The sequence below is a fragment of the Massilia sp. BKSP1R2A-1 genome, assembly GCF_050586525.1.
In the GTDB taxonomy this organism is placed as follows: Bacteria; Pseudomonadota; Gammaproteobacteria; order Burkholderiales; family Burkholderiaceae_D; genus Telluria.
This window is the reverse complement of sequence record NZ_JBOBRE010000001.1, coordinates 452345-562016: the sequence shown is the minus strand read 5'-3', so window position 1 is coordinate 562016 and position 109672 is coordinate 452345. Positions and strand designations below refer to the sequence as shown.

Genomic DNA, 109672 nt, shown 5'->3' with positions numbered 1-109672 from the left:
GCCACCTGGCAGCCAGGCGCGATGTCGCGCCTGCCCTGCATGGACTCGACCTGGTCGTCGCTCCCGGCGAGCAGCTGGCCCTGATCGGCCCTTCGGGCGCCGGCAAGACCACCCTGCTCGCCACCCTCGCCTGCGCCCACCGCCCGGATACGGGGACCTTCACCGTCTTCGGGCAGGAACCGTGGGACCTGTCGCAGGCCGCGCGCCACCGCCTGCGCGCACGCCTCTTCCTGGCACCCCAGACCCCGCCGCTGCCGCCGCGCCAGCGCGTGGTCACCAGCGTGCTGGCGGCGCGCCTGCCGCACATGAGCCTGTGGCAGGCCTTCGCTTCGCTGGTCAAGCCGGGCGACCCCGACGCCGCCCACGCAGCCCTGTCGCGCTTCGGCCTGGGCGACAAACTGTATGCGCGGGTCGACCGCCTCTCGGGCGGCGAGCGCCAGCGCTGCGGCCTGGCCCGCCTGCTGCTCTCGAGCGCCGATGCCTTCCTGGTCGACGAGCCGATTTCCGCCCTCGATCCGGCCCTGGCCCAGCACACCTTGACGACCTTGCAGCAGGAAGCCGCGAGCCGCAATGCCTCGTTCGTCTGCAGCCTGCACCAGGTCGAGATGGCGCGCGCCCACTTCCCGCGCCTGGTCGGCCTGCGCGCGGGACGCATCGTGTTCGACGCGCCGCGCGAACAGGTCACGGACGCCATGATCGCCGCGCTCTACGACAACGAGAGCGTCCAGCCGCATCCCGCACAGCCGAACGAATCGCCCGACCGGATCGCGGTCGGCGCCTGCTTCTGATGCCGGCTGTGCAGCATCCTGATCCGGCCTGGCGCGGCCGGGTGACCGCGACCATCGTCTGCCTGCTCCTGCTGTGGCCGATGCTCGCCGCCAGCGAGTTCAAACCCTGGCTGCTGTTCGATCCGCAAAGCCTGGCGGCAGCGGGCATGTTCTTGAGCGACTTCCTGCGTCCCGCGCACGACGCCGAATTCCTGGCCATGGTCCTGCGCGACACCTGGCAAACCGTGGCCATCGCCACGGCCGGCCTGACGCTCGCCCTGCTGGGCGCCATTCCCGCCACCCTCGTCATCACCGAACGCCTGTCGCTGTCGATGCGCGGCACGGGCCGCATGCGCCCCGTCGCGCGCCTGGTCCGCCAGCTGCTGCGCTGGGTGCTGGTGCTGCTGCGCAGCGTGCCGGAACTCGTGTGGGCCCTGCTGTTCGTGCGCATCGTCGGCCTGGGCCCGACCGCCGGCGTGCTGGCCATCGCCCTTGCCTACAGCGGCATGTTGGCCAAGGTGTATGCCGAGATCCTCGAATCCGGCGACGCCCATGCCCTCGACAGCCTGCTGGCCAACGGCAGCGGGCGGCTGCCGGCGCTGCTGTATGGCGCCCTGCCCGAATCCAGCGCCGAACTGGTGTCCTATACCGTCTACCGCTGGGAGTGCGCGATCCGCGGTTCGGCCGTGATGGGCTTCGTCGGCGCGGGGGGACTCGGCCAGCGCATGGACGAGAGCACCAAGATGATGGCGGGCGGCGAAGTCTCGACCATGCTGATCGTCTTCGTGCTGCTGGTCGCCCTGGCCGACCTGGTGTCGAAACTGCTGCGCCGGAGGCTCGGATGAAGCCGAACATGCCGCCTCCGCCTCCGCGCTCGATCGGCACGCCGCTGCTGCTGCTCGCCCTCCTGGCTCTCGTCGTCGCCAGCTTCGCTTCCCTCCCCCTGCAGTGGGCTGCCTTCTTCACGCCGCAAGCGCTCACCTCGGCGGGCGAATTCCTCGCCGGCTTCTCGCCGCCGGAGACGGCGCCGGCGTTCATGACGAAGACCCTGGTCGCGCTGTGGGAGACGCTCGCGATGTCCCTGGTCGGCACCCTGCTGGCCGTGATCGGCGGCCTGCTGCTCGCCCTGCCGGCCAGCGGCCGCCTGGGCGCGCTCCTGCGTGCGCCGGTGCGGGTGCTGCTCAACGTGCTGCGCTCGATCCCGGAACTGGTGTGGGCCGCCCTGCTGCTGGTAGCGGCCGGCCTCGGGCCGTTTGCCGGCACCCTGGCCCTGGCCGCGCACACGAGCGGCGTGCTGGGGCGCCTGTTCGCCGACGCGCTGGAGAACACCGAGCCGCAGCCGGAGGCTGCGCTGCGCAACAACGGCGCCGCGCCGCTCGCCGCCTTCCTGTATGCGACCCTGCCGCAGGCGCTGCCGCAGATGCTGTCGTATAGCCTCTACCGCTGGGAGAACAATATCCGCGCCGCCGCGGTGCTGGGCGTGGTCGGCGCCGGCGGCCTGGGACAGATGCTCAAGTACCACCTGTCGCTGTTCCAGATGCAGAGCGCGGCGACCGTGGTCATCGCGATGCTGCTGCTGGTGGCGGCCGTGGATGGCGCCAGCTTCGCGCTGCGGCGCGCGCTGACGCGCTGAGCTCGGGGATAATTGCTGCCATGCTCGTCCTCGACCAACTCACCAAATCCTATGGCGGCCGCACCGTGCTGGCCCAGCTGTCGCATGCCTTCAAGGCCGGCGAGTTCGTCGCCATCATGGGCGAATCGGGCGTCGGCAAGTCGACCCTGCTGAACCTGATCGCGGGCCTGGACACGCCCGACAGCGGCCAGGTGATCGTCGACGGCACGCCGATGGCGGCGCTCGACGACGATGCCGCCACCCTGCTGCGCCGCAGCCGCATGGGCTTCATTTTCCAGGCCTTCCACGTGTTGCCCCACCTGACCTTGCGCCAGAACGTCGCCCTGCCGCTGCTGCTGAACCGCCAGGACAGCGGGCGCGCCGACGAGATGCTGGCGGCCGTCGGCCTGGGCGGACGCGGCGGCGATTTCCCGCGCCAGCTCTCGGGCGGAGAACTGCAGCGCGTGGCGATCGCGCGCGCCCTGGTGCACCGCCCTGCCCTGCTGCTGGCCGACGAACCGACCGGCAACCTCGACCCCGAGACCGCCGAGGGCATCCTCCTTCTGCTGCGCCAGGAAACCCGCGAGAGCGGCGCCGGCGCCATCATGGTCACCCACTCCCACGCCGCGGCCGCCATGGCCGACAAGGTGCTGCTCCTGACTCGTTCCGGATTGAAATTAGCGTAAATTCCGCGAAGAAAGACGCAAATGGAAACAATTTTGCGTTCGAATCGTGAATCGTGCGAGACGCAGCCGTAGTAATATCACAACGACCCGCCACCGATCCGTTAGCACAAGAAAGAGGCTGGGCTCTTCCAGAACAGTCGATCTGTCCCGAACCCATGTTTTCATATTGGAGAACCAACATGAGCGTACGACAGAAAAAACAGGAAATGCTCGCCGCTATGCACCGTGCACGCGCCCTCGAACCGTCCAGCTTCGTGCCCAACAAACTGCTCGACACCCTGATCGAGCGCATGCAACTGAAGAACGACGCGGAGCTGTGCCGCGTCCTCGAAGTGCAGCCGCCGATCATCAGCAAGATCCGCCACCGCAAGCTCAATGTGGGCGCGACGATACTCCTGCGCATGCACGAGAAATCGAATATCCCGATCCGGGAGCTGAAGGAACTGACCAGCGCGTCGATCCACTAGGTCTGGTTTTTGTAGGGTGGCCGGCTTCGCCGACCACCCTACCAAGGCATTGCTAAGCAGCGGGCGGACGGCCGGTCTTGAGCTGGGGGAGCGCGGCCAGCACGGCCTTGAGGGTGGCGATGTCGACCTGGCCCAGCAGGGCCACACCGATGCGCAGCAGTTCGCTCTTCTTGACGTCGATGCCGGCGCGCAGGCAGGCGCCCTTGACCTCGGCAAGCACCGCATACTCCTGTTCGGGCATGGTGAAGCTGTCGCGCACCAGCACCGGGCGCGTGGCGTCGCGCGCTGCGGGCGCCGTGGCGGCGGACTGCGCAACCTTGCGCGTGCGCTTCGCCGCAGGCGCGGCAAGTGAGCCGGCGGCCGCCTTCACGGCAGTTTTTACGGACGTCCGGGGCTTTGCTGCGGGCTTTGCTGCGGATTTGACTGCTGCTTTCGCAGCCGGTTTGGCCTTGACCGCCGCCTTCGCGCGCACGGCCTTGGCTGCCGCCGGGATGGCGGCCGACTTCCTGGGCATTACTGACTCCATTGTTCAACAAGCTAAACAATATAGTCGATTTGGCCCCGCAGTGCCAAGGCGTACGATTGATCGCGCGCAGACAATTCCCTCGATCAGGCGCCTGATCCGCCCTCGCCTTCTTCCGTGTCGCGGTACTCCTGCGCGATGCGCGCGAACTCCTCCTCGATCGCGAAGAAGGCGTCCAGCACGTCCGGGTCGAAGTGCGTGCCGCGCCCCTGGCGCATGATTTCCAGCGACTGCGCGTGGCTGAAAGGCGGCTTGTAGACGCGGCGCGAGATCAGCGCATCGTAGACGTCGGCCACCGCCATCAGGCGCGCCGAGACCGGGATCTCTTCGCCGCTCAGGCTTTCCGGATAGCCGCTGCCGTCCCATTTCTCCTGGTGCGAGTAGGAGATCTCGCGCGCGAACATCAGGAAGCTGTTGGAGCCGCCCAGGTGCTTCTCGGCCAGCATGATGGTGTCGCGTCCATAGGCCGCATGCAGCTTCATGATCTCGAACTCTTCCGGATCGAGCTTGCCGCGCTTTTGCAGGATGTGGTCGGGCAGTCCCACCTTGCCGATGTCGCACAGGGGCGCCGACTTGTACAGCAGGTCGATGTTCTCGTCGCTGAGGCAGGCGGCGAAGCGCGGGTGGGTGCGCAACTTGAGGGCCAGCGCGCGCATGTAGTGCTGGGTGCGGCGCAGGTGGTTGCCCCCGTTGTTCTCGTGAACCTTGCCATCGCGCGTCTCGACCATCGAGGCCATCGCCAGGATCAGCGCTTCCTGCATCAGGAGCAGCTGGGCGGTGCGCTGCTGCACGATGCGCTCGAGGTTCTGGTTGTGCTCCTGCAGCAGCTTTCGCGCGGAGCGCAGGGTCAGGTGGGTGTTCACGCGCGCGAACAGGATCGGCGGGCTGATCGGCTTGCCCAGGTAATCGACCGCACCGACCGACAGGCCCATGGCCTCGTCCTCGATCTGGTTCTTCGCAGTGAGGAAGATCACCGGAATGTCGCTGGTCGCCGGATTGGCCTTCAACTGGCGGCAGGTCTCGTAGCCGTCCATGCCCGGCATCATGACGTCGAGCAGGATCAGGTCGAGGTCGGGCGTGGCGCTTGCCACCTGCAGGGCCGTGGTGCCGTTGTTGGCCACCTTGGTGTGGTACTTGTCCTTCAGGAGGCGCGACAGCAGCATGATGTTGTCGGGCGTGTCGTCGACGATCAGGATGGTCGGCTTGTCGGGTTTCGGCTGCGAGGCTGCGTTCATATGTGTTCCGCAATGGATGGCGCGCCGCCGCCGGCCTGGGACAGCACGAGGCGCGCTTCTTCGAATTCGTATCGCGACAGGTGGGCCTCGAGGCGCGCCAATGCGCCGGGGCCGAGCAGGCGCCCGAGGGGCCCGCGCACCGTGTCGAAAAAGTCGGTGGCTTCGCCGGAGAACTCGGCGAGCATGGCTTCCAGCTGGGCCACGGCCTTGGCCGCGTCCAGCGCCGAAGTGCCCGAAGGCGGCGCGATCGCCTCCTTCGGCGCGACCTTGGCGAAATAGGTGTCGAGGGCGTCCATCAAGCCGTCCAGGCTGCCGCGCAGGGCGGTGCAGCTGGACGCCAGGCGCGCCAGGTCCGGATTCGCGCGGCCGGCTTCTTCCTCGATCTCCTGGGCCAGGGCCTGCAGCTCGCGCGCGCCGACGTTGCCGGCCACGCCGCGCAGCGCGTGGGCGCGCACCGCCACCTCAACCAGGCGCGCGCCATCGAGATCGCTCTGGATGCTGCAGCCGGCGTCGCGCTGCGAGCCGCGGAAGCGGTCGAGCAGCTCCACATAGAGGCGTCCGTTGCCGCCCACGTTGCGCAAGCCGAAGCTGGCGTCGATGCCGGTCACGCTGGACAGCTGCAGTTCGGCCGCGGTGGTCGGTCCGGTCTCGGGTGAGGCCAGCGCGGTACGCGTGGGCAGCGCCTTGCCGAGCCAGCGCGACAGGGTCGCATAGAGCTTCTCCGGTTCGACCGGCTTGGTGATGTAGTCCTGCATGCCCTCGGACAGGCAGCGCTCGCGGATCTCGGACAGCGCGTGCGCCGTCATGGCGATGATGGGCAGCTCGTCGAAACGCGCATCCTTGCGCAGTTCCACCGTGGCGGCGTGGCCGTCGAGCTGGGGCATCTCGAGGTCCATCAGCACCAGGCGGTAGCCGTCCGGACCGGCCTCCATCAGCTTGTCGAGGGCCTGCTGGCCGTTCGAGGCGACGTCGACGTCGATGCCCTGCGATTCGAGCAGCTCGCGCGCGATCTGCTGGTTGACCAGGTTGTCCTCGACCAGCAGCACGCGCGCCGCATGCTGCGAGGGGCGCACCACGCCGGCGCCAAAAGCATCGCGCGGGGCCGCGGCGAACAGGCCGGCGAGCGTATTGGAGAGCGAAGAACCGACGAAAGGCTTGAACAGGAAGCCGTTCACGCCCGCCTCCTCGGCGCGGGCCTGCACGTCGTCGCGCCCGAAGGGCGTGACCAGCACGGTGAGCGGCGGGCGGCACAGGTCGGTGTTCTCGCGGATGCGGCGCACCAGGTCGATGCCGTCCATGCGCGGCATGGTGCAGTCGGTCAGCACCAGCCGGTAAGGCGCGCCCGCGGCATCGGCCGCGTAGATCGCGCCTTCGGCGTGGCGCGCGTCGGAGGCGCACTCGACCCGCAGCGGCAACGCCGCCAGCGCTTCGCGCAGCACGGCGCGCGCCAGCACGCTGTCGTCGACCACCAGCACCCGGGCGCCCTTCAGTTCCGGCGGCACCACCAGGGTCGATTCGGGCTGGCCGGACAGGGCGAAGTCGAGGTCGAAGTGGAAGGTCGAGCCGGCGCCCGGTTCGCTGTCGACCGCGATGCGCCCGCCCATCAGGCCCACCAGCTGCTGCGAGATCGACAGGCCGAGGCCGGTGCCGCCGTACTCGCGGGTGGTCGAGCCGTTGGCCTGGCTGAAGGCGCGGAACAGCTTGGCCTGCTGCTCCTCGTTGATGCCGATGCCGGTGTCGCTCACCGCGAAGCGCAGGCGCACGTGGCCGGGTTCCGCGCCGCGCAGCGGGATGCACGAGAGCTGCAGCTCGCCGCTGGGCGTGAACTTCACCGCGTTGTTGACCAGGTTGATCAGCACCTGGCCCAGGCGCAGCGGGTCGCCCACCAGCTGGCGCGGCACCGAGTGCGGCACGTGGAACAGGTATTCGAGGCGCTTGTCGGCGGCGCGCTGGCTGGTCACGCTGGCGACGTTGCACAGCACCTCGTCGAGGTCGAACGCCACCTGCTCGACTTCCAGCTTGCCGGCCTCGATCTTGGAAAAGTCGAGGATGTCGTTGATGATCCCCAGCAGGGACAGCGCGGCGCGGTGGATCTTGCCGACATAGTCCTGCTGCTTCGGATTGAGGTCGGTGCGCAGCGCAAGATAGGCCATGCCGATGATGGCGCTCATCGGGGTACGGATCTCGTGGCTCATATTGGCGAGGAACTCGGACTTGGCCACGTTCGCCGCTTCCGCGCGCAGGTTCGACTGGGTCAGTTCCTCGGTGCGGGCGGCGATCTTCTGCTCCAGGTCTTCGTTCAGCTCGCGCAGCTGCTGCTCGATACGGCTTTTCTCGCGCAGCAGGCCATTGGTCACCTGCTCGGCCTGGCGCAGGCGGTTCAGGGTGTCACGGAAGCTGCGCACCGCCGAGGACAGGCGCCCGACCTGGTCGCGCCGGCCGATGCCGGACAGGCGGATGTCGGTCTCGCCGCGCGCGAGCTTTTCCAGCGCATCCTGGATGTCGGCGAAGGGTTGCGACATGCGCCGCCCCACCACGAAGACGCAGCCGACGATGGCGAGCGTGAGCAGGATGTTGGCGGTGGCCGTGTGCACGATCTGGCGCCGCAGGTCCTGGTCGATCTGGGCGCGCGAGAAGGCCAGCTCGATCGCGCCCACCGAATAGGCGCGGGTGCCGTCGTTGTAGCTGATGCGGCGCCGCACCCGGACCGCCGGCTCGCCGTCATGTTCGCCGGTATTGCCGAGCGCGGCCAGCAGGGTGCCGTCCGGCGCCAGCACCTGCAGGGTCTGGACTTCCGGGGTGGCGCCGAGCGCATCGACCACCGAGGAGACGGCGGCGCTGTTGATGTCGAACAGCGGGCGCGCCAGCGCGTGCGACAGCACGTTGGCCTGGCGCTCGACACGCTCCTGCAGGCGCGCGTCGGCCTCCATGCGCAGGGTGTGCAGGGTATAGGTGGTGTAGACGCCGGTGGACAGGGCGACGGCCAGCACGATGCCGGCGCCGAGCCGGAACACGATATTCTGGCGCCAGTTCTCGACCAGGCGGCGCGGCAGCAGGCGTACGCGCGAATGGCGGCGGCTAATGGCTGCCTCCGCCCTTGGCCTGCGCGGTGACGCCGGTATCGACCAGCTTGCGGCGCGCGGCCGCCGCGTAGTCGCGCTCGCGCTGGCGGTAGCCGGGGCTGGTGCGCACCTGCTCGATCGCGTCCCACACGCGCGCGGCCAGCTGGGGATTGCGCGTGACCCAGGCATTCGACAGCACGAGGTAGTAGGGTTTTTCGACCAGCGGCACCGGCAACACCTCGAGCCTGTTGCCGAGCGGTCCGCGCAGCATGCGGATGGCGTCGCCTCCGCCCATGGCGGCGCCGGCCAGGCGTCCGGCGATCAGCTTCTCCGCCAGCTCGTCGGGGCGCTGGCTGCCCTCGTCCAGGGCCACGCCCTGCAGGCGCAGGAAGTCGCCCACCGAGTAGCCCAGCTGGAAGCCGATCCGGCCATCGACGTGGCGGAAGCTCTTGCCGTCCCACTCGAGCTGGCTGCCGCGGCGGCGCACCAGCACATAGGTGTCGGTATGCATGCGCTTGGCCGGGTCGGCCTGCGGGTCGGCGACAGCCGCCCCCGTACTCGGCGCAACGCCGGGATAGGCGCCCAGGCCGATGCGGTCGCGGGTGAAGCTGACGGCGAACGCCCCGTCGACCTGGTTCGAACGCAGCTGCTCGAGGCAGCGCTTCCAGGGCATGCTCTGGTAGTCGAAGGTGATGCCGGTGCGCCGCGCGACCTCGTTGAGGAGCTCGAAATTCAGCCCGCCGCCATCCAGGGTGCGCCAGGGCCGCACGTCCTGGCGCTCGAAGCACAGGGTGATGCTGTCCTGTTTGGCGGCCTGGGCCGTAGCCGACACCAGGAGGCAGGCGGACAGCACGAGACTGGGTGAGCGGCGCATGTAGTTCTGGAAAGAAAGCATGGTTGATTGAACAACACAAGTATGCCACCAGACGTTTCCAAAAAACAGCAAAATCAGGGGCTTGGCGCAGAAACGACACGTCATGTGACTTCGTGCTGCTGCACTTTCGGGCTAACCCTTCTTGTTGCCCTAATGGAAAGATCACCGTACACTGAGCCGTGTTGAGCGTTCACTATCGAAGTGAAAAAAGCCTTTTCATGCGAAAGACAAAGCGTAAAGCTTTGAATGTCAACTTTTAAAGATTGATTTGTATGGCGCAACTCGACTTCTTTGGTCTTGACGAAGATTTTTACGATGTAATGCAGTTTGTATTTTCGGAGACGGATCTGATTGTTTATGAAGCCTATTCTCGGATTGACCACGAAATTAGAAGACTGAGCTCCGTCGACGATTTGCGAGAGATTGCGCATGAGCTCAAAGGCGGATGTTTCCTGCTCAGGTCATGGTCTCCGACCGTGACAAATTCCCCCATCTTCAAAACATTCAAGCTCCGTCCAGAAATTGGCGGTCATAGAACCTCGTTGGAAGGATCGGGCCTCATGCAGTTCGCGCAAGGGCGCATTGAGAGCGGACTCCTTCATTCTTCGAGCTTCAGCCACTGGAATGAGGCAGGCGCGCTGCAGCGCAGCGCTTTTCCAACCGAAGACATTGATTGGACTGCCATGCGCAAAATTTCAGGAAGAATTCACCGGCATGTGAGGAACAAGCTAGCAGTTGCCAAGCTTTACTCCGCGTCAGTTTTACCTGGCGCCTTTGAGGCACTCGGCCCTGATTTTGCTATATGGTACGGCAAAGCTCATCGGCGAGACTCGGAGTCCTTGATCGAGAAGCCTGGCAGCTCACTCAAGCAAAGGCCGCCTCGCGACTCGACTTAATTCAGGTGCGAAATGACCGCTTTCAAAACTACGAATTTCCGCTACGGGGCGAATCCGGTCCTTCGTCTATTCTGTTTGTCGTAAGGCTTGGCCAGGCTGCGCCGCTTTCGCAGATTCCAAATTCGGCACGCGACGGACAGGCATTCACCAGGTGTTCGTTTCGCCTGCCCGCCCGCTCATTTGCCGACCGTATGTCGAACGGTTTTCTCAGGCGTCCTGCGGCCAGATGGCGGCGTGGACGTCGCGGTGCTCCGATGCAGCTCCCAGATCGCCCCGACGCGCAGGCCTGCCTGCGCCGCCAGTACCGTCTCGATCCCGTATTCCTCCAATAGAGCGATCAACAGCGCGAGCCCGCCGGCCAGGTGCGGCGCACGCGCCGCAGCCGGCCAGGCCAGGCGAATCCGCGCCACGTGCCCGGCCGCCAGGAAACGCGCACGCAGCGCGAGCAGGCAATCGCGGTCGAGCATCCCGTCGGACAGGCCGTCCTCGTACGCGATCTCGGCCAGCGCCCGCACGGTGCCGCAGGCGCCCCAGGCCTGGTTCGGACAGCGCCCGGCGAGCGCCGACTCCGCGAAGCGGCTGCGTCCCGAGCGCACGGCCGCGTCGAAACCGGCGGCATCGATGGCGCCGCCAGGGAAGAAGGTGAGGCTCTGGCGCAGCGCGCCGACCGGGAAGGATTCGATACGCTCGATGACGTCGCCCTGTCCCAGCACCAGCTCGGTCGTGGCGCTGCCGATGTCGAGCACCAGGCGCGGGGCGTCAGAGTCCGGCAAGGTGGAGGCCACGCCCATGTAGACCAGGCGACCGGCCTCGTCGCCGGCGATCAGCTCGATCGGGCGGCGCAAGGCTCCCTCCGCCGCGGGCAGGAAGACGGACGCGTTGCGCGCCATGCGCAGCGCCGCGGTGGCGACCACGCGCACGGCCTGCGGCCGCCAGAGATCGAGGGTGCGCGCGAACTCGCGCAGGCAGGCCAGCGCGCGCCGCATGGCGGCCTCGCACAGGCTGCCATCGTCCTCGAAGGAGGCGGCCAGGGCCACCCGCTCGGCAAGCGAGGCTTCCAGGTGAAGCTCGCCGCCCTCGACGCGGGCGACGTGGAGGCGAAAACTGTCGGAGCCGAGTTCGACGGCGGCGTAGCGGGGAAAGGTGCTGGGATATTCGGGAAGATGCATCGTGATGGCGCTCTTGCTGCGTGAAGCCGCAGCATACGAGCGCCATGTGACAGGACGGTGACGCGACGCGGCGTGCCCGGAGTCAGGCCTCGACCGGGGCGGCGACGGCCTGGCTGACCCGGTTGCGGCCGGCGCGCCTGGACGCCTGCAGCGCATCGTCGGCGCGCTGGAACAGGGTCACGGTGCTGTCTTCCGGCCGGATCACGGTCACGCCGAAGCTGGCCGTCATCGAAATCAATGCGCGCTCGCTCTTCACCGGCGAGCTGGCGATGGCGGCGCGGATGCGCTCCGCGACCAGCGCCGCCTCGTCGGCATTGGTGCGCGGCAGCAGGATGGCGAACTCGACCCCGACCAGGCGGCCGACCAGGTCGGAATCGCGCAGCTGGCGCCGGCACAGTTCCACCACGTGGCGCAGCACGGTATCGCCGGCCGGGTGGCCGTAGCCGTCGTTGATGCGCTTGAAGTCGTCCAGGTCGAGCACCACCAGCGCGGTCGGCAGGCCCGGGCGGCGCGCCAGCGCCATCCAGGGCGCCAGGGCGTTGAAGAAGCCGCGGCGGTTGGGCACGTCGAGCAGCGGGTCCACCACTTCCAGGCGCGCCAGCTCGCGGCTTGCCGCTTCGCGGCCGAGCAGCAGCATGCCGAAGCCGTTGGCCAGCATCAGGAGATAGAGGGCGATGCTGGAGAGCTGGCGCAGCAGTTCGCTCGAGAGCCAGCGCCAGCCGCCCGGCAGCAGCAGCACCGACAGGCCGCGCGCGGCCACCACCAGGGCCAGCACCGCCGTGAGGATGGCGAGGAAGCGCTGCAGCAGGGAGGCCTTGCGCCAGCCGGTGGCCAGCGCCGCGGCGCCGGCCAGGTAGAAGCCGCCCAGCAGGAGCGAGGCGGCGACGCTGCGCAAGCCCTGCTCGTCGATCCAGTAGCAGACGAAGAACGCCAGGATGCCGAGCGCACTGGCGACCAGGGTGGGACGGCGCCAGCCATGGCGCCCGCCCTGCTCCAGGGTCGCGCCGGCTTCCACGGCGACGCCGGCGAACAGCAGGGCATAGCCGCCCGGCAGCGCCAGCGCCTCGGGCACCACCCCCGCCCCGCCGATGGCCAGCAGGGTCCAGGCGCCGGCCTGCACCTGCTTGGACAGGGCCCAGGCGCTGAGTGCCGGCGGGCGTACGGGTCCGTGGTCGAAGAAGGTCAGCAGCGCGCACAGGGCCAGGTTGCCCAGGGCCAGCACCAGCACCATCGTGGTCGCGTCCAGGTTCGTCATGAAAGCTCGGCCTCCCGGTGATTAAAACTCGTGTTCGACCAGGCTGGTGCCGTCGCCGACCCTGCTGGCCCAGGCCCGCGCGAAGTAGCCCTGTTCTTCGCCGGTGGGCGGCGCCTGCCAGAACACGATCAGGGTGCCCTTGTGGTCATGCAGCTGGGTCAGCTTCTCGACGAGCTCCGCATTGCCGGCGCTGTCGGCCAGGGCCATCGCGTAGCCATACACGCGCTGCAAGCGCTCGATCCGGTCGGGCTCGGTCAGGGCGTTGGTGGCGGTGATGGAAGGATGGTCCAGGAACATGGATGAAGTCCGCGTGGTAAGAGGCCGATGAAGGCTTGTTCGAATGATCAGCTTAGCAGAAAGGGATGCTTGAGAACAAGCTGCGCCGCCCTCCCCCGTCCTTCCCTATACTGCGCCCATGCCCGCCCCGCACCCGACTCCCCCGCCAGAGCGCGCCCCGATCGTGCGCACCGAGGGCGACCGCCGCACGCTCGAGTTCACGCCGGGCGACATCCAGAGCGAGATGCGGCTGTCGCGCCCGACCGCCCTGGTGCTGCGCTACACCCGCGCCATGATGTGCTTCGTGCTCCTGAGGCCACGCCCGCGCCACATCGTGATGGTGGGCCTGGGCGGCGGCTCGCTGGTGAAATTCTGCCACCGCTACTTCCCGGACACCCGCATCACGGTGCTGGAACAGCGCCTGGACGTGATCGCGCTGCGCGACCAGTTCGCGGTGCCGCCGGACGACGAACGGCTGGCCGTGCTGCACTGCGATGGCGCGGCCTGGCTGGCGGGCGCGGCGCCCGGCAGCATCGACGTGGTGCTGGTGGACGGCTTCGATGCCGAGGGCCTGTCCCCGACGCTCTCCAGCGCGGCCTTCTACGGCGACTGCCGCAAGGCGCTCGCGCCAGGTGGCGTGCTGGTGGCGAATCTGTTCACTTATGATCCTGACTATGTGACTGCGGTGCAACGGCTGCGGCACGCTTTCGGGGGCGCCCTGTGTTGGCTGTCCGGTATCGCCGGCAACAACGCGATCCTGTTCGCCCAGCGTCCGGCCGGGCCGGACGGGCAGCCCGGCCGCGCCATGCGCCTGCTGCGCGACACTCTGCGCAACCGGGGCCTGGGCGCCGGCTGGTCCAACCGCTTGCTTGTACGCCTGTTGCTTGCATGGCTCGCCTGGCGCGCCCGGCAAGGCGGGCAGCGCCTATAAACGACCGGAAGAAATGCGACATTTCGTTTGCCGAACATGGCCGCCTTGTGACACACTTCGCGTATTCATGCCCCCTGGCAAGCCTTCTTTGCGGAACTATTTGCACTCGATGCTACATCGCCTGCCCCTGTCGCTCACCCTCGCGGCGGCCCTCACGCTGGGGGGCGGCCTGGCCGCGTCCGGCGCCCTGTTCCTGGGCGTGAGCCACCTCGAGTACGACAATATGGCGCTCAGCTTCGGCCAGCGTTCCGACGAGCGCGTGGCCGCCGTGCGCCAGGGCATCGAGCAGGCGGTCGAGGTGCTGACCGTGACCAACCAGCTGTTCGCGCGCGGCGAACCGGTCAGCCGCGAGCAGTTCCGCGACTTCACCGCCGCGCTGTTGCAGCGCCACCGCTATATCCAGGCATTCTGCTATCACCGTTCGGTCCCGGGCGAACTGCGCGCGGCCGTCGAGGCGGAGCTTGCCCAGGTGCGTCCTGGCACCGTGTTCACCGAGCTGCGCCCGAATGGCGGCGGCCTCGGCGTGGCGCCGGAGCGTGCCCGCTACCACATCGTCGACTATGTGGAGCCGATGGCCGGCAACGAGCGCGCCTTCGGCCTGAACATCACGGAAAACGTGCAGGTGATGAGCGCGCTCGAAGTGGCGCGCGGCGAGGGCCGGGCGGCAGCGACGGACCTGTTCCAGCTGGCCCAGGACGCCCAGCCGCAGCCGGCGTTCGAACTGATCATGCCGGTGCTGGACCGCCACGGCATGCTGGCCGGCGACACCGCCGTCGTCATCCGCGGCCCCGAACTGGTGCGCGCCTCGCTCGACAACGCCGGCCTGCTGGACGCGCGCGATGCGTCGCGCGACATCGCGGTCTCGGTCTACGCGGGCGAATTCGCCGAACGTGGCGCCCTGCTGTTCTCCACCGGCGACACCGGCGCGGCCGCGCGCAGCTGGCTCGACAGCCTGCTGGCGCCCGCCGACAGCAGCCGCAGCGCCGACATCCTGCGCGTGGCCGGCAAGGCCTGGCGCATCGAGGTGGCCGGCGCCCCGCGCCCCTTCCTCGCCGACCATATGGCCTCGACTTCGCTGCTGATCGGCGGCATCCTGATGACCCTGCTGGGCACGGCCTTCGTGCAGGCCTCCGGCCAGCGCGCGCGCAAGGTCCAGCAGCTGGTGCGCCAGCGCACCGCCGACCTGCGCCGCACCAACCGCCGCCTGGTCGAGGACATGGCCGCGCGCGAGCGCGCCGAGCGCGCCCTGCAGCAGAGCGAGCAGCGCTTCCGCCAGCTGGTGTCGATGTCCTCCGACTGGTACTGGGAACAGGACCGCGAGCTGCGCTTCACCATGGTCACCGGCGGCTTCACCGAAAAGGCCGGGGTCTCGGTCGAGACCGTGCTCGGCAAGACCCGCTGGGAATACGTGCCCTCCCTGCTCGAGACCGAGGACGGGCGCGCCCACATCGCCCAGGTCAAGGCCCACGAACCCTTCGCCAACCTCGAATACCGCACCGTCGACGAACACGGCGACACCCGCTGGTTCCTGGTCAACGGCCAGCCGGTATTCGACGACCGCGGCCAGCTGCTCGGCTACCGCGGCACCGGCAGCGACATCACCGAACGCAAGCTGACCGAGCAGCGCGTGCACCACGTGGCCCAGCACGACGTGCTGACCGGCCTGCCGAACCGCTCGCTGCTGCAGGACCGCCTGGGCCAGGCGATCGCCTACGCCAACCGCAACGGCCGCCCGATCTGGGTCATGCTGATCGACCTCGACCGCTTCAAGTTCGTCAACGATTCGATGGGCCACAAGGCCGGCGACGTGCTCCTGATGACGGTGGCGGCGCGCCTGACCTCCTCGCTGCGCGACACCGACACCGTGGCGCGCCTGTCGGGCGACGAATTCGTGGTGATCCTGTCGGAAGACCACGACGAACCGCTCACCCCGGACATCGTGCAGCGCGTGATGGATTCGGTGGCCCAGCCGGTCATGCTCGGCACCAAGGAATTTTTTGTTACCTGCTCGATCGGCGTGGCGGTCTACCCGAGCGAAGGCACGCCGGCCGACAGCCTGATCGAACACGCCGACATCGCGATGTACAGCGCCAAGAAGATGGGCCGCAACAACTTCCAGTTCTACACCCCGGCCATGAACGAGGAGTCGCTGGAGCGCGTGCGCATCGAGAGCGCGCTGCGCAATGCGCTGGAGCGCAACGAGTTCGTGCTGCACTACCAGCCCCAGGTCGACCTCAAGACCGGCCAGATCGTCGGCATGGAAGCCCTGATCCGCTGGAAGCACCCGGAACTGGGCATGGTGCCGCCGAACCGCTTCATCGGCATCGCCGAGGAGACCGGCCTGATCGTGCAGATCGGCGCCTGGGTGCTGCGCACCGCCTGCGCCCAGAACAAGGCCTGGCAGGATGCCGGCCTGGGCCGCCTGCGGGTGGCGGTGAACCTGTCGGCGCGCCAGTTCGGCGCCGTCGACCTGATCGCCGGCCTGGAGTCGGTCTTGCAGGACACCGCGCTGGATCCGGACTGCCTGGAGATCGAACTGACGGAAAGCCTGTTCATGAGCGACGTGACGCCGGCGGTGGAGCTGCTGCACCGCATGAAGTCGCTGGGCGTGAATTTGTCGATCGACGACTTCGGCACCGGCTACTCGAGCCTGTCTTACCTGTCGCGCTTCCCGATCGACGTGCTGAAGATCGACCGCTCCTTCGTGGCCGACATCACCCACGACGCCAACGACGCGGCCATCGTCACCTCGATCATCGCCCTGGCCCACAACCTGAAACTGGCCGTGATCGCCGAAGGGGTGGAGACGGCCGAGCAGCTGGACTACCTGCGCAGCCATGGCTGCGACGAAATGCAGGGCTATTTCTTCAGCAAACCGCTGGCCGCCGAGGACTTCGAGACCCTGCTGCGCCAGCGTCGCGCGCTGCCCGCGCCGGCCGATTCCGAGGCCGAGGCGGAAGCGCTGCCGGCCTGACAATCCCGTAGGGTGCACGGCTCCGCCGTGCGCGCGTTCAAACCGTGTGTGGTTTACACGCGCAGCATCCGTTTATGCGGGAGTTGAACGCGCGGACGGGGATTTAGTCCACTGGACTAAATCCCCCCGTCCACCCTACAAACCCCGAAAACAGTCAACTAACCCAAAATTTCTCTAGCAAAACTACTAGGAAGCCATTTATTTATGGCTATTTCAATATTGTTAGCTTTAAAATAGCCGTGTCTCTTTTGCAATCCTAGACATACGGATATTTATGATGATGAATGAAATGGGTGAACTGGCTCCCGCGGCCGACAAGGTGCGCCACAAGCGCCTCGACACCCGCACCCGCGACCTGATCAACCAGGCGGTGGCATCCGTGCCGACCCTGGGCCTGCAGCGCGCGGCCGAGTTCCTGGCGACGATGAATGTGCCGGCCGAAGTGGCCGTGCGGGTGCTGGTCTACCCGAACCGCCGCCGGGCAAACTGAAGAAGCGAAGCCGGACGCGCGGTCCGGCCCGCAATCGGGACGCCTAGCGGCGTTCCCGCTCGTTGCGCTGGATGTCTTCCAGCGACTCGCGGCCCTTCTCGGTGAGGGTATGGCCGCCGCCTTCCACGGGCGCGATATGCGATTTGAGGCTCAGGAAACGGCCCACGTCGGCGTCGACCGGCGCCATCGGGTCGCTTGCCAGGGCTTTCATGGTCTGCACGCAGCGGCGCAGGAACAGCAGCTGCTGTCCCTTTTCCGTCAGCACGATGCGCCCGTCGCGCATCACCTGCATCATCTTCAGACCCGACAGTTTCTTCAGGTTGCGCCCGACGCAGGCGCCTGGATTGTCGCGCTTCACGCCGCGGCGGACCAGTTCGAGGGCGTCGTATTCGTCCGTCGTCAGTTCTTCGTTTTTCATTCCTGCTTTCACATCGACCAAGGCGCGCCATGTTACCGGGCGCGCGAGGCCAGGTCAACGCAGGGCCAGCCAGGCAAGCCCGCCGGCGGCCAGGGCGCAGGCCAGCGCCAGGCCGGTACGGCGACGCGAGCCGCGCCCCAGGCGAATGGTGTTGTACAGGGTGTGGCCCATGGTGCGCTCCGTGCGTGAAGGGGAATCCGGCCATTCTAGGCCGCGCCCGTGTCGGCGCCATGACACGCATCGACTCCAGCCTCGCTTCAGGGCAGGCGCGCGCCGGATGCGGGGTGGCCCTGCTAGGATCGGGGGACATCGACAACCCACCGGAGCACAGCAATGAATGACCCGACTCGCAAAGTCGATCCCGCGGCGCAGGGCCGCGCCCTGTACGACGAAGCCGACATCGGCAGCGGCGAAAAGTCGCCGGGCCAGCACGAAACCGAGGAAATGATCCGCCAGATCCCGCCGCTGCCCGACAGGAACCAGGAGCGGGACAAGGCACAGGACCGCCAGGGCGCCTGACGCGCTCGGGAAAAACACAGGGCCCCGGCCGCAGCGATGCGGCCGGGGCCCTTGTACTTTCGGGAGGTGTCAGTCGGCCCGGATCGGCGGCTCGGTGAAGCCGGGCTCCTCGACCGGCGCATTGACCGGATCGGGAACGTCGTCGGGGACCGGGGGTTTCGGATCAGGCGGCTGACGGTCCGGCGATTCGGGGTCCGGCGTGCTGTGCAGCCGCTGGTCTGGTGGCGTGATTGTCATGGCCGGCCTCGTCAGCGGCGCGCCTTCTGCTTGGCGCCGCCACCCGCGCCTTCGTCCTTGCCGGCCTTCTGGCGCGACATGTGGTCGTGGCTGCTCTTCTCCGTTTTCCCGGCGCGCTGCCTGGCCAGGTCTTCTTCCGACAGATTATCCGATTGCTTGTTGGTCTGGCTGCCGCCCGATTTCGATTGGCTCATCGTCATTCCTCCTGTGCGAACATGGTTGGTATCAGCCTAGCATGGATGCCAACTGCCGGCTTTCAATCGTGCGCGGCACGTGTTCTCCGGCGGCCAAAGCTCGGCTATAGTGCGACTTCCACTTTATTGTTGCCCATCATGAAACTGCGCCGCCTCCTGCCCGTCCTCCTGCTCGCCGCCGGCATGCAGGCCGCCCTTGCCGCCACCCCGATGACACTCGACGACTATCTTGCCCTGACCGGCCCCGCCCCGACCGCCCAGCTCGCCTACGGCCCCGCCCCTTCGCAGTACGCCGAACTCTTCCTGCCGCAAGGCAGCGGTCCCTTCCCGGTCGCGGTGCTGGTGCATGGCGGCTGCTGGACCAGCAAGTTCGGCGGCATCACCCAGCTGCGCAATATGGCGGGCGCCCTGGCGGCGCGCGGCATCGCCGTGTGGAACGTCGAGTACCGCCGCAGCGACGAGGCGGGCGGCGGCTATCCCGGCACCTACCAGGACATGCACGCCGCTCTCGAGCTGCTTACCAAGCAGGCTCCGGCGCGCAAGCTCGACCTGAACCGCATGGTCGCGGTCGGCCATTCGGCCGGCGGCCAGCTGGTGCAGTGGATGGCCGGCCGCGCGAAGATTCCGGCCAGCAGCCCGCTCTACCGCGCGAATCCGCTGCCGGTGCCGAATGTGGTCAGCCTCGGCGGCCTGGCCGACCTGCGCAACGAGGCGGCCCTGATCAAGTCCAGCTGCGGGCGCGATACCGTCGAACTGGCCGGCACGCCGAGCCGCGAACGGCCCGACGTCTTCGTCGACACCAATGCGGCCGAGCTGGCGCCGAACGGCAGCCGCACCTGGCTGGTCACCGGCGAACTGGACACGATCTCGCCGCCGCGCGTGGCCCACGACTACGCGGCCCGGGTGCGCAAGCTGGGCGACGCGGCCGAGGTGGTGATCCTGCCGGGCGCCAGCCACTACGACGAGGTGGCGGCCACCTCGCCCGCCTGGCCGCAGGTTCTCGGCGTGATCGAACGGGCGTTAGGGTTGACACCGGCCAGGTAGGCCATGACGGTCCGCTTCCTTCCCAACCAGTTTTACGGGAGCCTGGAGGACTGCAGGCAGGGAGGCGTATTCGACATCAGCAAGCTGCAGGCCACCGCGCCCGAGCGCGAGGTGCGCGAGCACATGCACGTGGATGCCCACGTCGTGCCGGTGCTGTCGGGCACCTACCGCCACCAACTTCCAGATGCGCGGCGCCCATCCCAACAGCGACAGGCTGCTCACCACACACATCCTGCCGGTGCTGATGCGGGAAACGCCTAGGTGAATTCGATTCGGCGCGCGAGCGGCGCCTCGATCTCGAGGTCGCCGCGCGCCACCGCCACGCAGGGCAGGATGTAGCCCTCGGTCTTCTCGTCGAAGGACAGGCCCGGCCATTCGATCAGGTGGGCGGCGGTCCCGCTCTTCACGCGGCAGATGCAGCTGCGGCAGGTGCCGTTGCGGCAGGAGCTGGGGAGCTCGATGCCGGCGTTTTCCGCCGCAAGCAGCAGCGAGGTCTCGCCGTCCGCAGTGAAGCTGAGGCCGCTCGGGTGCAGCACGATGGTGTGCAGGTTCATGTCCGCGATTGTAGCGCCGCCGGGCTCGATTGCTTGAGTTCGTTCACGCACAGACCCCGTCATTCCGGGCAACTAAGCTGAAGTTTCCAAAAGTAAGTTTGCAGGAAACCAAAATGAAGAAACTCGCTACCGCCCCGATTCTCCTGGCCGCCCTGCTGGGCGCCCTTCCCCTTGCCCATGCGCAGCAAACCGCTCCCGCACCGCAGCCGCAAGCCGCGGCCCCGGTCGATCCGGCTGCCGCCAAGCAGGCCGAGTTCGAACGCCTGCTGCACGCCCAGGTGCTGCTCGACCGCGCCCGCTTCTCGCCGGGCGAGATCGACGGCGCCTATGGCTCGAACATGCGCCAGGCCCTGAACAGCTTCCAGGCCGCGCGCAAGCTGCCGGTCACCGGCAAGCTCGACGAGGCGACCTGGAACGCGCTGCTGCAGGACGGCACGCAGCCGCTGGCCAACTACACCCTGGCGGAAGCCGACGTCACCGGGCCTTTCCGCCCGATCCCGGAAGACATGATGGAAAAGTCGAAGCTGTCGGCCCTCGGTTATGCCAGCGTGCTGGAAGGCCTGGGCGAGCGCTTCCATGCCAGCCCGGCCCTGCTGCAGCGCCTGAATCCCGGCAAGAACTTCAACCGCGCGGGCGAGCAGATCGTGGTGCCGAACGTGGGCGGCCTGGCGCCGCTGCCGCGCGCGGCCAAGGTCGTGGTCAAGGACGGGGCCAAGGTGCTGCAGCTGTACGACGCCGGCGGCGTCCTGCTGGCCCAGTATCCGGCCTCGACCGGCAGCTCGAACGATCCGCTGCCGGTGGGCACCTGGAAGATCAACGGCGTGCACGCCAATCCGGTCTACCACTACAACCCCAAGCTGTTCTGGGATGCGGACCCGGGCGACAAGAAGGCCAAGGTCCAGCCGGGCCCGAACAATCCGGTCGGCGTGGTCTGGATCGACCTGTCCAAGGAGCACTACGGCATCCACGGCACCCCGGTGCCGGGCCACGTGGGCAAGACCGAGTCGCACGGCTGCATCCGCCTGACCAACTGGAGCGCAGCGGAAGTGGCGGCGGCGGTCGCGGCCGGCGTGGAAGTCGTGCTGGAAAGCTAACCCCTGGAATAACCCGAGCCTGAGCTGACGGAGGATGCGATGCGATCGATCATGACCTTCCTGCTCGGCGTGCTGTTCGGCGCCGGCGCCCTGTTCCTCTTGCTGCGCGCGGTGCCCGACGAGCCCGCGCCAAGCGTGGCGGCCGCGCCGCCGCCGGCCGGGCCTCCGGGTGTTCCCGCCGCCCAGATCGAGGGACAGCTGCCGGGCGCGCCGCTGGTCGAGGCCGATCTCTCCACCCTCGACCTGCCGCTGCGTCCCTCCCAGGACCTGCCTGCGGCCGATGCGCCTCCCCCCCCGGCCGATGCCGCCGCGGCCGCTGCCGGCACGGGCAAGCTGCTGGTGCCGGTACAGGGCATCAAGACGGCGAGCCTGAGCGACACCTACGAGCAGCCGCGCGGCAAGCAGCGCCAGCACGAAGCCCTCGACATCATGGCGCCGAAAGGCACGCCGGTGCTGGCGGTGGCCGACGGCAAGGTGGAGAAGCTGTTCGCGAGCAAACCGGGCGGCACCACCCTCTACCAGTTCGACCCCAGCGGCCGCTACGCCTACTACTACGCCCACCTGGACCGCTACGCCGACGGCATCAAGGAAGGCATGGAACTCAAGCGCGGCCAGGTGCTCGGCTATGTCGGCGTGACCGGCAATTCCGACCCGAACGCCCCCCACCTGCACTTCGCCATGTTCGAGCTCACACCCGAGAAAAAATGGTGGAAGGGAACGCCGGTCAATCCCTACCCGATGATGGCGGATACGGTTACCCAATAAACCACCCCTATCGGTGTCTACCCCTATCGGTGTCAGGTCTGACATTCGGACACGAACTCAGCGCTAGATGGACTCTACGCTTGAGCTCGTGTCCGTTTGTCAGACCTGACACCCAGGTTTTCGTCAGACCTGACACCCAGGTTTTCGGGGGGTGCGTTGTCGGGCTAGTTGTCTTCGCGGGTCGGCTCGTCCACATCAGCGCCGACGTTGATGGCCGCGTAGGCGCGCTGGACGGCGATCGATTCGCGGCTGTCCTTGCCGTACAGCTCCTCCGCGGCCAGGATCATCTTGGCGCGCGCGTCGGCGTAGTTGGTGCTGGAGGTGAACTTGGTGGTGTTGGCGCGGAACCAGATGCGGTAGGCCTTGTCGACGCCGATGCCGGTCATGGCCCGGGGCTGCTTCACCAGGTATTTGCTGTGGTAGTCGCCCGCGGCGTCGGCCCGCGATCCCTTGGCCAGGAAGTAGAACATGCGGTTGTTCGGGCCGCTGCTGTAGTGCACGTCGAGGCGGCGCAGCGAGCTGCTCCAGGCATCGGGGCTGTTGCCGTCCTTGCTCGGCCTGATCATCCAGCGCAGCGGCGTGGCGTTGCGGCTGATCTCCGTGCCCAGTTGCCAGTCGTTGCCCTCTTCCGGGAAGGTCTCGCCCTTGCCGCCGGCGCGGGCATAGCCTTCCACGATCTCGCCGATGATGTCCGATGCCGATTCGTTCAGGCCGCCGGATTCGCCGGAGTAGACGAGGTCCGAGGTGGCCGCCGTGACGCCGTGTCCCATTTCGTGGCCGATCACGTCGATCGCGCCCAGGCTGGTGAAATAGGTGCCGTCGCCGATGAACATGCAGCGGCAGGTGTCGCTGTAGTAGGCGTTGTCGTAGCCGCGGCCGACGTGGGCGGCGATGTAGGTGGAGGTGTCGCGCCCGTCGAGCGAGAGCCAGCCGAACACGTTCTTCAGCGCGTCGTAGGTGTTCATCAAGCCCCACATGGCGTTCACGGCCGCCGTCTGGCCGTTCGGGCCGGTGGTGCTGCCGCCCTCGATGTACTGCCTGCCGTCGCCCCAGATATTGGTGGCGTTGGTGTAGACCTTGCCCGCACTGCTGCCGTGGTTGGCGTTGGTGATGGCCATGGCGCCATGGGCGCCGCCCTTGCCGCGCTCCGGGTCGAGCAGGAGGTACTGGCCATCCCTTAGCGTGGTGCTGAGCGGCACTTCGCCGTTGTACTGGCTTTTCCCGACGCCGATGACGGTCTGCAGCATGCTCCAGCGGTCCAGCACGGCGCCGTCGCGGGCGCTGACGATGGTGTCGTGGTAGATGGGCTGCTCGCCCTGGCGCATGCGGGTGCGCACGAGGTAGGCCAGCTCGAAGCGTTCGACCACGTCCTGCACGTCTACCGCATTCAGTTCTTCCTCCGCCTTGGCGCCGGCGCCGACCACGCGCTGCATGCGCATCACCGGCCAGATCAGGAGTTCGGCCCTGGGCTTGATCACGTGGGTGGCGCCTGCGGGCAGGGCTGCCAGCGCGGCGGCAATCGCCGCCTTGGCATTGATCTGCGGCTGGACGCTGAAGCTGGCGGTGAGTGCGCCCAGGGGATTCGCGCTGCCCTTGCCGATGGACTGGCGGCGCTCCGAGGCGGTTTCGGAAAGCACTTCGGCCTGGGCGTCGAGCACGACGACGGAGTCGGAACCGAAGATGCGCAGGCCCTTCCAGGTATGGGCCGCGCGCAGCACCTGGGTGCCGTCGGCGCCGGGATGCTGGGCCGTGATGCGGTAGTCGTGGTCGGCATCCAGGCCCTTGGCCAGGCGCTGCGCCGCCAGCTGGACGAGGACGGAGGATTTCGCCTTGGCGCTCAGCGTCGTCGGCGGGCTCATCATGGGCGCCGCCTGGGTGACCAGGGGCGCGAGCAGGAGGGCTGCAAGCAGTGCTGCCTGGAAGGTGGTGTGCGGGCTCATCTCGTCTCCGTCGGTGAAAGCGCGGCCGTGGAATGGACCGCGCATCGGACAGTGTGGACGAGCTCAGCAGAAACGATTTGCTCCGGCGCAATTCCTCGCGCCGGAGCCCTGCCCCGCCTTACAGGCTGCGGGTCCAGCTCAGCGCAAAGGTGCGCCCGCGGCCCGCATAGGTGGCAGTGGGGTCAACGGCGGAGGCCGACTGCGAGTAGTAGCCGACATACTGCTTGTCGAACAGGTTCTCGATGCTCAGGCCGAAGCGTCCGTAGGCGCTGTCCCAGGTGAGCGCCGCGTCCGCCAACGTGTAGCCCTTGAAATGTTCCTCGAGATTGCTGGTGCCGACGCGGCGGCCGATATTGATGTCGCGGTCGCGCAGGTGGTTGGCCTGCAGGCGCAGCTGGGTCTGGGGACGCAGGCGCCAGTTGGCGCCCAGCACCGCCTTGTCCGGGCCCTGCGAGCGCGCGCCCAGGTCCAGGTCCATCGGCGCGCCCTGGGTGGTGGCGGTCTTGCCGTCGGTGGTGGCCCAGGTGCCGAACACGCTCCAGTCGCGGTGTGGACGCCACTCGGCGTTCGCCTCCCAGCCCTTGACCGTGGTCGGCACGCGCTCGACCAGGCCGATGCCGGCCGAGGTAATGCGGATCACGCTGCCGAGCTTGGAGCGCGAGTCGTAGCGCGACAGGCCGAACTGGCCCTTGGCGCCACGCCAGTTGACGCCGGCCTCGTTGTTGCGGGTGACGATGGGCTGCAGGCTGATGAGGCTCGAAACCGACTGGTTGGGCACGTTCACGCCGCGCAGCACCAGGCCCGCGTCCGGCAGGCCGAAGCCTTCCGAGCTGGCCGCAAAGGCCGACCAGCCCGGCGCGAAGCGCCAGACGGCGCCGATGTTCTTCACCGATTTCGAGAACTCCGCCGAGCCGCCCTCCACGCGGCGGCTGCCGTAGGCGGCCAGGGTGGTGTAGGTGTCGACGTCGAGGGTGGCGTTCTCAATGCGCACGCCGCCGCGCACCGTCACCGGCCCGATCTCGTATTCGAGCTGCAGGAAGGGCGCCAGCGAGCGGAACTTCAGCTCCGGCACCCAGGTGCGCTTGGTTCCCGCCAGGCGCTGCTGGGTGTGGTCCTTCAGCCAGTCGACGCCGGCGGTCAGTTCCAGGCCCTCGACCAGCAGGTCCGGGCGCACCCAGGTGATGCGGCTGCCCAGCTTGTCGGCCACCACTTCGGACTGGTCGTAGAGGGTGCCGATCGGGGCGATGCTGCGGTCCTGGAAGGTCGAGGTATTGGTGGCGCCGTAGAGCGACTCGAAATCGTGGGTGAAGACCTGGGCCGTCAGCGCGCCGCCGAACAGCGCGGCGTGGCGGTAGTCGATGCTGCCGCTGCGCACGCGGTTGCGCGGCGTCATGCCGACCGGGGTGCCCGGCTCCGAGCTGGTCGGCACGCCCTGGGCCACCACGCCCGGGGCGTTGCGGTAGTCGCCGTCACCGCTCAGGTCGAAGCGATTCAGGCTGACCTGCAGGCGCTGGTCGCCGAAGCTCTTGCCGATCTTCACGAAAAGATCGTTGCCGTGCGAATCGAGGGTGTCGCCCTGGACGTTGTCGATGCCCAGGCGCCGGCCGCTGCCGTCGTAGCCCATGCCGCGGCGCTGCACGCTGGCGTAGGCCAGCATGTCGAAGGCCTCGGACTTGTGGCTGACCGTCAGGCCGGTCTTCCAGTCCAGGCTATCGGACTCGAACTGGCTGGCCAGGCGCGCATTCACCGTATAGCTGGTGCCCGGGGTGCGCGGGGTCTTGGTGATGTAGTTGATGATGCCGCCGGTGGCGCCCATGCCCTGCATGGCCGAGGCGCCGTTGATGACTTCGATGCGTTCGATGATGGCGCTGTCGGCAAAGTAACCTTCGCGCATGCCGGCGCGCAGCGGATTCGATTGCGGAATGCCGTCGAACAGGATCAGCGGCTGGCGTCCGCGCAGCGATTCTCCGGTCGAGGTCATCTTCTGGCGGCTCGGCGCATAGCCGGGCACATAGGTGGCCAGGGCCTGCGACGGGTCGTCGGCGATCAGGTATTGCGTCGCCAGCTCCTGCTGGGTGATGACGGACACAGCCCCCGGAATCTTGTCCACTGCCTTGGCGGTACGGGTGGCGGTCACGACCACCGAGTTCATGTCCGCCTCTTCTTTTTGCTCCTGCTCCTGCCAGGCCAAGGCCGGCAGGCTGATACAGGCCAGTGCGACCGCAGCCGCCAGGGGTTTCATCGACATCGACTTGCGCATCATCGGGAAAAGCACTTTCTGGATGGTAAAGAACCGAGATGATAACGATTCTCATGTCATTACACAATGGGAATGGTTCTCATTTCGGGTTATCATGCGGCACATGAAACCGCTCATCCGCACCATCCACCTCTGGGCCGGCCTCGTCTTCGGCACCATCCTCGTCCTGCAGGGCCTGACGGGCACCGTCATCGGCTGGCGCCACGAGCTCGACGCCTGGCTCAATCCGGGCCTGCTGTCGGTGGCCCCGCCCCCCGGCACGGTCGCGGGCGACGAGGCAAGGCCGGCGCCATCGGAGGTGTCGGCGGTCGCGGCGCACCTGGCGCAGGACCCGGCCTACGGGCGGCCCGATACCCTGTTCCTGCCGGAAGTGCATGGCGACGTCTATGTGGCCTGGTACCGGCCGGCCAAGCCGGCATCAAGCTGGGAACAGGGCGTGACGCGCCAGGTCATGGTCGACCCGGCCAATCTGGCCGTGCTGGGCGAGCGCAACTGGGGCGAAGCGGGCCTGTCGCGGCCCCTGCTGATGCCGACGCTGTTCCACCTGCACCGCTACCTGATGGCGGGCGATGCGGGCAAGGTGATCATCGCGGTGCAGGGCGTGGCGTTGGCGCTGCTGGCGCTGACGGGCATCGTGGTGTGGTGGCCGAAGATGACGTTGACTGCCTTCTGGCATGCGATCACGGTCCGGCGCGGCGGCAACTGGGCAAAATTCAGCTTCCAGCTGCATCGCGCGGCCGGCTTCTATACGGCGCCGGTGCTGCTGGTGCTGGCCTTCTCGGGGGTGTATTTCAATATGCCGGACTGGGTCAAGCCCGCCATCGGGGCGGTGGCGCCCTTGAGCAGGAACGAGAAAGCGGTGAACGCCGACAGCGAATCGGACGCGCGCATCGACGCCGGCCAGGCGATGGCCGCGGCGCAGGCGCGCTATCCGGCTGGGCGGGTCTCGCGCATCGGCATTCCGGGCAAGCCGGAACAGCCCTATGAAGTGCGGGTGCGCCAGCCGGGCGAACTGCGCCAAGGTCCGGGCGCCACCCGCGTCAGCATCGACGCCGGCAACGGCGCCGTGCTGCGCACGGTGGATCCGCTCGCCGCACGCGGCGGCGACTGGTTCGTGAGCACCTTGTATCCGCTGCACACCGGCGAAGCCTTCGGCCTGGCGGGCCGCATCCTGATCAGCATCGTCGGTCTCACGCCGCTGGCGTTCTTCATCACCGGCATCGTCGTGTGGATCAAGTTCCGGCGCAAACCCGCCAAGCGTGGCGCAGCCGGCAGGGCGGCGCCGACGCGCGCGCGGGAGCCGGCCGCCCCGGCCCTGCAGCGCGCCGCTCAGCGGTAATAGCGGTCCTCGTTCCTGCGCTTGAGCAGGTACCAGGCCGCGCCCACCACGGCCGTGGTGATCAGGGCCTTCTTGGCCAGCCCCGCCGGATTGTGCTTGAGCTCGGCCTTGATGCCCATCTCGCCCAGGATGTTGGGGATGTGACCGTGCGCCAGGTCGTCGGCGATGCCTTCCACCACGTTGACGCGGTCGGCCAGCAGCAGGAGCAGCCAGTGGCGGATGTCGTTCTCGCTGCTCCTGAAGGCCAGGCGCCGGATCGCGCCCGACAGGCCCGAGGGCGGCTGCACGGTGCCGAAGACCTGGGTGATGCCGGGGCGTTCGGACGAGACCAGGATCTCGACCTTTTCCGTCTGCTGCGGCGGGTCGCCTTCCGGCTGATTGATGAAGCGCGGCGGGGTGCGTTCCATCGGCACGCCGGGACGGTTCTTGCGGTCGAGGTCGGCGCCCCAGCCCTGGATGTGCTGCAGCTCCTCGCGCGCGGGACGGCGCGGCGCGATATGGCCCTGGCCCGGGTGCTGCTGGACATGGCCATGGTCGTGGCCATGGTGATGCTTGTGTTCGGTGACGTCGGTACGTGCTTCCATGTTCGCTCCTCAGTGCAGTGCGCTGGCCGAAACCGCTTTCACCTGGTTCGCGCTGGGCGGAATCAGGACGGTCTTGATGCAGTTGTCGAGTTTGCCGGAGAAGATGTGATAGGCATCCGACACTTCTTCCAGCGGCACGCGATGGGTGATGATTTCCTTCGGATTCAGGCGGCCCTCGCGGATATGCTCGATCAGGCGCGGCAGGTGGCGGCGCACGCTGGCCTGGTTCATGCGCAGGGTCAGGCCCTTGTTCAGCGCATTGCCGATCGGGACGAAGTTGAAGGTCGGGCCGTAGACGCCGACGATGGAAACATTGCCGCCCTTGCGCACCGAGTTGATGCACCAGTGCAGCGCCGTGGCGGAACCGGCCTGCATCATGGTGTAGCGGCCGGTCAGCGACTGCATGGCGTTGCCCGAGGCTTCGCAGCCGACCGCGTCGATGCAGACGTCGGCGCCCATCCAGTCGGTCATCTTCTTGATGTGCTCGGCCATGTCGCGCACTTCCTTGAAGTTGACCACCTCGCACTGGGCGTAGCGCTTGACGAACTCGAGCCGGTAGTCGATGTGGTCGACCACGATCACCCGCCCTGCCCCCATCAGCCAGGCCGACTTGGCGGCGAAGATGCCGACCGGGCCCGCGCCGAACACGACCACCGTATCGCCTTCCTGGATGTCGCCCATCTCGGCCGCCTGGTAGCCGGTGGGCACCGCGTCGGTGAGCAGCACGGCGTCGTCGTCATGGATGTGGTCGGGGATGATCATCGGGCCGACGTCGGCCATCGGCACGCGCACGAATTCGGCCTGGCCGCCGTCGTAGCCGCCGGCCGTGTGCGAGTAGCCGTAGATGGAACCGACGGCGGTGGACTGCGCATTCATATTGTGGCAATTGCCGAACAGTTCGCGGTCGCAGAAGAAGCAGGAACCGCAAAACACGTTGAATGGCACCAGTACCTTGTCGCCGACCTTCAGGTTCTGGACGCCGGAACCCACCTCTTCCACCACGCCGATGAACTCGTGGCCGAAGGTGTGGCCGACGCGGGTGTCGGGCACCATGCCATGGTACAGGTGCAGGTCCGAGCCGCAGATGCAGGAACGGGTGACGCGCACGATGGCGTCGCCCGGGTGCTCGATGACGGGGTCGGGCTTGTGGTCGGCGCGGATGCGATACGGTCCGCGGTAGTTCATTGCCAGCATAACTCCTCCTCGGAAATATTCACGACGTTCTACAAAGGCGCCCGCCGTGAGCGGCGGGCTGACGTGGAAACGTTATGTCAAAAAACCAGGGAAGGCGATACGCGCATGGAAACGAACATGGCGTTTTTGCCGGGTTTTCCCGGCCATCGGGTCGATGCGAGGCCCAGTCCTACAACTGGCGCGCCTCGAAGGTATTGCATTGCTCGACCTGGCCGCTCTCCAGGCCGCGGGTGAACCAGCGCACCCGCTGGGCCGAGCTGCCGTGGGTGAAGGAGTCCGGCACCACGGTGCCCTGCGACTGGCGCTGCAGGGCGTCGTCGCCGATCGCGGTGGCCGCGGCCAGCGCCTGTTCGACGTCGCCCGCTTCGAGAATCTTTTCGCGCTGGTTGGTGCGGTTGGCCCAGACGCCGGCGAAGCAGTCGGCCTGCAGTTCCAGGCGCACCGACAAGGCATTGCCTTCGCGCTCGGAGGCGCGCTGCTGGGCGTTGTGGACCTGGCTTGATACGCCGAGCAGGTTCTGTACGTGGTGGCCGATCTCATGGGCAATTACATAGGCCTGGGCGAATTCGCCGGCGACATTGAAGCGCTGCTGCATCAGGCGGAAGAAGCTCAGGTCGATGTAGACGGTGCTGTCGGCGGGACAGTAGAAGGGGCCGGTGGCGCTGCGGCCCGTGCCGCAGGCGGTGTCGGTGCCGTTCTCGAACAGCACCAGCCTGGCGGGCCGGTATTGCGCGCCCTGGCTGGCGAAGATCTGCGTCCAGGCATCCTCGGTATAGGCCAGGGTGGTGCGCACGAACTGGGTTTCCCGGTCATTCGCCGGGGCGCGCTGGGAGCCACCACCTGGCGCCTGCTGGACCGGAACCGGCCCGCCGCCTCCGCCCAGCAGGGCCAGGATGGTGCCGGGATCGACGCCGAAGATGGCGCCGCCGACCAGGGCAATGACCAGGGTGCCGATGCCGACCGTGCGTCCGCCGAAACCTCCGAAGCCGCCGCCGCCGCCGCGGCGGTCTTCCACGTTGTCGCTCTGTCGATCGCCTTCCCATTTCATCGCCTGCCCTCCTTCTTCGTGCTCCTCAGCGTCCGGGCGGACGCTTCAGTGTGGTGATGTCCATGCGCTCGCGCGCATCCTTGGTCCGGAATTCGTCCTGCGTGTCCAGGTGCGCACGTGCCTCGTCATGCAATGCGCGCTCGTGGCGTTCGCGCTCGATCTCGCGGGCGATGCGTCCGGATACGCCTTTGCCGCCGTCCCTGTTCGACATGCTGCTCTCCCCTTTTGTCATATGAACTGCTGTCGAAGCCAGTATGGTCGTGCCCCGGCCTTCGGTATGTTCGAATATTCACATAGCGCTGGAAATTTCCTGCTACCAAGCTGCGCGTCCATTGTTCGCTGCCGCACAGCGGGCATGGACGCCGCGTGCGACCCTAGCATGCATGACGACTCCCCACGCCACTGCCCTGCTCGCGCTCGGCCACTATCTACGCGAACACGGTTACCGCTTCATGACGGTGACCCCATCGACCCACCGCCGCATCAACCGCCGGCCGGGCAACGAGCGCGCCACCGACCTGCGCGGCATCTTCGGCTGGAGCCGGCCTTTCGCGGAAAGCGAGGTGGCGCCCGAACTGCTGGACCTGATGCGCGAAGCCCGCATCCTGGAACGCGATGGCCAGCTGTGGCGCTCGGCGCTGCGCGCCTCCACCCTGCCGGTCTATCACGACGAGCTGCTGGCTTTCCACTCGGCCTACCCGACGGAGGACGAGGACTCGGTCTTCTTCGGCCCCGATACCTACCGTTTTGTCGGCACCATGGCGCGCGCCTTTCCCTGGCTGGGCTCCGGCCCCTCGCGGGCGATCGACGTCGGCTGCGGCGGCGGCGCCGGTGCGCTCGCCATCGCGAAGGCTTTCCCGCATGCCGAGGTGGTGGGAGCCGACATCAATACGCGCGCCCTGGCCCTGAGCATCGTGAACGCGCGCCTGGCGGGCCTGGACAACTTCACGGCGGCCCGCAGCGACCTGTTGGACGGCGTGGAAGGCGACTTCGACCTGATCGTCTCGAACCCGCCGTATGTGCTCGACCCAAGCGAACTGCCCTATCGCCACGGCGGCGGCATGCACGGCGCCGAGCTGTCGCTGCGCATCGTCGAGGAAAGCCTGGCGCGCCTGCGCCGCGGCGGCAGCCTGATGCTGTACACGGGCGTCGCCATCACCGGCGAGCGGGACCAGTTTCTGGATGCGATCAGGCCGAAGCTGGATGCCCTGTGCGACCAGTGGAGCTACGACGAACTCGATCCCGACATCTTCGGCGGCCAGCTGGGCGAGCCGGGCTACGAGGACGTGGAGCGGATCGCGGCGGTGTGGCTGCATGCGATCCGGCGCTAGAATGCGGACATGACACGCGCATCCATCGCCCTCCTGCTTCTGTCCATGTGCGGCGGCGCCTTCGCCGCCCCCTCCTACGAAGCCCAGTGCCAGGCGCTGGGCAGGACCGCCTATCCGGCCGCCGGACCAGGCGGGCCGGCCGGCTGCTCCGCGCTCAAGCTGTACTACGGGATCGGCACGCCGGTCGACCATGTGCGCGCCCGGCAGTGCGCCCTCGCCAGCCCGGGCGACGACCAGCCTTTCCGCGAGGACCGCGGCGTCCTGATGATGGTCTATGCGAACGGCCAGGGCGTGGCGCGCGATTTCACCCTTGCGCGCAAGGCGGCCTGCGAAGCGGGCGGGGCCCCGGCGGAAGTCGCGGGCCGGCTGGAACACCTGGCGGAAATGGAAGCAGGCAGGAACAAGCGGCCGATCGACGTCTGCGACGACGCCACCAGCGGTTATATGGGTGGCTGGTGCGCCTCGGTTGCGCACCAGCTCAAGGAACAGCAACGCGGCGCCGGTTTCGCCAGGCTGGTCGCGCCCTGGAGCGCCCGCGAAAAGCAGGCCTTCGCCAGCCTGGAGAACCGCGCCGGCGCCTTCTTCGACCTGCGCAGCGTCGAGGAGGTCGACCTGAGCGGCACGGCGCGCGCCGCCTTCACGATCGCGGAAGAGGCCCGCCAGCGCGAGGACTTCCGGCTCGCGGTCGCCGCCTTCGAGAAGGGCGCGCTGCCCCGCGACAGCGATGCCGGGTTCGCCCGCCTGGACGCGCGCCTGAACGCCGTCTACCGGCAGCTGAAGGCCCTGCCGGAGCCCAGGTTCGGCACCATCCGCTTCGAGGGCATCCAGCGCACCCAGCGCGCCTGGCTGGCCTACCGCGACGCCTGGGTCGCCTTCGGCAAGGTCAAGTACCCGCAGGTGGCGCCGAACGCCTGGCGCGCCTACTTCACGCGCAAGCGCATCGCGATGCTCGAAGGTTTGCTCGAACAGCTGCGCTAGCCACGCCGGTCGAGATCGGCCTGTCCTCTCCCCAGCCCGAGGCCGGCAGGAAGGCGTCCGGCGGCGAAGGCCAGGACAGCGCATCCGCCATGCGCAGCAAGGCCCTCAACGATGCCGCCGCCTACCTGCGCAGCCTGGCCCAGCTGCGCGGCCGCAATGCCGACTGGGCCGAACGCGCCGTGCGCGAGTCGCTCAGCATCAGCGCCGACGAAGCGCTGCGGCTGCGGGTGATCGAACTCGTCGCGCCGAACGTGGCGAGCCTGCTCGAACAGCTGGACGGCCGCACCGTAGCGGTGCTGGGCCAGGATCGGCCCTTGGCGACCCGGGGCGCGCACGTCGCCGAATTCGTCCCCGACTGGCGCACCGACGCGCTGGCGGCGCTCACCACTCCCTGCGTGGCCCTGCTCCTGATGACCATCGGGATCTACGACCTGGTGTTCGAATTCATGAATCCCGGCGCCGTGGCTCCGGGCGTGATCGGCGGCATCTGCCTGCTGCTGGGACTCTGCGCCCTGCAGCTGCTGCCGGTGAACTACGCGGGCCTGGCCCTGATCGCCCTCGGCCTCGTGTTCATGGGCATGGAGGCCTTCCTGCCCAGCTTCGGCGTGCTCGGCCTGGGCGGCATCGCCGCCTTCGTCGCGGGCGCCCTCATGCTGATCGACACCGAGCTGCCCGGCTACGGCATTCCGCTGGGCCTGCTGGTGCCGCTGGCCGTCGCCAGCGTCCTGCTGCTGTCCGCCACCGCCCGCTTGGCGCTGCGCACGCGTCAGCAGCGCCGTGCTGCGCCCGCAACAGACGGTGCGGGTGGTCGGGCGCAGCGGCCTGACCCTGGACGTGGTGCCCGCGAACGGAAAGGACAGCCCATGATTCCCGGACTCGGCCTCGGTTTCGCGGCGCTCTTCTTCCTGCTGCTCGCCCTGCTCGTGTCGGCGATCCGCATCCTGCGCGAGTACGAACGCGGCGTGGTGTCCCAGCTGGGGCGCTTCTGGGGCGTGAAGGGGCCGGGCCTGGTGATCGTCATCCCGGTACTGCAGCAGATGGTGCGGGTCGACCTGCGCACCATCGTGCTCGACGTGCCGACCCAGGACGTGATCTCGCGCGACAACGTGTCGGTGAAGGTCAATGCCGTGATCTACTTCCGCGTGGTGGACCCGGAACGCGCCATCATCCAGGTGGCGAACTTCCTGGAAGCGACCAGCCAGCTGGCCCAGACCACCTTGCGCGCCGTGCTCGGCAAGCACGAGCTGGACGAGATGCTGGCCGAGCGCGAGCGCCTGAACCTCGACATCCAGCAGGTGCTCGACGCCCAGACCGATGCCTGGGGCATCCAGGTGGCGAACGTCGAGATCAAGCACGTCGACCTCGACGAATCCATGATCCGCGCGATCGCCCGCCAGGCCGAGGCCGAACGCGAACGGCGCGCCAAGGTGATCCACGCGGAGGGCGAGCTGCAGGCCTCCGAAAAACTGCAGCAGGCCGCATTCGTGCTGGCCCAGCAGCCCGGCGCCATGCAGCTGCGCACGCTGCAGACCCTCGGCAGCATCGCGGGAGACAAGTCCTCGACCATCGTGTTCCCGCTGCCGATGGATGTGCTGGCGGGCCTCACGCTGGCGCCGCGCAAGGATGGGGCCTGATCAGGGCGCGCTGAGCACCGAGTCCCACAGGCGGCCGGCGAGCACGTCGACCAGGTCGTCGGTGTAGGCAGCCGGGTCGGACTGGACCACGATGAGCCGCCACAGCTTCCCGTCCGCCTGCACCACGCGCACCCGGACACCCATGGCCTGGTCGCGGTGCTTGCCGGCCGCGCTCCAGGCAGGCTGGCCGCGGAAGGCGGCGAAGCTCCCTGGCTGCACCCTGAAGGTGTCGGCGACACTGCCGATCCAGTTGCGCGCATACTGCGGCAAGGTGCTGCCGTCGGCGTCTTCGCTCGAGAGGATCACCACCGCGTGCTCGCTGTACTGCGTGAACTGGTGCAGCGCGACGCCATCGTCGGATTCGGTTTCCCGGTAGCTCCACTGCGGCGCCACGCTGACGGTGCGTCCGGTGCCCGGATTGGTCCACTGGAAGGAAGGTCCGGCGTTGCGGGCGGCGGTCTCGGACAGGTCTTCGCGGTTCCACGTCTCCAGGCTTGCCATCAGCACGAACAGCCCGAGGAAAGCGGCGCAGAAGCCCGCCCGCCTGGCCCAGCCGATCGGCCGCGCCCGGACCCGGAACTCGTCGTCGTCATAACTGGCCTGCCCGCCGTCCTTGAGCCGGCGCAGCTGGCGCGCCATCGTGAGCAGGCTGATCAGGGCCAGGCCGAGACCGAGGCCGGCGATCCACACGCCCAGGTTGCGCCGGCACAGCTGGACGAAGCCGGGCGTCCCGCCTTCGGCCAATCCGACGCGCAGCCCCAGCAGCGCCTTGCCGGGTGTGTTGCCCAGCGCTGCCGTCACGCCGGCATCGAGCAGCAGGGCCAGCGGCACGCAGGCCAGGGTGGCCATCTTCGAGCCGAGGGGCGTCTCTATCCAGATCAGGAAGGCAGGCCAGATGAGGCCGATCACGACGCCGCCGGTGACGGCGACCACGAGGATTTCCCACCACAGGTCGAACAGGCGGGCGAACCAGCGCCGCCACGGTCCGGCCTCCGCCAGGGCCGGCGCTTCGTCGCCGGGCGCCGGCGCGCTCTTCTCCAGGACGATCCCGTCCTCGTGCTGCAATCCCTGTTCCATACCATCTCCCAATGCGCACCTGCCCCATGCATACGTGGCGCCCGTGCCCAGCAGTATATCGGGCGGTCACAGGCGGATTCTCACGAATGGTCACAGGCGCTGCAGGATCAGAGGTACTTGAGCCAGGCGAGATCGCGCCGCCGCGCCTTGAGCCTGGCGAAGGCCTGTACCGCCGGGAACAGGGCAAGGCTCAGCAGCAATGCGAGCGTCCAGACCGGCCACACCGCCTCGAAGCGCGCCATGCCAAGGGCCGACAGGGCGGCGTGGAGCAGCCGCAGTGCATAGAGGTGCAGGATGTAGAAGAACATCGGCGCCGAGCCGAGCACGGACAGCTTTTCGCCAAGCAGGCCGTGGCGGCGCTCCAGCAGCACCAGCAAGAGCAGGCCGATCCCGAGCGTCAGGGCCGTGAACAGCAGCGAAGGGGGGTATTTCGTCACATTGAAGAAGCTCATCAGCGTCTCCTGCGCAGTCGCGCCGGCCACCCAGGGGCGGTCGCCGTAACAGTTCAGGCCCCGCAGCATGGCGAAGCCGCCGAGCAGCCCGGCCGCCCAGGCCAGCAGGCGGCGCTGGCGCGCGGCCGCGGGGAAGCCGGCGCCGAACCAGGGGCCGCTCGCGTAACCGAGGCAGATGATGCCGATCCAGGGCAGCACCGGGTAGGAGGTGCGCACGCGCAGCGAGTCCGTGATCTCCAGCCAGCCGCGGTCGTGCAGCACCGCCCAGAGGCCGTGCAGCGGGTGGCCGGGGGCGAAATGCAGCGCGTCGAAGAGGTTGTGACCGGCCACGATCGCCAGCCCGATCGCCACCAGGGCTACGCGCGGCAGGCGCACCAGGCAGGCCAGGGCCAGCATCGACAGGCCGATCGCCCAGATCACCTGCAGGTAGATCACCGTGGGCGGGAAGGCGCCGGTCCAGGCGAAGTTGATCACGGTGAGTTCCAGCGCGACCAGGAAGAGGCCGCGTTTGGCGAGGAAGGAAGCGGCCCCGCCCTGCCCCTGGCGCGCAGCGTAGAGGAAGGCCGAGAGGCCGGTCAGGAAGACGAAGACCGGCGCGCACAGGTGGGCCAGCAGGCGCGAGGCGAACAGCGCGGGCGGGGTGGTGGCGACATCCATCGGGTCGCCGACCTGCAGGTGCAGCAGGAAGGTTTCGCGAACATGGTCGACCAGCATGAAGACGATGACGAGGCCGCGCAGGGCGTCGATGCTGAGGATGCGCCGGCGTGTGGGGAGGAGCGATGGTGCGTGCATGCGTGAGGCGAAAGAAGCAAAAGCCGAAGCATACCGGTTCCGGCCTTAATTGAGAACAACTTATCATTATCGTTGTCATCTAAATGATAATGCCCTATCATTAGAGTCCAGCCGGCTACTGCCGCCCTTGCCCTCACAAAAAAAGGTTTCCGCAGAAATGAAACGCAAGCTCCTCCCCGCTCTCCTCGCCACCCTCCTGCCGGCACAGGCCGCCTGGGCCGACGATCCGGTGATCGTCATGGGCGAAGTGCGCGTCAGCGCCCAGCGCGCCGGCGGGCCGCTGGCGAGCAACCGGGTGCTGACCTCGGTCGACGTGCTGGGCGCCGACAAGGTCGAGGATGAGAACGTGATGAACAGCTGGGAGCTGATCGGCCAGCTGCCCGGCATCCAGCTGACCGAAACCCGCATGGGCGCCGAATCCGGCAAGGCGACCTTCCGCGCCTTCAACGGCGAAGGCTATATCAACGGCATCAAGGTGCTGATCGACGGCGTGCCGAGCAACGTCAACAGCGGCAACCAGCGCTTCATCGACATGATCTTCCCGCTCGAAGTCGACTACATCGAGGTCGTGCGCGGCACCAACGACCCGCGCTACGGCCTGCACAATATCGGCGGCAACATCAACTTCGGCACCCGCCAGGGCGGCAACTACACGGACGCCCGCTTCACCCTGGGCAGCTTCGACACCCGCGAAGTGCAGCTGGCGCTGGGCCGCGAATCGAAGGGCTTCGCCCAGAACTATTTCCTTGCGAAACAGGACACCGACGAATACCGCGGCAGCGGTTCGGATAAATATTCGCTGGGCGGCAAGTGGTTTCTAGCGTCGGCGGACAATACCCTGCGTGGCGGCCTGGTGCTGCGCAGCTACCGCCACGATGCCGGCGAACCGGGCTTCCTGACCGCCAGCGAGCTGCGCGCCGACCGCCGCCAGTCGCCGGCGAAGAACGCCAACGACCGCAGCGAGCGCGAGATGCACCACGCCAGCGCCCACCTCGACTGGCAGATCACGCCGAACGCTTTCTGGAGCAACAAGCTCTACTTCAACAACTACGAGGACGACCGCCGCGTCACCTTCACCAGCAACCCGGCAGGCACCGCCCCGCGCCAGCGCCGCATCTGGGACGAGGAGCAGACGGGGTTCATCTCTACCCTCACCTGGCGCCTGAACGACCGGATCACGCTCGACGGCGGCGCCAGCACAGAGCGCCAGCGCAACGGCTACCAGCGCTACCGCTTCAGCTACGCCCTGCCGACCGATTATTCGACGCCGGCCCAGACCCAGAACGACGAGCGCTACAGCTTCAACAACGTCGGCGCCTACCTGCAGGCCATCGTGCGCCTCGGCGACAAGCTCAAGCTGGTGCCCGGCCTGCGCGTGGACCGCTTCTCGGGCGAGAACCTGTTCCGTGCGACCGGCCGGCGCGCCGCGCTGCAGGACTACGGAACGATCCGCCAGCCCAAGCTGAGCATGGTCTACACGCCGATCGAGAACCTGAACGTGTACGCCAACTGGGGCCGCACCTTCCAGGTGCTCACCGGCGCCGGCGCCCCCGCCTACCTGACGCCAGGCCAGGCCCGCTTCGCCCCTTCCATCAACACCGGCAAGGAGCTGGGCGTGAAGTTCAAGCCGGCGCAACAGGCCGACCTGCGCCTGGCGGTGTGGCGCCAGGACGCCACGGATGAAGTGGCGAACATGCCGGCCACCGGCACCACCGTGGGCCTGGGCGAGACCCGCCGCGAAGGCGTGGACGTCCAGCTGTCCGGCCACGTCGGCGACAGCCTCGAGCTGTGGGTGGCGCACTCGCTGCAGAAGGCCGAAGTAACGCGCGCCTTCGCCGCCGACGGCGCTTCGCTCGCCGGCAAGGAAGTGTTCTCGACCCCGCGCCACATCAGCAATGCCGGGCTCGAATACCGCGCGGGCGATGCCTGGCGCTTCGGCCTGCAGGGCCGCGCCCAGGGCGACTACTACATCGACAGCCCGAACACGGCGGGCAAGTATGGCGGCTTCGTGCTCTTCGACGCCAATGTGCGCTACCAGCTGTCGAAGCGCACCAGCATCGATCTACAGATCAAGAACCTCGCCGACCGCCGGTACGAGTACGCCTGGTACGACAACTTCTTCTGGCCGGCGGCACAAGCCCAGCCCAGTTTCTCGTCCGGACCGGGCCGCGCTGCCTATCTCTCGCTCAACGTCCGGCTCTGACGCGCGACCACCGTGCCGCCCCCAGAACTGCCAGCCCCGCCGCCAGCGTCGTCCAATGCGCCGGCTCCGGCACCGCCGGCACCGGATCGAGCAGCATGGTGTCATAGCAGAACACGCCGGCGCGGTCGCAGGACCGGGCCAGGATCTGGCCGCGGTCGTTGATCGCGAGCGCTTCCGTCAGCAGCAGGTCGGCCTGGGGATCGATCAGCGTGTTCAGGTCGATCAATGTGCGGTCCTCGTACAGGAGGGCGCGGCCGTCGACCGTACCGACCACCTGGCCGAGATTGTTGATGTCGACGCCGAAGCTGGTCACCGACCAGGGCGTCAGGTCGGTGACCGTGCCGCCGTCATAGACATAGGCATGGTAGCGCCCGATGGCGGTGGTGAGGTGGCCGGTCACCCAGCCGGCGTCGTCGATGGCGCGGCCGGACACGTAGTTGCCCGCGAAGCGCGGCAAGTCGTGCAGGCCGCCGCCGCTGTACACGGCAGCGCGGTAGGCGACACCTTCCGGGGCATGGTCGAACAGCACCTGGCCTTTTTCGTTGATGTCGCCGGCGCCGCTCTGCGGTGGCGCAAAATCGTCGACGAAGCCGTTGCGCAACTTTGACAGCGAAATCCCCGCGACGACTTTCAGCGCTCGTTTTCGGCGCGGTGGGGTCTAAGCAGATTTATCGAACGCGGGCTTGCCATGCCCATCAAAAAAATTCCTGTTCGTGCCGCTGCTGCTGGCGGCCCGCTGCGCAGGCCCAGCAACTGGCCCATGAGATGACCCTGATCCCGCGTCTCGACTAGGCCAAGGGGATCAACGAGCTCGGCCAGATCGCGGGCAATGGGTTCAACGCCGACCGCGCGATCCGGGCCGCGGTGCGGACGCCGGGCGCCACACCGCCCCTGCGCTTCCTGGGCACGCCGCACGACTACTCGGCCGACATCGACAACGCGGGCCAGGTCACCGGACAGCACCAGCTTTCCCCGGGCCAGTGGCGCGCCGCGATATTTTGCGGCGGCACGATCCAGGACCTCGGCGCGCCATCAAATTCAGCGGACAGGTAGCCGGGGCGTTCGCCATCTGCCTTGGCCACGACCACGCCTTCCTGCATGCAAACGGGCAAATGCGCGACCTCGGGGCTTTCAGTGGCGGCCGCAGCGATGCGTTCGGCATCAACGACGCCGGCCAGGCGGTGGGCGCAACGAGGGACGCCAGATTGCTTCCCTGGCCTGCCGGATCGACGACGCGTTCCAGTGCATGCCCGCACTGCTCAGCCCGGTGCCGGAGCCGGACGCGCCCCTCCTCTGGAGCGCGGGATTGCTGCTGGTGGCGGCGCTGTTCGCCGCAAGGCGGCGAATTTGATCCAGGTCAAACACATCAGTCACGCCAGGCCGGATCGTTCTGGAACGGGCGCACGGGCGTCCATCCGGCCACACCCAGACCTGAAAGGCACAGCCATGATCAAGACCATCGTCGTCCATGTCGACGGAAGTCCACGCCAGGAAAGCCGGCTGCGCGCGGGCGCCCGCCTGGCCATCGAGCACGGGGCCCACCTGGTCGGCAGCGCCTCCACGGGCATCTCCTGGGTGGACCTGGCCCTGCTGGCCGGCGCAGTCTCGCCGCCGGTGCCGGTGGTCGACCTCGACGCCCTGCGCGCGAACGCCCGCCAGCGCCTCGATGCCTTTACCGAACAGGCCGGACGGTTGGGCCTGGTTTCTTTCGAAGCGCGGCTGGCCGAGGAAGATCCCGCCTACGCGCTGCTGCTGCAGTCGCGCTACGCCGACCTGCTGGTGCTGAGCCAGGACCCGCCGCATGGCGATGCGGCGCCGTCCACGCCGCGCGGCCTGCCCGCCCACCTCGTCCTGAACGGCGTGCGGCCCGTGCTGCTGGTTCCGGAAGCCTACGGCGACGAAGCGCTCGACGGCACCGTGGTGGCCGGCTGGGACGGCGGCAGCCGGGCCCTGCGCGCCCTCGACGCCGCCCTGCCCCTCCTGTGCCGGGCGGCGAGCGTCAAGCTGGTGCTGGTCAATCCCGATACCCTCTCGGGGCTGCACGGCGAAGAACCGGGCGCCGACATGGCGCTGTACCTGGCGCGCCACGGGGTGAAGGTCGACGTGGTCGTGGAGCGCAGCAGGGCGACGGCCGGCAACGCCCTGATCGGCGTCGCGCGCGACAGTGGCGCCGGCCTGATCGTGGCCGGCGCCTACGGCCACAGCCGCTATCGTGAATGGATGCTGGGCGGCGCCACCCGCGAGCTGCTCGAGCGCGCCCCGGTGCCACTGCTGCTTGCCCACTGAGTGCGCCGCGAGGCCGACATGAACGTGCGCAACGAGATACCGCCCAGCGAGCAGCGGCGCGAGGCCAGCGCCTGGCAGGGCGGCATCCGCCCGCGCTACCCGGAAACCCGCATCGAGCACGCCCACATCGACCTGGCGCTCAACGCCTGGCTGGGCCGCCTGACCGGCCATATTTCCCCGGCTGCGCTGGGCGCAGCCTGGCAGGACTGGGCCGCTCACCTGCTGCTGTCGCCGGCCAAGCAGGTCGAGCTCGGCATCCAGGCCGCCACCGACTGGGCCGAGTGGCTGCGCTACTGCGCCGGCGCGGTGCTCGGCAATGGCGGAGAAGCCGTGCGCCCGCTGGCCCAGGACAAGCGTTTCAGCGACCCGGCCTGGCATGCCTGGCCCTGGAGCGGCATCAGCCAGGGCTTCCTGCTGACCCAGAAGTGGTGGCACCGCGCCACCAGCGGGGTGCGCGGGGTCTCGCCCCACCATTCCGACGTCGTCACCTTCGTCGCGCGCCAGCTGCTGGACAGCATGGCGCCCTCCAACTTCATCGCCACCAACCCGGTGGCCCAGGGCGTCACGCTGGCGCGCGGCGGCGAAAACCTGGTGCACGGGGCGCTGCGCGCCATTGGCGACCTGCGCCGGACGCTGGCGGGGGCCGCCGCCCCGGTCGCCTACCGGCCCGGCCGCGACGTCGCGCTCACGCCCGGAACGGTGGTGATGAAGAACCGCCTCGTCGAGCTGATCCGCTACGCCCCGCAGACCCCGCAGGTGCATGCCGCGCCGCTGCTGGTGGTGCCGGCCTGGATCATGAAGTACTACATCCTCGACCTGTCGCCGCACAATTCCCTGGTGCGCTACCTGGTCGAACGAGGACACACGGTGTACATGATTTCCTGGAAAAACCCGGATGCACCAGACCGCGAGCTCTCGCTCGAGGACTATCGCCAGCTGGGCGTGATGGCGGCCCTCGACACCATCGCGGCCCAGACCGGCGCACATCGCATCAACGCCTGCGGCTACTGCCTCGGCGGCACCCTGCTGGCCATCGCCGCCGCGGCCATGGCGCGCCACGGCGACGAGCGCCTCGCCAGCATGACCCTGCTCGCGGCCCAGGTCGACTTTACCGAGCCGGGCGAACTCTCGCTCTTCATCGACGACAGCGAGGTCGCCTTCCTCGAAGCGGCGATGTGGCAGCAGGGCTACCTCGACACGCGCCAGATGGCCGGCGCCTTCCAGCTGCTCCGCTCGAACGACCTGGTCTGGTCGCGCCGCCTGCGCCATTACCTGCTCGACATCCCGGACAAGGACAACGACCTGGCGTCGTGGAACGCGGACGCGACCCGCATGCCCTGCCGCATGCACACGGAATACCTGCACAACCTGTTCCTGAAAAACCGCCTCGCCAGCGTGCGCTACATCGTCGACGGACGCCCGATCGCCCTGACCGACATCCACGTGCCCATCTTCGCGGTCGGCACCATGACCGACCACGTGGCGCCCTGGCGTTCCGTGTACAAGATCATTCCCCTGTCCGATACCGAGGTGACTTTCCTCCTGACCTCCGGCGGCCACAATGCCGGCGTGGTGTCGCCGCCCGGCATGCCGCGGCGCAGCTACCAGGTCTCGGTTCACCCCCACCAGGCGCCTTACCAGGGGCCGGACGCCTGGCAGGCGGGCAACCCGCTGCATGAGGGAAGCTGGTGGCCGGCATGGGAAAGCTGGCTGGCGCGCCAGGCCGGGCCCCTGACCGACCCGCCGGCGCCGGTGGCCGGCCCCGCCGCACCCGGCAACTATGTGCTCGAGCCGTGAGGCGCGCGCCGGTAGAGACGATGGGCAGCCCCCGGACCGTTCGCAACGCCGAGTGGCGGTGCCGTCACGCGGCCTCCGGCCGCGCATCCCGGGGCGCGCACCACCATGGGCAAGCCAGCACTGAAGCCCGCTTCTCCCTGCCGGACGCGATTGAGCGATCTCAAACACCGGGGCGTTCAAGGGACTACGCTGCACCGACGACCAACAAGAAGGAGAATAGCCATGATCACCCACGAGCCGGACACTCTCCTGCGCCGTCCCATGCCAGGCCGTGCGCTACGCGGCCTTGCCGCGTCCCTGCTCCTGCTGGCCGCCATGCCCGGCGCCTCGGCCCAGGACGGGCGTGCGGGGGCCCAGCCCAGCCCGGCGGCGCCCCAGGACGGCGAGACCGGCGCCCAGCGCAAGGAGGCGGCGAACCGGCGCCTCGCCGACGCCGCCGGGGTCGTCCGCACCATGTCCGCCACGCCGGCCCTGGCCGAGCTGCTGCGCATGGCGCGCGGCGCGTATATCGTTCCCGTCTACGGCCGCGCCGCGCTCGGCGTCGGCGCAGCCGGCGGTTCCGGCGTGCTGATGACCCGGCGCACCGACGGCGGCTGGAGCAACCCCGCCTTCTTCACCATGGGCGGCCTCAGCGTCGGGCTGCAGGCCGGCGCCGAAGGCGGCCCGATCGCCCTGCTGCTCATGAACCAGAAGGCGGTGGACCACTTCCGCAAGCGTAACAATTTCTCGCTGAGCGCCGACACCGGCCTGACCGTGGTTAACTTCGCGCGCATGAAGCAGGGCTCGACCGCCGGCGACGTCGTCGCCTGGTCGGGCGGCAAGGGGCTGTTCGGCAACGCGTTGACGGTCGCAGTCAACAACATCCGCTACAACCAGCGGCTCACCCATGCCCACTACGGCAAACCCCTCACGGCGCAGGAGGCGATCGACAGCGCGGCGCCCGATCCCCAGGCGGAGGCGCTGCGGGCAGCCCTGGGCAACCAGGCTACCACAACGGCCAGCGACTGACCCTTCCGGTGCCGGGGCGCCGGCATCAACGATGCCGGCCAGGTCACGGGAACGGCGGCCAGCGCCGACCTCGGCGGGCCGCGCACCGCTTTCCTGTACACAGGAGGCACGCTCAGCTATTTCGAGCCCGGATTCCCGCCATCCGGAGAGAGCATGGCCGCCGCCATCAACAATGCCGGCGTGATCGCCGGCGAATCCGCGCTAAGGGAGGGCAGCACCACCCATGTTGCCCTCATCGACCAGCACCTCGGCCAGGCGTCCCGGCAGGCGGGTGGCGACGTCGATCCCGATCGCCTCGGTCCGGCCGTTGCCGCTGATAAAGCCCGGCGGCGGACCGTCCGCGCCGCCAAGTCGCCAGGGCCCCGCCACCGCGCCGATGACCAGCAGGACGAGCAGCAGCACGAGCGCGGCGCCGAGGCGCCAGCCGGACAGCGCGCCCAGGCGCAGGCTGCCGCTGCGTCCGCTTTCATCCGCCCAGAATTTGATCTTGGTCAAACCGTCCATCATGGGAAACCGAAATGCTGTCCACTCATCGACCAGGGAGCCATTGCCATGTTCCTCGAGAGAGTCTGTATCGCCACCGATGGTTCCGACCTGGCGGTGCGCGCCGCCCAGATGGGCGTCCAGCTCGCCCGGAGCGGCGCCGGACGGATCGTGACCGTATCCGTCGCCCAACCGCATTTTTCGGTGCCCGAGGGCGCGGACGCGGCCGGGTCCGAGGCCACGGACGCGCAACGCGAGTTCGAGCGCGTCCGCCGCGCGGTGCGCGCCCACGTCGCCACCGTGCGGCGCATCGCCGACGCCAGTGGCGTGGCCTGCGACAGCGCAACGCCGCTGGCCTCCAACCCCGGGCCGGAGATCTTGCGCGTCGCCCAGGCCCATGGCTGCGACCTGATCGTGATGGGCACGCATGGCCCGAACGACGCCAACCGCCTGTTCGCCGGCAGCGTCGCGCAATATGTGCTGGCCAACTCGTCCATCCCGGTGCTGCTGCTGCGCGACCCGCGCGAAGCGGCGCCGCCCGATTTCGTCGAGGAAGCGGCAAGCTGAACGATCGTACCTTTCACGGCAGGATCGCCACCTTCAGCACGCCGTCGCGCTGGGCCGCGAACAACTCGTAGGCTTCCTCGATCCGATCGAGCGGAAAGCGGTGCGTCACCAGTGGCCGCAGGTCGACCCGGCCCGAGGCGACGATGTTCATCAGGCGCCGCATGCGGTGCTTGCCCCCGGGGCACAGCGTGGTGACCAGCCTGTGGTCGCCCAGGCCGGCCGCGAAGGCATCCACCGGCAGGGTCAGCTTGCCCGAGTAAACGCCCAGGCTCGACAGGGTACCGCCGGGACGCAGTGCGCGCAGGCAGCTCTCGAAGGTCTGCTGGGTCCCGAGCGCTTCGATCGCCACGTCGGCGCCCTGGCCGCCCGTCAACGCGAGGATGGCCTCGACCGGGTCCTCGCGCCGGTAGTCGACGACATGGTCGGCGCCCAGGCGCCGCGCCATCTCCAGGCGCTCGGGCACGGTGTCGACCGCGATGATGCGGCTGGCCCCGCGCAGGCGCGCGCCGGCGGTGGCGCACAGGCCGATCGGTCCCTGGGCGAACACGGCCACCGTGTCGCCGATGCGGATCGCCCCGTTCTCGGCGCCGCCGAAGCCGGTACTCATGATGTCGGGGCACATCAGGACCTGCTCGTCGCTCAGGCCGTCGGGCACCGGTGCCAGGTTCGCCGTGGCAAAGGGCACCCGCACGTACTCGGCCTGGCAGCCGTCGATGGTATTGCCGAAGCGCCAGCCGCCGATCGCATGGCCGCCGCACTGCGACTGGTGGCCTTCGAGGCAGGGATGGCACTGGCCGCAGGGCGTGATGGCGCCCACCACGACGCGCTGGCCGAGACGGAAGCCCTCCACTCCCGGGCCGAGCTCGGCGATCGTGCCGACCGGTTCGTGTCCGACGATGAGGCCGGGCGCGACCGGGTACTCGCCTTTGAGGATGTGCACGTCGGTGCCGCAGATGGTTGTCATCGTCACCTTGATCACGGCCTCGCCCGGCCCGGCGCGCGGCACCGGCCGGTGCTCCAGGACGATCCGCCCCGCTTCCTTGAAAACCGCCGCCTTCATCGTGTCCATTGCCAGTCCTTTCGTGTATGCGGGGCCGTGCCTTCAGCGCGCCATCAGCACCGGCAGGGTCGCGTCATGCAGGAGGGTGCGGGTGACGCCGCCCAGGAAGAGCTCGCGGAACTGCGAGTGGCCGTAGCAGCCCATGACAAGCAGGTTGTAGACCTCCCGCTGGGCCAGTTCGAGCAGGGCCCGGCCGCCGTCGACGTGGCGCTCCAGCACCAGAAAATCGGCCTGCACCTCATGGCGCGCCAGGAAGGCGGCCAGGTCCGCCTGCTGCTGCGGCTCGTCCGGATCGGCCTCTCCGGACGGCCGGAACGCGACCACCGTGACGCGCACTGCGCGCCGCATCACGGGCAAGGCGGCGACGAGCGCGCGCGATGCCTCCTTGCTGCCGTTCCAGGCCACCAGCACGTGGCGTCCCATGCCATGCATCACCGGCGCGCAGGGAACGAGCAGCACTGGACGGGCGCAGGTGAAGGCCACGTACTCGGGAATGCGCCCGATGGTGTCCGCCAGGGCTTCGCTCGGGTCGTCCTGGCTGGCCACCACCAGGTCGGCGAAGCGGCCGATGCGCGCCAGCGCCTCGCTGGCCAGGTCGCATATTAGCCGCTTCTCGTACGAGACCCCGGCCTCGGCTGCAAGCACGCCGAAGGCCTCGAGGGCCCGGGACGCGGCCTCGCGCAGGGGCTCGAAGTAGCTGGCCTCGAGGCTGCCGGGCCTTGTGTGGTAGCCGTGCGGGAAGACCTCGCGCGAGATCCCGGTGACGGCCACGCCGACCAGGTGGGCGTCGTGCTCGCCGGCCAGGCGCGCCGCGAGCCCGATGCGCTTGGGCGCATGGCGCGACTCGTCCACGTGCACGACAATTGTCCTGTAGCTCATGGTGTTCCTCCTTGTCGATGGCAACGGCCCGATGGCGCGCTAGGCGTGGTGCGGCGGCCTCACCGTCGCCGGCAAACGGGCGCGGGCTGCAAGCGGACCGGCCGCGCGGCCGCGGCGCAGGGCCAGCACCGTACGGCGCGCCGTGGCCAGCACGCGCAAGCCGCAGAAGCGGTGCAGCGACAGCAGGGCGGGCAGCGCTGCCACGACCTCGCGTCCAAGCGCCAGGTCGCCCGCTTCGACCCGCGGCACGGCGTGATGCAGGGCGTTCAGGAGAAGCGCATTGTCGCGGCGCTGCTCGCGCACGCCGGGAAAGCCGATCGCCTCCATCTGGATTTCCTCCTTGCGGAAAGCTGCTTCGACGGCTGCGGCAAGGTGGCCGAAGGCGGCGGGAAAGGCGGCGTCGGGCGTATGCCCGGCGGCGCACACGCGCGCCAGCAGGGCGTTGCGCGCGTGCGCCATCGCCCGCACGACGGTGTGCGGGCCCTGGACTGATAAAGGACGAGAAACCATGGCGAAGCCTTTCGGGAATCGAACGCGAGTCGAGCAGGCAGTCTCCCTGCTGCCCACGCCCATGTGTTTGACCCACATCAAAATGCCAAGGTTCGCGTCCAAGTTTTTTGTATGGAAATAGCACAAGAGATAGAGCGAACCTTTCGTTAAAGATTTGACCTGAGTCAAACAAAGCGTTGCCCGCTTCGCTAGGCTGGTCCGGCCGGCCAACGACGGGACAATCAATGAGCATCCGCAACCTTCAGCACCTGTTCGCCCCTGCCTCCGTGGCTGTGATCGGCGCCTCGGACCGCCCGGGCAGTGTCGGCGCGACCGTCTGGCGCAACCTCGCCGGCGGCGGATATCGGGGCGCGCTGTGGCCCGTCAACCGACGCCATGCCGAGGTCGACGGACGCCAGGCCTGGTCCAGCGTGGCCGGGCTGCCCGGCGTGCCGGAACTGGCGGTCATCTGCACGCCTGCCGCCACCGTGCCCGGCCTGATAGGCGAGCTCGGCGCAGCCGGCTGCCGCGCCGCCATCGTGCTGAGCGCGGGCCTGGACGCTCCGATGCCGGGCGGCGCCCCGGGCGTCACACTGCGCCAGGCCATGCTCGAGGCGGCCCGGCCCTGGCTGCTGCGCATCCTGGGGCCGAACTGCGTGGGCCTGCTGGTTCCGGGCATCGGCCTGAACGCGAGCTTCGCCCCGAGCGGCGCCCTGCCCGGCCGGCTGGCCTTCGTGGCGCAGTCGGGCGCCCTGGTCACCGCCGTGCTCGATTGGGCGGCCGCGCGCCGCATCGGCTTTTCCTGCTTCGTCTCGCTGGGCGACGGCAGCGACGTCGATTTCGGCGACCTGCTCGACTGGCTCGCCGCCGATCCGGGCACCGACGCCATCCTGCTGTACGCGGAGAGCGTGCGCCATGCGCGCAAGTTCATGAGCGCGGCGCGCGGGGCGGCGCGCGCCAAGCCGACCCTGGTCGTCAAGTCCGGGCGCGGGGCGGAGGCGGCGCGCGCAGCCTTCAGCCATACCGGCGCGCTGGCCGGTTCCGACCTGGTCTACGACGCCGCCATCCGGCGCGCCGGCATGCTGCGCGTAAACACCACGGCCGAACTGTTCGATGCGGTGGCAATGCTGGCGCGGGTCCGCCCGCCCAGGGGCGAGCGCCTGGCCATCCTGACCAACGGCGGCGGTCCGGGCGTGATGGCGCTGGATGCGCTGATCGACGCCGGCGGCGTACCCGCGCGGCTCGGACGGGACACCCTGGCGCGCCTGGACGCCGTGCTGCCGCCGCTATGGCCGCGCGCGAATCCGGTCGACATCGTCGGCGACGCGCCGGCCGACCGCTATCGCCACGCCCTGTCGATCCTGCTCGACGCGCCCGAGGTCGACGCCGTGCTCCTGATCCACGCACCCACGGCGCTGGTGCCGAGCGCCGGGATCGCGTCCGCCCTGCTGCCGCTCATCCAGGGCGCCGGGCGCCCGGTGCTGTGCTGCTGGCTGGGCGGCCCGAGCGTGGCCGAGGCGCGCCGCCTGAGCATCGAGGCCGGAGCGCCGGTGTTCGATACCCCGGAAGAGGCGGTCAAGGGCTTCCAGCAGCTGGTGGACTACCGGCGCAATGCGGCGACGCTGGTGCAGGCGCCCGGCCCCGCCGAGCTGTCCGTGCCCGGCACCCAGGCCGCGCGCGCGCGGGTCGACGCCCTGCTCGCCGCCGGCCGCCTGGAGGCCGGCGACGCCGACGCCATGGCGCTGCTGGCCGCCTACGGCATACCGGTGCTGGCGACCGAGACCGCGGCCGACCGCGCCGGTGCGCTCGCGGCGGCATGCCGCATCGGCTATCCGGTGGCGCTCAAGATCCTGTCGCCCGACATCGTCCACAAGACCGAGGTCGGCGGCGTGGTGCTCGACCTGGCCGACGAGGGTGCCCTGAACGCGGCGATCGACGCGCTGAGCACGCGCGTGCGCACCCTGCGTCCGCAGGCCCGCATGGGAGGCTTTACGGTGCAGGCCATGGCCCGCAGGCCACACGCGCTGGAGCTGATCGTCGGCCTCACGGTCGATCCGGTCTTCGGGCCCGTGGTGCTGTTCGGCCAGGGCGGCATCGCGGTCGAGGTCACGGCCGACCAGGCGGTCGGGCTGCCGCCCCTGAACCGGATACTGGCGGCCGAACTGGTGGGCCGCACCCGGGTGGCGCGCCTGCTGGCCGGCTACCGCGGCCAGCCGCCCGCCGACCTGGACGCCCTGTATGACGTGCTCGTCCGGGTTGGCCGGATGGCGGCCGAGCTGCCCGAGCTGGCCGAACTCGACATCAATCCGCTGCTGGCCGATGCGGCAGGCGTGGTGGCGCTGGACGCCCGCCTGCGCCTGGCGCCGGTGCCCCCCGGCCAAGACGGCAGCGCCCGGCTGGCCATCCTGCCCTATCCGATGGAGCTGGAACGCCAGGTCGACAGTGCGCTCGGACCGCTGACGATCCGGCCGATCCGGCCCGAGGACGCCCAGGCCCACGTGGCCTTCTTTCGCGCACTCACGCCGGAAGACGTGCACATGCGCATGTTCGGCATGATGCGCGAACTCTCGCCACAGCAGCTGGCGCGCTTCACCCAGATCGACTACGCGCGCGAAATGGCCTTCATCGCCACCCGTCCGGCAAGCGGCGGCATCGAGACCCTGGGCGTGGCGCGGGTGGTGTTCGATCCCGACGGCGAGCGCGGCGAATTCGCGGTGACGGTGCGCTCCGACCTGAAGGGGCGGGGCCTGGGGCGCCTCCTGATGCAATGCCTGCTCGACTACTGCGCCGCACGCGGCGTCGGCCTGGTCGAGGGCGCAGCCCTGTCCGGGAACGCACGCATGCACGCGCTCGCGGCCAGCCTCGGTTTCACGCTCGACAACGCGCCGGACGGCATGGTGCGCATGCGCCGCCGCTTCGACCTTCCTCCGGAGACGCAATGAGCAAGCGCATCCTGATCATCCAGGGCCACCCTGACGGCGCGCACCGGCACCTGTGCCATGCGCTGGCCGAGGCCTATGCCGACGTCGCCCGCGCGGCCGGCCACAGCGTCGACGTCGTCGACGCCGGGCGCCTGCCCGTGCCGCTGCTGTCCGATCCCGGCGCGTGGCAGAACGAAGCGGTCCCGGCCGAGCTGCTGCCGGCGCAGCAGGCGATCGGGCGCGCCGAGCACATCGTGCTGGTCTTCCCGCTCTGGCTGGGCGACATGCCGGCGCGCCTGAAGGGCTTCCTGGAACAGGTGTTGCGTCCGGGCTTTGCGATTGCACGCACACCGGCCAATCCCATGAAGGCCGGCCTGCTGGGGGGACGCAGCGCGCGCGTGGTCGTCAACATGGGCATGCCGGCGCCCTTCTACCGCCTGTTCTACCGCGCCCATGCCCTGCAGCTCCTGCGCCGCAACATCCTCGCCTTCGTCGGCATCGGGCCGGTGGCGGCGACGGTGGTGGGCATGGCGGGCGCCATGCCCTCGGAACGGGTGGCGCGCTGGTGCGCGCGCCTGGCCCGCCTCGGGGCGCGCGCGGCCTGAAGCTCAGGCGCGCCGAGGCGCCGTGCGCGCGGCCAGCCACTTGCGCAGTTCGAGGCCCGCTAGCCCCAGCAGCGGCACGGCGACGGCGGCCGCCAGCGCGGCGGGCGGCGGCGGCGCCAGCATCAGCAGGCCGGCGGCGGCCGGCACATAGACGGCCAGCCCCAGCAGCGCGACGGCGCCTGCGGCGATCGCCCAGAACACCGGATTGGCGGCGCGCAGCGTGCGCCCGACGCCGTCGCGCTGGCGATTCGACAGCAGCAGCGCCAGGTTGCACAGCACCAGCCCGGCAAAGGCGGAGGCGCGCGCCTGCGGTTCCGGCAGCCACGACAAGGCCCAGCCGTACAGCGCCACGGCCAGCGCCAGCACCCAGCCTCCCTGCAGCAGCGCGCTCGCAAAGGCCGCACGGCCGAACAGCGCTTCGGCCGGCGCGCGCGGCGGACGGCGCATCAGGTCCGGCTCCGGCGGCTCGTTCTCGAAAGCCAGCGAGCAGGCCGGGTCGATGACCAGCTCGAGGAACACGATGTGCAGGGGATAGAGCATCACCGGCCAGCCCAGCAGCACGGGCAGCAGCGCCATGCCGGCGATCGGCACGTGCATCGCCATCACGTAGCACATCGACTTGCGCATGTTGGCGAAAATCCGCCGCCCCGCTGCGATCGACTCGACCAGCGAGGCGAAACGGTCGTCGAGCAGGGTCAGTTCGGCCGCCTCGCGCGCCACGTCGGTGCCGCGCAGGCCCATGGCCACTCCGACGTCCGCCGCGCGCAAGGCCGGGGCGTCGTTGACGCCGTCGCCCGTCATGGCGACCACGGCGCCGCCGCGCTGCAGCGCCTGGACCAGGCGCAGCTTCTGCTGCGGCGCGATGCGCGCGCACACCGTCACCCGCGCGAGGCGCTGCGCCAGCGCCGCATCGTCGAGTTCATCGATCTCCTTGCCCCCCAGCACCCCTTCCGGACCGCCATCCGCGGCTCCCAGCCCGGCCTGGCGCGCGATCGCGCGCGCGGTCTCGGGATGGTCGCCGGTGATCATCACGACACGCAGCCCGGCCACGCGGCATGCCGCCACGGCGGCAGGAATGTCCGGCCGCAGCGGGTCGGCCAGGGCGACCAGGCCGAGCAGTTCCGGCTCGAGCTCGGCCGGGTCCTCCGGCCATGCCGCCGCGGCCACGGGCAAGCTGGTACGCGCCACCGCCAGCACGCGCAGGCCATCTGCCGCCATCCGCGCCGCCGCCTCGAGCGCCGCTTCCAGCGCCGGCCCGCCGTGCGCCCGGCGGCACATCGCGGCCACCGTCTCGGGCGCCCCTTTCAGCGCGACCACGATACGGCCATCTCCGCCCTCCCAGACATGCACCAGGGCCGGACGCTGCGGGGTCAAGCCATACTCGTGCAGCATCCGCCAGCCCGCGGGCACGGCGCCGCCATCGCCCAGCGCCGTGCCGGCCAGGCGCCAGAAGGCCGCTTCCATCGGGTCGCTGCCGGGCGGACGGCTGGCGCGCAGCGCGCAGGCCAGCAGTTCGCGCTGCGCGGGCGCCAGCGCCGCATCGCCCATGGCCTCGTGCACGGCGCCGTCGCGCCACAGGCGCGCGACCGCCATCCGGTTCTCGGTCAGGGTGCCGGTCTTGTCGACGCACAACACCGAAGTGGAGCCGAGGATCTCGATCGCCGCAAGCCGGCGCGTGAGAACCTGGCTGCGCGCCAGGCGCCAGGCGCCGATCGCCGGGAATACCGTCAGGATGACGGGAAACTCTTCCGGCAGCATCGACATCGACAGGGCGATCCCCGCCAGCAGCGCCTGCAGCGGCGCGCTGCCGCGCACGATGAGCAGGGCGACCAGCAGCACGCTGACGCTGCCGCCCAGGACGGCCAGGCGCCGCGCCAGTGTCGCCGTCTCGCGCTGCAGGCGGCCGCGCGGCGGGACGATGCGCCCGAGCGCGGCGCCGATGCGCCCGATCTCGCTGCGCACGCCGGTGGCGCTGACGCTCGCGAGGCCGTGGCCCTGCACTACCAGGGTGCCGGAATACACCCAGGGCAGGCCGGCGCCGCCCGGGGCGGCCGCCGGCGCGCCCTGCGGCGCCGCCAGCTTGCCGACCGGGACCGATTCGCCGGTCAGCAGGGATTCATCCGCCAGCAGGCCGGACGCCGCCAGCAGCAGGCCGTCCGCCGGCACCCGGTCGCCCTCGCCCAGCTCGACCAGGTCGCCCTCGACCAGCTCGCTGGCCGGCAGGCGCTGCACGTGCCCGTCGCGCCACACCAGGGCGGACGGCGCGCCCAGGTCGCGCAGGGCCTTCAGTGCGCGCTCGGTGCGTCCTTCCTGGTACAGCGTCAGGCACAGCATCAGGAGCACCATGCCGAACAGGAAGGCGCCCTCGAGCGGCTCGCCCAGCACCAGGTAGACGGTCGCCGCGCCGACCAGCAGCAGGTACATGGGTTCGCCGGCGGCGTCGCGGGCGATCCGGCCCCAGCGACGTCCGCCCGCATCCGGCAGGCTGTTGGGGCCGTCGCTCGCCAGGCGCCGCGCCGCCTCCGCGCTGTCGAGCCCTTCCAGCCCGAATGCCCCGGCTTCCTGCTTCATTGCTTCCTCCGGGGCGGTGCCGGCACTTGATCGGCGCCTCTCTTTGGCGGATACTGGCCCAGACGGCTGCGACGGCCGCAAGGGGAAGTCCGATGAACGACGTGACGATCCACGAGGACGCCCACGGCTGCGCGCATTGCCCTGCGCGTGGCCGCTGCCTCGCAAGCGACGCCGGCCTGGCCGGCTGCCGGCGCCGCCTGGCACAGGGGGAAGCGCTGTTCCGGCGCGACCAGCCCTTCGCCTTCCTGTACGCCGTGCGTACGGGCCACCTCAAGGTCGCGCGCGCGGACGACCGTGGCCAGCAGCAGGTGACTGCCTTCCCTGTAGCCGGCGACCTGCTGGGCCTGGAAGCCATCGGCGCTGGACGCCACGCCTGCAGCGCGGTGGCGCTGACCTTCAGCGAAGTTTGCGAGATCCCCTATGCCGGCTTGCAGGCGGCTCTGCTCCGCACGCCAAGTCTGATGCAGCGTTTCCACGCCGCGATGAGCATGGAGATCGCACGCGAGGGAGCGCTGCTGCTGCAGGCCAGGCTGCCCGCCGGCGTACGCCTGGCCAGCCTGCTGCTGGCCCTGTCGGCGCGCCAGGCGCAGGATGGCCTGCCCGCCGGGCATCTGCACCTGCCGATGTCGCGGGCGGACATCGGCAACCATCTCGGACTGACCATCGAGAGCGTCAGCCGGCAGCTGGCGCGCTTGCGCAAGGCCGGCTGGATTGCCGTGGACGGGCGCGACATCGCGCTGCTGCGGCGCGACCGCCTCGAAGCCCTGCTGCGAACGCCTGGGGAGCATCATTCGCCCGCCTGACCCTGCGCCAGCTCGACCCGGTTCCGGCCCGTGGCCTTGGCCCGGTACATCGCGGCGTCGGCGGCGGCCAGCAGCGCGCCGAAGTCGGCATGGGCGGGGTCGAGCGCGGCCACGCCGAGGCTGATCGTGCAGGCCACCGTGCCGTCCGGCGTCTCCAGCCGGATGGCGGCCGCCGCCAGGCGCATGCGTTCGGCGCAGGCCAGGGCCTCCGCTTCCCCGGTCTCGGGCATGACGCAGACGAATTCCTCGCCGCCCACACGGCCGAAGTAGTCGCTGGCGCGCAGCTGGGCGGAACAGGCCCGGCTCACCGCGCACAGCAGCGCGTCGCCCACCGCGTGTCCCCAGCGGTCGTTGACGCGCTTGAAATAGTCGATGTCGAGCATGGCGATGGCAAGCGGGCGTCCATAGCGCCGCGCCAGCGCGAGGTCGTGCCCGGCCAGCTCGACCAGATAGCCGCGCGCCAGCACGCCGCTCAGGCTGTCGTGGCGGGCGGTCCAGGCCAGCGCGCGCTCGGCCAGGAAGTCGGCGCGCAGCAGGCGACCCTGGAACAGCGCAACGGCGGTTACCAGTACCAGCACCAGGGCATAGATGAGGGCGCAGCTGGCGAACACCGTGGGCGGCAGCACCACCGCCCCCAGCAACAGGAACAGCAGCGAAGGCGGCAGCACGAGCCCGGCCAGGCGTTGCAGGCGCGGCTCGACCAGGGCCAGGGGAAACATCGCGCCCGTGATCGCCGGCATCGCCAGCACCAGGCCGCCCGGCAGCAGCGCGGAGCTGTAGACCATGGCGCCGGCATGGGTGATGTAGACCAGGGCGCAGCGCCAGGCGATCGGGAAGCGTCCGCGCCAGGCGAAGTAGCCGGGCGCGCCCAGCAGCACCAGCGACAGGCGGACCACCATGGTGGTCGAGGCCAGGGCGGGAGCGATCCAGTAGTCCCAGGCGCCGAACAGCAGGACCCCGATCCCGAACACGAGGCCGAGGGCGGGCAGCGCGTCGGACAGGGTGCGGTCCAGCGTCTGGCCGAATTCCCGCTCGGCATCCGGGTCGAGCCTGCCGGCGAGCCGGTCGGCCAGGGCGCCCGGCCGCCAGCCCGCGCCGGCTGCCCCACTGTCTTGCGGGTGGTCCTGTCGCGCCGCCATGCGCAAGGCTGCGGCTCCCTTTCCGAAGCGCACCTTGCCGCCCGTTCAGGCCGGGGCCGCGGGACGGCGGCCGGCTCCGCCCTCTTCCAGCGGCGGTCGCAGCACCATCACCGGGACCGGGGCATAGGCCAGCACGCCCTGGGTCACGCTCCCGGCCAGCAGGCGGCTCAGGCCGCGCCGGCCATGCGAGCCCATGACGATCAGGTCGCAGCCACGCTCGCGCGCCACGTCGCCGATCGCTTCGGCCGGGTCGAGCGCGCAGCTCGCCACCGTCGTGCAGGGCACCCCTGCCTTGCTGGCGCGTCCGGCAAGGGCATTGGCGAATTCCTCGGCCTGCTTCATCATCAGGTCCATCTGCAGCCCGGGGTCCCAGGGCACCGCGCCCTCGAGCGACTGGAAGGCCGGCTCGGGGACGGCGACGGAGAGGGCGACGATCTCGCTGCCGCAGGCGCGCGCGAAGTCGATGGCGGCGTCGGCGGCCAGCTCGGACACGGGGGACCCGTCGGTCGGGACCAGGATGCGGCGGTACATGTGGCCTCCTTGTCCTAGCGGTGCACCAGCACCGGAATCGCGCTGTGGACCAGCACTTTCTGGGTCTCGCTGCCCAGCAGCAGGCCCTTGATGCCGCGCCGGCCGTGCGAGGCCATGACGATCAGGTCGCACATCCTGTCGCGCGCGGCGGAGATGATGGCCTCGTGGGGATCGTCCGAGACCATCTGGACGGTGCTGCAGGGAACCCCGGCCTCGCGCGCCACTGCCGCCGCCCCGTCGAGCAGCTGCTGGCCGTGTGCCCGGCTGGCCGTCAGGTATTCGTCGCGGGTCTGCTCCAGCATCTCGGCATTGGCGGTAAACGTGTGAAATTCCGGCGTGGCCGTCATCGCGACCACCTCGGCCCCGACGCTGCGGGCGAAATCGACGCCCGCGCGGATGGCGCGATCGGACGCCTCCGAACCGTCGGTCGGCAGCAGGATGCGCGTGTACATGACAAACCTCCAGGAGAGAAGAACCGGCGGCGCCGGCAGGGTTGACCGGGCGGATGCCCGGTTGGTGGACGTTCGATTGCTTCCCCCTCAGTCTGTTCATGCGGTCACGCATTTTGTTTGACCGAGATCAAAAATTAAGGAAGCCGGCCGCCGCGATCGCTGCCAGCAAGGGCCGGATCACCCGAATGGCTGGCTGTCGCCGAAGCAAATGCCGAGTTCGCGCGCCGTGCGCACCGTATCGCCATCGACAGGAACCCGTCTGTTACGCCCCGCCACGTCGGCCAGCGGCACGGTCACGATGTCCTCGCCGTCCAGCGCCACCATCACGCCGGACTGCCCCTGCGCCAGCGCCCGCACCGCGGCCGCGCCGAAGCGCGAGGCGGCGACCCGGTCGAAGGACGAGGGACTGCCGCCGCGCAGCAGGTGGCCCAGCACCACGCTGCGGCATTCCTTGTCCAGCCGCCCGGCCAGTGCAGTCTCGACCCAGGCGCCGATCCCGCCCAGGCGCTCGGCATGGCCGGCGCCGGGCGCCGCCCGGACTTCCGGCCGGCCTCCGCGCGGCTGCGCACCCTCGGCAGCCACCACGATGGCATGGCCGCGCCCCGCCGCCTGGCGCCGGGCGATGGCCTGGGCCACGGCGTCGATGTCGAAGGGAATTTCCGGCAGCAGGATCGCATGGGCGCCCCCGGCCAGGCCCGCGTGCAGGGCGATCCAGCCGGCGTAGCGGCCCATCACCTCGACCACCATGACGCGGTGCTGGCTGTCGGCGGTGGTGTGCAGCCGGTCGATGCATTCGGTGGCAAAGCCGACCGCGGTATCGAAGCCGAAGGTCTGGTTGGTGCCGTCGAGGTCATTGTCGATGGTCTTGGGCACCCCGACCACGGGCAATCCCTTGCCCTGCAGGCAGGCCGCGATGTCCATCGAACTGTCGCCGCCGACCATCACCAGGGCATCGACGCCGCCGGCGCGCAGCAGCGCGAGCAACTCGTCGCTGCGGTCGCGCACCGCGGCGCCGCCTGGCTCCGGATAGCGCAGCGGGTTGCCGCGGCTGGTGCTGCCGATGACGGTGCCGCCCAGGTGGCCGATGCCATGCACCGCCTCGGGCAGAAGGCGCAGCACAGGCTCGCCGAGGCAGCTGCCGGGCGCGAGCAAGCCGTTGAAACCGTCACGGATGCCCCAGCACTCCCAGCCCAGGCCGCTGGACGCGAGCACGACGGCACGGATGACGGCATTCAGGCCCGGGGCGTCGCCGCCGCCGGTGACGATGGCAATGCGCTGGATGGGCAGTCCCATGGCGGGCCTCCTTTCGATCGCGTGTCGGAGCGATTATGGCATGGCTTCCTTCTGCGCCGGCACCAGCACCGCGGCGCCGTCGATGCGGCCGGCGCGCAGCGCGTCCAGCGCCGCATTCGCCGCCTCCAGCGGATAGGCTGTCACGGAAGTGGCTACCTCGCCGTGGGCGACCTTGCGGAAGTAGGCCGCACCATCCGCGCGGCGCAGGTTCGCCACCGAGCGCAGGCAGCGCTCGCCCCACAGCAGGGAGTAGGGAAAGGACGGGATGTCGCTCATGTGGATGCCGGCGCAGACCACCACCCCGCCCTTGCGCGTGGCCGCCAGGGCCTGCGGCACCAGCTCCCCGGCAGGGGCGAACAGGATGGCGGCATCGAGCGGCACGGGCGGCGCCGTCCCGGCATCCCCGGCCCAGCTGGCCCCGAGCGAGCGCGCGAAGTCCTGCGAACGGCCGTCGCCGGGCCGGGTGAAGGCATGCACCTTGCGTCCCTCGCGCAGCGCCAGCTGGGCCAGCAGGTGGGCGGCGGCGCCGAAGCCGTACAGCCCGAGCCGGTGCGCCTCGCCCGTCATGGCGTAGGCGCGGTAGCCGATCAGCCCCGCGCACAGCAGCGGGGCCGCGTGCGCGTCGTCGTAGGCCGCGGGCAGCGCGAAGCAGTAGCGCTCGTCCGCCAGCGCGTATTCGGCAAAACCGCCATGGCGATCGTAGCCGGTGAACACCGCGTGCTCGCACAGGTTCTCGCGGCCTGCACGGCAGTAGTCGCAGGCGCCGCAACTGCCTCCGAGCCATGGCACACCGACCCGCTGCCCGAGGAAGAAGCGCGCCGCCAGCGGGCCGGCGCCGGCGACGCGGCCGGCGATCTCGTGGCCGGGAATGAGCGGCAGCAGGTGCGGGGGCAGTTCGCCGTCGACGATGTGCAGGTCGGTCCGGCAGACGGCGCAGGCCCCCACCTTGATCAGGATCTCGTGCCCCTGCGGCGCCGGGACAGGGAGCGTCGCCCTGCGCAGGCGGCGGCCTGGCGCGTCCAGCAGCATCGCCGTCATCGATGCGCTCACCGGGCGGTCTCCCCGAGGGCCGTATCCTCTCGTGCGCCGATCCAGTCCGGCATGCATGCCGGAACGCCGGTGTCGGCCAGGGCGCCGCTCCAGGCCCGGACGATGCGCCGGTATTCCACGCCGGCGCGGCGGATCCGCCGCTCCAGGTCAAACAGTCCGTTGGCCACCACGTGGCCATGCGCCGCGCGCCCGTCGATGTCCCAGTCGAGCTGGTCGGTCAGGCTGTACCACGTGAAGCCGATGACCGGGTAGTTTTCCTGGCGCAGGCGCAGCACGTTGGCCCACTGGCGCTCGAGCCAGAAGGCGGCGTTCAGGCCCTGCATCTGCTTGGTCTCGAGCGGACGCCCGTCGGGTCCGGCGATGACGGGCGCGCTGTTCTCGATGCCGGTGCAGAAGGAGAAGGAGCGCAGCAGGTTCGCCTGCGTCAGCGGCGGACAGGCGCCGCCGGTGGATGGCGTCCTCATCGTCCGGCTTCCCCGCTCCGCCCGCCCGTCATCACTGGACCGCGATCTGCTTCCTGGCGGTGCCGGGTTTCTTCGGCAGGGTCAGGTTCAGCACCCCGTCCTGGTATTTCGCCTCGGTCTTGCTGTCGTCCACTTCCTGCGGCAGGCTGAAGCTGCGGTACTGGGAGCCGCTGTAGCGTTCGCTGTACACGGTATCGCCGACGGTCTGCTCGTTTTGCCCCTGCATCGTTGCGCTGATCGACACCGTGCCGCCGTCGACCGCGATCTTGATGTCTTCCTTCTTGAATCCGGGCATGTCCGCCTTGACCAGGTATGCCTGTTCGGTCTCCTGCACGTCGATGCGGATCTGGCGTTCGGCCTCGAAACCGCGCAGGGACGGTGCAAGCGGAAAGTCGCGCATGAATTCCTCGATGCTGCGCAGGGGCGACATGCGCATGGTGTCGAGGAAGGGATCGAAGCGGGTCAGGTTGTTGGCCATGATGTTCTCCTGGTTGGTTTGTCAATGCGCTCCTCGGAAGCGGCGCTGCAGGCAGTCGCGGACAGTACTTCCCGTCCTGCCTTTGACCATCCTAGGTGCCGCTACCGTCGGCTATATGAGCCCGATCAATGTGCGCCGCTTGAAAAATGACGTTCGCGTCCTCGGCAGGCACGCCATGGCGCCGCAGCGCCGCAACCACCGGCGCGCAGGCCGCGCGCAGGCCGGCCGGGCCGTCCGCCGCAGCGGTGTCGATCACGACGGCTTGCCGGCGCTCGGCCCGGGAAAGCGCTTCGCGGTCGTTCAGTTGCCGGTCCAGCACGGCGGCGTCGGCGTCCGACGCGTCCCGGCCTTCGCGCCGCCTGGCAGCAATGCGCGCCAGCATCGTCGCGGGGTCGGCGCGCAGGTCGACCAGCAGGAAAGGCAGGCCGATGTCCCGCGCGAGATCGCGCAGGAAGGCGCGCTGGGCCGCCTTCAGGCAGGCGGCGTCGATCACCACCGGCCAGCCGGCGCAGGTCACCGCGCGCGTCAGCTCGCCCAGGCGCGCATAGGTGCGCCGCGTCGCCTCTTCGCCGTACAGCGCCGCCCGGGACGCGGCGCCGTGCAGGCGCTTGCGCTCCACGTCGGAGCGCAGCTGCACCGCGCCCAGCAGTTCGACGAGCATCCCGGCCACCGTGGTCTTGCCGCTGCCCGCCGGCCCGTGCATGGCGACGATGGCCGCCGGGGTACGGCGCGTGCAGCGGCGCGCGAACGCCAGGTAGGTCAGCGCGGCGCGCCGGCAGCCCTGCTGCTGCAGGGCCGGCATGCCGGGCTGGCGTGCGCGCAGCAGCATCACCCTCGCGCGCACCAGCGCCCGGTGCACGCGGTAGTGACGCAGCAGCGCCAGGCCGGCGTAGTCGCCGGTCTTTTCCAGATAGCGGCTCAGGAGCCGGGCCGCCAGGTCGGGGCGTCCGCGGTACGCCAGGTCCATGTGGACGAACGCGAAGTCGTCCATGACGTCGATCCAGCGCAGCCTGTCGTCGAATTCGATACAGTCGAAGGCCAGGACCTCCCCCTGCCAGGTCAGGATATTGCCGCAGTGAAGGTCGCCGTGGCATTCGCGGACCATGCCCTCGCGCTTCCTGCCCGCCACCAAGGCGGCCAGCGCCGGTCCGTGCCGCGCTTGCCATGCGCGCAGGCCGGCAAGCATCGCGTCCTGCGCGTCCCGTCCCAGCATTTCCTCGAGCGCCGCCAGGGTGGCGTCGCACGTGCCTGTCACCACCTCCGCCGTCCCCCAGGCGGACGTGGGCGGTGCGCGGGGCGCTTCCCGGTGAAAGCGCGCCAGCAGCAGCGCCAGCCGGTCGACCTCGGCGTCGCCGAGCAGGCCACCCGCAAGCCGGGCCTCCCACACGGCCGACTGGTCGAAGGCGCGCATGCGGACGGCATAGTCGGCAGGCTCCCCTGCCGCGTCGACGAGGGGACGGGGCGGTTCCCCTCCGACGGGCACGACGTCCAGGTACAGGGCGGGCGCCAGGCGGCGGTTCAATCGGTATTCCTGCTGGCAATAGAAGCGGCGCGCCTCGAGCGTGGAGCAATCAAGGAAGGGAAGGTGCAGCGCCTTCTTGAGCTTGTAGGCATACCGGCCGGCAACGAGCACCCAGGAAATATGGGTCTCGAAACGCTGCACGGCGTCCCCCCCGGCCGCCAGCGCCTCGGCCAGGCAGCCGACCAGCGCTTCCTGCCACGCCGGCGGATTCGTGGGCGCGTCTGCGGCCGATGCGCCGGCGCCGCTGCGCTTCATGATGGCGCGCGGTCCGTTTCGGCGCTCAGCCGCAGCAGGCCGGGCGAGCGCCGCAGCCGCCGGCATCGGGCATGGCGCGCCAGCCGCGCCTGTGCCACCGGGTCGCCGCTGTCGAGGCGCACCGCGCCGATCCGCCCTCCCCCGCCGATGCGCAGCCGGACCACGCGCGGCACGTCACAGGTGTCGACCGGTAGCGTGCAGCCCTCCAGGTTGCCCAGGGCACGGCAGGACTGCATCATGTGCAGTTCGTTCATATCCGTCAGCAAGACAGCATCGTTCACGGCCCGGCCCTCCTTCCGCTTGGATCGCGCGCCCGGCCGAGGATTCCCCGTGCCGGGTCCGGCATGGGCGCATCGTGAGGGAGCCGCCAGCGTCTACCGCAGCCGTCCGCAGTTTCTCATGACTCACCTCAAAGCGAGGTTGATTGCTTCGCACTTTTCCCGCCGCGAGCATCAAAACAATTCTGCTCCGTCCCTTGTTCTCCACCTATTTCACAACCTGGAGGCTAGCATGAACAGGATAGCGACCGACATGCCGGTCGTCGGCGAATGCACCGTCGGCGAATGCGCGTACAACGCCAACAACTGCTGCCGTGCGCGCGCCATCACGGTCGGCGAGGGCATCCACCCCGGCTGCGACACCTTCCTCGTCGCGACACCCCATTCCCGGGATAGCGGCCGCCATGCCGGCGTCGGCGCCTGCAAGGCCAGCGCCTGCCGGCACAACGAAGACTACGAGTGCAATGCGCAGCAGATCTCGGTGGGCCACACCGGTGATGGGGCCTGCTGCCTTACCTTCCAGCAGCGCCTGCTCGGACAGCCGGACAGCCGGCAACGCAGCCGCGCGGCGGGCTGAAAGGATTGGAACGCTGTTCTTGATCTGGATCAATGACGAGGCGTCACCCACGCAAGTATCGTGCGGTTCATATCAATCATTGTGTCCAGTCAATGAACTTATCGATCGTCAAGCGCCCCGGTCAGGCCGCCGCGCGCCTGGCCCTCGCTTTCCTGCTGGGCCTTGCGCATGCCAGCGGCGCCGCCGCTCCCGGTGCGGCGCCCCGGCCTGCACTGGTCGCCCCGCCCACCGATGCGCAGGCGCTGGCGCTACGCCTGTATGCATCCGGTCCGGCGCCGCGCTGGCTGGAAGACGGGCAGGCGCTGGCGCGCCAGGGCCTCGAGCTACTCGCCGACGCCGCTTCCCATGGCCTCGACCCCGCGCTCTACGGCACCCAGGCCCTGTCCGGGCGCCTCGAGAGCCTGCGCGGCGCGCAAGCCGACGCCGCCTTCGGACATGCGCTCAGCGTCGCGATGCTGCAGTACCTCGCCGATCTGCACGGCGGCCGCACCGCTTCTCCTTACCGGCCAGCGGCCCTCGATGGCTTCGATCCGGTGGCGCAACTGCGCCAGGCACTGGCGGCGCGACACCTCGCCCGGGCCGTGGACGCCGCGGCGCCCGCGATTCCCCTGTACGGCAGGGTCAGGGAGACGCTGGCGCGCTACCGCAGGCTGGCGCGGGAGACCGCCGCCTGGCCGGCCCTGCCACCGGCCGAAGGTGCGCTGGCTGAAGGAAGCGCCTACGCCGGTGCGGCTGCGCTGCGCGAGCGCCTGCGCCTGCTGGGCGACATCGAGGATGCCGGCGCCGGCGACGCCGACGCGGACCGCTATACACCCGCACTGGCGGCCGCCGTGCGCCGCTTCCAGTCGCGCCACGGTCTCGAGGAAGACGGCATCCTCGGCCCGGCGACGTACGCGGCCCTGGCCGTGCCGCCGGCGCACCGGGCGGCCCAGCTCGCGCTGACGCTGGAGCGCCTGCGCTGGCTGCCGCCGCTGCACGGGCGCATCGTCGCGGTCAACGTGCCGGCATATCGCCTGTGGGCATTCGAGACCGGCCCCGGCGCTCCGCCACCGCTGGAAATGCGCGTGATCGTCGGCAAGGCGGCGGGAACCCCGACGCCGCTGTTCATCGGCCAGATGCGCTATCTGGAGTTCAATCCCTACTGGAACGTGCCGCGCAGCATAGCGACGGCCGAGATCCTGCCCAGCCTGGCGCGCGATCCGGGCTGGCTGCGCCGGAACGACATGGAGCTGGTGATGGCGGACGGCCGGGTGGCCGATGCGCCCGGCGCGGCGACGCTCGCGGGGCTGCGCGCGGGGGCGGTGCGGATCAGGCAGCGCCCGGGCGCACGGAACGTGCTCGGGGCGGTGAAGTTCGCGATGCCGAACCCGATGAACATCTACCTGCATTCGACCGCGGCCCAAGAACTGTTCCGGCGCAGCCGCCGCGACCTGAGTCACGGCTGCATCCGCGTCGAGGACGCCGCTGCGCTGGCGCAGTTCGTGCTCGCCGATCCCCTACGCTGGAACGCCGAGGGCGTGACCGCGGCCATGCGCCCCGGCGCGACCCGTACCGTGACGCTGGCCGCGCCGGTGCCGGTGGTCCTGTTCTACGCCACCGCGATCGTGGACCGCCATGGCCGCGCGCTGTTCGCCGAGGACATCTACAAACGCGACGCGCCCCTGCTGCGGACCTTGCGTGACGTGAACACGTCCCCCGGAGCAGATACCGCGGCGCGGACGATGGAGGCAGCGCAAGCGAACCTCGCGACAGGCATGCAGCACAGGCGCTTCACGAGCGAAGGAGACGCACGATGAACGAAGCAACTTCCGGCATGCCGGCCGATGCGGTCCACGCCCCCTACGTTGCCCTGCAGGCTCTCTCTTCCCCCGCGGTCTGCGGCCAGTGCGGCGCCGTGCATGCCGACGGCCAGTGGCAATGGTCGCCGGCGCCGCCGGGCGCCGCCACCACCACCTGTCCGGCCTGCCTGCGCATGGGGGACCGCCAACCCGCGGGCGAGCTCACCATCGATGCCCCGCTGAGCCGCGCCCACCGCGAAACCATCGTCGCGCTCGCCGCGCGGTGGCGGCGCGCGCGCAGCTGCCGACGGCGCACTGACCACCACGACCACCGATCCTCACCTGGCGCGCGGCTTGGGCGAGGCGCTGCAAGATCGCTTCCGGGCCCGCGCCACCTATACCTTCGCCAAGAGCGAGCACATGCTGCGGGTGGAGGTGAGGCCCTGAGCGCCTGACCGTGTGTCACCCGGCCGCCCCCGGCGGGCGCGGCGCGATGCCGAGTGCGCGCTCGACCTCGACCAGGTCGCGCACCGTCGCCAGCAGCGAATCCGGGTTGCGGCTGATCGCGTCGATGCCCTGTTCGACCAGGTAGCGCGCCACCTCCGGATAGTCGGACGGCGCCTGCCCGCAGATGCCGACATGGCGGCCGTTGCGCCGCGCGCCGGCGATGGCCTGGCGCAGCATCTCGAGCACGCCCGGATCGCGCTCGTCGAAGTCGAAGGCGACGATGTCGGAATCCCGGTCCACGCCCAGCACCAGCTGGGTCAGGTCGTTCGAGCCGATCGAAAAGCCGTCGAACAGGCGGGCGAAGGCGTCGACCTGGATGACGTTGTTGGGAATCTCGCACATGACGTAGATCTCGAGCCCGTCCCTGCCGCGCTCCAGGCCGTGTTCGGCCATCGCGCTCAGCACGGCCTCGGCTTCCTGCACGCGGCGGCAGAAGGGAATCATCAGGCGCAGGTTGGACAGGCCCATCTCCTCGCGCACCCGGCGCATCGCGCGGCACTCGAGCGCGAAGCCGGGCGCGTAGGCCGGGTGGGCATAGCGCGCGGCGCCGCGAAAGCCGAGCATCGGGTTGGCCTCGAGCGGCTCGAAGGCGGCGCCGCCGAGCAGGCTGGCGTATTCGTTGGTCTTGAAATCGGACATGCGCACGATGACGGGCTTCGGGTAGAACGCCGCCGCGATCGTGGCGACACCCTCGGCCAGTTCGCGCACGAAATAGTCGGCCGGCGTGGCGTGCCCGGCGGACAGGCGCGCGATCTCCGCGCGCGCCGCCGGGTCGTCGATGCGCTCGGGCTGCACCAGCGCCATCGGGTGGATGCGGATGTGCTCGGCGATGATGAATTCCAACCGCGCCAGGCCGACCCCGTCGTTCGGCAGGAAGCGCGTGCGGAAGGCAATGTCGGGATTGCCGATGTTGAGCATCATGCGGGTGCGCGGCATGGGCAGCGCGGACAGGTCGGTAGCGGTGCGGCGAAACGGCAGGCGCCCGGCGTAGACATGGCCGGTGGCGCCCTCGGCGCAGGACACCGTGACCTCGTCGCCGGTGCGGATGGATGCGGTCGCGTCGCCGCAGCCGACCAGCGCCGGGACCCCGGTTTCCCGCGCCACGATGGCCGCGTGGCAGGTGCGTCCGCCGTGGTCGGTCACCACGCCGGCCGCGGTCTTCATGACGGTGCCCCAGTCCGGCATGGTGGTCTCGGCAACCAGGATCTCGCCGGGAAGGAAGGCGGCCAGCTGGCCGACGTCGGCGATCACCCGGGCACGGCCGCTAGCCACCTTGCTGCCGACCGCGCGTCCGGTCGCGCGTACTTCGCCCCTGCCTTCCAGCCGGTATTCGTCGAGCAGCGTGGCCGAACGGCGCGGTCGGCCGGTTGCAGGTGGTGCCCGGGCTGCCGGCCGGCGCGTACACCATGCGCACTTCCTTGCCGCCCAGGCTGCGCCGCAACACGGCGCGCCTGCCCGCGCGCAGCGCCGGCTTGAACGCGGGGGCCGTGGCCGCCCGTGCGCGGGGCGCAGGCGTGCCCTGCGAAACGGAAACGGCCTACTCGCTCAGCCCCGGCGAAGCGATCATCGCCGCGGCCCATGCGCGGCAATGCGACCTGATCGTCATGGGCTCGCACGGCGTGCGCGGGCTCACGGCCGACATCGCGGGCAGCGTCACCCGGCACGTCCTTGCCTACTCGGCGATTCCGGTGGTGATGCTGCGCCCTCCCCGTGACGACACGTCGCCGATGGCGGGCCAGGGAACGTTCTGACGCCGGCCCGGCCACGTCCCGACGGCGTGGCGCGCGGTCGAAGCGATCTGTCGCGCGGCAGCGGATGCCGCCGCCCCCACGTTGCCCAGCCCGGCCAGCCCGCTGTCGACTTGCCGGGGCAATGGCTGCGCCGCTCTTTCCGGCAAATCCACACCTGGAAAATTCTATTGAAATATATAGTGTCAGTACATATAATGTGGTTCAGTAGATTAAACGGATAGGGACATGCCCGATACACGACAACTCGATTTGCGCGCCATGCGCGCCGCCGCCACCCAGGCCTGCGCCCTCCTGAAGGTACTGGGCAATCCGGACCGCCTGATGCTGCTGTGCCAGCTGACCCAGGGCGAATATGCGGTCGGCGAACTGGAAAGCCTGCTGGGGATCGTCCAGCCCACGCTGTCGCAGCAGCTTGCCGTGCTGCGCGAGGAAAAGCTGGTCGGCACGCGCCGCGAAGGCAAGCAGATCTTCTACCGGATCGACAGCGACGCGGCGCTGGCGGTCATGCAGGTGCTGTACCAGCAGTTCTGCCTGCCAAACCAGGGAGTCGCGACATGAACATCGATTGGGTCCACTTCACGCCCGGCAGCGCGCTCGCGGGCGGCTTGATCATCGGCGCCGCCGCCGCCGCCTTCATCCTGCTCAACGGCCGCGTCGCCGGCATCAGCGGCATCCTCGGCGGCCTGCTGCGCCCCGCCTCCGGCGATATCGGCTGGCGCCTCGCCTTTCTGCTGGGCCTGGCTGGCGCCCCGCTCGCCTACGCGCTGGTCGCGACGCCGCCCGCCGTCACCGTCGCAGCGGATGAACTGACCCTGGCGGCGGCCGGGCTGCTGGTCGGCCTGGGCACCCGCTATGGCGCGGGCTGCACCAGCGGACACGGCGTCTGCGGCCTGTCGCGCCGCTCGCCCCGTTCGCTGGCGGCGACAGCGGCCTTCATGCTGGCCGGCTTCGCGACCGTGTTCGCCGTCCGCCACCTGCTCACGTAACCACAAGGAGTCCACCATGCCCATCCTGACGGCATTCTTCGTCGGCCTCGTCTTCGGCATCGGCCTGATCGTGTCCGGCATGACCGACCCCGCGAAGGTCCTCGGCTTCCTCGACCTGGCCGGCGACTGGGATCCGTCGCTGGCCTTCGTGATGGCCGGCGCGATCCTGGTCGGGCTGCTCGCCTTCCGCAGCGCCGAGCGGCGCGAACGCTCGCTGCTGGGCGAGCCGATGCGCCTGCCGACCGCGACCCGCATCGACCGCCGCCTGCTGCTTGGCGCGCTGGCCTTCGGCGCCGGCTGGGGGCTGGCGGGCTATTGCCCGGGTCCGGCGCTGGCGTCGCTTGCGCTCGGCGGCGTCAAGCCGCTGATCTTCACGCTGGCGATGGTCGCGGGCATGGGACTGTTCGAGCTGATCGAAAGGACCAGGACTGCCCGCTCCACCCGGAGGGCCTGAAGCATGGACGGATTGCCCCTGGCAGCCCCGCCCGGCCTCGCGGTCGGACTGATCCTGGCGCCGACCGGCGCCAGCGTGGCCGAGGCCGGGCCGATCGGGCTGCTGGCGGTCGGCATGGTCGGCAAAGTCCTGCTCGCCCCAGTTGCCGCAGCGTAGTGCATTCGCTTTCAGGAGAACGCCATGAACATCAATCCGATTCAATTGTTCGATACCGAATCCTCGACCTATACCTATATCCTGGCCGCGCCCGGGGAAGAGGAAGCCGTCATCATCGATCCGGTGGCGCGCCACCTGGAGCGCGACCTCCGGCACCTGGAACGCCTGGGCCTGCGCCTGCGCTACGTGCTCGAGACGCATGCGCATGCGGACCACGTGACCTCGGCCGGCCGCCTGCGCGAACGCACCGGCGCGGCGGCGGCCGTGCCCGCGGGCTGCGGCATCGCGCCCGCCGAGCTGCAGCTGCGCGACGGCGACGTAATCCGTTTCGGGACGAACGAAGAGATCCGCGTGCTGCATACGCCGGGCCACACTGCGGGCAGCATGAGCTACGTCTGGCGCGGCAATGTGTTCACCGGCGACACGCTCCTGATCGACGGCTGCGGACGCACCGACTTCCAGAGCGGCAGCGCGGAGGCGCTGTACGACAGCATCAGGGACAAGCTGTTCGCGCTGCCGGACGAGACCCGCGTGTGGCCGGGCCACGACTACAGGGAGCAGGCGGTCTCGACGATCGGCTGGGAAAAGCGGCACAACGCACGCCTGGCCGGGCGCAGCCGGGAAGCATTCGTGCAGCTCATGGCGGAGTTGCATCTCCCGAAGCCGAAGATGATCGATGTGGCGGTGCCGGCGAACCAGAACCTGGGATTGCCGCACGGGGTGTGAGAAGGCGCCGATGAAATGAACAAGGCTCCCGGTGGGAGCCTTGTTCATTCCTACTGGCGGAGAGGGTGGGATTCGCCCACGTGCCGCGGGCCGCCCTTGCGCAAGCATGCGCGAGGCTTCGAATCCCACGCGAGAGCCCCTCAGGGGTTCTCTCCTTTCCGCCACAAAAATGAAAAGGGCCCCATTCGGGGCCCTTTTCATTTTCTTGGCGGAGAGGGTGGGATTCGAACCCACGGTACGGTCACCCGTACGCCTGATTTCGAGTCAGGTACATTCGACCACTCTGCCACCTCTCCTGAATCGGTGCTGCGGTCGCTCGTATGCGAGAGACAAGATTATAGCGTCGCTCTTGCAAAAACGGAAGAGCAATTTAATCCTGTGCGGAAAAACTTGCTCTTCGAAGCATCAGGCGGCGTTCAGGCGCTCCAGACCGGCCATGTACGGACGCAGCACTTCCGGAATGACCACGCTGCCATCCGCCTGCTGGTAGTTCTCCAGCACCGCAACCAGCGTGCGGCCGACCGCCAGCCCCGAACCGTTCAGCGTATGCAGCAGTTCCGGCTTGCCGGCCGCATTACGGAAACGCGCCTGCATGCGGCGTGCCTGGAAGGCTTCGCAGTTCGACAGCGAAGAAATCTCGCGGTAGGTGTTCTGCGCCGGCAGCCAGACTTCGAGGTCGTAGGTCTTGGCGGCCGAGAAGCCCATGTCGCCGGTGCACAACTGCATGACGCGGTACGGCAGGCCCAGCGAGGTCAGGATGAATTCAGCCTGGCCCACCATCTCTTCCAGCGCCGCGTAGGACTGCTCCGGATGCACGACCTGCACGAGCTCGACCTTGTCGAACTGGTGCTGGCGGATCATGCCGCGGGTGTCGCGGCCGTAGCTGCCGGCTTCCGAGCGGAAGCACGGGGTGTGGGCGGTCATGCGGATCGGCAGTTCGTCCAGCGCCACGATCTCGTCGCGCACGACGTTGGTCAGCGACACTTCCGACGTCGGGATCAGGTAGAAGTGCTCGCCCTCGCCTTCCGCGCCGCCCTTCTTCACCGAGAACAGGTCGGCTTCGAACTTCGGCAGCTGGCCGGTGCCGCGCAGCGAATCGGCGTTGACCATATAGGGGGTGTAGCACTCGGTGTAGCCGTGCTTGCTGGTGTGCGTATCGAGCATGTACTGGGCCAGTGCGCGGTGCAGGCGCGCCATGCCGCCCTTCATCATCGAGAAGCGCGAACCGGTCAGCTTGGTCGCGGTATCGAAGTCCAGGCCCAGCTTTTCGCCGATGTCGACGTGGTCCCTGACCTCGAAGTCGAAGCTCGGCGGCGTGCCGACCTTGCGGACTTCGACGTTGCCCGATTCGTCCGTGCCCTGCGGGGTGCTTTCGTGCGGCAGGTTCGGCACGGCTTCCATGAAGCGCGCCATCCTGTCCTGCACATCGGCGAGCTTGCCTTCGTTGGCCTTCAGTTCGTCGCCCAGGCCGGCCACTTCCGCCATCACGGCCGTGGTGTCCTCGCCCTTGCCCTTCATCATGCCGATCTGCTTGGACAGCGAGTTGCGCTTGCCCTGCAGTTCCTCGGTGCGCGTCTGGATCGCTTTGCGTTCGGCTTCGAGGGCGTTGAATGCAGCCACGTCGAGCTGGAACTTGCGGGTCGCCAGGCGCGCGGCGACGTTGTCGATGTCTTTGCGGAGAAGTTGGATGTCAATCATGTCGGGGACGCTTGCGTATGTCGAAAACACAATTGTACCAAGCCGACAGACAATCCTAGCGAGATTCGGCAATGGGATTGCCCGGGTTCTTCGCTGGCCCGCTGTTGCCCTACTTCTGCATTACTTCAGGCCGGCCTTTTCAGCAACGCTCAGGCGCGGCGCCTTGACGACGACGACGTGCACGGTGGAGTCGATCAGGACGGCGGCTTCCTTCTGGGCGACTTCAACCGGGCGCGAAGCGGCGGTGGCGTAGCTGGCGAGCAGGCCCAGAGCAGCGGCACCGAGGAAGATGGCTTCGAAGTTTTTGCGGATGTTCATGGTGTGCTCCTTTGGGTTCGTCAGGTGATTCGGTATGGTTGAACTTTACCGATCGCCCCGATCCATCGCCATCGACATGCGATGAAGCGCCAAAAACAGGGAGCAGAATGCGCAAAGCGCGGACCGACCGCAAAAAAGCGGCGCGAACCGCGCGTGATGCGTGCAGATGGTGGAAAAACGGCTCAGCCGCCCTTGTCGCCGGGCTGGGATTCGCCGCGCGCGTCCTCGTCGAGGCCGCGCAGGAAAGCCAGCTTCTCGGCCACTTTCGACTCGACGCCGCGCGGCACCGGCTGGTACCAGCCGGGCTCCGGCATCCCGTCCGGAAGATAGGTTTCGCCGGCCGCATAGGCATGCGGCTCGTCGTGGGCGTAGCGGTAGGCGTGGCCGTAGCCGAGCTCCTTCATGAGCTTCGTCGGCGCATTGCGCAGGTGCACCGGCACCTCGCGCGACTTGTCCTTCTTGACGAACGCCATGGCCGCGTTGAAGGCGTTGTAGCCGGCATTGCTCTTGGCCGCGATCGCGAGATAGATGACGGCCTGGCCCAGCGCCAGCTCGCCTTCCGGCGAACCGAGGCGCTCGTAGGTCGTGGCCGCGTCGTTGGCGATCTGGAGCGCCCGCGGGTCGGCCAGGCCGATGTCTTCCCAGGCCATGCGCACGATGCGGCGCGACAGGTACTTGGCGTCGGCGCCGCCATCGAGCATGCGGCACAGCCAATACAGGGCCGCATCCGGATGCGAGCCGCGCACCGATTTATGCAGGGCGGATATCTGGTCGTAGAAGTTGTCGCCGCCCTTGTCGAAGCGGCGCGCGTTGAGGGTCAGGGCGTTCTCGACGAAGTCCTTGGTGATGCGGGTGACGCCCGAGGTATCGGCCGAGGTCTTGGTCTGCTCGAGCAGGTTCAGGAAGCGCCGCGCGTCCCCGTCCGCGTAACCCACCAGGGTGTCGACCGCGATCTCGTCAAAGCTCAGGTGCTGCAGCACCCGCTCCTGGGCGCGCTTGAGCAGCTGGCGCATCTCCTCGTCGCTCAAGGCCTTGAGCACATAGACCTGGGAGCGCGACAGCAGCGCCGAGTTGACTTCAAAGGACGGGTTCTCGGTGGTCGCGCCAATCAGGGTCACCAGCCCGGACTCGACGAAAGGCAGCAGCGCATCCTGCTGCGATTTATTGAAACGGTGGATCTCGTCGATGAACAGGATGGTGTGCTTGCCGCGCGCGAGGTACTGCTCCGCTTGTTCGACGGCGGCGCGGATGTCCTTCACGCCCGAGAGCACGGCCGACAGCGCGATGAACTCGCAGTCGAATGCATACGCGGTCAGGCGCGCCAGCGTGGTCTTGCCGACGCCGGGCGGACCCCACAGGATCATGGAATGCGGCTTGCCCGACTTGAACACCAGGTTCAGGGGCTTGCCCGGGCCGAGCAGGTGGCTCTGGCCGATCACCTCGTCGATGGTGCGCGGGCGCAGGGCTTCGGCCAGCGGCGGGGCGGGTTCGGTTTTGAAGAGATCGTCCATGCGCCTAGTGTAAACGATAGGCGCTTTCGGAGAGTGACGCCTTACTGGCTGACCACGTCGGCGCCCTTCGGCACGTCAAACTTGAACTGCTGGGCGCCCAGCGCCGGATTGCGCTGGAAGTTGGTGAATTTCAGGACCGAGACTGCGCCGAACTGGTCCTTCAGTTCCATGGCCACCGGCACGCCGCCCTTCAGCCCGATGCCGATCTGTTCGAAGGTGGTGTCCTTCGTCTTCGGCACGGCGGTCAGCCATTCGGCGCCGTCACGCTCGCCGGCTTCGGAAAGGGTGAAATTCTTTTCCAGGTCGTTGGAGCCGAACAGGATGGCGGCCGGGGAAGAACCCAGGGCGTTGCCGAGTTTGCGGGTGGTGACCTGGTTCAGGTCCTTGTCGTAGATGTACAGGGTTTCGCCGTCGGCCTGCAAGAGCTGCTCGTAGGGCTTCCGGTAGGTCCAGATGAACTTGCCGGGGCGGGCGAACACGAAGGTGCCGCTGGAGACCGGGGCGGCCTTGCCGGACTTGGACTTGCCGGTTTGCTGCTGGGTGAAGTCGCCCCTGGCGGACTTGGTGCCGGCGACAAAGGACTTGAACTGGTCGAGGGCGCTGGCGTGGGCGGCGCCGGAGAACGCCAGGGTGCTCGTTGCGATGAATGCTGCGATGACTTGGGGGGTGAATTTCATCTGTCTATTCCTCTTGTTGTGGTCCCTCACCCGTGTGTTGAACGCGTGGGCGGGGGACCGCCCACCCTACGGTGGGCGCGGGTTATTCGGCGGCGGAGGTGGCGGGAACCAGGATGTCGCGGTTGCCGTTCGACTGCATCGGCGAGACCAGGCCGCTCTGCTCCATCTGCTCGATCAGGCGGGCGGCGCGGTTGTAGCCGATGCGCAGGTGGCGCTGGACCAGGGAGATCGAGGCCTTGCGGTTCTTGAGCACCACGGCCACGGCCTGGTCGTAGAGCGCGTCGGATTCGCCGCCGCCCTCGCCCGCCGGGATGCCGTCGGCATTGCCCTCTTCCAGCGTGCCGCCTTCCAGAATGCCTTCAATATAGTTCGGTTCGCCCAGCGACTGGAGATGTTTTACAACTCGATGCACTTCGTCGTCCGACACGAAGGCCCCGTGCACGCGGATCGGCAGGCCGGTCCCCGGCGGCATGTAGAGCATGTCGCCCATGCCCAGCAGGGTTTCCGCGCCCATCTGGTCGAGAATCGTGCGCGAGTCGATCTTCGAACTCACCTGGAAGGCGATGCGGGTCGGGATGTTGGCCTTGATCAGGCCCGTGATGACGTCCACCGACGGACGCTGGGTCGCCAGGATCAGGTGGATGCCGGCCGCACGCGCCTTCTGGGCGATACGGGCGATCAGCTCTTCCACCTTCTTGCCCACCACCATCATCAGGTCGGCCAGTTCGTCGATGATGATGACGATGGTCGGCAGCTTCTCGAGCGGTTCGGGATTGTCCGGCATGATCGAGAACGGGTTCGGGATGTGTTCCTCGCGCTTGGCCGCTTCGACGATCTTGCCGTTATAGCCGGCCAGGTTACGCACGCCCAGCTTCGACATCAGCTTGTAGCGGCGCTCCATCTCGTTCACGGCCCAGTTCAGGGCGTGGCCGGCCTGGCGCATATCGGTCACGACCGGCGCCAGCAGGTGCGGGATGCCCTCGTAGACCGACATCTCCAGCATCTTCGGGTCGATCAGGATCAGGCGCACGTCGGCCGGGTCGGACTTGTACAGCAGCGACAGGATGGTCGCATTGATGCCCACCGATTTACCGGAACCGGTGGTACCCGCCACCAGCAGGTGAGGCATCTTGGCCAGGTCGGCGCAGACCGGCTTGCCGGCGATGTCCTTGCCCAGCGCGACCGTCAGCGCGGAGGCGCTGTCGCCGTAGACTTTCGACCCGACGATCTCCGACAGGCGCACGATCTGGCGCTTCGGATTCGGCAGCTCGAGCGCCATGTAGTTCTTGCCCGGGATGGTCTCGACCACGCGGATCGAGGTCAGGGACAGCGAACGCGCCAGGTCGCGCGCCAGGTTGACGATCTGGCTGCCTTTCACGCCGGTGGCCGGCTCGATCTCGTAGCGGGTGACGACCGGCCCCGGATAGGCCGCGACGACCTTGGCTTCGACGCCGAAGTCGGACAACTTCTTCTCGATCAGGCGGCTGGTGAATTCCAGGGTCTCGATGGACACGGCCTCCTGGGCCGGCGGCGCCTCGTCCAGCAGGCCAAGGGGCGGCAGGCCGCCCTCGCCCGCCAGCTCGTGGAACAGCGGGGTCTGCATCTCTTTCTGGGCGCGCTCGGACTTCGGCACGCTGGTCATCTGCGGCTCAATCTTGAACGAGGGCGCGCTTGCCGCCACCGGCGACGGCGCCGCGGCCGGCGCGCTCGTTGGCGCGCTCATTGGCGAGATTGCCGGCTCCATCATCGGCTCGCTCTTCGGCTCGGGGCGCGGCGCACGCGGGGCCTCGAGCATCGGCTCGGCCTTGACGATCGGGGTCGGCTCCGGGTGCTTCTCGGCGAATTTCTGGCGCTCGTGCACCACCAGCTCGTCGCGGGCGACGGCGGCCGCCTCGCCGCGCTTGCGGTCTTCCATGTCTTCCATGCGCAGGCGGAACCAGTCGACCGTCGCTTCGACCGACTCGCCGATGCGCTCGGCCACGGCCAGCCAGGACACCTGGAAGAACAGCGAGAAGCCCAGGCCGAACAGCAGCAGGAGCAGCAGGGTCGCGCCGGTGAAGCCGAAGGCGACGTGGGCGGAATGGCCGATCACCTGGCCCAGCACGCCGCCGGCGGCGCGCGGCAGCTCGACGTTCCAGGACCACATGCGCAGGTATTCCAGGCCCAGGCTGCCGGCGAACATGATGGCAAAGCCGGCCCAGCGTACGTACACTTCGCCGGCATGGGCCGGCTCCTCGGCGGGGGCCAGGCGGCCGGTCAGGCGGCGCCAGCCCTGCCAGACGCCGCGCAGGAAGATCACGCCCCACCACCAGGCGGAGAAGCCGAAGATGAAGAGCAGCAGGTCGGACAGCCAGGCGCCCGCCTTGCCGCCCAGGTTGGCGATCTTCGGGACCGCGTTGGCGTGGGACCAGCCCGGGTCGCCCTTGTTGTAACTGATCAGGATCAGCACGAAATACAGGAAGGCGACGGCCATGGCGATCCAGCGCGCTTCCATGAGGAGGCGCGACAGCCGGCCCGGCAGGGGCTGGCGTGACCGTGCCGACTGGGCGGTGCGGGTATATCCTGAGGTGCTTGCTTGGCTATTCTTGCTCATGCTGGGTGCTGCTTGAAGTAATCGCTAACGGCAATCCGCCCATTCTAAGCCATATACAGCTGGGCCGGCCTACGATTCATGCTCATCTGCATCATCGTCTATAATCTTGTGTTGCTCGCCTGTTGCATTCCAGGCCTTGATTCGGCGCAGGCCGCCCCCAGTTTCCGCTTGTTCATCTCATTACGATAGCCACCCATGACGACTACCAAACACGCCAAAGTCCTGATTCTCGGTTCCGGTCCCGCCGGCTACAGCGCCGCCGTGTACGCCGCGCGCGCCAACCTGCAGCCGATGCTGGTGACCGGCGTCGAGCAAGGTGGCCAGCTGATGACCACGACCGACGTCGAGAACTGGCCGGGTGACCCGATGGGCGTGCAGGGTCCGGAACTGATGCAGCGCCTGCTGCAGCATGCGGAGCGTTTCAATACTGACATCGTGTTCGACCACATCCACACGACCTTCCTGAACGAAAAGCCGATCCGCCTCGTGGGCGATTCCGCCCAATACACCTGCGACGCCCTGATCATCGCCACCGGCGCCTCGGCCCAGTACCTCGGCCTGCCGTCGGAACAGGCCTTCATGGGTAAAGGCGTGTCGGCCTGCGCCACCTGCGACGGTTTCTTCTACCGCAACCAGGAAGTCGCGGTCATCGGCGGCGGCAATACCGCGGTCGAGGAAGCCCTGTATCTCGCCGGCATCGCCTCCAAGGTCACCCTGATCCACCGCCGCGACAAGTTTCGCGCCGAGCCGATCCTGGTCGACCGCCTGATGCACAAGGTCGGCGAAGGGAAGATCGTGCTGGAACTGAACCACACCCTGGACGAAGTCCTGGGCGACGACAGCGGCGTGACCGGCCTGCGCATCAAGTCCACCGATTCCGGCGTCGCCAAGGACCTGACCGTGCACGGCCTGTTCGTGGCGATCGGCCACAAGCCGAACACCGGCATCTTCGAAGGCCAGCTGGAGATGCACAACGGCTACATCAAGACCCGTTCGGGCACTGAAGGGATGGCGACCGCCACCAGCGTGCCGGGCGTGTTCGCGGCCGGCGACGTGCAGGACCACATCTACCGCCAGGCCATTACCAGCTCGGGCACCGGCTGCATGGCCGCGCTCGATGCGCAGCGCTACCTGGAAGCGCTGGAAGACGATCCAAAATAAGGACTGGCGGTACGATGGCGGGCATGAAGGACTTTTCCGAGCTGAAGGGCTTGCGCGACAAGCTCAAGGAAGACGAGCGTCTGCGCGCCATCGAACAGGCCGAACGCGAGAAGCGCGAGCGGATCGCGAAGGAACGCGCCGTGGAATTCCGCGGCGCGATGGAGGGCGTGCACAAGCTGCCCGAATCGGACCGCTACGTCTACCGCCCGGTCTACGTCGCCTCCGAGCGCAGCTTCCAGGACCGCAAGCCCCTCACGCAGGACGAAGAAACCGAGGCCGTGCTGCGCGAGTCGCTGTCCGACCTGTTCGACGTCGACGGACTGCTCGACGAAGACCCCTCCCTCAGTTACGCCCAGCCGGGCGTCGGCCCCGACGTGGTGCGCAAGATGCGCAAGCGCCACTGGCCGGTCCAGGACGAGCTGGATCTGCACGGCATGAACCGCGACGAAGCGCGCGACGCCGTCACCGACTTTCTCCACCGCGCGAATCGCCGCGGCGTGCGCTGCGTGCGCATCGTCCACGGCATCGGCTACGGCTCGCCGAAAGGCCAGCCGGTGTTGCGCGGGATCGTGCACAGCTGGCTGGTGCAGAAGAGCGAAGTGGTCGCCTTCTGCGTGGCCGGCAAGAAGGACGGCGGCCATGGCGCCCTGGTCGTCCTGCTGCGCCCCGCCCTGCTTGAGTGAAAGCACGCACGGACTGCAACATTGACGCAACAGTACGATACAGTCCATCTGCATTATCTGTAAAATACGTTCGGCCGGGATTTGCCGGATTTGACGAAAAGGATGGTGGCGAATTGAAGGGTACTTCCGTGATTCTGATGGAGCACGGCCGCCAGGTCGATCTGTTGAACTGCGCCGACGAGCCGATCCACATCCCCGGTTCGATCCAGCCCCACGGGGCCCTCCTGTTCTTCAACGATGCCGGCTTCCTCGAAGGCTGGAGCGCGAATGCCGCGGCCATGCTCGGCATCGAGCTCACCCTCGGCATCCCCTACGCCTCCCTCGCCCTGCCGCCCGCGGCGCTGGAACTCCTGATCGACTACATCGGCCCGGGCGAGCGCGAAGTGACGCCCTCGATGGTGCCGGTTTCCCTCAATGGCGCCGACTACGACTGCGTCGTGCATGCCGGCCTGGGTCGTGTGGTCGCCGAATTCGAACAGCGCGAAACCGGCGCCGACGAGGTAACCCACTTCGCGCTCAAGGCCCACGCCTCGATCGACCGCCTGCGCCGCCAGCAGACCATCGAAGGCCTGCTCGCCAGCGCCGTGGACCAGATCCGTGCATTCACCGGATTCGACCGGGTGATGGCCTACCGCTTCCGCCCCGACGACAGCGGCGACGTGGTGGCGGAAAGCCGGCGCGAGGATATCGTGCCCTACCTCGGCCAGCGCTACCCGGCCTCGGACATCCCGGCCCAGGCGCGCCGCCTCTACATCCTGAACACCCTGCGCTCGATCGTCGACGTGCAGTACGAGGCGGTCCCCCTGCTCGGCGCGCCGGAGGCGCTGCCGCTCGACATGAGCCACGCGGTGCTGCGCAGCGTCTCGCCGGTCCACATCGAATACCTCAAGAACATGGGCGTGGGCGCCTCGATGAGCGTCTCGATCGTCATCAACGGCCGCCTGTGGGGCCTGATCGCCTGCCACCACATGTCGCGCAAGCTGGTCCCCTACTCGATCCGCATGGCGGCCGACGTGCTGGCGCAAGTGATGGCATCGACCATCCACAGCATCGAATCGCGCCTCGAAACGGCAATGATCGAACGCTCCGCCTCGGCCCGCACCAAGCTGATCGAAGACCTGCTGCTGGAAGACGATCCGCTGGAGACCTTCAGCCGCTTTTCCGACGCCATGCTGGCCGCGACCCAGGCCCAGGCCCAGATCACCAGCTATTACGGCAAAGTGCGCGTGCACGGCGCCGAGCTCCCGCCCGGCCTGGCCGAGGCCATCGTCGCTTCGCTGCCCGAGGGCACGCACGACCTGGTGGTGCGCGAAAAGCTGGATGACTGGCCGGAGCCCGTCCGCGCACAGCTGGGCAAGTGGGCGGGCATGCTCGCCCTGCCCTTCGACCCGCCCGCGCAAGGCTGGACCGTGCTGCTGCGCCTCGAACAGATCGAACAGGTCGCCTGGGGCGGCCGGCCGGAAAAGACCACCGCCTTCGGCCCCCTCGGCGAACGCCTGACGCCGCGCGGCTCCTTCGACGCCTGGTACGAGACGGTGCGCGGCCATGCGCACCCCTGGGAGTCGACCATCCTCGCCAATGCGCGCCTCACGCTGGCCGAGCTGGTGCGCGTGATGACCGCGCGCCGCAGCCAGACCGAAGCGACCCGCGCCCAGCTGCTGGCCATGCTGGGACACGACCTGCGCGACCCGCTCCACTCGATCAATATGGCCGGCATGGTGCTGGAGAAAGGCAGCGCCCAGCCGATCATCGGCAAGCGCATCCAGTCCTCCACCAGCCGCATGCAGCGCATGATCACCCAGGTACTGGACATGAGCCGCATCGACGGCGGCCTGGGCCTGGGCGTGACGCTCGAGCCCGTGAACCTGACGGCGCTGGTGGAAGACCTGATCGACGAGGCGCGCATGGCCTACCCGGCCATTCCCTTCCAGCTGGCCTGCGACGAGCCGGCGACGGTGAACGCCGACAGCGGCCGCCTGGCCCAGGTGCTGTCCAACCTGCTGAGCAACGCGCGCCACCATGGCGCGGCGGGCAAGCCGGTGCGCGTGTGCGTGACCGTGCAGGGCAAGGAGGCGGTCGTCGACGTCAGCAACGCCGGCGACCCGATCCCGCCGGAAGTCGCGGCCACGCTCTTCAATCCCTTCAAGCGCGCCTCCCTGAACAACCCGCGCAACCGCACGGGCATGGGGCTGGGCCTTTACATCGCGCAGCAGATCGTGCGCGAGCACCATGGCGAGATCGCGTATCGCCATGATGGCAATGAAGTCATCTTCTCGGTCAGGCTTCCGCTCTTGTAGGGTGGTCGGCTTCGCCGACCGCGCGTTGAATTGGCCTATGCGGTTCGGAACGCGTCCTCACACCGCGAGCGAAATGTGAACGCGTGGGCGGGGACCGCCCACCCTACTTAAAAGCACAGCGGCATGGTAGTCTAGCAACATCACGGGCTCTTCCTTACCGCATGACCCTCATCAAGTTCATCGAAATCATGGCGATCCTGGTCGGCGCCTTCTCGGGCTTCATCGAAGCCAGGCGCAAGCGCATGGACCTGGTGGGTGTCTTCACGGTGGCCTTCATTGCCGCATTCGGCGGCGGCACCCTGCGCGACATCCTGCTCGACCGCCGCCCCCTGTTCTGGGTCATCCACCAGGAATACGCGATCCTGATCTTCGTGCTGGCGCTGGTCGCCTCTCCCCTGATCCGCACGCTGCGCCAGATCGTCTCCGAGCGCCTGATCGTCATCGCCGACGCCGTCGGCCTGGGCCTGTTCTCGATCGCCGGCACTTCGGCGGCCCTGGACGCCAACATGCCGATCTTCATCGCCTCGATGATGGGCGTGATCACCGGGATCTTCGGCGGTGTGTTGCGCGACATCGTCTGCAACGAGGTGCCGATGGTCTTCCGCGACGGGAAGCCCTACGCCATCTGCGCCTTCCTCGGCAACTGGATGTTCCTCCTGATGGGCAAGTACGGCGTCGAGCACGACTTCGCGCTGTGGTCGAGCGCCCTGTTCATCAGCGGCCTGCGCCTGATTACCTGGAAGTTCGACCTGCGCATGGGACGCTAGTTCAGGCCGCTCACGCTGCCTTCCTTCGGATAGGCGATCTCGTAGTCCATGTCGAAGCGCGCCGTCTCGTTCGGTTTCAAGCTGCGCTCCCATCCCATCAGGCCGCGGCGCCCCTGCCAGTCCTTCACGGTGGCCGCGGGGCTGAGCGCCACCTTCACCTGCACCTGGTCCGACTGGCTGACCGGCGTCGGCTCCAGCACCAGCACGTCGATCGGCTGGCGGTGCAGGTTCTGCACCACGTAGGTATCGGCGATGCGGCGCTCGTTGTCGCGCCTGAACAGGCCCTTCTGGCCCGATTTCTCGTTGCGGTTCTCGACCGTCACGCGCACCAGCGGATCGCGTCCGAAGGCCATGGCGAAGCGCTCCTCCTCCTGCGGATTCCAGTGCAGGGAGCCGACGTAGGCGCCGTCGCGGCGCAGCTGCACCTGGCCGGGCAGCCAGACACCCTCGGGCCGCGGCGCGTCGATCGTCAGGACCGCCAGGTCGCGGTAGTAGCGCGGCGCGATGCGCACGCTCTGCTTGACCGGCATCGCCTGGCGCGACAGCGCGACCGAGATCTCGCGTCCGTCGGAGGCCAGGTCGACCCGCGCCGGCACCTCGAATTCGGTGGTGAAGTTCCCTTGCGTCTCCAGCACCGGCGCGACGTAGTCGTCCGCCACGGCCGAGCCTTTCACGGCCACCCGCCGCTGGCTCATCGAAGGCGCAGGCGGCGGTGGCGGCGCGGGCGCGGCGAGATAGGATTCCGCGAACTGCTGCTGTACCGGCGGCTGCCAGGTCAGCAGCCAGGGAGACGGGTCCGGCGCATTGACCGACAGGCTCGGCTGGCCGGTCGACAGGCGCAGCTTCACGCGGCTCCAGTCCTCGCCGGTCTTCTGTGAAATCGTCGCCATGCGTTCGATGTCGACCGTCGACGCGTTCGAATCCAGCGAAGCACGGTAGGCCGGCTTCCAGCCGGCGCGGTTGACCTGGTAAGACAGCACGATCCGGCCCGCCTGCTTCGCGGAGACGGCGACCGTCATCACGCGGCTTTCGCGGGTGCTGGCCTGGACCTTGACCAGGTCGCGCCGGAAGACCTCGAGCTGCTTCGTGAGCGCGCGTTTCTTGACCTCGCCGTCGTGCACGCGCTGCAGGGCCTCGCTCGCGCCCTTGCGGATCGCGTCAAGCGTGCCGGCCAGCGCCTTCGGATCGACGGGCGCCGGGCGGCCCGCCGCGTTGTCGGCGCCGCCCAGGCGTTCGAGGTAGCCCTGCACCACCTGCGCCGCCTTGGCTTGCGCATCGATCGCCGCGACCTGGTCTTCCAGCGCCTGGATCTTCGCTTCCAGCTCGGCCGCGCGTGGGCTGGGGTTCTCGGATTGCGCCTGGTCGCGCGTCACCACCTGGCCGACCTGGATGCCGGGGTCGGCCTGCAGGCGCAACGTGTCGGTGTTGAAGTTGGCCAGCAGGCCGGTGATCTCGACCAGGGAGCCGCCCGGCGCCACCTGCACCACGCGCTCCACCGTGGCGCTGCCGGGGTAGAGCGTGACGCTCTGGATGGGCGCCTCGACGGCGTGAGCGGGGGACGCGCCGAGCGCGAGGAGGAGGGACCAGTGCCTGTTGCGTGCCATTGGGTTCTCTGCGGTAAAAAAGACGGATAGCCGCGAGCTTAGCAGATGGCGGGCGTGGCAAAAGCCACCGAATGTCACTGGCCGGCCAGCAGGCGCCCCAGGGCCTTGCGCAATTCTTCCTGGGTGTAGGGCTTGGCCAGGACACTGATCGACAGCCCCTGCAGGCGCTCGGGCGCCACCACGTAGCCGCTGGCAAGCAGGATCGGCATGCCCGGGCGCAGCTCGCGCACCCGGCGCGCCAAGCCGATGCCGTCCATCGCACCGGGCATGACCACATCCGAGAACAGCAGGTCGAAGGCGTCCAGCGGCTGCCGCAGCGCCTCCTGCGCGTCGCGCGCGAGCGTGGTGCTGCAACCCAGGTTCTCGAGCAGGGTCAGGGTCGCGTCGGCGACTTCGGGGTCGTCCTCGACCAGCAGCACGCGCCTGCCCGCGACCGCGAGCGGCGCCACGTCGCCACCGGCTTCCTTGTCCGGCGCCACCGCGGCCTTGCTGCGCGGCAGCAGGATCGACACCCTGGTGCCCTCGGGCGAGGTGTCGATCCAGGCCGTCCCGCCCGACTGCTTCGCGAAGCCATACACCTGGCTCAGCCCCAGGCCGGTACCGGCGCCGACCGGCTTGGTCGTGAAGAAGGGATCGAAGGCCTGCGCTTCGACCTCGGGCGCCATGCCGGGACCATTGTCGGCGACGGTGAGCCAGACGAATTCGCCGCGCAGCTCGGTCTCGCCGACCTTCGGCGACGGCAGGGTGAGATTGCAGGCGCCGATGGTCACCTTGCCGCCGCGCGGCAAGGCGTCCTTGGCGTTCACGGCCAGGTTCAGCAGCGCCACTTCGAGCTGGGTGGAATCGGCATCGGCCAGCCACAGGCCGGGCTCGATGTCGAGGGTGAGCGGAATCTGCTCGCGCAGCGACTGCTGCAGCAGGTCGCGCATCTCTTCCAGCTGCCCGGCGATGTCGAGCGCGCCTCCGCTGAGGGCCTGGCGCCGGCCGAAAGCGAGCAGCTGGTGGGTCAGCTTGGCGCCGCGCGATGCGGCGCGCTGGATTGCGTGCAGGGCGCGCTGGAAGCGCTCGCCGCCCGGCTCCACCAGGGGCAGCAGCGTGGTCGAACCCTGGATCACCTGCAGCAGGTTGTTGAAGTCGTGGGCCACGCCGCCCGTCAGCCGACCGATGGCTTCCAGCTTGCGCGATTCGTTCAGGGCGCTCTCCACGCGCTTGCGGGTCTCCACTTCCGCATACAGTTCGGCGGTGCGCTCGAGCACGCGCTGCTCGAGCAGCCCCGCAGCGGCGGACAGGGTCTGCATCTGCTCGCGCACCGTGAATTGCCAGGCCCGCGCACGGCAGGCGGCGTCGAAGGCCGCGCGCAGCACGTTGGCGGGGCTGGGACGCGCGAGCACGGTCAGGTTGGCGAACTGGCGCAGGAAGGCCCACTGCTGCTGCGAGCCGCCGCTATTGGCCTGGGCGCTGAAGACGATGATCGGCAGGTCGGACCAGGCCGGCTGCTCGCGCAGGGCCGCCGCCAGCTCGGCCGCATGGGTCTCGAGTGCATCGTCGGTCGCCAGCAGGAGCGTCAGCGAAGGGTCGAGAACGGCTGCTTTCAGGGCCTCGCCGTCCGCGCAGAGGCGCGGGTGCGCGCCCCACTGTTCCAGCTGCGCGGCCAGTGCAAGGCCATCCTGGCCGTAGGGCGCGCAGATGGCCGCGACAAGGTCCCAGCCTGGCTTGCGCGGATCCGTCATGGCCCGGGCGCGATGCGCGGCACGCCGGTCAGCACGCCCTGGAAGTCCTGGAGCCGCTCGCCCACGGCCATCCCGCTGCTGGTGAGGGAAAATTCGCGGATGCTGGTCTCGTGGCGTCCGGGACGCTTCTTGACCACCGAGATCGCCTTGCGCACCGAACCCTCTGCCTCGAAGTAGCGCAGCAGGATCACCGTGTCGCTGATGAAGCCGACGTCGAGCGTGTCGCGCACGTCCTGCAGCACGCCGGACTGGTTGACGATCAGGAGCGAGAGCACGCCCTGGTTCGCCAGGTAGCTCAGCAGCTCGTGCATCTGCAGCATCAGCGCGGCTTCCTCGTGCATGGTCTCGAGGTAGGAATTCAGGCTGTCGATGACGACCACCGCGGCATCGTGGTCTTCCACCTGGCGCCGCACCTTCCAGATGAATTCGCCGGGCGTGATGCGGGTCGGATTGATCCGCTCCCAGAAGATGTTCCCGGAGTCGATGGCGTCGCCGGCCCGCATCGACAGGCCATTGGCGCGGTCGAGCAGGGTATCCTTGGTCTCGTCGAAAGCAAAGTACGCGACGTGCTCGCCGCGCTCGGCCGCCACGTTGGCGTACTGCAGGGCCAGCGACGACTTGCCGACCCCGGTCGGACCCAGGATCATCGCCGAGGTGCCGCGCACCAGGCCGCCGCACAGCATCGCATCGAGCTCCGCGACTTCGCTGGTCACGGTTTCGCGCGTGCGCTGGCCCTTGTGTTCCTCGGCGATCAGGCTGGGGAAGACGTAGATCTCACGCGAGGTGATGGCGAAGTCGTGCCAGCCGCTCTGGAACTCGGCGCCGCGCATCTTGACCACCCGCAGGCGCCGGCGCGCCGCACCGAATTCGCGCTCGCGCTGGTCGAGCGTGATCACCCCGTGCACCGTGCCCTGCAGGTCGAACTGGCGTGGTTCGTCGGTGAGGTCGTCCATCAGGAGCGTGGTGCAGTCCTGCTGCAGGAGAAAGCGCTTCAGGGCAACGATCTGGCGTCTGTAACGCATCGGATCGTTGGCGACCATGCGCAGTTCCGACATCGAGTCGATCACGATGCGCACCGGCTGGCGCTCCTGGATGGTGTCCGTGATGGCCCCGATGGTCTGGCTCAGTTCCGCCTCGGAGGGAAACAGCACGCTCTGCTGGTGCTCGAGCTGGGATTCGGCGGGCACCACTTCTCTCACGTCGATACCGTCGAGCGACCAGCCATGGCTGCGCGCGGTCGCCTGCAACTCCTCGACGGTCTCGGACAGCGATATATACAGGCAGCGCTCGCCCTTTTCGGCGCCGTCGATCAGGAAGCGCAGGCCGATGGTGGTCTTGCCCGTGCCGGGCCTTCCCTCGATGAGATGGATGCGCTGCCTGGGCAGCCCGCCCCTCAGCACCTGGTCGAGCTCGGGAATACCGGTATGAATCTTTTCAATGTCGCTCATGGAAGTCTCTGCGTAGGTTGAAGAGCGATGACAACGATAATTGCAAAACAGATAATCTTTCAACTATCTTAACGCATCTTTCTGCCGTACGATTGACCACGCTTCGCTTGCGCGCGCCGGAAAAGACCTACAAAAGCTGGGTCCCGTGTGCCGCTTAAACGGCGTCGGCCCCGGTTTCGCCCGTGCGGATACGGATCACCTGCTCCACGTTCTGCACGAAGATCTTGCCGTCGCCGATCTTGCCGGTGCGGGCCGCCTTGATGATGGCGTCGACCACCTGATCGGCCATGCCGTCGTCCACCACCACTTCGATCTTCACCTTGGGCAGGAAGTCGACCACGTACTCGGCGCCGCGATACAGCTCGGTGTGGCCCTTCTGGCGGCCGAAGCCTTTCACTTCGGTGACGGTCAGGCCGGTGACGTTGACGTCCGCCAGCGCCTCGCGCACTTCGTCGAGCTTGAAGGGTTTGATCACGCAGGTAATCTGTTTCATGTTCTTGTCTCTCTCAGTCAGGAATATTGTTCAGGTCATCCAGCCACACGGTGGCTTCGGAATCCGACGGTGCGCGCCAGTCGCCGCGTGGCGACAGCGAGCCGCCATTGCCCACCTTCGGCCCGTTCGGCACGCAGGTACGCTTGAACTGGCTGGTCTTGAAGAAGCGCCACAGGAAGATACCGAGGTTTTTCTTGATCGCCCCCAGCTCGTACTGGTTGCGCGTGCCGGCCGCGTTCGGCCACCTGCCCCCCTCGCGGTCATGCCAGGCGCTCCAGGAAAGGAAGGCGACCTTGCTCGGCTTGAAGCCGTAGCGGATCGTGTAGTACAGGTTGAAGTCCTGCAGCTCGTAGGGGCCGATGGTGTTCTCGGTGATCTGGGCGGGCTTCCCGTCCTTGTCCCCGCCCGGCACCAGCTCCGGGCTGATCTCGGTGTCGAGAATACGCAGCAGCACGTCCGCACCATCCTGGACGACCGCGCCGGTCTCGGCCACCCAGCGCACCAGGTAGGAGATCAGGGTCTTCGGCACGCTCGCGTTCACGTTGTAGTGCGACATGTGGTCGCCCACGCCGTAGGTGCACCAGCCCAGCGCCAGCTCGGACAGGTCGCCGGTGCCGATCACGATCGCGTTGTGGAAGTTCGCGAGGCGGAACAGGTGGTTGGTGCGCTCGCCCGCCTGCACGTTTTCAAACGTGATGTCGTAGTCAGGCTTGCCCTCGCTGTAGGGGTGGCCGAGGTCCTTGAGCATCTGGATGCAGCTCGGGCGGATGTCGATCAGCCGGGCGCTGCAGCCGACCACGCGCATCAGCTCATTGGCCTGGTGCAGGGTGCGCTCGCTGGTGGCGAAGCCGGGCATGGTGTAGGCGAGGATGTTGGTGCGCGGCAGCCCGAGCCGGTCCATGGCCTTGGCGCAGACCAGCAGCGCGTGGGTGGAATCGAGCCCGCCCGAGACCCCGATCACCACCTTCTCGATGCCGGTGCTGGACAGGCGCTGGATCAGGGCCTGCACCTGGATGTTGTAGACCTCCGTGCAGCGCTCGTCGCGGCGCGCCCGGTCCGCCGGCACGTAGGGGAAGCGCTCGACGGTGCGGGCGAGCGGCATGTCCTGGTCCAGCGGCAGGTCGAGCTGGAACTGCACCAGGCGGAACCTGGACACCTCGTCCGCATGGCGGCGCACCGACTGCGCGAAGGTGGTCGCGTGCATGCGCTCGTTCGACAGGCGGTCGAGGTCGACGTCGGCGTAGATCACGTGCGAATCGTCGCTGAAGCGTTCCGACTCGGCCAGCAGCTCGCCCTTCTCGTAGATCAGCGACTGGCCGTCCCAGGCCATGTCGTTGGTCGATTCGCCGCGGCCGGCCGAGGTGTACAGATAGGCCGCCAGGCAGCGCGCCGACTGCTGGCTGACCAGCTGGTGGCGGTAGCCGCTCTTGCCCACCACGACGTTCGAGGCCGACAGGTTCACCAGCACCGTGGCGCCGGCCATGGCGGCAAACGAGGACGGCGGGATCGGCACCCACACGTCTTCGCAGATCTCGACGTGGAATCGGAACAGGGGCAGGTTCCCGATCTCGAACAGGAGGTTGGGCCCGAAGGGCACGGTCGCGCCGAACAGGTCGATTTGCTCGACCGCCGCGCAATCCGCGGCACTGAACTGCCGGGATTCGTAGAATTCGCCATAATTAGGCAGGAAACTCTTGGGCACCACCCCCAGCACCCGGCCGTTCGCGATGACCGCGGCGCAGTTGAAGAGCTGGTGATTGACCTTCAGCGGCAGGCCGACGACCAGCGCCAGCGGCAACGTCGTCGAGGCCTCGACGATCCGGGCCAGGCCGGCCAGGCAGCCGTCGAGCAGCGCGCGCTGGTGGAACAGGTCGTCGCAGCTGTAGGCGGACAGGCCGAGTTCGGGGAAGGCAACCAGCACGGCGCCTTCATCGGCGGCCTGGCGCGCCAGGTTCAGGGTCTGCCCGACGTTGAAGGCCGGGTCGGCGACGCGTACGCGCGGAATGGCCACGGCGACGCGGGCGAAGTGGTGCGTATAGAGGTTGAAGAATCGGTTTGTCATTGGTGAGTCTTTCAAGACGCAGCTCATCAATTCGTTAGGGATGTCATTTTGAATTATCGCACGCATATCGTTTCTTCCTTGCTTGAAATCGGCCAGCAGCGCTGGGACGCGCTGGTCGCCGCACAGGAAGATTCCAATCCCTTCCTCTCCTTCGCCTTTCTCCACGCCCTGCACGAATCCGGCAGCGCGGCGCCGGAGACCGGCTGGCAGCCGCAGTACATCGTCCTCTACGACGGCGAGATGCTCGCCGCCGCCCTGCCCCTCTACGTCAAGGGCCACTCCTATGGCGAGTACGTGTTCGACTGGGCCTGGGCCGATGCCTACCAGCGCCACGGGGTCGAGTACTACCCGAAGCTGCTCTCGGCGATTCCTTTCACGCCGGTCGCGGGCCCGCGCCTGATGGCGGTCGATGCCGAGGCGCGCGCGGCCCTGATCGACGTGCTGGTGGCGACGCAGGCGGCAAGCGAGGTCTCGTCCACCCACGTGCTGTTCCCGCCCGAGGAACATGCGCGCCAGCTGCAGGAGGCGGGCTTCATGCTGCGCAGCGGCGTGCAGTTTCACTGGCTGAACCAGGGTTACGAGTGTTTCGACGAGTTCCTGGCGACGCTGGAGCAGAAGAAGCGCAAGAACATCCGGGCCGAACGCAGGAAAGTAGCAGAGGCCGGCGTCACCCTGCGCCGGGTGCGCGGGCGTGACGTGACCGATTCGGAATGGGTGCTGTTCAACCGCTGCTACCGGCACACCTACCAGGCGCATTACTCGACGCCCTACCTGAACCTGGATTTCTTCCGCCGCATCGGCCAGACCATGCCGGACAACATCCTGCTCGTGATCGCTTCGCGCGAAGGACGCGACATCGCGGCCTCCCTCGTCATCCACGACGAGAGCACGCTGTTCGGGCGCTACTGGGGCGAGCTGGAACACGTGCCCTGCCTGCACTTCGAGGCGGCCTATTACCAGCCGCTGGAGTTCTGCATCGAACAGGGTATCAAGGCCTTCGAAGGCGGCGCGCAGGGCGAGCACAAGATGGCGCGCGGCTTCCTGCCGACCCGCACCTGGTCGGCGCACTGGCTGGCCCACCCATCGTTTGCCGATGCGATCGAACGCTTCCTGGAGCGCGAGAAAGGCGGGATCGACGACTACATGGATGAGCTGAACGAACGCAGTCCGTTCAAGCCGGCCAGCTAGCCAGCTGGTCGAGCGCCGCCTGGAAGCGACCGGCGGGGAGTACGTAGCGGCCGTAGGCGACGCCGTCGATGGGGTCGAGGTCGCGCTCGCGCGTGAAGCCGAGGGTGGTATAGAGCCGCAGGGCGGTCGCCATCATGGGGCTCGTATGCAGGCCGATCGCCGGCGCGCCATCGCGGATCGCATGGCGCAGGCAGGCGGCCACCAGCTGGCGGCCGCCTGCCCCGGCCGCGCCGTTCGGGTGCGACGACCAGCATGCGGATCACGGCCCACTCGTCGGGGAAGATCGCGCTGCGCGGCTTCCGCCGGTCGATACGGTCGTATGAGGCAGTCCATCCGATGCTCGTCTTCCCTTGTGCAAACCTGACGAGGATATCGGCCTGGCAAGGCTGGATCCTCACGCTTTCCCACTTCCGCGGCCGAGGCTGGGTGGGCGCATGAGAATGCAAGGAGGGTGGACCAACAAAGAAGAAGGGCCGGTTTCGCCATGCGAATCCGGCCCTTCCTGGCTCGCCCATCGACGTGGGCGAAGTCTTCTTGGCGCTTAGTTCCAGCCGCCCGCGTTCGAGCGGAACTCGACGTGGAAAGGCTTGGACAGCTCGGCCTGCTTGCGCAGCACGTTCAGGGCGCGGCCATTGGCGGCCGCGAGCAGCACGCTGGCGAACTTGTTGAACAGGTTTTTCATGCTCGACTCCTCTTGGTGCGGGACCTATTCGGAGCGGCCCCGCGAAACGGTTCGATCGCAATCGCGATCCAGTACGACCGTTATAGAGGTGAGTCGGAGGAATTTCCAATTCTGATTTGCAATACCAGATATCGATCTGGTGAATGTTATTCGAGCTGCCTCCCTAGCCAGGAGCGTATCCCGTCCAGGGAGCGGAATTCCGTGACAGAACGACAGGCGATGTCGGGGTGGCGCGCCTGCAACATTCGGGACAGCGCGGCGCCGGGGCCGAGTTCCAGCGCGACGGTGATGCCCGTCTCGGCGCAGGCATCCATGCAGTCCATCCAGCGGATCGGTTCCGCGATCTGGCGCGACAGTACGCGCATGGCCAGCCGGGCATCTTCCACCTTCTCGGCCGAGATGCCGGACAGGATGGGAAATGCCGGCGCCGACCAGGCCTGGCGCGCCAGCAGTTCGGAGAATGGCGACACTGCTCCTTGCAGCAGAGGAGTGTGCGATGCCACCTCGACCGGCAACACGGTCGCGCGGCCGCCCGTTGCCAGAACGGCCTCGGCGAGTTCCTCACGCAGCGCGGCAGGGCCGCCGGCAACCACGGCGTCCTCGCCGGTCACGATCGCCGGATAAAAGCCGAAGCGCGCCAGCAGCGCCTCGATGGCCTCTTTCGGCATGCCGGACAGGGCCACCATGCCCTGCGCCGCACGCCCGTCGACGCAGGCGTCCATGAGGCCCGCACGCTCGGCCGCGATCCGCACCACCGCCAGGGGAGCAAGCGCGCCCGCGACACCGTAGGCGGCCAGTTCGCCGATGCTGTAGCCGGCCACCAGTGACGGCGCCGGGATCGTCTCGCGCAGCGCCGTCCACATGGCCAGCGTCGCCGCCACGATGGCCGGCTGGGCGAGCTGGTTGGCGAAGAGCGAGGCGCCGCCCGCCAGCTTCGCCAGCGCCGGGTCGGCAAGCCACACATCCAGCGCCCTGGAGGCGGCCGGGTCGCTGCGCGCCATGTCGAACATGGCCGGGTGCTGCGCACCCTGGCCGGGACAGAGCACGAGGAGCCGGCCCGCCATCTCAGCCCTCGCCGCCGCAGGCAGCATGCACGAAGCACACGGCGCCCAACAGGTCGGCCGCCCCACCCGGCGACAGGCGCGCCGCGACGAAATCGCGGTGGCAGGCCAGGGCCCGCGCTTCCCAGTCCGGCGCCGCGCTGCCGCCGCGTGCGACGAAGACGCGCGCCTGGCTGCGCACCCTGAGCGCACCATTGACACCGCCGCGATGGTAGACGTTGGTGTCACTGATGTGCGCCATCAGCGAGAACAGCGCGTCGATGCGCGCCCGGCGCATGCCGCGTCCCGCTCCCAGCGTGCGCTGCAGGGCCGGCAGCCCGACCTCGAACACCGAGGGGAAGCCGCGTGCGCCCTCCTCGCGCGCGCCGCTGGCGGCGTAGCGCAGGAGCGCTTTCGCGCCGTGCGATTGGGTGCCGGCGTCGACGCTGTGGGCGCCGAGCTCTGCTCCCCAGTGTGCGATCACGGCAGCCCGGATCGCGCCTGGAGATAGCAAGGCTCCCGCCGCCCGGCAGCGGCCGATCGCTGCTGACAAGAGGCCAAGGCAGAAAATCGCGCCGCGATGGGTATTGATGCCGTTCGTGGCGCGCAGCATGCGCTCCTCGGCGGCGATGCCCAGACGCTTGAGTTCGGAAAAAGAGGCCCCCGCCATGCCCGCCTCGGCGATGTGCAGGAAGTAGCGGCGCAGCGCGAACATGCTGCGTACGAAGGTCTCGGCTGTCATGTCCTGGTGGCTGCCGTTGTCGACCAGCGAGACCAGGCCTGGCTTCGGATACAGGGCCAGTTCGGCATACAGGCTGCGCACCGCCAGGCGCGCGATGCGCTGGCAGAACCGGCGGTCATGAATCGGGGCCGGCGTCCGCAGCATCCCACGGGGGTGGAGTGCGATCAGTTCAGCCATTGAGCGTCCTCCAGTGTTGCAAGGAGTTCTTCCGGCTTGACCAGCGCCACCCGCTCGAGCGCCTTGGCCAGCACCCGCGTACCGGGCGCGCTGTCGAAGGCCGCGCGCAGCTCCTTCCAGGCCACCGCACGCCCGTCGGGGAAGACGACTTCGCCATCGAGCGGCAGCGCCAACGCGTGGGTGGCAAGCAGCTCGAGGCCGGCCATCAGCTGCGCCCGGCTCAGGGGCCGCAGCAGCAGGTCGATGTCGGATTCCGGGCGTACATAATGCTGGCCGGTCAGCGCCTCCAGCGCCACCGAACCATAGACCGCCAGCCCGAGCCCGGCGCCGGCGGCTTCCTGCTCGAGGCGGGCGAGTCCTTCGCGCCATGCGAGCGGTACGGCATCGAGGGCGCCGACCAGGGGCAGCGCCCGGGTCCGGCGCCCAATGTCGGACAGTTCCACCCGGCAGGCGACGCGCAGCTTGCCGCCATCCACGGCGCGCGGCGGCATGGCGAAGCCGATCGCCACCTCGCTGGCGGCCAGGTCCGCCTCGGCGCGACGCACCACGGCGGGCCAGCCGGCGTCACGCCAGGCGTCCAGAGCGGCGAGCGCATCCTGTGGCGCACCGGCGCGCACGCGATCCCAGCCGCGGTGGGTCAGCCAGACCAGGTCATGCCGGGCGAACATGGCTGCCCGTCCTGACCGCCTCCGCGACCGGCTGCGCCAGAAGGCGCCCGCCGCGCTCGCGGCCGAGGGCCATGCGCACGTCCTCGACCGGGCTGTCGGCCAGGGCCCGCGCCAGCTCGCCCGCGAGGTCCGCGTCCTGGCCAACCCGCCAGATGCCGTGCAGGCCGCCCATGCGCAGGTAGTTCTCGGGGCCCGGCGCGAAGACCGGGTTGTCCTTGGCGAGTTCCGTCAGGCGCTCTTCGGGCACCTTGGTGATGCGCGCCATCGCCGGCAGGCCCATCACGCGGATGGTCGCCTGCGGCAACGCGTAGCAGCTGCTCGCAATCAGGCCGCTGGTGATGAAGCCGCCGGACAGGGCCTGGTCGTACACGAGGCCGACCACGGTGTGCCCCTTGCGGCGCGCCAGGTCGACGCACTTGCCAAGGTGGGCCATGTAGCTGTTGATGCCCAACATCTCGTCGCGATGGCGCAGGCGCTGGCCCATGGTGTCGACCAGGATCAGGATCGGGCGGCCGGGATGTTCCTGCACGGTGCGCAGGATGGCGCGGGCCTGGGCGAGGGCGATCTCGATGCCGATCGGGACGTGGCCGGTGGTCCCGATCACATCGATGGCCTTGCCTTGCACCCGGGCGGTGCCGGACAGGAAGTGATCGTGTTCGAGGATATCGTGGCCCTCGGGGAAGAGCTGCGTTGCCAAAGTATGCCAGTCCATCTTCACTCTCCCTTTCCGGCCTGGACGCGGTGGCGGCTCGCCAGCGCCAGGAAGGCGTCGGCATCCAGCATCGGCACGCTGGCCGGCTCGGCGATGCCGAGGCGCTGCCAGATCTCCATCGGCTCGAGCAGGCCCTCGGCCAGTGCGATGCGGCGCCCGAGCATGTCCTGTTCGCGCAGCAGGTCTTCCAGTGCCAGCCGGCTCCCTGCGGCCTTGATGTCGGCGATCGCCTGGAGCGCGGCTTGCCGGAAGGCCGCCGTGTCGTCGGGCACCAGCACCTGGCAGTCGCCCAGCAGGTAGCGGTGCTTGCCGCCGGTGGTGCGCCAGACCAGGGCGCGGTCGCGCGAGTCGAATTCCTCGACGCCGTTGGCGGTCTCGATCACCTCCGGGCCGGACATTGCCAGCCGCCCTTCCTCCGACATGATGACGGTGTTGGCGCAGCGCGCCGAGATGCCCATGCCGCCGAAGCAGCCGTTCGAGCCGCCCACCAGCGCCACCACCGGGATGCCGGCGTCGCGCGCGTCCAGCATGGCGCGCATCACCTCCGAGACCGCGATCAGGCCGGCGTTCGCCTCGTGCAGGCGCACCCCGCCCGATTCCAGCAGCAGGAGCACGGCATCGGCCCGGTCGTCGATGGCCCGGCGCAGCATGCCCACCAGCTTGGCGCCATGCACCTCGCCGACCGCACCGCCCATGAAGCCGCCCTCCTGCGCGGCGCCGTAGACGCGCAGGCCATCCAGCAGGCCGCGCCCGACCACCACGCCGTCGTCAAAGGAGACCGGTGCGTCCAGCTGGGCCAGGTGCGGGCTGGCCACGCGCGCGCTCGGCGGCAGGAATTCCTCAAAGGAGCCCGCATCGAACATGGCCGGGATGCGCTGGCGCGCCGTCAGTTCGAGGTAGCTGCTCATGGCGTGCCTCCCGTCACCGATTCGACGGCCTGGTCGAGGCGCAGGCCGACCACGGCGGGCGTGGCGCCCATGTCGTTGATGCTGATGCGCGCGTCGGCGAGCTGCCAGCGCGCGTGGAAGTCGGCCATCACGGCCTCCCAGGTGGCGCCGAAGCCGACCGCCGCGGTGCGCACCTCGATCTCGCAGGCGCCGTTCAGGTGGGCGGGTTCGATCAGCACCTCGAGGTTGCCCGAGCCGACCACGCCGACCAGCTGCGGCATGCCGGCCAGGGGGCGGCTGCCGGCTTCGAAACGAAATTGCAGGGTTTCCATTCAGACTCCTCGTTACCAGTTCCTGAAGCGCTTGGGCGGCTCGTACAGGCCGCCGGACGCACGCACCAGGCCTTTCATGTTCTTGGCGGCCAGCAGGTCGCGGGTCGCCATGCGCTTGTCGATGCCGAGATCCTCGGGGCGGCGGATCACGCCGCGGTCGCGCAGGTTCTCGACCATGCGCCTGTCGCGCCCCATGCCCACCGGGGTGTAGCCCGCCACCCCGCGGATCGCCTGCTCGCGCTCTTCCTCGCCGCGGCACAGCAGCAGGTTGGCGATGCCCTCTTCCGTCAGGATGTGGGTGACGTCGTCGCCATAGATCATCACGGGCGGAATCGCCATGCCGGCCTGTTCGGCCAGCTGCCAGGCATCCAGCTTTTCCACAAAAGCCGGCGCCATGTGCTCGCGGAAGGTCTCGACCATCTGCACCACCAGCTTCTGGCCGCGCGGGATGGTGTTGCGGCCCTCGCGCGCCTGTTGCCCGGCCTTGAGCCAGGCCGCGCTGGGGTGACGTCGGCCGCGCGCATCGGCGCCCATGTTCGGGGCGCCGCCGAAGCCGGCGATACGGCCCAGGGTCGCGGTCGAGGAATTGCCCTGCAAATCGATCTGCAGGGTCGAGCCGATGAACATATCGCAGGCATAGTGCCCGGCCGCCTGGGAAAATGCGCGGTTGCTGCGCATCGAGCCGTCCGGGCCGACAAAGAAGACGTCGTGCCGGGCGCGGATGTAGTTTTCCATGCCGAGCTCGGAGCCGAAGGAGTGCACCGACTCGACGAAACCCGCCTCGATCGCGGGAATCAGGGCCGGATGCGGGTTCAGGGCCCAGTGGCGGGCGATCTTGCCCTTCAGGCCCAGCTCGGCCGCATAGGTCGGCAGCAGCAGCTCGATGGCGGCCGTGTCGAAACCGATGCCATGATTGAGACGCTCGACCTCGTACTCGGCGTAGATGCCCTTGATCGCCATCATCGCCATCAGGACCTGGATTTCCGAGATCAATGCCGGGTCGCGCGTGAACAGCGGCTCGATGTAGTACGGGGTCGGCGACTGCACCACGTACTCGACCCAGCCGGCGGGGATGTCGACCCTCGGCAGCTTGTCGACGACCTGGTTGACCTGGGCGATCACGATGCCGCTCTTGAAGGCTGTGGCTTCGACGATGGCCGGGGTGTCCTCGGTGTTCGGGCCGGTGTAGAGGTTGCCTTCGCGGTCGGCCATCTCGGCCGCCACCAGGGCCACGCGCGGCGTCAGGTCGACGAAGTAGCGCGCGAACAGCTCCAGGTAGGTATGGATGGCGCCGATGTTCAGCTTGCCGGCCTGGGCCAGCTTGGCCAGGCGCCCCGCCTGCGGGCCGGAGAAGGAAAAGTCCAGCTTCGCCGCGATGCCCTTGTCGAACACGTCGAGGTGCTCGGGTAGCGAGAGCACCGAGAGCAGCATGTGCAGCCCGTTGACGCGCGCCGGGTCCAGGCGCGTCAGGGCCTTGCCGAGGAAATCGGCCTGCTTCTGGTTGTTGCCCTCCAGGCAGACGCGGTCGCCCGGTTCGAGCACGGCGTGCAGCAGCTCGACGATGTGGGTGGGCTGGACGACCTTGCCGTCCAGTGCGGCGCCGAGCGCTACCCGCGCGCGCGCCAGGCGCTCGCCGCGGTTGCGTTGCTGGGTATTCCAGCGGCCTTCGACTGCACTCATACGATTTCCCTTTGCAAAACCTTCAGAAGACCACGAACAGCAGCCACACCACGACCGGCGCGACCAGGGTGACGATACCGCCATAGATCATCAGCTGGCGCAGGAACACGTCGCGGTCGATGTGCTGGGCGCTGGCCAGGACCAGGGCGCCATTGGTCGAGAAGGGGCTGACGTCGACGATGGTGGACGCGACCGCCATCGCCGCGATGAAGCCGATCGGATCGACCCCGGTGCCCGACGCCAGGAAAGGCACGGCCAGCGGGATCAGGGAGCCGAGCACCGCGGTCGACGAGGCGAAGGCCGACACGATGGCGCCGACGAACAGCAGCAGCAAGGCCACCATCAGGGGCGAGGTCAGGCTGGCGACGCTGTCGCCCACCCAGGTGATGGTGCCCATCTTCTGCATCACGCCCACGTAGGTGGAGACGCCGACGATCAGCATGATCTCGGGCCAGGACACCTGGCCGATGGCGCGCTTCTGTACCTGCGGCGACAGGATCGAGATGAGCAGGCCGATCGAGATCGCGACAAAACCGATGTCGAGCTTGTACAGCAGGGTAAGGACGGCCAGCGCGATCAGGCCGACCACGGTGACGACCTGGTGCAGGTCCGGTCCCTTGTCCAGTGCTTCGCGCGGCGCGCCGGCCACGCCGCCTGCGCCCATGGTGCCGCCCACTGCCGCGGCCGCGCTGGCCGAACGCTGGGCCGTGAGGCGCTCTTCGCTGGCCGCTTCGTTCTCGGCGTCGCCATAGATCTGCGGTCCCTGCGCCGCCACCGCCACCGGCGGGCCGAAGGGCGAGATGCCGATGCCGACACCGGCCGCCCCTTTCGGCGCCGTCTGGCGCATCAGTTTCAGGCCGCCGAAGGCGAAGAACAGCACGGCGGAGACGGCGAGGTTGACGCCAAGGCTGGTGAGCGCGGTGGTCAGCTCGGAGATCGGCAGGCCGGCTTCCTGCACCACCTTGTTGGTGATGCCGCCGTAGATGCTGATCGGCGAGAAGCCGCCGCCCTGGGCGCCGTGCACCACCATCATGCCCATCATGAGCGGGTTGATGTTGTACTTGGCGGCGAAGCCGAGGGCGATCGGGGCGATGATGGCAACCGCTGCCGGGCTCACTGCACCGACCGAGGTCAGCACCGCCGTGATCGCGAACATGATCCACGGGATGGCGGCGATGCGCCCGCCCACGGCGCGCACCGCGAGCCGCACCAGCCAGTCGATGGTGCCGTTGTTCTGGGCCTGGGCGAACAGGAAAGTGATCCCGACCAGGGTCAGGAACAGCTCGGCGGGAAAGCCCGTCATGATGGCCTTGGCCTGCATGCCGGCCACGACACTGCCGACCAAAAAGGCGCCGACAAAGGCGATGACGCCCATATTGATGGGCAGCGCGGTGGCGATGACGAACATCAGCGCCAGTACGCAGATTGCGATCATGTGCGAAGACATGGCTTGCTCCTTCAAGGCGCGGCGCCAAGCGTGCTCGTGCCGCTGGTGATACGTCTCCAATGCATGTCCGGTCCCGTGGGCCGGACGTGCTCTTTTGTTATGCTATTTTGTGACGTAAAGGTAGCCTCGAATCGGGAAGCGATCAATTACGCTCGCCGTCCGACGTTTACTTTCAGCGGAACTATCGACGCTAAACGTCATCGCGCGCCTACTTCGCACCGTGCTTGAGCATGCGGCACACGGCTGCCAGCGCCAGCAGGTTCGGGTCGCGCTCGCGCACCCGCAGGAAGGACAGGCCGATGGTCTGGCGCATATGGAAGTCCGCTTTCAAGGGGATCAGCTGGACCCGGTCCCCGAAGGCGTCGCGCACCCGGCCCGGCAGCAGCGTATAGCCGATGCCGGCCCCGACCAGGTTCATCAGCGAGAAGATGTCGCCCACGCGGGTGACGATGGTGGGCGCGAAGCCGGCGATGCGGAAGGCTTCCTGGAAGCCGTTGAAGGTGACGAAGCCGTCGCGCAGGCAGACGAATTTCTCGGCCGCGCAGTCGCGCAGGTCGACCTCCTGCATGCCCGCATAGGGCGAGCCGGCGGGCGCCGCGAAGAAGACCTCGTCTTCGAACAGGGGGATCGACTCGACGTCCGGGTCCGGGTCGGGCTGGGCCATCAGGGCGGCGTCGATCGCGTTCTGCTTGAGCTTGTGCAGCAGGTCGGCGTTCGAGCCGAGCACCAGTTCGGTCTCGAGCTCCTGCTTGCGCAGCTTGATGCCGATGATGACCTCGGGGATGATCCCGGTGGTAAGCGAATACAGCGAACCGATCTTGAGGTGGTCGGCAGAGTAGCCGGCCGCCGAACGCGTCGCCGCGATGCCGTCGGCCATCAGCTTGACCACGTCGCGGCTGACGTCGGCCAGCACCTGGGCCGCCTCGTTCGGGATCAGGTTGCGGCCCTGCAGGCTGAACAGCTGGCAGCTCATCGCCTCTTCCAGCGAATGCAGGGCGCGGTGCACGCTCACCGTGCTGATGTCGAGCATGCGCGCGGCGGCGTTCAGGTTGCCGCCCTCCATGTAGGCGAGCAGGACTTCGAGTTTGCGGAAGGTGATGTCGTCGCTGATGCGGCTGCGCATGGAATCCCTTTTCGATGTGGATGGATATGAGGATACCGTAGGGTGGCCGGGTTCCCCGACCGCGCGCTCAAATCCCGTATGAACGGACGCCGCGCATGATGTTCACGCGCCGGTTGCGCGCGCGGTCGGCGGAGCCGACCACCCTACTCCTCAACAAATAAATCGGGGTGGCTTTCGGCGCATTCGCGCAGCAGGTTCCACACCACCTTCACCCGCCGCAGCCGGTACAGGTCGGTCGGCGCCGCCAGCCAGAACGAGCGCTCGGCCTGGAAACCCGGCAGCACCCGCACCAGCCTCCCATCGTTCGGCACCGCATAGGGCGGCGCCATCATCAGTCCCATGCCCAGCGAGGCCGCCTCGAGCTGCCCCGTCATGCCCGAGCAGCAGATGCGGCGGCGCGGCGTGAAGCCGAGCTCGTTCAGGTAGGAGAGTTCGCGGCTGGCCAGCCGGTCCTGCACGTAGTCGACGAAATCGTGGCGCGCCAGGTCGGCCTGGGTGCGGATCGGCGGGTGCCGCGCCAGGTAGCCCGGGGAGGCGTACAGATAGAAATGGAAGGACGCCAGGCGCGTGACCATGTAGCGCCCGGTGGTGGGCGGGTCCAGCATCACGCCCAGGTCGGCCTCGCGGTTGGCGAGGTTGGCGAAGCGCGGCAGGTTCAGCAGGTCGATCGACAGGTCCGGATGCTGCTCGAGCAGGGTCGCGAGCAGCGGCGCCACCACCCGCACGCCGAAGACCTCCGGCACGCCCAGGCGCACCACGCCGTGCGCCGCCACTTCCGCCCCGCCGATCTGCTCGGCGGCGGCCAGCGCCGCCCCTTCCATCGCTTCCGCGTGCGGCAGCAGGGCCTGGCCGACCTCGGTCAATTCATAGCCCTCGCGCGAGCGGTCGAACAGGGTCGAGCCCAGCTGCGCTTCCAGCCGGTCGATGCGGCGCGCCACGGTCGTGTGCTCGACCTCCAGCCGGCGCGAGGCCCCGGAGAGGGTGCCGGCGCGCGCCAGCTCGAGGAAGAAACGCAGGTCGGTCCACTCGGGCAGCGTATTCATGGGCTCGCTTTCACGACTCGTTGTTCGATATCAAGATGACATATTGTGCACCAGTGCACATTCCCTCTGCAATCGCCTGAGGCTTTTTCCATATTGCAGCGCACAAACGGTGCAGCACCGGAATCTTCCCTCGTCAAGACACGCACAGCCGCGGTGCAGCGGGCTGTGCATTTTTGCACAAAGGGGTGGGCGAATGTTGACTATCGAACCAGACCGAGCCGAGGCACACTGCCGGGCATGCGACAACCTGAACGCATGCCGCTATCAAAAATTAGGAGACATCAATGCGTCTGACCAAGAACAAAATGAAGCTGCTGAACCCTGCCATCCAGTCCGCGGTGGCCCTGCTTGTCCTTTCGGCGGGAAATACCGTGTACGCCCAGGAAGCCACCGGCGCCCCGCCGGTCGCCAACAGCGAGGACGGCGTGAACAAGGTCGTCGTCACCGCCCGCCGCCGCGAAGAAACCCTGCAGGACGTGCCGGTCTCCGTCACCGCCTTCAGCGCCGACCAGCTGTCCAAGACCGCCACCCCGGACATCACTGCCCTTGCGCTGGCCCTGCCGAACACCACCATGAAGGCCTCGCGCGCCACCAACTCGACCCTGACCGCCTTCATCCGCGGCGTCGGCCAGGCCGATCCGCTGGCCGGCTTCGAGGCGGGCGTCGGCATCTACATCGACGACATCTACCTGGCCCGTCCGCAGGCGGCCGTGGCCGACATCTACGACGTCGAGCGCATCGAGGTGCTGCGCGGCCCGCAGGGCACGCTGTACGGCCGCAACACGATCGGCGGCGCCGTCAAGTACGTCACCCGCAAGCTGGCCCCGCAGCTTGATGCCCGCCTGCGCGCCACCGTCGGCCAGTACGGCCAGAAGGAAATCGTCGCCACCGTCAGCACCCCGATCAGCGAGACCGCCCGCATAGGCGGCACCTTCGCACGCTTCAAGCGGGACGGCTTCGGCAAGAACCTGACCACCGGCGGCGAGAACTACGACAAGGATGTCACCGCGGCGCGCCTGTCGGCCGAGTTCACCCCGGCCTCGAACCTGTTCATCCGCATCGCCGGCGACGTCACCCAGGACGACTCCAGCCCGAAGAACGGCCACCGCCTGATCGTCGGCCGCACCAGCGGCGCGCCGATCCTGAGCAACGTCTTCGATACCCGCGCCAACCTCATGAAGGCGCTCGGCCAGGACCAGGAAGTCAAGGCGCACGGCGTCTCGGCCACCGTCGAATACACCCTGAACAACGAGCTGACCTTCAAGTCGATCACGGCTTCGCGCAAGGACAGGTCCTACGCGCCGATCGACTTCGATTCGCTGGCGGTGGTCGACATGGAAGTGCCGGCCCTGTACACCAACAAGCAGTTCAGCCAGGAGTTCAACCTCACTTACACGGGCGAACGTCTGCAGGGCGTGGCCGGCATCTACTACATCGACGCCAACGCCTTCAACAAGTTCGACACCATCCTCGGCGGCGCGGTCCCGACCTCGACCTTCACCAGCGGCGACATCGACACCAAGGCCTGGGCGATCTATGCCGACGGCAGCTACAACGTCACCGACGCCTTCAGCGTCTCGCTGGGCGGCCGCTATACCGTCGACGAGCGCGAGGCCGAGGTGCTGCGCCAGATCTACCTGGGCAACAAGGGCACGCCTGGCCTGGGCAATACCGGCGCCATCCTGTTCCGCACCGACACCGACCTGCGTGGCGGCGTCCTGCAGCGCAAGGACAAGAAGTTCACCCCGCGCGTCGCCCTGAACTACAAGATGAATTCGGACCACAATGTCTACGCGTCCTACTCCGAAGGCTTCAAGGGCGGCGGTTTCGAGCCGCGCCTGAACATGGTCGGCACCAGGCTGCCGCTGGCGGTGGCCAAGCAGGGCTATGCGCCGGAATCCATCGAAACCTACGAGCTGGGCCTGAAATCGTCCTTCAACGGCGGCCGCATCACCACCAATGCCGCAGTGTTCTACAGCGACTACCAGGATGTCCAGATCCCGGGTTCGGTGGCGATCGACACCAACGGCGACGGACGCGACGACAGCTTCGCCGGCGTGACCACCAATGCCGGCAAGGCCGAGATCAAGGGCGCCGAGCTGGAAGCCATCGCCAACATCACCCCGAACTTCATGATCGCGGGCATGTACAGCTACATCGACGCCGAGTACAAGGAATACATCGCGGCGGGCGTGAATGTGGCGGGGCAGCGTACCTTCCAGAACACCCCGAAGAACTCGGCCAACCTGCGCTTCAATTACGACATCCCGCTGCCGCTGGCAGGCTACAACGGCAAGCTCTCGCTGATCGGCAGCGCCTCCTACAAGGGCGCCACCGCGCAGTTCGAGACCGCTTCGCTGCTGGACCAGGAATCCTACAAGCTGTATGACGCGAGCATCGTCTGGACCCGCGCCGACGGCAAGGTCCGCGCCGGCATCCACGGCAAGAACCTGAGCGACAAGCACTACAAGACCGGCGGCTACCTGTTCCCGACCCTGGGTCTGGAAGGCACGCTGACCGCCTTCTACGGCAATCCGCGCCAGGTCTCGGCCACGCTCGAGTACCGCTTCTAAGCCTTTCCGTCTTACCGCATCGTACTGGCCGGCGCCTTCCCGGCGCCGGCCAGTACGGTGCGGCCTTTTGAAACGGCGCCACGCCGAACGAGAAACGAATCACAGGATCAGCCAGCGTGTCCACCTTCACTCCAATCAGCTACACCAGCAGCGACGGGCTGGCGCTGTATGCGCGCGACTATCCCGCGGCGCCCGCGCCGGAAGGAGCGGCGGCGCGCCTGCCGGTCATCTGCATCCACGGCCTGACACGCAATTCCGCCGACTTCGACGAACTGGCCCCGGAGTTGGCCGCGATGGGGCGCCGCGTGATCGCGGTCGACGTGCGCGGCCGCGGGCACTCGGCCCACGATCCGAATCCCGACAACTACAACCCGGTGGTCTACGCCGCCGACATCGTCAAGCTGATGGCCGAATTGCAGCTGCCGCGCGCGGTGTTCGTCGGCACCTCGATGGGCGGCCTGATCACCATGACCCTGGCGGCGCGCCGGCTCGACCTGATCGCCGCCGCCGTCCTGAACGACATCGGCCCGGTGATGTCGTTACGCGGCCTGCAGCGCATTGCCGGCTATGCGGGCCGCTGCAACGCGGTCGCCTCCTGGGTCGATGCGGCCGCCTACCTGCGCGACATCAACGCCTGCGCCTTCCCCGCCAATTCGGACGCCGAATGGGACAAATGGGCGCGCCGCGCCTTCGAACAGAAGGATGACGGACAGCTGGCGCTGCGTTACGATCCGAATATCGCCACCGCGATCCAGACCGGCAAGCTGCGCCCCACATCGCTGGCGGCGCGCATGGCCTTCCGCCGCCTGGCGCGGCGCCGCCCTACCCTCCTGGTGCGCGGCGCGCTGTCGGACCTGGTCGAGCGAAGCCAAGCCGACTGGATGCGCAAGGCGGCGCCGGAACTGCAGTACGCCGAAGTACCCGATGTCGGCCACGCCCCCATGCTCACCGAGCCGGAGGCACTCGACGCGATCCGTGCTTTCCTGGCCCGGGTACCCTGAGAACATGCAAGAGAAATAAAGGAGACTCCATGAAGCACCTGATCAAACCCTTGTCCGTCGCCATCGTGGCCGCCTTCGCCGCCACCGCCGCACCGACCGTCTTCGCCCAGGGCAAGGACATCAAGGTCGCCCTCATCGCCGGCAAGACCGGCCCGCTGGAAGCCTATGCCAAGGAGACCGAGACCGGCTTCATGATGGGCCTGGAATACCTCACGGGCGGCACCATGGCCATCAATGGCCGCAAGATCAAGGTGATCGTCAAGGACGATCAGTCCAAGCCGGACCTGGGACGTACGCTGCTGGCCGAAGCCTATGGCGACGACAAGGTCGACATCGCGGTCGGCACCACCTCCTCCGGCTCGGCGATCGCCATGCTGCCGGTGGCCAAGGAATACAAGAAGGTGCTGATCGTCGAACCGGCCGTGGCCGACGCCATCACCCAGGAAAAGTGGAACAAGTACATCTTCCGCACCGCGCGCAGCTCGATGCAGGACGCCCTGGCCGCGGCCAGCACCCTCAAGAGCGGCAGCATCGGCTTCCTGGCCCAGGACAACGCCTTCGGGCGCGACGCCATCGAGGCCGGCAAGGAGGCCCTGAAGACCGCCGGCAGCAAGGCCACTACCGTCCACGAGGAATACGCGCCCGCCACCACCACCGACTTCACCGCCCCGACCCAGCGCCTGTTCAACGTCCTGAAGGACAAGCCGCAGCCGCGCGTGCTGGCCATCGTCTGGGCCGGCCCCAACCCGCTGAACAAGATCGCCGACATGAAGCCGGAGCGCTACGGCATCGCCCTGGCCCCGGGCGGCAACATCCTGCCCGTGATGAAGACCTGGAAGAGCTATGCCGGCACCGAAGGCACGATCTACTACTACCACGGCTTCCCGAAGAACAAGATGAACGACTGGTTCGTCGCGGAACACACCAAGCGCTACAAGATGCCGCCCGATATGTTCACGGCCGGCGGCATGGCGGCAGCCAGCGCCGTGGTCTCGGCCCTGAAGAAGGCGCCGAACGCGAAGAACGGCGACGATATGGTGGCGGCCATGGAAGGCATGAGCTTCGAGACGCCGAAGGGCCAGATGAGCTTCCGCAAGGAAGACCACCAGGCGATCCAGCCGATGTACCACTTCCGCATCAAGAAGGACCAGAAGAACGAGTGGGACCTGCTGGAACTGGTGCGCGAAATCCCCGCCACCGAGATGCCGCTGCCGGTGAAGAACAAGCGCTGACATGACTTCCTCGAACGCTCAGCCCTCCCTGTCCACCCGCGACCTGACCATCCGCTTCGGCGGCCACGTCGCGGTGAACGGGGTGACGGCGGACTTTTATCCGGGCACGCTCACCGTCATCGTCGGCCCCAACGGCGCCGGCAAGACCACCTATTTCAACCTGGTCTCGGGCCAGCTGCCGGCGACATCCGGCAGCGTCTTCGTGCACGGCCAGGACGTGACGAAGGCGGGAGCGGCGCGCCGTACCCGCCTCGGCATCGGGCGCGCCTTCCAGCTGACGAACCTGTTCCCGAACCTGACGGTGATCGAGAACGTGCGCCTGGCGGTGCAGAGCCGGGCCGGGATGGGCCTGAATTTCTTCTCCATCTGGTCGAGCCACAGGGAACTGGTCGCGCGCGCCGAGCACTACCTGGAGCGCGTGGCCCTGGCCGCCCGCCGCGACGCCTTCGTGTCCACCCTGTCGCACGGCGACCAGCGCAAGCTGGAAGTGGCGATCCTGCTGGCGCTGGAGCCGGACGTCATGATGTTCGACGAACCGACCGCCGGCATGAGCGTGGACGAGGTGCCGGTGGTGCTGGACCTGATCCAGGCCGTGAAGGCGGAACGCAACAAGACCGTGCTGCTGGTCGAGCACAAGATGGACGTGGTGCGCGCCCTGGCCGACCGCATCATCGTGCTGCACAACGGCACCCTGGTGGCGGACGGCAAGCCGCTCGAGGTCATGCAATCGAAGATCGTACAGGAAGCCTATCTTGGAACACCCGAACCCGAACACGCGTGAACCCCTGCTCGCCCTGAGCGGGGTGCACACCCACATCGGCCAGTACCACATCCTGCAAGGGGTCGACCTGGTCGTGCCGCGCGGCGGCATGTCGATTCTCCTCGGCCGCAACGGCGCCGGCAAGACCACGACGCTGCGCACCATCATGGGCCTGTGGAAGGCCAGCGCCGGCTCCATCATGTTCGACGGCCGCGACATCACGAAGATGGCCACGCCCGACATTGCCCGCCTTGGCATCGCCTATGTCCCGGAGAGCATGGCCGTTTTCTCGGACCTGACGGTGCGCGAGAACCTCTACCTGGCCGCGCGCAACGGCGCGCTGGATGAAGCACGCGTGGACTGGATCTGCGGCTTTTTCCCGGCCCTGAAGAAATTCTGGAACTACCCGGCGGGGAATCTCTCGGGCGGCCAGAAGCAGATGGTGGCGATCGCCCGCGCGATCGTCGAGCCGAGGAAGCTCCTGCTGGTCGACGAGCCCACCAAGGGCCTCGCCCCGGCCATCGTCCAGAGCCTGATGGCGGCCTTCCGCGAGCTGAAGGACACCAACACCACCATCCTGCTGGTCGAGCAGAACTTCAACTTCGTGCGCACGCTCGGCGACACCGTGGGCGTAATGGACGATGGCCGCGTCGTGCACGCCGGTTCGATGCCCGCCTTGGCGAACGACGAGGAGCTGCAGCAGCGCCTGCTCGGCCTCTCGCTCGATTCCCATCAATAGGAAAACGATATGAGCGCAACTCTACCCCTTGCCGCCACCGACGCGCCCTTGCCGAAGGCGCCGCGCGACATCGCGCCGCTGCTGCTGGTGCCGGTCCTGATGCTGGCCATGCTGCCCCTGGTCGGCAGCTTCCCCACCTGGGTCACCCTCACCGTCGCCGGCCTGGCGATGGGCATGATGATCTTCATCATGGCGAGTGGCCTGACCCTCGTCTTCGGCCTGATGAGCGTGCTGAACTTCGGCCACGGCGCCTTCGTGTCGGTCGGGGCGTTTGCCGCCACCACCGTCCTGATCCCGATGCGCGGCTGGCTCGAAGTCGATTCCCTGATGGTCAACCTCGGCGTGCTGGGCCTCGCCGTCACGGTCGCCATGCTGGTGACCGCCGTGATCGGCTGGGCCTTCGAGCGCGTGATCATCATGCCGGTCTATGGCCAGCATTTGAAGCAGATCCTGATCACCATGGGCGGCATGATCGTCGCCGAACAGCTGATCCACGTGATCTGGGGCGCCGAGACCATCGCCCTGCCGCTGCCGACCGCCCTGCGCGGCGCCATCTTCCTGGGCGACGCGGCGATCGAGAAGTACCGGCTGGTGGCGGTAGTCGTGGGCCTGCTGGTCTTCATCGGCATGTTCCTGACCCTTAACCGCACCAAGATCGGCCTGCTCATCCGCGCCGGCGTCGAGAACGGCGAGATGGTCGAAGCCCTGGGCTACCGCATCAAGCGCCTGTTCGTGACCGTGTTCGCGGCCGGCTCGGCGCTGGCCGGCCTGGGCGGCGTGCTGTGGGGCCTGTACAAGGAAACCCTGAACGCGGCGATGGGCGGCGAGATCATGGTGATGATCTTCATCGTCATCATCATCGGCGGTCTCGGCTCGGTGGGCGGCTGCTTCATCGGCGCCCTGCTCATGGCCCTGGTGACCAACTATGCCGGCTTCCTGGCGCCGAAAGTGGCGCTGGTCTCGAACATCATCCTGATGATCGCGATCCTGCTGTGGCGCCCCGCCGGCCTGTATTCGAAGATGCGAGGTTGAACCCGATGCTGCACCGACTCTTATCCGGCGACCTGCCGCGCAGCCGCGCCCTGAGCCTGGTCCTGCTCCTGATCCTGTCCGGACTGGCCTTCGCGCCCTTCCTGACCACCGGCGCGCGTCCGCTCAATACCGCGGCCACCATCTGCGTCTACATCGTGCTGGTCGCCTCCTACGACCTGCTGCTGGGCTATACGGGCATCGTCTCCTTCGCCCACACCATGTTCTACGGGATCGGCGCCTATGGCATCGGGCTCGGCCTGTCGCGCGTCGACGAGCCGACCTGGAGTGCGGCCCTGGGCGGACTGGGCATCGCGCTGCTGGTGGCGCTGGCATTGGCCCTGGTGGTCGGCCTGTTCGCCCTGCGCGTGCGCGCCATCTTCTACGCGATGATCACGCTGGCAGTGGCGTCCTCGTTCGCCGTGCTGGCCTCCCAGCTGTCGGACTTCACCGGCGGCGAGGACGGCATCACCTTCAGCGTGCCGGAAGTGCTTACACCCGGCTTCACGCTGATGGAAAACGAGGTCTTCGGCCGTTCGATCGACGGCAAGCTGCTCACGTATTACCTGGTGTTCTTCGGCTGCCTCCTGCTGTTCCTGTTCCTGCTGCGCCTCGTGAATTCACCGTTCGGACGGGTGCTGCAGGCGGTGCGCGAGAACGAATTCCGCGCCGAAGCGCTGGGCTACCGCACCATGGTCTACCGGATCTGGGCCAACTGCCTGGCCGCCCTGGTGGCGACCCTGGCCGGCGCCCTGATGGCGCTGTGGCTGCGCTACGTGGGGCCCAAGACCTCGCTGGGCTTCGAGGTGATGACCGATATCCTGCTGATCGTCGTCATCGGCGGCATGGGCACGATGTACGGCGCGGTGGTCGGCGCGGCGCTCTTCATCGTTGCGCAGAATTACCTCAAGGAACTGATGGGCGTCGGCTCCAGCGCGCTGGAAGGCGTGCCGCTGCTGGCGGCGGCCCTGCACCCGGACCGCTGGATGCTGTGGCTGGGCGTGCTCTTCATTCTATCAATCTATTTCTTCCCGATCGGGATCGTCGGCAAGCTCAGGCTGCGCAGCTGGATGGCGCGGCAGCAGTAGACCGCAGCCCGCTCCTTGCTTCCTCACGGCCTCCCATCGCGGAGGCCGTTTTCATTGGCTGTGTTCGCGTTGATTAAGCTTGTGCAGCTACCTCTACTTACCTTGTCGTACCGCAGTACTTAGCCACTGGGCTGATGTACGCAACGCTTGCGCATCCAATAATCGCTGCCAGCCTGAATAGTTCGCCAGATAGCGGCTGGCCACCCCCTTGAAGCGCACGAGCCAGCTTTTGAAGCGGCTGTGCCAGCCATTCACGTTCTGGATGTGGACGGCGCCGCGTGCGCGTCGGCCCGCCCGGACATTGACGGACTCATGCGTGAATCCGGCGCCGGCGGCAAACCGGGCATAGGCCGCAGCGCCGTCGCTGATGAGCAGCCCGTCGCTGGGGAGCACCGGCTGCAGACAGACATGCAGTTGCGCAGCGGTGACGGGCCCACGTCCGGTATGAAAATCCAGCGTCGTACCAACGCGGTCACGCGCCACCAGCAGGCAATCGTGCTCGCGGCTGATGCCGCGCCGCCGGGCGGCGCCGCCGCGCTTTCTCGGCGGGCGCGTGAGATTGCGCGATCCCTTCTGCGATTCCAGGCGGTAGGTTTCGTCGGCCTCGACGATGCCCGACAGGGCAGCCGGCCGGTCTCGGGCGGCAGCGGGTGCGAAGCGGTGGCGCCAGCGAAAACTGGTGGTGCAATGAACGCCAGTGACGAGCGCCGCGTCGCGCACGGTGCGCGATTCCAGCAAACACTGGATATACGGCAGCCAGCATTCGCGCTTGCGCAGCCGGGCCAGCGGCGTGCCGGTCAGCGCATTGAAGGAGCGGCGGCAGCCCAGGCAGCGATGACGCTGCAGGCCGCTGGCGAAGCCACAGCGCTGCAAGCGCGCGCAAGCACAATGCGGACACGGCCGGCCTGCCGCGGCGGTTTCGATGAGCGCCAGACACTCGGCCGGGTCACGGATGCTGTCGATCCACTCGCGCAGCCGGGCCAGGTCGGACCTGGACAATGGCGCCGCGGACAGGCAGGCGAACAATTCGTCGAAGCGCAGGCTTTGCATCGTCACTCCAGCATGAGTTAACTCGACGATACGTGTGACTTGGACAACGCAATTTGGTTCACCTAACAATCGCGAACACAGCCTTTTCATTGCGCCTCCATGTAAGTTCCCTCCCCGCACTTGAGACGGACCGAGCCTCGGTCCGCCGGCATTGAATACACCTCAATGTTCCTTATCTCCTTGCTCATACCATAAAGACAACAATGGCTTCGGCGTCAGCCAGCGCGAGCCGCGGTTCCCACCTTCCATCTGGCTCAGCATGAAAGGGCAATCATGAAAAGTCTCACCCGGATTACCGGCGCGGCGCTGCTCGCCTGCGCTGCCTGGGCGCCCCTGTCCAGCCACGCCGTCGAGGTGCTCAACGAAGGCTTCGGCAACGTTGCAGGCCTCTCCGGCTGGTCGCAGCTCAACAGCAGCATGCCGCCGGGCACCGGCTGGTTCCAGGGCTATACCGACGCCTTCAGCGACCAGTCGGGTCCGGGCAACTCCTACGCCGCCGCCAACTACCTCGGCGCGGCCCATGGCATGGGTGCGGTCGACAACTGGCTGATCACGCCGACCCTGTCCCTGTCGGGCATGACCACCCTGTCCTTCTACACCCGCAACGAGGGCGCCACCGGCTTTTCCGACCTGCTCGAAGTGCGTTTCGCCTCCGGCAGCGGCAGCACGGCGGGCGATTTCGACGTCCTGCTGCTCA

105 protein-coding genes, 1 tRNA gene and 1 pseudogene (2 of these 107 cut by a window edge) are annotated in these 109672 nt (G+C 68.4%); 48 read left to right on the top strand and 59 right to left on the bottom strand.

The genetic code is table 11. The features are described from left to right. From ACQ7JA_RS02540 to ACQ7JA_RS02520, 5 genes are all read left to right on the top strand, one after another. On the top strand, positions 1 to 788 hold the 3' portion of the coding sequence (locus ACQ7JA_RS02540) for a phosphonate ABC transporter ATP-binding protein (protein ID WP_430894331.1). It extends 31 nt beyond the left edge of the window; only the last 788 of its 819 coding nucleotides appear in the window; the start codon falls outside the window, past its left edge; its stop codon occupies positions 786 to 788. Continuing rightward, positions 788 to 1612, top strand: a complete 825-nt coding sequence (locus ACQ7JA_RS02535; RefSeq protein WP_430894330.1) for a PhnE/PtxC family ABC transporter permease — start codon at positions 788 to 790, stop codon at positions 1610 to 1612. Before ACQ7JA_RS02540 ends, ACQ7JA_RS02535 begins: the two co-directional genes overlap by 1 nt. Then, the gene (gene phnE / locus ACQ7JA_RS02530; RefSeq protein ID WP_430894329.1) at positions 1609 to 2400 is read left to right on the top strand and encodes a phosphonate ABC transporter, permease protein PhnE; all 792 of its coding nucleotides are present in this window, start codon (positions 1609 to 1611) and stop codon (positions 2398 to 2400) included. Before ACQ7JA_RS02535 ends, phnE begins: the two co-directional genes overlap by 4 nt. 20 nt (positions 2401 to 2420) lie before the next feature. Continuing rightward, positions 2421 to 3065, top strand: a complete 645-nt coding sequence (locus ACQ7JA_RS02525; protein WP_430894328.1) for an ABC transporter ATP-binding protein — start codon at positions 2421 to 2423, stop codon at positions 3063 to 3065. A 179-nt stretch (positions 3066 to 3244) separates the two neighbouring features. After that, on the top strand, positions 3245 to 3532 hold the full coding sequence (locus tag ACQ7JA_RS02520) for a hypothetical protein (protein ID WP_036211798.1): 288 nt from the start codon (positions 3245 to 3247) through the stop codon (positions 3530 to 3532). A gap of 52 nt (positions 3533 to 3584) precedes the next feature. Here ACQ7JA_RS02520 and ACQ7JA_RS02515 read toward each other — a convergent pair whose 3' ends face one another. The 4 genes from ACQ7JA_RS02515 to ACQ7JA_RS02500 all read right to left on the bottom strand — a co-directional run bounded on the left by ACQ7JA_RS02515 (position 3585) and on the right by ACQ7JA_RS02500 (position 9226). Then, positions 3585 to 4046 (bottom strand): hypothetical protein, encoded by a 462-nt coding sequence (locus ACQ7JA_RS02515; RefSeq protein WP_430894327.1) that lies wholly within the window; start codon positions 4044 to 4046, stop codon positions 3585 to 3587. A gap of 95 nt (positions 4047 to 4141) precedes the next feature. Further along, the gene (locus ACQ7JA_RS02510; RefSeq protein WP_430894326.1) at positions 4142 to 5290 is read right to left on the bottom strand and encodes a response regulator; all 1149 of its coding nucleotides are present in this window, start codon (positions 5288 to 5290) and stop codon (positions 4142 to 4144) included. Then, positions 5287 to 8304 carry a response regulator gene (locus ACQ7JA_RS02505; RefSeq protein ID WP_430894325.1) on the bottom strand — a complete coding sequence of 1006 codons (3018 nt, stop codon included), beginning with the start codon at positions 8302 to 8304 and terminating at the stop codon, positions 5287 to 5289. The genes ACQ7JA_RS02510 and ACQ7JA_RS02505 overlap by 4 nt, the downstream gene beginning before the upstream one ends. 64 nt (positions 8305 to 8368) lie before the next feature. Beyond that, positions 8369 to 9226 carry a substrate-binding periplasmic protein gene (locus tag ACQ7JA_RS02500; protein ID WP_430894324.1) on the bottom strand — a complete coding sequence of 286 codons (858 nt, stop codon included), beginning with the start codon at positions 9224 to 9226 and terminating at the stop codon, positions 8369 to 8371. Between the two features lie 272 nt (positions 9227 to 9498). Here ACQ7JA_RS02500 and ACQ7JA_RS02495 point away from each other — a divergent pair, with 272 nt between their 5' ends. Next, positions 9499 to 10122 carry a hypothetical protein gene (locus ACQ7JA_RS02495; RefSeq protein WP_430894323.1) on the top strand — a complete coding sequence of 208 codons (624 nt, stop codon included), beginning with the start codon at positions 9499 to 9501 and terminating at the stop codon, positions 10120 to 10122. Positions 10123 to 10298: 176 nt separating this feature from the next. Here the strand turns inward: ACQ7JA_RS02495 and ACQ7JA_RS02490 are convergent, their stop codons facing one another. From ACQ7JA_RS02490 to ACQ7JA_RS02480, 3 genes are all read right to left on the bottom strand, one after another. Next, positions 10299 to 11291 (bottom strand): hypothetical protein, encoded by a 993-nt coding sequence (locus ACQ7JA_RS02490; RefSeq protein WP_430894322.1) that lies wholly within the window; start codon positions 11289 to 11291, stop codon positions 10299 to 10301. 82 nt (positions 11292 to 11373) lie between these two features. Continuing rightward, positions 11374 to 12546: a GGDEF domain-containing protein gene (locus tag ACQ7JA_RS02485; RefSeq protein WP_430894321.1), complete on the bottom strand. Its 1173-nt coding sequence runs from the start codon at positions 12544 to 12546 to the stop codon at positions 11374 to 11376. 21 nt (positions 12547 to 12567) lie between these two features. Further along, the gene (locus ACQ7JA_RS02480; RefSeq protein WP_430894320.1) at positions 12568 to 12843 is read right to left on the bottom strand and encodes a hypothetical protein; all 276 of its coding nucleotides are present in this window, start codon (positions 12841 to 12843) and stop codon (positions 12568 to 12570) included. Positions 12844 to 12961: 118 nt separating this feature from the next. On the opposite strand from ACQ7JA_RS02480, the gene ACQ7JA_RS02475 reads away from it, so the two are divergent. The 3 genes from ACQ7JA_RS02475 (at position 12962) to ACQ7JA_RS02465 (ending at position 17217) form a co-directional block, all read left to right on the top strand. Beyond that, a complete protein-coding gene (locus ACQ7JA_RS02475; protein WP_430894319.1) occupies positions 12962 to 13753 on the top strand; it encodes a transferase spermidine synthase in 792 nt (263 codons plus the stop codon). Between the two features lie 109 nt (positions 13754 to 13862). Then, the gene (locus tag ACQ7JA_RS02470) at positions 13863 to 16727 is read left to right on the top strand and encodes a bifunctional diguanylate cyclase/phosphodiesterase (RefSeq protein ID WP_430894318.1); all 2865 of its coding nucleotides are present in this window, start codon (positions 13863 to 13865) and stop codon (positions 16725 to 16727) included. A gap of 274 nt (positions 16728 to 17001) precedes the next feature. Next, a complete protein-coding gene (locus tag ACQ7JA_RS02465; protein ID WP_258827894.1) occupies positions 17002 to 17217 on the top strand; it encodes a hypothetical protein in 216 nt (71 codons plus the stop codon). Between the two features lie 43 nt (positions 17218 to 17260). Here ACQ7JA_RS02465 and ACQ7JA_RS02460 read toward each other — a convergent pair whose 3' ends face one another. After that, positions 17261 to 17635, bottom strand: a complete 375-nt coding sequence (locus ACQ7JA_RS02460) for a hypothetical protein (RefSeq protein WP_430894317.1) — start codon at positions 17633 to 17635, stop codon at positions 17261 to 17263. 333 nt (positions 17636 to 17968) lie between these two features. Here ACQ7JA_RS02460 and ACQ7JA_RS02455 point away from each other — a divergent pair, with 333 nt between their 5' ends. Continuing rightward, positions 17969 to 18154 carry a hypothetical protein gene (locus ACQ7JA_RS02455; protein WP_430894316.1) on the top strand — a complete coding sequence of 62 codons (186 nt, stop codon included), beginning with the start codon at positions 17969 to 17971 and terminating at the stop codon, positions 18152 to 18154. A gap of 69 nt (positions 18155 to 18223) precedes the next feature. Here the strand turns inward: ACQ7JA_RS02455 and ACQ7JA_RS02450 are convergent, their stop codons facing one another. Continuing rightward, complete coding sequence (locus tag ACQ7JA_RS02450; protein ID WP_430894315.1) at positions 18224 to 18391, bottom strand: hypothetical protein; 168 nt, start codon at positions 18389 to 18391, stop codon at positions 18224 to 18226. An 11-nt stretch (positions 18392 to 18402) separates the two neighbouring features. Then, positions 18403 to 18585 carry a hypothetical protein gene (locus ACQ7JA_RS02445; protein ID WP_430894314.1) on the bottom strand — a complete coding sequence of 61 codons (183 nt, stop codon included), beginning with the start codon at positions 18583 to 18585 and terminating at the stop codon, positions 18403 to 18405. Positions 18586 to 18723: 138 nt separating this feature from the next. On the opposite strand from ACQ7JA_RS02445, the gene ACQ7JA_RS02440 reads away from it, so the two are divergent. Together ACQ7JA_RS02440 and ACQ7JA_RS02435 are read left to right on the top strand one after the other, a co-directional pair. Continuing rightward, positions 18724 to 19629 (top strand): alpha/beta hydrolase, encoded by a 906-nt coding sequence (locus tag ACQ7JA_RS02440; RefSeq protein WP_430894313.1) that lies wholly within the window; start codon positions 18724 to 18726, stop codon positions 19627 to 19629. Positions 19630 to 19632: 3 nt separating this feature from the next. Then, positions 19633 to 19890, top strand: a complete 258-nt coding sequence (locus tag ACQ7JA_RS02435) for a hypothetical protein (protein WP_430894312.1) — start codon at positions 19633 to 19635, stop codon at positions 19888 to 19890. Here ACQ7JA_RS02435 and ACQ7JA_RS02430 read toward each other — a convergent pair. Beyond that, positions 19887 to 20183 carry a 2Fe-2S iron-sulfur cluster-binding protein gene (locus ACQ7JA_RS02430; RefSeq protein WP_430894311.1) on the bottom strand — a complete coding sequence of 99 codons (297 nt, stop codon included), beginning with the start codon at positions 20181 to 20183 and terminating at the stop codon, positions 19887 to 19889. The two genes, ACQ7JA_RS02435 and ACQ7JA_RS02430, sit on opposite strands and share 4 nt — an antisense overlap. 113 nt (positions 20184 to 20296) lie before the next feature. On the opposite strand from ACQ7JA_RS02430, the gene ACQ7JA_RS02425 reads away from it, so the two are divergent. Both ACQ7JA_RS02425 and ACQ7JA_RS02420 read left to right on the top strand, forming a co-directional pair. After that, the gene (locus ACQ7JA_RS02425; protein ID WP_430894310.1) at positions 20297 to 21277 is read left to right on the top strand and encodes a L,D-transpeptidase family protein; all 981 of its coding nucleotides are present in this window, start codon (positions 20297 to 20299) and stop codon (positions 21275 to 21277) included. A gap of 39 nt (positions 21278 to 21316) precedes the next feature. Then, positions 21317 to 22042 carry a M23 family metallopeptidase gene (locus ACQ7JA_RS02420; protein WP_430894309.1) on the top strand — a complete coding sequence of 242 codons (726 nt, stop codon included), beginning with the start codon at positions 21317 to 21319 and terminating at the stop codon, positions 22040 to 22042. Positions 22043 to 22206: 164 nt separating this feature from the next. Here ACQ7JA_RS02420 and ACQ7JA_RS02415 read toward each other — a convergent pair whose 3' ends face one another. Together ACQ7JA_RS02415 and ACQ7JA_RS02410 are read right to left on the bottom strand one after the other, a co-directional pair. After that, positions 22207 to 23982 (bottom strand): M4 family metallopeptidase, encoded by a 1776-nt coding sequence (locus ACQ7JA_RS02415; RefSeq protein ID WP_430894308.1) that lies wholly within the window; start codon positions 23980 to 23982, stop codon positions 22207 to 22209. 118 nt (positions 23983 to 24100) lie between these two features. Continuing rightward, on the bottom strand, positions 24101 to 26230 hold the full coding sequence (locus ACQ7JA_RS02410; RefSeq protein ID WP_430894307.1) for a TonB-dependent receptor: 2130 nt from the start codon (positions 26228 to 26230) through the stop codon (positions 24101 to 24103). A gap of 115 nt (positions 26231 to 26345) precedes the next feature. Here ACQ7JA_RS02410 and ACQ7JA_RS02405 point away from each other — a divergent pair, with 115 nt between their 5' ends. Beyond that, entirely contained in the window at positions 26346 to 27581 is a 1236-nt protein-coding gene (locus ACQ7JA_RS02405) for a PepSY-associated TM helix domain-containing protein (RefSeq protein WP_430894306.1), read from the top strand. Here the strand turns inward: ACQ7JA_RS02405 and ACQ7JA_RS02400 are convergent. The 4 genes from ACQ7JA_RS02400 to ACQ7JA_RS02385 form a co-directional block, all read right to left on the bottom strand. Further along, positions 27572 to 28165: a hypothetical protein gene (locus tag ACQ7JA_RS02400; RefSeq protein WP_430894305.1), complete on the bottom strand. Its 594-nt coding sequence runs from the start codon at positions 28163 to 28165 to the stop codon at positions 27572 to 27574. The genes ACQ7JA_RS02405 and ACQ7JA_RS02400 overlap by 10 nt on opposite strands. 9 nt (positions 28166 to 28174) lie before the next feature. Beyond that, complete coding sequence (locus tag ACQ7JA_RS02395; RefSeq protein ID WP_430894304.1) at positions 28175 to 29359, bottom strand: zinc-dependent alcohol dehydrogenase; 1185 nt, start codon at positions 29357 to 29359, stop codon at positions 28175 to 28177. 169 nt (positions 29360 to 29528) lie between these two features. Next, positions 29529 to 30407, bottom strand: coding sequence for a KPN_02809 family neutral zinc metallopeptidase (gene ypfJ, locus ACQ7JA_RS02390; protein WP_430894303.1), 879 nt, complete (start codon positions 30405 to 30407; stop codon positions 29529 to 29531). A gap of 25 nt (positions 30408 to 30432) precedes the next feature. Next, positions 30433 to 30618, bottom strand: a complete 186-nt coding sequence (locus tag ACQ7JA_RS02385; protein WP_430894302.1) for a hypothetical protein — start codon at positions 30616 to 30618, stop codon at positions 30433 to 30435. Between the two features lie 172 nt (positions 30619 to 30790). Between ACQ7JA_RS02385 and ACQ7JA_RS02380 the strand changes: the two genes are divergently transcribed. From ACQ7JA_RS02380 to ACQ7JA_RS02370, 3 genes are all read left to right on the top strand, one after another. Further along, the gene (locus tag ACQ7JA_RS02380; protein WP_430894301.1) at positions 30791 to 31738 is read left to right on the top strand and encodes a methyltransferase; all 948 of its coding nucleotides are present in this window, start codon (positions 30791 to 30793) and stop codon (positions 31736 to 31738) included. Positions 31739 to 31747: 9 nt separating this feature from the next. Continuing rightward, positions 31748 to 32716 carry a lysozyme inhibitor LprI family protein gene (locus ACQ7JA_RS02375; protein WP_430894300.1) on the top strand — a complete coding sequence of 323 codons (969 nt, stop codon included), beginning with the start codon at positions 31748 to 31750 and terminating at the stop codon, positions 32714 to 32716. 863 nt (positions 32717 to 33579) lie between these two features. Beyond that, positions 33580 to 34350: a slipin family protein gene (locus tag ACQ7JA_RS02370; RefSeq protein ID WP_430894517.1), complete on the top strand. Its 771-nt coding sequence runs from the start codon at positions 33580 to 33582 to the stop codon at positions 34348 to 34350. On the opposite strand, the gene ACQ7JA_RS02365 is transcribed toward ACQ7JA_RS02370, so the two are convergent. Further along, a complete protein-coding gene (locus ACQ7JA_RS02365) occupies positions 34351 to 35427 on the bottom strand; it encodes an RDD family protein (protein ID WP_430894299.1) in 1077 nt (358 codons plus the stop codon). It abuts the gene before it with no gap. Positions 35428 to 35534: 107 nt separating this feature from the next. Beyond that, a complete protein-coding gene (locus ACQ7JA_RS02360; protein ID WP_430894298.1) occupies positions 35535 to 36671 on the bottom strand; it encodes a DUF1624 domain-containing protein in 1137 nt (378 codons plus the stop codon). 157 nt (positions 36672 to 36828) lie between these two features. Between ACQ7JA_RS02360 and ACQ7JA_RS02355 the strand changes: the two genes are divergently transcribed. Continuing rightward, positions 36829 to 38874, top strand: a complete 2046-nt coding sequence (locus ACQ7JA_RS02355) for a TonB-dependent receptor (protein WP_430894297.1) — start codon at positions 36829 to 36831, stop codon at positions 38872 to 38874. Here ACQ7JA_RS02355 and ACQ7JA_RS02350 read toward each other — a convergent pair. Then, positions 38858 to 39475: a hypothetical protein gene (locus ACQ7JA_RS02350; protein ID WP_430894296.1), complete on the bottom strand. Its 618-nt coding sequence runs from the start codon at positions 39473 to 39475 to the stop codon at positions 38858 to 38860. The genes ACQ7JA_RS02355 and ACQ7JA_RS02350 overlap by 17 nt on opposite strands. A 379-nt stretch (positions 39476 to 39854) precedes the next feature. Between ACQ7JA_RS02350 and ACQ7JA_RS02345 the strand changes: the two are divergent. The 4 genes and pseudogenes from ACQ7JA_RS02345 to ACQ7JA_RS02330 form a co-directional block, all read left to right on the top strand. Beyond that, positions 39855 to 39968, top strand: a pseudogene (locus ACQ7JA_RS02345) (hypothetical protein); the annotation flags it as partial. A 352-nt stretch (positions 39969 to 40320) separates the two neighbouring features. Continuing rightward, positions 40321 to 41160, top strand: a complete 840-nt coding sequence (locus ACQ7JA_RS02340; protein WP_430894295.1) for a universal stress protein — start codon at positions 40321 to 40323, stop codon at positions 41158 to 41160. A gap of 18 nt (positions 41161 to 41178) precedes the next feature. Further along, entirely contained in the window at positions 41179 to 42957 is a 1779-nt protein-coding gene (locus ACQ7JA_RS02335; RefSeq protein WP_430894294.1) for a PHA/PHB synthase family protein, read from the top strand. Between the two features lie 222 nt (positions 42958 to 43179). Beyond that, positions 43180 to 43965 (top strand): lipid-binding SYLF domain-containing protein, encoded by a 786-nt coding sequence (locus tag ACQ7JA_RS02330; RefSeq protein WP_430894293.1) that lies wholly within the window; start codon positions 43180 to 43182, stop codon positions 43963 to 43965. 201 nt (positions 43966 to 44166) lie between these two features. Here the strand turns inward: ACQ7JA_RS02330 and ACQ7JA_RS02325 are convergent, their stop codons facing one another. Next, positions 44167 to 44460 carry a hypothetical protein gene (locus ACQ7JA_RS02325; protein ID WP_430894292.1) on the bottom strand — a complete coding sequence of 98 codons (294 nt, stop codon included), beginning with the start codon at positions 44458 to 44460 and terminating at the stop codon, positions 44167 to 44169. Positions 44461 to 44517: 57 nt separating this feature from the next. Here ACQ7JA_RS02325 and ACQ7JA_RS02320 point away from each other — a divergent pair, with 57 nt between their 5' ends. Then, positions 44518 to 45015 carry a universal stress protein gene (locus ACQ7JA_RS02320; protein ID WP_430894291.1) on the top strand — a complete coding sequence of 166 codons (498 nt, stop codon included), beginning with the start codon at positions 44518 to 44520 and terminating at the stop codon, positions 45013 to 45015. Positions 45016 to 45028: 13 nt separating this feature from the next. Here ACQ7JA_RS02320 and ACQ7JA_RS02315 read toward each other — a convergent pair whose 3' ends face one another. Genes ACQ7JA_RS02315 through ACQ7JA_RS02305 form a run of 3 tightly spaced genes read right to left on the bottom strand, consistent with a single transcriptional unit; the run spans position 45029 to position 47464 of the window. After that, on the bottom strand, positions 45029 to 46084 hold the full coding sequence (locus ACQ7JA_RS02315) for an NAD(P)-dependent alcohol dehydrogenase (protein ID WP_430894290.1): 1056 nt from the start codon (positions 46082 to 46084) through the stop codon (positions 45029 to 45031). A 33-nt stretch (positions 46085 to 46117) separates the two neighbouring features. Beyond that, positions 46118 to 46954, bottom strand: coding sequence for a universal stress protein (locus ACQ7JA_RS02310; protein ID WP_430894289.1), 837 nt, complete (start codon positions 46952 to 46954; stop codon positions 46118 to 46120). Between the two features lie 39 nt (positions 46955 to 46993). Further along, positions 46994 to 47464, bottom strand: coding sequence for a hypothetical protein (locus ACQ7JA_RS02305; RefSeq protein ID WP_430894288.1), 471 nt, complete (start codon positions 47462 to 47464; stop codon positions 46994 to 46996). A 224-nt stretch (positions 47465 to 47688) separates the two neighbouring features. On the opposite strand from ACQ7JA_RS02305, the gene ACQ7JA_RS02300 reads away from it, so the two are divergent. Beyond that, entirely contained in the window at positions 47689 to 50385 is a 2697-nt protein-coding gene (locus ACQ7JA_RS02300; protein WP_430894287.1) for a GNAT family N-acetyltransferase, read from the top strand. Further along, positions 50382 to 50969: an NAD(P)H-dependent oxidoreductase gene (locus tag ACQ7JA_RS02295; protein WP_430894286.1), complete on the top strand. Its 588-nt coding sequence runs from the start codon at positions 50382 to 50384 to the stop codon at positions 50967 to 50969. Before ACQ7JA_RS02300 ends, ACQ7JA_RS02295 begins: the two co-directional genes overlap by 4 nt. A gap of 3 nt (positions 50970 to 50972) precedes the next feature. Here ACQ7JA_RS02295 and ACQ7JA_RS02290 read toward each other — a convergent pair whose 3' ends face one another. After that, a complete protein-coding gene (locus tag ACQ7JA_RS02290) occupies positions 50973 to 53540 on the bottom strand; it encodes a cation-translocating P-type ATPase (RefSeq protein ID WP_430894285.1) in 2568 nt (855 codons plus the stop codon). 92 nt (positions 53541 to 53632) lie between these two features. Between ACQ7JA_RS02290 and ACQ7JA_RS02285 the strand changes: the two genes are divergently transcribed. Next, on the top strand, positions 53633 to 54343 hold the full coding sequence (locus ACQ7JA_RS02285; RefSeq protein ID WP_430894284.1) for a helix-turn-helix domain-containing protein: 711 nt from the start codon (positions 53633 to 53635) through the stop codon (positions 54341 to 54343). Here the strand turns inward: ACQ7JA_RS02285 and ACQ7JA_RS02280 are convergent. From ACQ7JA_RS02280 to ACQ7JA_RS02240, 9 genes are all read right to left on the bottom strand, one after another. Continuing rightward, complete coding sequence (locus ACQ7JA_RS02280; RefSeq protein ID WP_430894283.1) at positions 54328 to 55482, bottom strand: GGDEF domain-containing protein; 1155 nt, start codon at positions 55480 to 55482, stop codon at positions 54328 to 54330. The genes ACQ7JA_RS02285 and ACQ7JA_RS02280 overlap by 16 nt on opposite strands. 45 nt (positions 55483 to 55527) lie before the next feature. After that, positions 55528 to 56013 (bottom strand): universal stress protein, encoded by a 486-nt coding sequence (locus ACQ7JA_RS02275; RefSeq protein ID WP_430894282.1) that lies wholly within the window; start codon positions 56011 to 56013, stop codon positions 55528 to 55530. Positions 56014 to 56027: 14 nt separating this feature from the next. Further along, positions 56028 to 56465, bottom strand: a complete 438-nt coding sequence (locus tag ACQ7JA_RS02270) for a universal stress protein (RefSeq protein WP_430894281.1) — start codon at positions 56463 to 56465, stop codon at positions 56028 to 56030. A gap of 177 nt (positions 56466 to 56642) precedes the next feature. After that, positions 56643 to 57758, bottom strand: a complete 1116-nt coding sequence (locus tag ACQ7JA_RS02265; protein WP_430894280.1) for a 6-phosphofructokinase — start codon at positions 57756 to 57758, stop codon at positions 56643 to 56645. A gap of 33 nt (positions 57759 to 57791) precedes the next feature. Beyond that, positions 57792 to 58796 carry a zinc-dependent alcohol dehydrogenase family protein gene (locus tag ACQ7JA_RS02260; RefSeq protein WP_430894515.1) on the bottom strand — a complete coding sequence of 335 codons (1005 nt, stop codon included), beginning with the start codon at positions 58794 to 58796 and terminating at the stop codon, positions 57792 to 57794. An 8-nt stretch (positions 58797 to 58804) separates the two neighbouring features. Beyond that, a complete protein-coding gene (locus tag ACQ7JA_RS02255; RefSeq protein WP_430894279.1) occupies positions 58805 to 59272 on the bottom strand; it encodes a hypothetical protein in 468 nt (155 codons plus the stop codon). A gap of 31 nt (positions 59273 to 59303) precedes the next feature. Beyond that, positions 59304 to 59750, bottom strand: coding sequence for an Hsp20/alpha crystallin family protein (locus tag ACQ7JA_RS02250; RefSeq protein ID WP_430894278.1), 447 nt, complete (start codon positions 59748 to 59750; stop codon positions 59304 to 59306). 91 nt (positions 59751 to 59841) lie between these two features. Further along, a complete protein-coding gene (locus ACQ7JA_RS02245; protein ID WP_430894277.1) occupies positions 59842 to 61527 on the bottom strand; it encodes an AAA family ATPase in 1686 nt (561 codons plus the stop codon). Continuing rightward, positions 61524 to 61808 (bottom strand): hypothetical protein, encoded by a 285-nt coding sequence (locus ACQ7JA_RS02240; RefSeq protein ID WP_430894276.1) that lies wholly within the window; start codon positions 61806 to 61808, stop codon positions 61524 to 61526. The genes ACQ7JA_RS02245 and ACQ7JA_RS02240 overlap by 4 nt, the downstream gene beginning before the upstream one ends. Positions 61809 to 62037: 229 nt before the next feature. On the opposite strand from ACQ7JA_RS02240, the gene ACQ7JA_RS02235 reads away from it, so the two are divergent. Together ACQ7JA_RS02235 and ACQ7JA_RS02230 are read left to right on the top strand one after the other, a co-directional pair. Continuing rightward, positions 62038 to 62382, top strand: coding sequence for a DUF1540 domain-containing protein (locus tag ACQ7JA_RS02235; protein ID WP_430894275.1), 345 nt, complete (start codon positions 62038 to 62040; stop codon positions 62380 to 62382). A gap of 92 nt (positions 62383 to 62474) precedes the next feature. Then, entirely contained in the window at positions 62475 to 64178 is a 1704-nt protein-coding gene (locus tag ACQ7JA_RS02230) for a L,D-transpeptidase family protein (RefSeq protein ID WP_430894274.1), read from the top strand. 444 nt (positions 64179 to 64622) lie between these two features. Here ACQ7JA_RS02230 and ppsA read toward each other — a convergent pair whose 3' ends face one another. Next, on the bottom strand, positions 64623 to 65990 hold the full coding sequence (ppsA, locus tag ACQ7JA_RS02225) for a phosphoenolpyruvate synthase (RefSeq protein ID WP_430894513.1): 1368 nt from the start codon (positions 65988 to 65990) through the stop codon (positions 64623 to 64625). 83 nt (positions 65991 to 66073) lie between these two features. On the opposite strand from ppsA, the gene ACQ7JA_RS02220 reads away from it, so the two are divergent. The 6 genes from ACQ7JA_RS02220 to ACQ7JA_RS02195 all read left to right on the top strand — a co-directional run bounded on the left by ACQ7JA_RS02220 (position 66074) and on the right by ACQ7JA_RS02195 (position 68740). Next, a complete protein-coding gene (locus ACQ7JA_RS02220; protein WP_430894273.1) occupies positions 66074 to 66418 on the top strand; it encodes a universal stress protein in 345 nt (114 codons plus the stop codon). Positions 66419 to 66643: 225 nt separating this feature from the next. After that, a complete protein-coding gene (locus ACQ7JA_RS02215) occupies positions 66644 to 66976 on the top strand; it encodes a metalloregulator ArsR/SmtB family transcription factor (RefSeq protein ID WP_430894272.1) in 333 nt (110 codons plus the stop codon). Beyond that, entirely contained in the window at positions 66973 to 67404 is a 432-nt protein-coding gene (locus tag ACQ7JA_RS02210; protein WP_430894271.1) for a YeeE/YedE family protein, read from the top strand. Before ACQ7JA_RS02215 ends, ACQ7JA_RS02210 begins: the two co-directional genes overlap by 4 nt. Before the next feature lie 16 nt (positions 67405 to 67420). After that, positions 67421 to 67858, top strand: a complete 438-nt coding sequence (locus ACQ7JA_RS02205; RefSeq protein WP_430894270.1) for a YeeE/YedE family protein — start codon at positions 67421 to 67423, stop codon at positions 67856 to 67858. 3 nt (positions 67859 to 67861) lie between these two features. Continuing rightward, positions 67862 to 68014: a hypothetical protein gene (locus tag ACQ7JA_RS02200; RefSeq protein ID WP_430894269.1), complete on the top strand. Its 153-nt coding sequence runs from the start codon at positions 67862 to 67864 to the stop codon at positions 68012 to 68014. A 24-nt stretch (positions 68015 to 68038) separates the two neighbouring features. Further along, complete coding sequence (locus ACQ7JA_RS02195) at positions 68039 to 68740, top strand: MBL fold metallo-hydrolase (protein WP_430894268.1); 702 nt, start codon at positions 68039 to 68041, stop codon at positions 68738 to 68740. A gap of 206 nt (positions 68741 to 68946) precedes the next feature. Here the strand turns inward: ACQ7JA_RS02195 and ACQ7JA_RS02190 are convergent. From ACQ7JA_RS02190 to ACQ7JA_RS02165, 6 genes are all read right to left on the bottom strand, one after another. Then, positions 68947 to 69036, bottom strand: a tRNA-Ser gene (locus ACQ7JA_RS02190). Positions 69037 to 69145: 109 nt separating this feature from the next. Further along, on the bottom strand, positions 69146 to 70438 hold the full coding sequence (serS, locus tag ACQ7JA_RS02185; RefSeq protein WP_430894267.1) for a serine--tRNA ligase: 1293 nt from the start codon (positions 70436 to 70438) through the stop codon (positions 69146 to 69148). 120 nt (positions 70439 to 70558) lie between these two features. Further along, the gene (locus ACQ7JA_RS02180; protein WP_430894266.1) at positions 70559 to 70756 is read right to left on the bottom strand and encodes a hypothetical protein; all 198 of its coding nucleotides are present in this window, start codon (positions 70754 to 70756) and stop codon (positions 70559 to 70561) included. 182 nt (positions 70757 to 70938) lie between these two features. Then, positions 70939 to 72267: a replication-associated recombination protein A gene (locus tag ACQ7JA_RS02175; RefSeq protein WP_430894265.1), complete on the bottom strand. Its 1329-nt coding sequence runs from the start codon at positions 72265 to 72267 to the stop codon at positions 70939 to 70941. Between the two features lie 41 nt (positions 72268 to 72308). Beyond that, positions 72309 to 72944: an outer membrane lipoprotein chaperone LolA gene (gene lolA / locus ACQ7JA_RS02170; protein WP_430894264.1), complete on the bottom strand. Its 636-nt coding sequence runs from the start codon at positions 72942 to 72944 to the stop codon at positions 72309 to 72311. Positions 72945 to 73026: 82 nt separating this feature from the next. Continuing rightward, positions 73027 to 75537, bottom strand: coding sequence for a DNA translocase FtsK 4TM domain-containing protein (locus tag ACQ7JA_RS02165; RefSeq protein WP_430894263.1), 2511 nt, complete (start codon positions 75535 to 75537; stop codon positions 73027 to 73029). Positions 75538 to 75732: 195 nt separating this feature from the next. Between ACQ7JA_RS02165 and trxB the strand changes: the two genes are divergently transcribed. From trxB to ACQ7JA_RS02145, 4 genes are all read left to right on the top strand, one after another. Beyond that, positions 75733 to 76698, top strand: coding sequence for a thioredoxin-disulfide reductase (gene trxB / locus ACQ7JA_RS02160; RefSeq protein ID WP_430894262.1), 966 nt, complete (start codon positions 75733 to 75735; stop codon positions 76696 to 76698). 14 nt (positions 76699 to 76712) lie between these two features. Then, the gene (locus tag ACQ7JA_RS02155; protein ID WP_430894261.1) at positions 76713 to 77381 is read left to right on the top strand and encodes a Smr/MutS family protein; all 669 of its coding nucleotides are present in this window, start codon (positions 76713 to 76715) and stop codon (positions 77379 to 77381) included. Positions 77382 to 77494: 113 nt separating this feature from the next. Continuing rightward, positions 77495 to 79678, top strand: a complete 2184-nt coding sequence (locus ACQ7JA_RS02150; RefSeq protein ID WP_430894260.1) for an ATP-binding protein — start codon at positions 77495 to 77497, stop codon at positions 79676 to 79678. A gap of 161 nt (positions 79679 to 79839) precedes the next feature. Further along, positions 79840 to 80445 (top strand): trimeric intracellular cation channel family protein, encoded by a 606-nt coding sequence (locus ACQ7JA_RS02145; RefSeq protein WP_430894259.1) that lies wholly within the window; start codon positions 79840 to 79842, stop codon positions 80443 to 80445. Here ACQ7JA_RS02145 and ACQ7JA_RS02140 read toward each other — a convergent pair. The 5 genes from ACQ7JA_RS02140 to ACQ7JA_RS02120 form a co-directional block, all read right to left on the bottom strand. After that, positions 80442 to 82049 (bottom strand): DUF4139 domain-containing protein, encoded by a 1608-nt coding sequence (locus tag ACQ7JA_RS02140; RefSeq protein WP_430894258.1) that lies wholly within the window; start codon positions 82047 to 82049, stop codon positions 80442 to 80444. The two genes, ACQ7JA_RS02145 and ACQ7JA_RS02140, sit on opposite strands and share 4 nt — an antisense overlap. Positions 82050 to 82123: 74 nt before the next feature. Beyond that, positions 82124 to 83779 (bottom strand): ATP-binding protein, encoded by a 1656-nt coding sequence (locus ACQ7JA_RS02135; RefSeq protein ID WP_430894257.1) that lies wholly within the window; start codon positions 83777 to 83779, stop codon positions 82124 to 82126. Further along, positions 83776 to 85227, bottom strand: coding sequence for an ATPase domain-containing protein (locus tag ACQ7JA_RS02130; RefSeq protein WP_430894256.1), 1452 nt, complete (start codon positions 85225 to 85227; stop codon positions 83776 to 83778). Before ACQ7JA_RS02130 ends, ACQ7JA_RS02135 begins: the two co-directional genes overlap by 4 nt. A gap of 154 nt (positions 85228 to 85381) precedes the next feature. Then, on the bottom strand, positions 85382 to 85720 hold the full coding sequence (locus ACQ7JA_RS02125) for a P-II family nitrogen regulator (protein WP_227812064.1): 339 nt from the start codon (positions 85718 to 85720) through the stop codon (positions 85382 to 85384). Positions 85721 to 85733: 13 nt separating this feature from the next. Beyond that, complete coding sequence (locus tag ACQ7JA_RS02120) at positions 85734 to 87782, bottom strand: NAD(+) synthase (protein ID WP_430894255.1); 2049 nt, start codon at positions 87780 to 87782, stop codon at positions 85734 to 85736. A gap of 48 nt (positions 87783 to 87830) precedes the next feature. Here ACQ7JA_RS02120 and ACQ7JA_RS02115 point away from each other — a divergent pair, with 48 nt between their 5' ends. After that, a complete protein-coding gene (locus ACQ7JA_RS02115) occupies positions 87831 to 88970 on the top strand; it encodes a GNAT family N-acetyltransferase (RefSeq protein WP_430894254.1) in 1140 nt (379 codons plus the stop codon). On the opposite strand, the gene ACQ7JA_RS02110 is transcribed toward ACQ7JA_RS02115, so the two are convergent. The 12 genes from ACQ7JA_RS02110 to ACQ7JA_RS02055 all read right to left on the bottom strand — a co-directional run bounded on the left by ACQ7JA_RS02110 (position 88954) and on the right by ACQ7JA_RS02055 (position 99503). Beyond that, positions 88954 to 89172: a hypothetical protein gene (locus ACQ7JA_RS02110; RefSeq protein ID WP_430894253.1), complete on the bottom strand. Its 219-nt coding sequence runs from the start codon at positions 89170 to 89172 to the stop codon at positions 88954 to 88956. The two genes, ACQ7JA_RS02115 and ACQ7JA_RS02110, sit on opposite strands and share 17 nt — an antisense overlap. A 339-nt stretch (positions 89173 to 89511) precedes the next feature. Beyond that, complete coding sequence (locus ACQ7JA_RS02105; protein WP_430894252.1) at positions 89512 to 89652, bottom strand: hypothetical protein; 141 nt, start codon at positions 89650 to 89652, stop codon at positions 89512 to 89514. A gap of 146 nt (positions 89653 to 89798) precedes the next feature. Next, complete coding sequence (locus ACQ7JA_RS02100; RefSeq protein WP_430894251.1) at positions 89799 to 90716, bottom strand: ACP S-malonyltransferase; 918 nt, start codon at positions 90714 to 90716, stop codon at positions 89799 to 89801. Position 90717: 1 nt separating this feature from the next. Further along, entirely contained in the window at positions 90718 to 91611 is an 894-nt protein-coding gene (gene mdcB / locus ACQ7JA_RS02095) for a triphosphoribosyl-dephospho-CoA synthase MdcB (protein ID WP_430894250.1), read from the bottom strand. Next, a complete protein-coding gene (mdcG, locus tag ACQ7JA_RS02090) occupies positions 91599 to 92279 on the bottom strand; it encodes a malonate decarboxylase holo-[acyl-carrier-protein] synthase (protein WP_430894249.1) in 681 nt (226 codons plus the stop codon). Before mdcG ends, mdcB begins: the two co-directional genes overlap by 13 nt. Then, complete coding sequence (locus ACQ7JA_RS02085) at positions 92263 to 92991, bottom strand: biotin-independent malonate decarboxylase subunit gamma (protein WP_430894248.1); 729 nt, start codon at positions 92989 to 92991, stop codon at positions 92263 to 92265. The genes mdcG and ACQ7JA_RS02085 overlap by 17 nt, the downstream gene beginning before the upstream one ends. A 2-nt stretch (positions 92992 to 92993) precedes the next feature. Beyond that, the gene (locus ACQ7JA_RS02080) at positions 92994 to 93899 is read right to left on the bottom strand and encodes a biotin-independent malonate decarboxylase subunit beta (RefSeq protein ID WP_430894247.1); all 906 of its coding nucleotides are present in this window, start codon (positions 93897 to 93899) and stop codon (positions 92994 to 92996) included. Further along, positions 93896 to 94210 carry a malonate decarboxylase acyl carrier protein gene (gene mdcC / locus ACQ7JA_RS02075; RefSeq protein ID WP_430894246.1) on the bottom strand — a complete coding sequence of 105 codons (315 nt, stop codon included), beginning with the start codon at positions 94208 to 94210 and terminating at the stop codon, positions 93896 to 93898. Before mdcC ends, ACQ7JA_RS02080 begins: the two co-directional genes overlap by 4 nt. Before the next feature lie 12 nt (positions 94211 to 94222). Then, positions 94223 to 95890: a malonate decarboxylase subunit alpha gene (gene mdcA / locus ACQ7JA_RS02070; RefSeq protein WP_430894245.1), complete on the bottom strand. Its 1668-nt coding sequence runs from the start codon at positions 95888 to 95890 to the stop codon at positions 94223 to 94225. Positions 95891 to 95912: 22 nt separating this feature from the next. Next, positions 95913 to 97337: an SLC13 family permease gene (locus ACQ7JA_RS02065; RefSeq protein ID WP_430894244.1), complete on the bottom strand. Its 1425-nt coding sequence runs from the start codon at positions 97335 to 97337 to the stop codon at positions 95913 to 95915. Positions 97338 to 97545: 208 nt separating this feature from the next. Continuing rightward, positions 97546 to 98460, bottom strand: coding sequence for a LysR family transcriptional regulator (locus ACQ7JA_RS02060; protein WP_430894243.1), 915 nt, complete (start codon positions 98458 to 98460; stop codon positions 97546 to 97548). A gap of 143 nt (positions 98461 to 98603) precedes the next feature. Next, entirely contained in the window at positions 98604 to 99503 is a 900-nt protein-coding gene (locus tag ACQ7JA_RS02055; RefSeq protein ID WP_430894242.1) for a LysR family transcriptional regulator, read from the bottom strand. A gap of 284 nt (positions 99504 to 99787) precedes the next feature. Between ACQ7JA_RS02055 and ACQ7JA_RS02050 the strand changes: the two genes are divergently transcribed. The 7 genes from ACQ7JA_RS02050 to ACQ7JA_RS02020 all read left to right on the top strand — a co-directional run bounded on the left by ACQ7JA_RS02050 (position 99788) and on the right by ACQ7JA_RS02020 (position 107925). After that, a complete protein-coding gene (locus ACQ7JA_RS02050; protein ID WP_430894241.1) occupies positions 99788 to 102076 on the top strand; it encodes a TonB-dependent receptor in 2289 nt (762 codons plus the stop codon). Positions 102077 to 102192: 116 nt separating this feature from the next. After that, the gene (locus tag ACQ7JA_RS02045; protein ID WP_430894240.1) at positions 102193 to 103077 is read left to right on the top strand and encodes an alpha/beta fold hydrolase; all 885 of its coding nucleotides are present in this window, start codon (positions 102193 to 102195) and stop codon (positions 103075 to 103077) included. Between the two features lie 29 nt (positions 103078 to 103106). Beyond that, the gene (locus ACQ7JA_RS02040; RefSeq protein ID WP_430894239.1) at positions 103107 to 104309 is read left to right on the top strand and encodes a substrate-binding domain-containing protein; all 1203 of its coding nucleotides are present in this window, start codon (positions 103107 to 103109) and stop codon (positions 104307 to 104309) included. Between the two features lies 1 nt (position 104310). Then, a complete protein-coding gene (locus ACQ7JA_RS02035; RefSeq protein ID WP_430894238.1) occupies positions 104311 to 105090 on the top strand; it encodes an ABC transporter ATP-binding protein in 780 nt (259 codons plus the stop codon). After that, entirely contained in the window at positions 105062 to 105808 is a 747-nt protein-coding gene (locus tag ACQ7JA_RS02030; RefSeq protein ID WP_430894237.1) for an ABC transporter ATP-binding protein, read from the top strand. The genes ACQ7JA_RS02035 and ACQ7JA_RS02030 overlap by 29 nt, the downstream gene beginning before the upstream one ends. A 9-nt stretch (positions 105809 to 105817) precedes the next feature. Then, on the top strand, positions 105818 to 106840 hold the full coding sequence (locus tag ACQ7JA_RS02025) for a branched-chain amino acid ABC transporter permease (RefSeq protein WP_430894236.1): 1023 nt from the start codon (positions 105818 to 105820) through the stop codon (positions 106838 to 106840). A 5-nt stretch (positions 106841 to 106845) separates the two neighbouring features. Then, on the top strand, positions 106846 to 107925 hold the full coding sequence (locus tag ACQ7JA_RS02020) for a branched-chain amino acid ABC transporter permease (protein WP_430894235.1): 1080 nt from the start codon (positions 106846 to 106848) through the stop codon (positions 107923 to 107925). Between the two features lie 93 nt (positions 107926 to 108018). Here ACQ7JA_RS02020 and ACQ7JA_RS02015 read toward each other — a convergent pair whose 3' ends face one another. Next, complete coding sequence (locus tag ACQ7JA_RS02015) at positions 108019 to 108975, bottom strand: IS1595 family transposase (protein ID WP_430894234.1); 957 nt, start codon at positions 108973 to 108975, stop codon at positions 108019 to 108021. A gap of 273 nt (positions 108976 to 109248) precedes the next feature. Here ACQ7JA_RS02015 and ACQ7JA_RS02010 point away from each other — a divergent pair, with 273 nt between their 5' ends. Continuing rightward, positions 109249 to 109672: the 5' portion of a choice-of-anchor J domain-containing protein gene (locus ACQ7JA_RS02010; RefSeq protein ID WP_430894233.1), read on the top strand. Its footprint extends 257 nt past the window's final position; only the first 424 of its 681 coding nucleotides appear in the window; its start codon is at positions 109249 to 109251; the stop codon falls past the right edge of the window.

What these genes read in the sequence shown, in the direction of transcription:
- ACQ7JA_RS02300 (WP_430894287.1), top strand. Translation starts at nt 47,689, where the DNA reads ATGAGCATCCGCAACCTTCAGCACCTGTTCGCCCCTGCCTCCGTGGCT.
- ACQ7JA_RS02020 (WP_430894235.1), top strand. Translation starts at nt 106,846, where the DNA reads ATGCTGCACCGACTCTTATCCGGCGACCTGCCGCGCAGCCGCGCCCTG.
- ACQ7JA_RS02290 (WP_430894285.1), bottom strand. Translation starts at nt 53,540, where the DNA reads ATGAAGCAGGAAGCCGGGGCATTCGGGCTGGAAGGGCTCGACAGCGCG.
- ACQ7JA_RS02295 (WP_430894286.1), top strand. Translation starts at nt 50,382, where the DNA reads ATGAGCAAGCGCATCCTGATCATCCAGGGCCACCCTGACGGCGCGCAC.
- ACQ7JA_RS02305 (WP_430894288.1), bottom strand. Translation starts at nt 47,464, where the DNA reads ATGGTTTCTCGTCCTTTATCAGTCCAGGGCCCGCACACCGTCGTGCGG.
- ACQ7JA_RS02385 (WP_430894302.1), bottom strand. Translation starts at nt 30,618, where the DNA reads ATGTCGAACAGGGACGGCGGCAAAGGCGTATCCGGACGCATCGCCCGC.
- ACQ7JA_RS02040 (WP_430894239.1), top strand. Translation starts at nt 103,107, where the DNA reads ATGAAGCACCTGATCAAACCCTTGTCCGTCGCCATCGTGGCCGCCTTC.
- mdcG (WP_430894249.1), bottom strand. Translation starts at nt 92,279, where the DNA reads ATGTTCGCCCGGCATGACCTGGTCTGGCTGACCCACCGCGGCTGGGAT.
- ACQ7JA_RS02250 (WP_430894278.1), bottom strand. Translation starts at nt 59,750, where the DNA reads ATGGCCAACAACCTGACCCGCTTCGATCCCTTCCTCGACACCATGCGC.
- ACQ7JA_RS02285 (WP_430894284.1), top strand. Translation starts at nt 53,633, where the DNA reads ATGAACGACGTGACGATCCACGAGGACGCCCACGGCTGCGCGCATTGC.
- ACQ7JA_RS02315 (WP_430894290.1), bottom strand. Translation starts at nt 46,084, where the DNA reads ATGGACACGATGAAGGCGGCGGTTTTCAAGGAAGCGGGGCGGATCGTC.
- ACQ7JA_RS02435 (WP_430894312.1), top strand. Translation starts at nt 19,633, where the DNA reads ATGACGGTCCGCTTCCTTCCCAACCAGTTTTACGGGAGCCTGGAGGAC.
- ACQ7JA_RS02265 (WP_430894280.1), bottom strand. Translation starts at nt 57,758, where the DNA reads ATGGGACTGCCCATCCAGCGCATTGCCATCGTCACCGGCGGCGGCGAC.
- ACQ7JA_RS02510 (WP_430894326.1), bottom strand. Translation starts at nt 5,290, where the DNA reads ATGAACGCAGCCTCGCAGCCGAAACCCGACAAGCCGACCATCCTGATC.
- ACQ7JA_RS02215 (WP_430894272.1), top strand. Translation starts at nt 66,644, where the DNA reads ATGCCCGATACACGACAACTCGATTTGCGCGCCATGCGCGCCGCCGCC.
- ACQ7JA_RS02470 (WP_430894318.1), top strand. Translation starts at nt 13,863, where the DNA reads ATGCTACATCGCCTGCCCCTGTCGCTCACCCTCGCGGCGGCCCTCACG.
- ACQ7JA_RS02260 (WP_430894515.1), bottom strand. Translation starts at nt 58,796, where the DNA reads ATGACGGCGATGCTGCTGGACGCGCCAGGCCGCCGCCTGCGCAGGGCG.
- lolA (WP_430894264.1), bottom strand. Translation starts at nt 72,944, where the DNA reads ATGAAATTCACCCCCCAAGTCATCGCAGCATTCATCGCAACGAGCACC.
- ACQ7JA_RS02375 (WP_430894300.1), top strand. Translation starts at nt 31,748, where the DNA reads ATGACACGCGCATCCATCGCCCTCCTGCTTCTGTCCATGTGCGGCGGC.
- ACQ7JA_RS02485 (WP_430894321.1), bottom strand. Translation starts at nt 12,546, where the DNA reads ATGACGAACCTGGACGCGACCACGATGGTGCTGGTGCTGGCCCTGGGC.
- ACQ7JA_RS02340 (WP_430894295.1), top strand. Translation starts at nt 40,321, where the DNA reads ATGATCAAGACCATCGTCGTCCATGTCGACGGAAGTCCACGCCAGGAA.
- ACQ7JA_RS02175 (WP_430894265.1), bottom strand. Translation starts at nt 72,267, where the DNA reads ATGGACGATCTCTTCAAAACCGAACCCGCCCCGCCGCTGGCCGAAGCC.
- ACQ7JA_RS02355 (WP_430894297.1), top strand. Translation starts at nt 36,829, where the DNA reads ATGAAACGCAAGCTCCTCCCCGCTCTCCTCGCCACCCTCCTGCCGGCA.
- ACQ7JA_RS02060 (WP_430894243.1), bottom strand. Translation starts at nt 98,460, where the DNA reads ATGCGCAGCCGCATCAGCGACGACATCACCTTCCGCAAACTCGAAGTC.
- ACQ7JA_RS02125 (WP_227812064.1), bottom strand. Translation starts at nt 85,720, where the DNA reads ATGAAACAGATTACCTGCGTGATCAAACCCTTCAAGCTCGACGAAGTG.
- ACQ7JA_RS02085 (WP_430894248.1), bottom strand. Translation starts at nt 92,991, where the DNA reads ATGGACTGGCATACTTTGGCAACGCAGCTCTTCCCCGAGGGCCACGAT.
- ACQ7JA_RS02130 (WP_430894256.1), bottom strand. Translation starts at nt 85,227, where the DNA reads ATGAGCGACATTGAAAAGATTCATACCGGTATTCCCGAGCTCGACCAG.
- ACQ7JA_RS02490 (WP_430894322.1), bottom strand. Translation starts at nt 11,291, where the DNA reads ATGCATCTTCCCGAATATCCCAGCACCTTTCCCCGCTACGCCGCCGTC.
- ACQ7JA_RS02180 (WP_430894266.1), bottom strand. Translation starts at nt 70,756, where the DNA reads ATGAACATCCGCAAAAACTTCGAAGCCATCTTCCTCGGTGCCGCTGCT.
- ACQ7JA_RS02380 (WP_430894301.1), top strand. Translation starts at nt 30,791, where the DNA reads ATGACGACTCCCCACGCCACTGCCCTGCTCGCGCTCGGCCACTATCTA.
- ACQ7JA_RS02425 (WP_430894310.1), top strand. Translation starts at nt 20,297, where the DNA reads ATGAAGAAACTCGCTACCGCCCCGATTCTCCTGGCCGCCCTGCTGGGC.
- ACQ7JA_RS02145 (WP_430894259.1), top strand. Translation starts at nt 79,840, where the DNA reads ATGACCCTCATCAAGTTCATCGAAATCATGGCGATCCTGGTCGGCGCC.
- ACQ7JA_RS02515 (WP_430894327.1), bottom strand. Translation starts at nt 4,046, where the DNA reads ATGCCCAGGAAGTCGGCCGCCATCCCGGCGGCAGCCAAGGCCGTGCGC.
- ACQ7JA_RS02480 (WP_430894320.1), bottom strand. Translation starts at nt 12,843, where the DNA reads ATGTTCCTGGACCATCCTTCCATCACCGCCACCAACGCCCTGACCGAG.
- ACQ7JA_RS02445 (WP_430894314.1), bottom strand. Translation starts at nt 18,585, where the DNA reads ATGAGCCAATCGAAATCGGGCGGCAGCCAGACCAACAAGCAATCGGAT.
- mdcC (WP_430894246.1), bottom strand. Translation starts at nt 94,210, where the DNA reads ATGGAAACCCTGCAATTTCGTTTCGAAGCCGGCAGCCGCCCCCTGGCC.
- ACQ7JA_RS02195 (WP_430894268.1), top strand. Translation starts at nt 68,039, where the DNA reads ATGAACATCAATCCGATTCAATTGTTCGATACCGAATCCTCGACCTAT.
- ACQ7JA_RS02460 (WP_430894317.1), bottom strand. Translation starts at nt 17,635, where the DNA reads ATGAAAAACGAAGAACTGACGACGGACGAATACGACGCCCTCGAACTG.
- ACQ7JA_RS02050 (WP_430894241.1), top strand. Translation starts at nt 99,788, where the DNA reads ATGCGTCTGACCAAGAACAAAATGAAGCTGCTGAACCCTGCCATCCAG.
- mdcB (WP_430894250.1), bottom strand. Translation starts at nt 91,611, where the DNA reads ATGGCTGAACTGATCGCACTCCACCCCCGTGGGATGCTGCGGACGCCG.
- ACQ7JA_RS02365 (WP_430894299.1), bottom strand. Translation starts at nt 35,427, where the DNA reads ATGGAACAGGGATTGCAGCACGAGGACGGGATCGTCCTGGAGAAGAGC.
- ACQ7JA_RS02280 (WP_430894283.1), bottom strand. Translation starts at nt 55,482, where the DNA reads ATGGCGGCGCGACAGGACCACCCGCAAGACAGTGGGGCAGCCGGCGCG.
- ACQ7JA_RS02465 (WP_258827894.1), top strand. Translation starts at nt 17,002, where the DNA reads ATGATGATGAATGAAATGGGTGAACTGGCTCCCGCGGCCGACAAGGTG.
- ACQ7JA_RS02520 (WP_036211798.1), top strand. Translation starts at nt 3,245, where the DNA reads ATGAGCGTACGACAGAAAAAACAGGAAATGCTCGCCGCTATGCACCGT.
- ACQ7JA_RS02310 (WP_430894289.1), bottom strand. Translation starts at nt 46,954, where the DNA reads ATGAGCTACAGGACAATTGTCGTGCACGTGGACGAGTCGCGCCATGCG.
- ACQ7JA_RS02205 (WP_430894270.1), top strand. Translation starts at nt 67,421, where the DNA reads ATGCCCATCCTGACGGCATTCTTCGTCGGCCTCGTCTTCGGCATCGGC.
- ACQ7JA_RS02535 (WP_430894330.1), top strand. Translation starts at nt 788, where the DNA reads ATGCCGGCTGTGCAGCATCCTGATCCGGCCTGGCGCGGCCGGGTGACC.
- ACQ7JA_RS02430 (WP_430894311.1), bottom strand. Translation starts at nt 20,183, where the DNA reads ATGAACCTGCACACCATCGTGCTGCACCCGAGCGGCCTCAGCTTCACT.
- trxB (WP_430894262.1), top strand. Translation starts at nt 75,733, where the DNA reads ATGACGACTACCAAACACGCCAAAGTCCTGATTCTCGGTTCCGGTCCC.
- ACQ7JA_RS02475 (WP_430894319.1), top strand. Translation starts at nt 12,962, where the DNA reads ATGCCCGCCCCGCACCCGACTCCCCCGCCAGAGCGCGCCCCGATCGTG.
- ACQ7JA_RS02360 (WP_430894298.1), bottom strand. Translation starts at nt 36,671, where the DNA reads ATGCACGCACCATCGCTCCTCCCCACACGCCGGCGCATCCTCAGCATC.
- ACQ7JA_RS02015 (WP_430894234.1), bottom strand. Translation starts at nt 108,975, where the DNA reads ATGCAAAGCCTGCGCTTCGACGAATTGTTCGCCTGCCTGTCCGCGGCG.
- serS (WP_430894267.1), bottom strand. Translation starts at nt 70,438, where the DNA reads ATGATTGACATCCAACTTCTCCGCAAAGACATCGACAACGTCGCCGCG.
- ACQ7JA_RS02500 (WP_430894324.1), bottom strand. Translation starts at nt 9,226, where the DNA reads ATGCGCCGCTCACCCAGTCTCGTGCTGTCCGCCTGCCTCCTGGTGTCG.
- ACQ7JA_RS02245 (WP_430894277.1), bottom strand. Translation starts at nt 61,527, where the DNA reads ATGAAGCGCAGCGGCGCCGGCGCATCGGCCGCAGACGCGCCCACGAAT.
- ACQ7JA_RS02220 (WP_430894273.1), top strand. Translation starts at nt 66,074, where the DNA reads ATGCGCACTTCCTTGCCGCCCAGGCTGCGCCGCAACACGGCGCGCCTG.
- ACQ7JA_RS02055 (WP_430894242.1), bottom strand. Translation starts at nt 99,503, where the DNA reads ATGAATACGCTGCCCGAGTGGACCGACCTGCGTTTCTTCCTCGAGCTG.
- ACQ7JA_RS02230 (WP_430894274.1), top strand. Translation starts at nt 62,475, where the DNA reads ATGAACTTATCGATCGTCAAGCGCCCCGGTCAGGCCGCCGCGCGCCTG.
- ACQ7JA_RS02200 (WP_430894269.1), top strand. Translation starts at nt 67,862, where the DNA reads ATGGACGGATTGCCCCTGGCAGCCCCGCCCGGCCTCGCGGTCGGACTG.
- ACQ7JA_RS02455 (WP_430894316.1), top strand. Translation starts at nt 17,969, where the DNA reads ATGAATGACCCGACTCGCAAAGTCGATCCCGCGGCGCAGGGCCGCGCC.
- ACQ7JA_RS02405 (WP_430894306.1), top strand. Translation starts at nt 26,346, where the DNA reads ATGAAACCGCTCATCCGCACCATCCACCTCTGGGCCGGCCTCGTCTTC.
- ACQ7JA_RS02420 (WP_430894309.1), top strand. Translation starts at nt 21,317, where the DNA reads ATGCGATCGATCATGACCTTCCTGCTCGGCGTGCTGTTCGGCGCCGGC.
- ACQ7JA_RS02210 (WP_430894271.1), top strand. Translation starts at nt 66,973, where the DNA reads ATGAACATCGATTGGGTCCACTTCACGCCCGGCAGCGCGCTCGCGGGC.
- ACQ7JA_RS02105 (WP_430894252.1), bottom strand. Translation starts at nt 89,652, where the DNA reads ATGAAAAACCTGTTCAACAAGTTCGCCAGCGTGCTGCTCGCGGCCGCC.
- ACQ7JA_RS02235 (WP_430894275.1), top strand. Translation starts at nt 62,038, where the DNA reads ATGAACAGGATAGCGACCGACATGCCGGTCGTCGGCGAATGCACCGTC.
- ACQ7JA_RS02330 (WP_430894293.1), top strand. Translation starts at nt 43,180, where the DNA reads ATGATCACCCACGAGCCGGACACTCTCCTGCGCCGTCCCATGCCAGGC.
- ACQ7JA_RS02100 (WP_430894251.1), bottom strand. Translation starts at nt 90,716, where the DNA reads ATGGCGGGCCGGCTCCTCGTGCTCTGTCCCGGCCAGGGTGCGCAGCAC.
- ACQ7JA_RS02525 (WP_430894328.1), top strand. Translation starts at nt 2,421, where the DNA reads ATGCTCGTCCTCGACCAACTCACCAAATCCTATGGCGGCCGCACCGTG.
- ACQ7JA_RS02410 (WP_430894307.1), bottom strand. Translation starts at nt 26,230, where the DNA reads ATGTCGATGAAACCCCTGGCGGCTGCGGTCGCACTGGCCTGTATCAGC.
- ACQ7JA_RS02080 (WP_430894247.1), bottom strand. Translation starts at nt 93,899, where the DNA reads ATGAGCAGCTACCTCGAACTGACGGCGCGCCAGCGCATCCCGGCCATG.
- ypfJ (WP_430894303.1), bottom strand. Translation starts at nt 30,407, where the DNA reads ATGAAATGGGAAGGCGATCGACAGAGCGACAACGTGGAAGACCGCCGC.
- ACQ7JA_RS02140 (WP_430894258.1), bottom strand. Translation starts at nt 82,049, where the DNA reads ATGGCACGCAACAGGCACTGGTCCCTCCTCCTCGCGCTCGGCGCGTCC.
- ACQ7JA_RS02275 (WP_430894282.1), bottom strand. Translation starts at nt 56,013, where the DNA reads ATGTACCGCCGCATCCTGGTCCCGACCGACGGGTCCCCCGTGTCCGAG.
- ACQ7JA_RS02155 (WP_430894261.1), top strand. Translation starts at nt 76,713, where the DNA reads ATGGCGGGCATGAAGGACTTTTCCGAGCTGAAGGGCTTGCGCGACAAG.
- ACQ7JA_RS02255 (WP_430894279.1), bottom strand. Translation starts at nt 59,272, where the DNA reads ATGAGGACGCCATCCACCGGCGGCGCCTGTCCGCCGCTGACGCAGGCG.
- ACQ7JA_RS02415 (WP_430894308.1), bottom strand. Translation starts at nt 23,982, where the DNA reads ATGAGCCCGCACACCACCTTCCAGGCAGCACTGCTTGCAGCCCTCCTG.
- ACQ7JA_RS02165 (WP_430894263.1), bottom strand. Translation starts at nt 75,537, where the DNA reads ATGAGCAAGAATAGCCAAGCAAGCACCTCAGGATATACCCGCACCGCC.
- ACQ7JA_RS02400 (WP_430894305.1), bottom strand. Translation starts at nt 28,165, where the DNA reads ATGGAAGCACGTACCGACGTCACCGAACACAAGCATCACCATGGCCAC.
- ACQ7JA_RS02120 (WP_430894255.1), bottom strand. Translation starts at nt 87,782, where the DNA reads ATGACAAACCGATTCTTCAACCTCTATACGCACCACTTCGCCCGCGTC.
- ACQ7JA_RS02270 (WP_430894281.1), bottom strand. Translation starts at nt 56,465, where the DNA reads ATGTACACGCGCATCCTGCTGCCGACCGACGGTTCGGAGGCGTCCGAT.
- ACQ7JA_RS02035 (WP_430894238.1), top strand. Translation starts at nt 104,311, where the DNA reads ATGACTTCCTCGAACGCTCAGCCCTCCCTGTCCACCCGCGACCTGACC.
- ACQ7JA_RS02450 (WP_430894315.1), bottom strand. Translation starts at nt 18,391, where the DNA reads ATGACAATCACGCCACCAGACCAGCGGCTGCACAGCACGCCGGACCCC.
- ACQ7JA_RS02495 (WP_430894323.1), top strand. Translation starts at nt 9,499, where the DNA reads ATGGCGCAACTCGACTTCTTTGGTCTTGACGAAGATTTTTACGATGTA.
- ACQ7JA_RS02335 (WP_430894294.1), top strand. Translation starts at nt 41,179, where the DNA reads ATGAACGTGCGCAACGAGATACCGCCCAGCGAGCAGCGGCGCGAGGCC.
- phnE (WP_430894329.1), top strand. Translation starts at nt 1,609, where the DNA reads ATGAAGCCGAACATGCCGCCTCCGCCTCCGCGCTCGATCGGCACGCCG.
- ACQ7JA_RS02370 (WP_430894517.1), top strand. Translation starts at nt 33,580, where the DNA reads ATGATTCCCGGACTCGGCCTCGGTTTCGCGGCGCTCTTCTTCCTGCTG.
- ACQ7JA_RS02135 (WP_430894257.1), bottom strand. Translation starts at nt 83,779, where the DNA reads ATGACGGATCCGCGCAAGCCAGGCTGGGACCTTGTCGCGGCCATCTGC.
- ACQ7JA_RS02395 (WP_430894304.1), bottom strand. Translation starts at nt 29,359, where the DNA reads ATGCTGGCAATGAACTACCGCGGACCGTATCGCATCCGCGCCGACCAC.
- ACQ7JA_RS02065 (WP_430894244.1), bottom strand. Translation starts at nt 97,337, where the DNA reads ATGTCTTCGCACATGATCGCAATCTGCGTACTGGCGCTGATGTTCGTC.
- mdcA (WP_430894245.1), bottom strand. Translation starts at nt 95,890, where the DNA reads ATGAGTGCAGTCGAAGGCCGCTGGAATACCCAGCAACGCAACCGCGGC.
- ACQ7JA_RS02440 (WP_430894313.1), top strand. Translation starts at nt 18,724, where the DNA reads ATGAAACTGCGCCGCCTCCTGCCCGTCCTCCTGCTCGCCGCCGGCATG.
- ACQ7JA_RS02025 (WP_430894236.1), top strand. Translation starts at nt 105,818, where the DNA reads ATGAGCGCAACTCTACCCCTTGCCGCCACCGACGCGCCCTTGCCGAAG.
- ACQ7JA_RS02320 (WP_430894291.1), top strand. Translation starts at nt 44,518, where the DNA reads ATGTTCCTCGAGAGAGTCTGTATCGCCACCGATGGTTCCGACCTGGCG.